The 111,085-nt window shown below is 66.0% G+C and carries 116 protein-coding genes and 4 tRNA genes (2 of these 120 only partly in view); 52 read left to right on the top strand and 68 right to left on the bottom strand.

All coding sequences use genetic code 11. The features are described from left to right. From ABD719_RS12860 to ABD719_RS12840, 5 genes are all read left to right on the top strand, one after another. Positions 1–164, top strand: partial view of a hypothetical protein gene (locus ABD719_RS12860; protein WP_344693779.1) — the 3' portion only. 76 nt of this gene lie to the left of the window's left edge; only the last 164 of its 240 coding nucleotides appear in the window; its start codon lies beyond the left edge, outside the window; the stop codon is at positions 162–164. Between the two features lie 615 nt (positions 165–779). Next, a complete protein-coding gene (locus ABD719_RS12855) occupies positions 780–1,019 on the top strand; it encodes a helix-turn-helix domain-containing protein (protein WP_344693778.1) in 240 nt (79 codons plus the stop codon). Then, the gene (locus tag ABD719_RS12850) at positions 1,016–3,319 is read left to right on the top strand and encodes a DUF5906 domain-containing protein (RefSeq protein WP_344693777.1); all 2,304 of its coding nucleotides are present in this window, start codon (positions 1,016–1,018) and stop codon (positions 3,317–3,319) included. Before ABD719_RS12855 ends, ABD719_RS12850 begins: the two co-directional genes overlap by 4 nt. 463 nt (positions 3,320–3,782) lie before the next feature. Next, the gene (locus ABD719_RS12845; RefSeq protein ID WP_344693776.1) at positions 3,783–4,241 is read left to right on the top strand and encodes a hypothetical protein; all 459 of its coding nucleotides are present in this window, start codon (positions 3,783–3,785) and stop codon (positions 4,239–4,241) included. After that, positions 4,238–5,593 (top strand): phage terminase large subunit, encoded by a 1,356-nt coding sequence (locus ABD719_RS12840; protein WP_344693775.1) that lies wholly within the window; start codon positions 4,238–4,240, stop codon positions 5,591–5,593. Before ABD719_RS12845 ends, ABD719_RS12840 begins: the two co-directional genes overlap by 4 nt. 37 nt (positions 5,594–5,630) lie before the next feature. On the opposite strand, the gene ABD719_RS12835 is transcribed toward ABD719_RS12840, so the two are convergent. Then, positions 5,631–5,864 (bottom strand): hypothetical protein, encoded by a 234-nt coding sequence (locus tag ABD719_RS12835; RefSeq protein WP_344693774.1) that lies wholly within the window; start codon positions 5,862–5,864, stop codon positions 5,631–5,633. 188 nt (positions 5,865–6,052) lie between these two features. On the opposite strand from ABD719_RS12835, the gene ABD719_RS12830 reads away from it, so the two are divergent. The 4 genes from ABD719_RS12830 to ABD719_RS12815 all read left to right on the top strand — a co-directional run bounded on the left by ABD719_RS12830 (position 6,053) and on the right by ABD719_RS12815 (position 7,850). Beyond that, the gene (locus tag ABD719_RS12830) at positions 6,053–6,292 is read left to right on the top strand and encodes a hypothetical protein (RefSeq protein ID WP_344693773.1); all 240 of its coding nucleotides are present in this window, start codon (positions 6,053–6,055) and stop codon (positions 6,290–6,292) included. A gap of 196 nt (positions 6,293–6,488) precedes the next feature. Then, entirely contained in the window at positions 6,489–7,220 is a 732-nt protein-coding gene (locus ABD719_RS12825; protein WP_344693772.1) for a hypothetical protein, read from the top strand. Positions 7,221–7,223: 3 nt separating this feature from the next. Beyond that, a complete protein-coding gene (locus ABD719_RS12820) occupies positions 7,224–7,490 on the top strand; it encodes a hypothetical protein (RefSeq protein WP_344693771.1) in 267 nt (88 codons plus the stop codon). 3 nt (positions 7,491–7,493) lie between these two features. After that, positions 7,494–7,850: a hypothetical protein gene (locus ABD719_RS12815; protein WP_344693770.1), complete on the top strand. Its 357-nt coding sequence runs from the start codon at positions 7,494–7,496 to the stop codon at positions 7,848–7,850. A 115-nt stretch (positions 7,851–7,965) separates the two neighbouring features. Here ABD719_RS12815 and ABD719_RS12810 read toward each other — a convergent pair whose 3' ends face one another. Further along, positions 7,966–8,841, bottom strand: a complete 876-nt coding sequence (locus ABD719_RS12810; RefSeq protein WP_344693769.1) for a hypothetical protein — start codon at positions 8,839–8,841, stop codon at positions 7,966–7,968. Positions 8,842–8,933: 92 nt separating this feature from the next. On the opposite strand from ABD719_RS12810, the gene ABD719_RS12805 reads away from it, so the two are divergent. Beyond that, positions 8,934–9,149 (top strand): helix-turn-helix domain-containing protein, encoded by a 216-nt coding sequence (locus ABD719_RS12805; RefSeq protein ID WP_344693768.1) that lies wholly within the window; start codon positions 8,934–8,936, stop codon positions 9,147–9,149. A 156-nt stretch (positions 9,150–9,305) separates the two neighbouring features. Then, entirely contained in the window at positions 9,306–10,073 is a 768-nt protein-coding gene (locus ABD719_RS12800; RefSeq protein WP_344693767.1) for a hypothetical protein, read from the top strand. Here ABD719_RS12800 and ABD719_RS12795 read toward each other — a convergent pair. From ABD719_RS12795 to ABD719_RS12750, 10 genes are all read right to left on the bottom strand, one after another. Beyond that, positions 10,070–11,167: a DNA cytosine methyltransferase gene (locus ABD719_RS12795; protein ID WP_344693818.1), complete on the bottom strand. Its 1,098-nt coding sequence runs from the start codon at positions 11,165–11,167 to the stop codon at positions 10,070–10,072. The genes ABD719_RS12800 and ABD719_RS12795 overlap by 4 nt on opposite strands. A 125-nt stretch (positions 11,168–11,292) precedes the next feature. Then, positions 11,293–11,907, bottom strand: coding sequence for a hypothetical protein (locus ABD719_RS12790; RefSeq protein WP_344693766.1), 615 nt, complete (start codon positions 11,905–11,907; stop codon positions 11,293–11,295). Continuing rightward, on the bottom strand, positions 11,900–12,313 hold the full coding sequence (locus ABD719_RS12785) for a hypothetical protein (protein ID WP_344693764.1): 414 nt from the start codon (positions 12,311–12,313) through the stop codon (positions 11,900–11,902). Before ABD719_RS12785 ends, ABD719_RS12790 begins: the two co-directional genes overlap by 8 nt. Positions 12,314–12,339: 26 nt before the next feature. Then, entirely contained in the window at positions 12,340–13,356 is a 1,017-nt protein-coding gene (locus ABD719_RS12780) for a hypothetical protein (RefSeq protein WP_344693763.1), read from the bottom strand. Positions 13,357–13,559: 203 nt separating this feature from the next. Next, positions 13,560–13,635, bottom strand: a tRNA-Lys gene (locus ABD719_RS12775). 97 nt (positions 13,636–13,732) lie between these two features. Then, entirely contained in the window at positions 13,733–14,842 is a 1,110-nt protein-coding gene (gene rodA, locus ABD719_RS12770) for a rod shape-determining protein RodA (protein WP_344693762.1), read from the bottom strand. Beyond that, positions 14,839–16,917 (bottom strand): penicillin-binding protein 2, encoded by a 2,079-nt coding sequence (mrdA, locus tag ABD719_RS12765; protein ID WP_344693761.1) that lies wholly within the window; start codon positions 16,915–16,917, stop codon positions 14,839–14,841. The genes rodA and mrdA overlap by 4 nt, the downstream gene beginning before the upstream one ends. Then, on the bottom strand, positions 16,914–17,426 hold the full coding sequence (locus tag ABD719_RS12760; RefSeq protein WP_344693760.1) for a rod shape-determining protein MreD: 513 nt from the start codon (positions 17,424–17,426) through the stop codon (positions 16,914–16,916). The genes mrdA and ABD719_RS12760 overlap by 4 nt, the downstream gene beginning before the upstream one ends. Before the next feature lie 13 nt (positions 17,427–17,439). Next, positions 17,440–18,321, bottom strand: a complete 882-nt coding sequence (locus ABD719_RS12755) for a rod shape-determining protein MreC (protein ID WP_344693759.1) — start codon at positions 18,319–18,321, stop codon at positions 17,440–17,442. Between the two features lie 38 nt (positions 18,322–18,359). Further along, positions 18,360–19,400, bottom strand: coding sequence for a rod shape-determining protein (locus tag ABD719_RS12750; RefSeq protein ID WP_192127022.1), 1,041 nt, complete (start codon positions 19,398–19,400; stop codon positions 18,360–18,362). Positions 19,401–19,546: 146 nt separating this feature from the next. Here ABD719_RS12750 and mutL point away from each other — a divergent pair, with 146 nt between their 5' ends. Then, positions 19,547–21,304, top strand: coding sequence for a DNA mismatch repair endonuclease MutL (mutL, locus tag ABD719_RS12745; RefSeq protein WP_344693816.1), 1,758 nt, complete (start codon positions 19,547–19,549; stop codon positions 21,302–21,304). A 410-nt stretch (positions 21,305–21,714) separates the two neighbouring features. On the opposite strand, the gene ABD719_RS12740 is transcribed toward mutL, so the two are convergent. Continuing rightward, positions 21,715–21,787, bottom strand: a tRNA-Thr gene (locus ABD719_RS12740). Positions 21,788–22,092: 305 nt separating this feature from the next. Between ABD719_RS12740 and ABD719_RS12735 the strand changes: the two genes are divergently transcribed. Together ABD719_RS12735 and ABD719_RS12730 are read left to right on the top strand one after the other, a co-directional pair. Further along, positions 22,093–22,254: a hypothetical protein gene (locus tag ABD719_RS12735; RefSeq protein ID WP_344693758.1), complete on the top strand. Its 162-nt coding sequence runs from the start codon at positions 22,093–22,095 to the stop codon at positions 22,252–22,254. Between the two features lie 229 nt (positions 22,255–22,483). Continuing rightward, positions 22,484–23,716 carry a glycosyltransferase gene (locus tag ABD719_RS12730; protein WP_344693757.1) on the top strand — a complete coding sequence of 411 codons (1,233 nt, stop codon included), beginning with the start codon at positions 22,484–22,486 and terminating at the stop codon, positions 23,714–23,716. On the opposite strand, the gene ABD719_RS12725 is transcribed toward ABD719_RS12730, so the two are convergent. The 5 genes from ABD719_RS12725 to ABD719_RS12705 all read right to left on the bottom strand — a co-directional run bounded on the left by ABD719_RS12725 (position 23,623) and on the right by ABD719_RS12705 (position 29,583). Next, complete coding sequence (locus ABD719_RS12725; protein WP_344693756.1) at positions 23,623–24,639, bottom strand: phosphatase PAP2 family protein; 1,017 nt, start codon at positions 24,637–24,639, stop codon at positions 23,623–23,625. The genes ABD719_RS12730 and ABD719_RS12725 overlap by 94 nt on opposite strands. Before the next feature lie 28 nt (positions 24,640–24,667). Then, complete coding sequence (locus tag ABD719_RS12720) at positions 24,668–25,312, bottom strand: SOS response-associated peptidase family protein (protein WP_344693755.1); 645 nt, start codon at positions 25,310–25,312, stop codon at positions 24,668–24,670. A gap of 51 nt (positions 25,313–25,363) precedes the next feature. Continuing rightward, on the bottom strand, positions 25,364–25,549 hold the full coding sequence (locus ABD719_RS12715; protein WP_192127012.1) for a hypothetical protein: 186 nt from the start codon (positions 25,547–25,549) through the stop codon (positions 25,364–25,366). A 62-nt stretch (positions 25,550–25,611) separates the two neighbouring features. Next, complete coding sequence (locus ABD719_RS12710) at positions 25,612–27,426, bottom strand: M14 family metallopeptidase (protein WP_344693754.1); 1,815 nt, start codon at positions 27,424–27,426, stop codon at positions 25,612–25,614. 12 nt (positions 27,427–27,438) lie between these two features. After that, on the bottom strand, positions 27,439–29,583 hold the full coding sequence (locus ABD719_RS12705; RefSeq protein WP_344693815.1) for a TonB-dependent siderophore receptor: 2,145 nt from the start codon (positions 29,581–29,583) through the stop codon (positions 27,439–27,441). Positions 29,584–29,744: 161 nt separating this feature from the next. On the opposite strand from ABD719_RS12705, the gene ABD719_RS12700 reads away from it, so the two are divergent. Genes ABD719_RS12700 through ABD719_RS12690 form a run of 3 tightly spaced genes read left to right on the top strand, consistent with a single transcriptional unit; the run spans position 29,745 to position 33,174 of the window. Then, entirely contained in the window at positions 29,745–30,482 is a 738-nt protein-coding gene (locus tag ABD719_RS12700; protein WP_344693753.1) for an ABC transporter ATP-binding protein, read from the top strand. After that, positions 30,479–31,918 (top strand): ABC transporter permease, encoded by a 1,440-nt coding sequence (locus ABD719_RS12695; protein WP_344693752.1) that lies wholly within the window; start codon positions 30,479–30,481, stop codon positions 31,916–31,918. The genes ABD719_RS12700 and ABD719_RS12695 overlap by 4 nt, the downstream gene beginning before the upstream one ends. After that, complete coding sequence (locus ABD719_RS12690) at positions 31,915–33,174, top strand: DUF3526 domain-containing protein (RefSeq protein ID WP_344693751.1); 1,260 nt, start codon at positions 31,915–31,917, stop codon at positions 33,172–33,174. The genes ABD719_RS12695 and ABD719_RS12690 overlap by 4 nt, the downstream gene beginning before the upstream one ends. Positions 33,175–33,202: 28 nt before the next feature. Here ABD719_RS12690 and ABD719_RS12685 read toward each other — a convergent pair whose 3' ends face one another. From ABD719_RS12685 to ABD719_RS12675, 3 genes are read right to left on the bottom strand one after another with little or no spacing between them, the layout of a single operon-like run. After that, positions 33,203–34,516 (bottom strand): sigma-54-dependent transcriptional regulator, encoded by a 1,314-nt coding sequence (locus tag ABD719_RS12685; protein WP_344693750.1) that lies wholly within the window; start codon positions 34,514–34,516, stop codon positions 33,203–33,205. Continuing rightward, positions 34,513–36,261: a sensor histidine kinase gene (locus tag ABD719_RS12680; protein WP_344693748.1), complete on the bottom strand. Its 1,749-nt coding sequence runs from the start codon at positions 36,259–36,261 to the stop codon at positions 34,513–34,515. Before ABD719_RS12680 ends, ABD719_RS12685 begins: the two co-directional genes overlap by 4 nt. A gap of 9 nt (positions 36,262–36,270) precedes the next feature. Then, positions 36,271–36,399: a hypothetical protein gene (locus tag ABD719_RS12675; protein WP_344693747.1), complete on the bottom strand. Its 129-nt coding sequence runs from the start codon at positions 36,397–36,399 to the stop codon at positions 36,271–36,273. Positions 36,400–36,496: 97 nt separating this feature from the next. On the opposite strand from ABD719_RS12675, the gene ABD719_RS12670 reads away from it, so the two are divergent. Continuing rightward, positions 36,497–37,831 carry a dicarboxylate/amino acid:cation symporter gene (locus ABD719_RS12670; protein WP_344693746.1) on the top strand — a complete coding sequence of 445 codons (1,335 nt, stop codon included), beginning with the start codon at positions 36,497–36,499 and terminating at the stop codon, positions 37,829–37,831. Positions 37,832–37,993: 162 nt separating this feature from the next. Next, the gene (locus ABD719_RS12665) at positions 37,994–39,532 is read left to right on the top strand and encodes an alginate export family protein (protein ID WP_344693745.1); all 1,539 of its coding nucleotides are present in this window, start codon (positions 37,994–37,996) and stop codon (positions 39,530–39,532) included. A 27-nt stretch (positions 39,533–39,559) separates the two neighbouring features. Here the strand turns inward: ABD719_RS12665 and ABD719_RS12660 are convergent, their stop codons facing one another. Together ABD719_RS12660 and gntA are read right to left on the bottom strand one after the other, a co-directional pair. Then, positions 39,560–40,147: a DUF1989 domain-containing protein gene (locus ABD719_RS12660; RefSeq protein ID WP_344693744.1), complete on the bottom strand. Its 588-nt coding sequence runs from the start codon at positions 40,145–40,147 to the stop codon at positions 39,560–39,562. Further along, positions 40,140–40,826, bottom strand: coding sequence for a guanitoxin biosynthesis heme-dependent pre-guanitoxin N-hydroxylase GntA (gntA, locus tag ABD719_RS12655; RefSeq protein WP_344693743.1), 687 nt, complete (start codon positions 40,824–40,826; stop codon positions 40,140–40,142). Before gntA ends, ABD719_RS12660 begins: the two co-directional genes overlap by 8 nt. 87 nt (positions 40,827–40,913) lie before the next feature. Between gntA and ABD719_RS12650 the strand changes: the two genes are divergently transcribed. Together ABD719_RS12650 and ABD719_RS12645 are read left to right on the top strand one after the other, a co-directional pair. Beyond that, positions 40,914–41,645, top strand: a complete 732-nt coding sequence (locus ABD719_RS12650; RefSeq protein WP_344693742.1) for a Crp/Fnr family transcriptional regulator — start codon at positions 40,914–40,916, stop codon at positions 41,643–41,645. Positions 41,646–41,688: 43 nt separating this feature from the next. Beyond that, positions 41,689–41,880, top strand: a complete 192-nt coding sequence (locus ABD719_RS12645) for a hypothetical protein (protein ID WP_344693741.1) — start codon at positions 41,689–41,691, stop codon at positions 41,878–41,880. Between the two features lie 102 nt (positions 41,881–41,982). On the opposite strand, the gene ABD719_RS12640 is transcribed toward ABD719_RS12645, so the two are convergent. The 6 genes from ABD719_RS12640 to ABD719_RS12615 form a co-directional block, all read right to left on the bottom strand. Beyond that, complete coding sequence (locus ABD719_RS12640; RefSeq protein ID WP_344693740.1) at positions 41,983–42,153, bottom strand: hypothetical protein; 171 nt, start codon at positions 42,151–42,153, stop codon at positions 41,983–41,985. Positions 42,154–42,268: 115 nt separating this feature from the next. Then, positions 42,269–43,573, bottom strand: a complete 1,305-nt coding sequence (locus ABD719_RS12635; protein ID WP_344693814.1) for a sensor histidine kinase — start codon at positions 43,571–43,573, stop codon at positions 42,269–42,271. 53 nt (positions 43,574–43,626) lie between these two features. Beyond that, a complete protein-coding gene (locus ABD719_RS12630; RefSeq protein ID WP_344693812.1) occupies positions 43,627–44,346 on the bottom strand; it encodes a response regulator in 720 nt (239 codons plus the stop codon). A 65-nt stretch (positions 44,347–44,411) separates the two neighbouring features. Beyond that, positions 44,412–44,834, bottom strand: a complete 423-nt coding sequence (locus ABD719_RS12625; RefSeq protein ID WP_344693739.1) for an EF-hand domain-containing protein — start codon at positions 44,832–44,834, stop codon at positions 44,412–44,414. Between the two features lie 152 nt (positions 44,835–44,986). After that, positions 44,987–45,673: a glutathione binding-like protein gene (locus ABD719_RS12620; protein WP_344693738.1), complete on the bottom strand. Its 687-nt coding sequence runs from the start codon at positions 45,671–45,673 to the stop codon at positions 44,987–44,989. A 193-nt stretch (positions 45,674–45,866) separates the two neighbouring features. Then, positions 45,867–47,099 carry a TetR/AcrR family transcriptional regulator gene (locus ABD719_RS12615; protein ID WP_344693737.1) on the bottom strand — a complete coding sequence of 411 codons (1,233 nt, stop codon included), beginning with the start codon at positions 47,097–47,099 and terminating at the stop codon, positions 45,867–45,869. A gap of 145 nt (positions 47,100–47,244) precedes the next feature. Here ABD719_RS12615 and ABD719_RS12610 point away from each other — a divergent pair, with 145 nt between their 5' ends. The 3 genes from ABD719_RS12610 to ABD719_RS12600 are packed head-to-tail and all read left to right on the top strand — an operon-like array spanning position 47,245 to position 50,326. Beyond that, positions 47,245–48,495 carry an acyl-CoA dehydrogenase family protein gene (locus ABD719_RS12610; RefSeq protein ID WP_344693736.1) on the top strand — a complete coding sequence of 417 codons (1,251 nt, stop codon included), beginning with the start codon at positions 47,245–47,247 and terminating at the stop codon, positions 48,493–48,495. Then, complete coding sequence (locus tag ABD719_RS12605; protein WP_344693735.1) at positions 48,492–49,541, top strand: phosphotransferase family protein; 1,050 nt, start codon at positions 48,492–48,494, stop codon at positions 49,539–49,541. Before ABD719_RS12610 ends, ABD719_RS12605 begins: the two co-directional genes overlap by 4 nt. Then, positions 49,538–50,326, top strand: coding sequence for an SDR family NAD(P)-dependent oxidoreductase (locus ABD719_RS12600; RefSeq protein ID WP_344693734.1), 789 nt, complete (start codon positions 49,538–49,540; stop codon positions 50,324–50,326). Before ABD719_RS12605 ends, ABD719_RS12600 begins: the two co-directional genes overlap by 4 nt. 24 nt (positions 50,327–50,350) lie before the next feature. Here the strand turns inward: ABD719_RS12600 and ABD719_RS12595 are convergent, their stop codons facing one another. The 6 genes from ABD719_RS12595 to ABD719_RS12570 all read right to left on the bottom strand — a co-directional run bounded on the left by ABD719_RS12595 (position 50,351) and on the right by ABD719_RS12570 (position 58,713). Then, a complete protein-coding gene (locus ABD719_RS12595) occupies positions 50,351–51,226 on the bottom strand; it encodes an acyl-CoA thioesterase (protein WP_344693732.1) in 876 nt (291 codons plus the stop codon). A 34-nt stretch (positions 51,227–51,260) separates the two neighbouring features. Continuing rightward, positions 51,261–52,388 (bottom strand): acyl-CoA dehydrogenase family protein, encoded by a 1,128-nt coding sequence (locus ABD719_RS12590; RefSeq protein WP_344693731.1) that lies wholly within the window; start codon positions 52,386–52,388, stop codon positions 51,261–51,263. Positions 52,389–52,421: 33 nt separating this feature from the next. After that, positions 52,422–53,624, bottom strand: a complete 1,203-nt coding sequence (locus ABD719_RS12585) for an acyl-CoA dehydrogenase family protein (protein WP_344693730.1) — start codon at positions 53,622–53,624, stop codon at positions 52,422–52,424. Continuing rightward, positions 53,621–55,654, bottom strand: coding sequence for a 3-hydroxyacyl-CoA dehydrogenase NAD-binding domain-containing protein (locus tag ABD719_RS12580; protein ID WP_344693729.1), 2,034 nt, complete (start codon positions 55,652–55,654; stop codon positions 53,621–53,623). Before ABD719_RS12580 ends, ABD719_RS12585 begins: the two co-directional genes overlap by 4 nt. A gap of 152 nt (positions 55,655–55,806) precedes the next feature. Continuing rightward, positions 55,807–56,343 (bottom strand): glycine zipper 2TM domain-containing protein, encoded by a 537-nt coding sequence (locus ABD719_RS12575; protein WP_344693727.1) that lies wholly within the window; start codon positions 56,341–56,343, stop codon positions 55,807–55,809. 105 nt (positions 56,344–56,448) lie between these two features. Beyond that, positions 56,449–58,713 carry an ATP-dependent helicase gene (locus ABD719_RS12570; protein WP_344693726.1) on the bottom strand — a complete coding sequence of 755 codons (2,265 nt, stop codon included), beginning with the start codon at positions 58,711–58,713 and terminating at the stop codon, positions 56,449–56,451. A gap of 226 nt (positions 58,714–58,939) precedes the next feature. Between ABD719_RS12570 and ABD719_RS12565 the strand changes: the two genes are divergently transcribed. The 3 genes from ABD719_RS12565 (at position 58,940) to ABD719_RS12555 (ending at position 61,116) form a co-directional block, all read left to right on the top strand. Next, on the top strand, positions 58,940–59,266 hold the full coding sequence (locus tag ABD719_RS12565; RefSeq protein ID WP_344693725.1) for a UrcA family protein: 327 nt from the start codon (positions 58,940–58,942) through the stop codon (positions 59,264–59,266). Between the two features lie 76 nt (positions 59,267–59,342). Continuing rightward, positions 59,343–59,771: a GFA family protein gene (locus ABD719_RS12560; protein WP_344693724.1), complete on the top strand. Its 429-nt coding sequence runs from the start codon at positions 59,343–59,345 to the stop codon at positions 59,769–59,771. A 58-nt stretch (positions 59,772–59,829) separates the two neighbouring features. Beyond that, positions 59,830–61,116, top strand: coding sequence for an MFS transporter (locus ABD719_RS12555; protein WP_344693723.1), 1,287 nt, complete (start codon positions 59,830–59,832; stop codon positions 61,114–61,116). A gap of 58 nt (positions 61,117–61,174) precedes the next feature. Here the strand turns inward: ABD719_RS12555 and ABD719_RS12550 are convergent, their stop codons facing one another. Both ABD719_RS12550 and ABD719_RS12545 read right to left on the bottom strand, forming a co-directional pair. Beyond that, the gene (locus ABD719_RS12550) at positions 61,175–61,792 is read right to left on the bottom strand and encodes a CC0125/CC1285 family lipoprotein (RefSeq protein ID WP_344693722.1); all 618 of its coding nucleotides are present in this window, start codon (positions 61,790–61,792) and stop codon (positions 61,175–61,177) included. A 110-nt stretch (positions 61,793–61,902) separates the two neighbouring features. Continuing rightward, positions 61,903–62,319: a secondary thiamine-phosphate synthase enzyme YjbQ gene (locus tag ABD719_RS12545; protein WP_344693721.1), complete on the bottom strand. Its 417-nt coding sequence runs from the start codon at positions 62,317–62,319 to the stop codon at positions 61,903–61,905. Between the two features lie 94 nt (positions 62,320–62,413). Between ABD719_RS12545 and ABD719_RS12540 the strand changes: the two genes are divergently transcribed. Continuing rightward, positions 62,414–62,488, top strand: a tRNA-Asn gene (locus ABD719_RS12540). A gap of 89 nt (positions 62,489–62,577) precedes the next feature. Here the strand turns inward: ABD719_RS12540 and ABD719_RS12535 are convergent. Further along, on the bottom strand, positions 62,578–62,817 hold the full coding sequence (locus ABD719_RS12535) for a hypothetical protein (protein ID WP_344693720.1): 240 nt from the start codon (positions 62,815–62,817) through the stop codon (positions 62,578–62,580). A 202-nt stretch (positions 62,818–63,019) separates the two neighbouring features. On the opposite strand from ABD719_RS12535, the gene ABD719_RS12530 reads away from it, so the two are divergent. Further along, entirely contained in the window at positions 63,020–63,181 is a 162-nt protein-coding gene (locus ABD719_RS12530) for a hypothetical protein (RefSeq protein ID WP_344693719.1), read from the top strand. A 31-nt stretch (positions 63,182–63,212) separates the two neighbouring features. Here the strand turns inward: ABD719_RS12530 and ABD719_RS12525 are convergent, their stop codons facing one another. Both ABD719_RS12525 and moaA read right to left on the bottom strand, forming a co-directional pair. Further along, positions 63,213–64,004 carry an NAD kinase gene (locus tag ABD719_RS12525; RefSeq protein WP_344693718.1) on the bottom strand — a complete coding sequence of 264 codons (792 nt, stop codon included), beginning with the start codon at positions 64,002–64,004 and terminating at the stop codon, positions 63,213–63,215. Continuing rightward, complete coding sequence (gene moaA, locus ABD719_RS12520) at positions 64,001–65,026, bottom strand: GTP 3',8-cyclase MoaA (RefSeq protein WP_192126945.1); 1,026 nt, start codon at positions 65,024–65,026, stop codon at positions 64,001–64,003. The genes ABD719_RS12525 and moaA overlap by 4 nt, the downstream gene beginning before the upstream one ends. A 113-nt stretch (positions 65,027–65,139) precedes the next feature. Between moaA and ABD719_RS12515 the strand changes: the two genes are divergently transcribed. Together ABD719_RS12515 and ABD719_RS12510 are read left to right on the top strand one after the other, a co-directional pair. Continuing rightward, on the top strand, positions 65,140–66,624 hold the full coding sequence (locus ABD719_RS12515; RefSeq protein WP_344693717.1) for an EAL domain-containing protein: 1,485 nt from the start codon (positions 65,140–65,142) through the stop codon (positions 66,622–66,624). Further along, positions 66,621–67,001, top strand: coding sequence for a YybH family protein (locus ABD719_RS12510; protein ID WP_344693716.1), 381 nt, complete (start codon positions 66,621–66,623; stop codon positions 66,999–67,001). The genes ABD719_RS12515 and ABD719_RS12510 overlap by 4 nt, the downstream gene beginning before the upstream one ends. Positions 67,002–67,008: 7 nt before the next feature. Here ABD719_RS12510 and ABD719_RS12505 read toward each other — a convergent pair whose 3' ends face one another. The 3 genes from ABD719_RS12505 to ABD719_RS12495 all read right to left on the bottom strand — a co-directional run bounded on the left by ABD719_RS12505 (position 67,009) and on the right by ABD719_RS12495 (position 71,735). After that, a complete protein-coding gene (locus ABD719_RS12505; RefSeq protein WP_344693715.1) occupies positions 67,009–67,734 on the bottom strand; it encodes a hypothetical protein in 726 nt (241 codons plus the stop codon). A 187-nt stretch (positions 67,735–67,921) separates the two neighbouring features. Continuing rightward, positions 67,922–71,383, bottom strand: a complete 3,462-nt coding sequence (gene mfd, locus ABD719_RS12500; protein ID WP_344693714.1) for a transcription-repair coupling factor — start codon at positions 71,381–71,383, stop codon at positions 67,922–67,924. Between the two features lie 85 nt (positions 71,384–71,468). Next, positions 71,469–71,735 carry an FAD assembly factor SdhE gene (locus ABD719_RS12495; protein ID WP_344693713.1) on the bottom strand — a complete coding sequence of 89 codons (267 nt, stop codon included), beginning with the start codon at positions 71,733–71,735 and terminating at the stop codon, positions 71,469–71,471. Between the two features lie 76 nt (positions 71,736–71,811). On the opposite strand from ABD719_RS12495, the gene recG reads away from it, so the two are divergent. Further along, a complete protein-coding gene (gene recG, locus ABD719_RS12490; RefSeq protein ID WP_344693712.1) occupies positions 71,812–73,860 on the top strand; it encodes an ATP-dependent DNA helicase RecG in 2,049 nt (682 codons plus the stop codon). Here recG and ABD719_RS12485 read toward each other — a convergent pair. Further along, positions 73,852–74,184 (bottom strand): PilZ domain-containing protein, encoded by a 333-nt coding sequence (locus ABD719_RS12485; RefSeq protein WP_344693711.1) that lies wholly within the window; start codon positions 74,182–74,184, stop codon positions 73,852–73,854. The genes recG and ABD719_RS12485 overlap by 9 nt on opposite strands. Positions 74,185–74,345: 161 nt before the next feature. Between ABD719_RS12485 and ABD719_RS12480 the strand changes: the two genes are divergently transcribed. Next, the gene (locus ABD719_RS12480) at positions 74,346–74,816 is read left to right on the top strand and encodes a hypothetical protein (RefSeq protein ID WP_344693710.1); all 471 of its coding nucleotides are present in this window, start codon (positions 74,346–74,348) and stop codon (positions 74,814–74,816) included. Here ABD719_RS12480 and tyrS read toward each other — a convergent pair. The 4 genes from tyrS to serS all read right to left on the bottom strand — a co-directional run bounded on the left by tyrS (position 74,746) and on the right by serS (position 79,268). Then, positions 74,746–75,969, bottom strand: coding sequence for a tyrosine--tRNA ligase (gene tyrS / locus ABD719_RS12475; protein ID WP_344693709.1), 1,224 nt, complete (start codon positions 75,967–75,969; stop codon positions 74,746–74,748). The two genes, ABD719_RS12480 and tyrS, sit on opposite strands and share 71 nt — an antisense overlap. Before the next feature lie 179 nt (positions 75,970–76,148). Then, positions 76,149–77,222, bottom strand: coding sequence for a peptidoglycan DD-metalloendopeptidase family protein (locus tag ABD719_RS12470; protein WP_344693708.1), 1,074 nt, complete (start codon positions 77,220–77,222; stop codon positions 76,149–76,151). Position 77,223: 1 nt separating this feature from the next. Next, entirely contained in the window at positions 77,224–77,988 is a 765-nt protein-coding gene (gene surE, locus ABD719_RS12465; RefSeq protein WP_344693707.1) for a 5'/3'-nucleotidase SurE, read from the bottom strand. After that, positions 77,988–79,268 (bottom strand): serine--tRNA ligase, encoded by a 1,281-nt coding sequence (gene serS / locus ABD719_RS12460; RefSeq protein ID WP_344693706.1) that lies wholly within the window; start codon positions 79,266–79,268, stop codon positions 77,988–77,990. The genes surE and serS overlap by 1 nt, the downstream gene beginning before the upstream one ends. Before the next feature lie 93 nt (positions 79,269–79,361). Here serS and ABD719_RS12455 point away from each other — a divergent pair, with 93 nt between their 5' ends. The 3 genes from ABD719_RS12455 to ABD719_RS12445 all read left to right on the top strand — a co-directional run bounded on the left by ABD719_RS12455 (position 79,362) and on the right by ABD719_RS12445 (position 80,923). Continuing rightward, positions 79,362–79,802 (top strand): host attachment family protein, encoded by a 441-nt coding sequence (locus tag ABD719_RS12455; protein ID WP_344693705.1) that lies wholly within the window; start codon positions 79,362–79,364, stop codon positions 79,800–79,802. 207 nt (positions 79,803–80,009) lie between these two features. Further along, complete coding sequence (gene dksA / locus ABD719_RS12450; RefSeq protein ID WP_344693704.1) at positions 80,010–80,468, top strand: RNA polymerase-binding protein DksA; 459 nt, start codon at positions 80,010–80,012, stop codon at positions 80,466–80,468. 101 nt (positions 80,469–80,569) lie between these two features. Beyond that, entirely contained in the window at positions 80,570–80,923 is a 354-nt protein-coding gene (locus ABD719_RS12445; RefSeq protein WP_344693703.1) for a PilZ domain-containing protein, read from the top strand. 52 nt (positions 80,924–80,975) lie between these two features. On the opposite strand, the gene ABD719_RS12440 is transcribed toward ABD719_RS12445, so the two are convergent. Continuing rightward, a complete protein-coding gene (locus tag ABD719_RS12440; protein WP_425567168.1) occupies positions 80,976–81,185 on the bottom strand; it encodes a YdcH family protein in 210 nt (69 codons plus the stop codon). A gap of 146 nt (positions 81,186–81,331) precedes the next feature. On the opposite strand from ABD719_RS12440, the gene ABD719_RS12435 reads away from it, so the two are divergent. After that, complete coding sequence (locus tag ABD719_RS12435; protein ID WP_199860468.1) at positions 81,332–81,502, top strand: DUF465 domain-containing protein; 171 nt, start codon at positions 81,332–81,334, stop codon at positions 81,500–81,502. Positions 81,503–81,595: 93 nt separating this feature from the next. Then, positions 81,596–82,039 (top strand): DUF1465 family protein, encoded by a 444-nt coding sequence (locus ABD719_RS12430; RefSeq protein ID WP_344693702.1) that lies wholly within the window; start codon positions 81,596–81,598, stop codon positions 82,037–82,039. Between the two features lie 18 nt (positions 82,040–82,057). Here the strand turns inward: ABD719_RS12430 and ABD719_RS12425 are convergent, their stop codons facing one another. Genes ABD719_RS12425 through ABD719_RS12415 form a run of 3 tightly spaced genes read right to left on the bottom strand, consistent with a single transcriptional unit; the run spans position 82,058 to position 85,297 of the window. Beyond that, a complete protein-coding gene (locus tag ABD719_RS12425; RefSeq protein WP_344693701.1) occupies positions 82,058–83,017 on the bottom strand; it encodes an NAD(P)H-dependent flavin oxidoreductase in 960 nt (319 codons plus the stop codon). Between the two features lie 51 nt (positions 83,018–83,068). After that, positions 83,069–83,611, bottom strand: coding sequence for a 16S rRNA (guanine(966)-N(2))-methyltransferase RsmD (rsmD, locus tag ABD719_RS12420; protein WP_344693700.1), 543 nt, complete (start codon positions 83,609–83,611; stop codon positions 83,069–83,071). Between the two features lie 3 nt (positions 83,612–83,614). Next, positions 83,615–85,297 (bottom strand): pseudouridine synthase, encoded by a 1,683-nt coding sequence (locus tag ABD719_RS12415; RefSeq protein ID WP_344693699.1) that lies wholly within the window; start codon positions 85,295–85,297, stop codon positions 83,615–83,617. A gap of 102 nt (positions 85,298–85,399) precedes the next feature. On the opposite strand from ABD719_RS12415, the gene ABD719_RS12410 reads away from it, so the two are divergent. Together ABD719_RS12410 and ABD719_RS12405 are read left to right on the top strand one after the other, a co-directional pair. Next, positions 85,400–85,822: a response regulator gene (locus ABD719_RS12410; protein ID WP_344693698.1), complete on the top strand. Its 423-nt coding sequence runs from the start codon at positions 85,400–85,402 to the stop codon at positions 85,820–85,822. Positions 85,823–85,877: 55 nt separating this feature from the next. Next, the gene (locus tag ABD719_RS12405; protein ID WP_344693697.1) at positions 85,878–87,212 is read left to right on the top strand and encodes an AmpG family muropeptide MFS transporter; all 1,335 of its coding nucleotides are present in this window, start codon (positions 85,878–85,880) and stop codon (positions 87,210–87,212) included. Here ABD719_RS12405 and ABD719_RS12400 read toward each other — a convergent pair. The 11 genes from ABD719_RS12400 to ABD719_RS12350 form a co-directional block, all read right to left on the bottom strand. Beyond that, positions 87,209–87,628: a DUF6628 family protein gene (locus ABD719_RS12400; protein WP_344693696.1), complete on the bottom strand. Its 420-nt coding sequence runs from the start codon at positions 87,626–87,628 to the stop codon at positions 87,209–87,211. The two genes, ABD719_RS12405 and ABD719_RS12400, sit on opposite strands and share 4 nt — an antisense overlap. A gap of 61 nt (positions 87,629–87,689) precedes the next feature. Further along, entirely contained in the window at positions 87,690–88,997 is a 1,308-nt protein-coding gene (locus ABD719_RS12395; RefSeq protein ID WP_344693695.1) for a bifunctional folylpolyglutamate synthase/dihydrofolate synthase, read from the bottom strand. A gap of 19 nt (positions 88,998–89,016) precedes the next feature. Next, entirely contained in the window at positions 89,017–89,880 is an 864-nt protein-coding gene (accD, locus tag ABD719_RS12390; RefSeq protein WP_344693694.1) for an acetyl-CoA carboxylase, carboxyltransferase subunit beta, read from the bottom strand. Then, positions 89,877–90,695, bottom strand: coding sequence for a tryptophan synthase subunit alpha (gene trpA, locus ABD719_RS12385; RefSeq protein WP_344693693.1), 819 nt, complete (start codon positions 90,693–90,695; stop codon positions 89,877–89,879). Before trpA ends, accD begins: the two co-directional genes overlap by 4 nt. Beyond that, on the bottom strand, positions 90,692–91,927 hold the full coding sequence (gene trpB, locus ABD719_RS12380) for a tryptophan synthase subunit beta (protein WP_344693692.1): 1,236 nt from the start codon (positions 91,925–91,927) through the stop codon (positions 90,692–90,694). Before trpB ends, trpA begins: the two co-directional genes overlap by 4 nt. Then, positions 91,924–92,550 carry a phosphoribosylanthranilate isomerase gene (locus ABD719_RS12375; protein WP_344693691.1) on the bottom strand — a complete coding sequence of 209 codons (627 nt, stop codon included), beginning with the start codon at positions 92,548–92,550 and terminating at the stop codon, positions 91,924–91,926. Before ABD719_RS12375 ends, trpB begins: the two co-directional genes overlap by 4 nt. Positions 92,551–92,607: 57 nt before the next feature. Beyond that, on the bottom strand, positions 92,608–93,282 hold the full coding sequence (gene pyrF / locus ABD719_RS12370) for an orotidine-5'-phosphate decarboxylase (protein WP_344693690.1): 675 nt from the start codon (positions 93,280–93,282) through the stop codon (positions 92,608–92,610). Continuing rightward, a complete protein-coding gene (locus ABD719_RS12365) occupies positions 93,279–93,629 on the bottom strand; it encodes a hypothetical protein (RefSeq protein WP_344693689.1) in 351 nt (116 codons plus the stop codon). Before ABD719_RS12365 ends, pyrF begins: the two co-directional genes overlap by 4 nt. Before the next feature lie 53 nt (positions 93,630–93,682). After that, the gene (locus ABD719_RS12360) at positions 93,683–95,938 is read right to left on the bottom strand and encodes a patatin-like protein (protein WP_344693688.1); all 2,256 of its coding nucleotides are present in this window, start codon (positions 95,936–95,938) and stop codon (positions 93,683–93,685) included. Between the two features lie 46 nt (positions 95,939–95,984). Continuing rightward, positions 95,985–96,692: an endonuclease/exonuclease/phosphatase family protein gene (locus ABD719_RS12355; protein ID WP_344693687.1), complete on the bottom strand. Its 708-nt coding sequence runs from the start codon at positions 96,690–96,692 to the stop codon at positions 95,985–95,987. Positions 96,693–96,745: 53 nt separating this feature from the next. Then, positions 96,746–98,062, bottom strand: coding sequence for a replication-associated recombination protein A (locus ABD719_RS12350; protein WP_344693686.1), 1,317 nt, complete (start codon positions 98,060–98,062; stop codon positions 96,746–96,748). 191 nt (positions 98,063–98,253) lie between these two features. Here ABD719_RS12350 and ABD719_RS12345 point away from each other — a divergent pair, with 191 nt between their 5' ends. Beyond that, positions 98,254–98,775 carry a PadR family transcriptional regulator gene (locus ABD719_RS12345; RefSeq protein WP_344693684.1) on the top strand — a complete coding sequence of 174 codons (522 nt, stop codon included), beginning with the start codon at positions 98,254–98,256 and terminating at the stop codon, positions 98,773–98,775. Then, positions 98,772–99,062, top strand: a complete 291-nt coding sequence (locus tag ABD719_RS12340; RefSeq protein ID WP_344693683.1) for a DUF2218 domain-containing protein — start codon at positions 98,772–98,774, stop codon at positions 99,060–99,062. The genes ABD719_RS12345 and ABD719_RS12340 overlap by 4 nt, the downstream gene beginning before the upstream one ends. 1 nt (position 99,063) lies before the next feature. Here the strand turns inward: ABD719_RS12340 and ABD719_RS12335 are convergent, their stop codons facing one another. Next, positions 99,064–100,212 (bottom strand): glycosyltransferase family 4 protein, encoded by a 1,149-nt coding sequence (locus ABD719_RS12335; RefSeq protein WP_344693682.1) that lies wholly within the window; start codon positions 100,210–100,212, stop codon positions 99,064–99,066. A 105-nt stretch (positions 100,213–100,317) separates the two neighbouring features. Here ABD719_RS12335 and radA point away from each other — a divergent pair, with 105 nt between their 5' ends. From radA to ABD719_RS12285, 10 genes are all read left to right on the top strand, one after another. Further along, complete coding sequence (gene radA, locus ABD719_RS12330; protein WP_192126893.1) at positions 100,318–101,700, top strand: DNA repair protein RadA; 1,383 nt, start codon at positions 100,318–100,320, stop codon at positions 101,698–101,700. Positions 101,701–101,712: 12 nt separating this feature from the next. Next, on the top strand, positions 101,713–102,291 hold the full coding sequence (locus ABD719_RS12325) for a CvpA family protein (RefSeq protein ID WP_344693680.1): 579 nt from the start codon (positions 101,713–101,715) through the stop codon (positions 102,289–102,291). Continuing rightward, positions 102,288–102,731: an iron-sulfur cluster assembly scaffold protein gene (locus ABD719_RS12320; RefSeq protein WP_344693679.1), complete on the top strand. Its 444-nt coding sequence runs from the start codon at positions 102,288–102,290 to the stop codon at positions 102,729–102,731. Before ABD719_RS12325 ends, ABD719_RS12320 begins: the two co-directional genes overlap by 4 nt. Continuing rightward, positions 102,731–104,485 carry a cation:proton antiporter domain-containing protein gene (locus ABD719_RS12315; protein WP_344693678.1) on the top strand — a complete coding sequence of 585 codons (1,755 nt, stop codon included), beginning with the start codon at positions 102,731–102,733 and terminating at the stop codon, positions 104,483–104,485. The genes ABD719_RS12320 and ABD719_RS12315 overlap by 1 nt, the downstream gene beginning before the upstream one ends. Next, positions 104,485–104,811, top strand: coding sequence for a DUF423 domain-containing protein (locus tag ABD719_RS12310; protein ID WP_344693810.1), 327 nt, complete (start codon positions 104,485–104,487; stop codon positions 104,809–104,811). The genes ABD719_RS12315 and ABD719_RS12310 overlap by 1 nt, the downstream gene beginning before the upstream one ends. 149 nt (positions 104,812–104,960) lie before the next feature. Next, positions 104,961–106,097, top strand: a complete 1,137-nt coding sequence (locus ABD719_RS12305; protein WP_344693677.1) for a D-alanyl-D-alanine carboxypeptidase family protein — start codon at positions 104,961–104,963, stop codon at positions 106,095–106,097. A 13-nt stretch (positions 106,098–106,110) separates the two neighbouring features. After that, a complete protein-coding gene (locus ABD719_RS12300) occupies positions 106,111–107,100 on the top strand; it encodes an AAA family ATPase (RefSeq protein WP_344693676.1) in 990 nt (329 codons plus the stop codon). A 10-nt stretch (positions 107,101–107,110) separates the two neighbouring features. After that, on the top strand, positions 107,111–108,664 hold the full coding sequence (gene metG / locus ABD719_RS12295) for a methionine--tRNA ligase (protein WP_344693675.1): 1,554 nt from the start codon (positions 107,111–107,113) through the stop codon (positions 108,662–108,664). Then, positions 108,664–109,440, top strand: coding sequence for a TatD family hydrolase (locus ABD719_RS12290; protein WP_344693674.1), 777 nt, complete (start codon positions 108,664–108,666; stop codon positions 109,438–109,440). Before metG ends, ABD719_RS12290 begins: the two co-directional genes overlap by 1 nt. Next, a complete protein-coding gene (locus ABD719_RS12285) occupies positions 109,437–110,201 on the top strand; it encodes an MBL fold metallo-hydrolase (RefSeq protein ID WP_344693673.1) in 765 nt (254 codons plus the stop codon). The genes ABD719_RS12290 and ABD719_RS12285 overlap by 4 nt, the downstream gene beginning before the upstream one ends. Before the next feature lie 22 nt (positions 110,202–110,223). Here the strand turns inward: ABD719_RS12285 and ABD719_RS12280 are convergent, their stop codons facing one another. The 4 genes from ABD719_RS12280 to rpsA form a co-directional block, all read right to left on the bottom strand. Then, entirely contained in the window at positions 110,224–110,352 is a 129-nt protein-coding gene (locus ABD719_RS12280) for a hypothetical protein (RefSeq protein ID WP_344693672.1), read from the bottom strand. An 86-nt stretch (positions 110,353–110,438) separates the two neighbouring features. Next, positions 110,439–110,522, bottom strand: a tRNA-Leu gene (locus ABD719_RS12275). Between the two features lie 52 nt (positions 110,523–110,574). Then, positions 110,575–110,853 carry an integration host factor subunit beta gene (locus tag ABD719_RS12270; RefSeq protein WP_344693671.1) on the bottom strand — a complete coding sequence of 93 codons (279 nt, stop codon included), beginning with the start codon at positions 110,851–110,853 and terminating at the stop codon, positions 110,575–110,577. Between the two features lie 144 nt (positions 110,854–110,997). Beyond that, on the bottom strand, positions 110,998–111,085 hold the 3' portion of the coding sequence (gene rpsA / locus ABD719_RS12265; protein WP_192127049.1) for a 30S ribosomal protein S1. The gene runs 1,628 nt beyond the window's last position; 88 of the gene's 1,716 nt are visible here — the last part of the coding sequence; its start codon lies off the right edge, out of view; its stop codon occupies positions 110,998–111,000.

The raw sequence follows: 111,085 nt of genomic DNA, 5'->3' as shown, positions 1-111,085 counted from the left end.
AGTACAGCGGATGGCTCATCATCGAGCAGATGTTGCGTTTTAAGCATGGTTATCCCGAGGCGCGCAGCGTTCTTGACGTCCAATGGATACGTCAAGAGTTGGACGAAATCTGCGAACGGGCGAAAGCTCGCATCCAAAGCGAGCAGGAGAAGCCCGATGCCTAAAGACTTCAACGGAAAGAAGCGCGCGGCCGACGCGATCGGGTGGCCGGTGACGATATGATCGCTAAAATCGCCACTAGGGAGATCAAGGACGAGCGCGACGATGCGTTCGCTTCTAAAATCCGCGGACCATACAAGAAGCGGGCGGCGTAATGGCCAAAGACACAGACTACGAAACGCTGGTTGTGGAGAGCTTCCTACCTAGCCGCACCTCGGGGCTGCACGGCAAGGTGCACGTCCGGCCCGTTGAAGGACAAGGTCACCCAACCACCCTGAAGGTGGAGTGCGCCAAGCCCCTGAGTGAAGAGTACCCAGTCGGAACGCGCTTTCTCATTCGGGCGAAGCTCACCGACCGCGCGGATGGGGGTGAGTATCTTTACTCATCGTGGCGGTGGCCGGTCGAGGTTATCAGTCAGCCAAATTCAAACTGAGACACTACCAGCCGGCGGCCTCACACGAAAAAATTGCGAATGCTGATACTTTGTTCAGTCGACCTGGGTTAATCAGGTCGTGCGCACTGAGGGAGCCCTACGCGGGCGTGCGCAGCGGTCGCCGGCCTGCCCCTGATTAATCGAGACGAGTCCGGCAATCTTCCACCTCTTAGAAGGGAGATTGCAGGTGCAATCCGACTCGATCGTAATGATCGAGGACGCCATACGGCGCGTCCTCGACACCCATAAGCGTAGCCCCTGGTTCGACAACGAGGCGGCCGCCGAGTACCTCGGCTGCACGCCTGGAACCATGAAGACCTGGCGCTCGCGGGGCGAAGGCCCGCGCTACCACGTCATTCAGAGCAAGCTGGTCCGGTACCACGTGGACGCCCTCGACGCGTTCGTGCGCGGGGAGCAGGTCCGATGAGCTATGAGGAAGGGGACGGGCGCGCCGATGGGATCGGCGGCGCGCCCGTCGAGGAAGCGCATGGAAAGGGCAGCTCCGGTACGGCAATCCCTGCCGCGTCCCGTGCCCCTCGCCAGCCGTCGTTCGCCCCCGACGCGCTTGATGCCTACCGAGAGACCGGCTTGGAGCTTATCCCGCTTCATTCGCCGCGAGCACTGGGTTCGAAGGGACAGGAGATCGGCAAGGCTCCATTGCTCTCCGGCTGGCGGGATGCCTTGCCGTTGTCCTTCGATGCCGCCCGGCAGCACCTCGCGGAGGGCAAGAACGTCGGAGTGAGACTGCGGCCCTGCGACCTTGTCGTCGACGTGGACCCCAGGAATTTCTTGGACGGCGATGACCCGTATCAGCGCCTACAGGACGATCTCGGCGTGGACTTCGACGACTACCCTCGCGTCATTACGGGTTCGGGCGGTTACCACGTCTACATGCTGAAGCCGGATGAAGCGCTGCTGGTGGACAGCCTGGAAACGTATCAGGGCGTCGAGTTCAAGACGCACGGCCGCCAGGTGGTCGCGGCCGGGTCCTCTCATCCCACCTCCGGGGAGCCGTACCTGTGGGACTCCGATCCGCTCGCCGTGTCGATTGCAGAGCTTCCGGATCGTCGTGCGCCCGACGCGTTGCTAGCACTCGCCGCCCGCCGCGTTGCGACGGCCGGCGCTGACACGGGCGGCGGCTTCACGCCGGAGGAACTCGAGGTGATGCTCGAGGGCTTGGACGTTACGAAGTTTCGGGATGAGGGCCGCTGGCGGGAGCTGATGATGGCCTGCCACCACGCCACCGGCGGTGATGGCCGGGATAAGTTCATCGCGTGGTCCACGGGCGATCCCGAATATCGGGATGACGCGCATGTGATTGGCAGGCGGTGGGACAGCCTTCACGCGGACGTCGCCGGTCGCCGCGTTACCTGCCGAACGCTGTTCAAGGCGCTACATGAGGTCGGCCGAGGCGAGCTGATCCCGCGGCCCACTGCGGAGGACGACTTCGCAGACGAGCCGGACTTTGAGGCGCCGACCCACGACCAGGGTTCGTCCGCAGCACCGGCGTCGGCCGCGCTGTCCGACCAGTGGGTTTGGGTCGCGGGCATCGAGCGCTTCGTCCGTCGGTCCGACACCACGAAGTTCAGCAAGGACCAGTTCAAGTCGATGTTCTGGCACCGCTGGCCCGAAGGAGACATCTGCGCCGCCGTCTGGAAGGGCAAGCTGCCTATCAGCCGCGTCGAGGCGCTCGCCTATGTTCCCAGCCAGCCCGAATTCGTGGCGACCGGCCCGTGGGCCGGCCGGTACAACCTTTGGCGTCCGTCTGGCGTCGAGCCGAGGGCGGGGGACGTGTCAGTGTTCTTGGAGCACATGGCTTATCTGTTCCCCGACGAGATCGAGCGCGGCCACGTACTAGACTACCTCTCGTTTCTAGTCGCCCCGCAGTTCGTGAAGGTGCATTACGCGCTACTGGTCAGGGGCAGGCAGGGAACCGGCAAGAGCTTCCTTGGCAAGCTGATCAGGACCATGATCGGCGACCGGAACGTGTCGATGCCGACGAGCTCCGAGGTGAGGGAGCAGTTCACCGGATGGCAGGAAGGTGCCCAGCTCGCGATCTTGGAGGAGATGATGGCGCTTGGGGAGGCGGAGGTGGCGAACCGGCTTAAGCCGGTAGTCACCGAAGATTACCTCCGCATCCGGCTCATGCACACGAACGCTTATACTACGCCCAACTTCCTGAACCTGCTTTGCTTCACGAACCATAAGAACTCGCTGCCGATCGAGGACGGCGACCGTAGGTGGCTCGTCGTCTTCTCGGACGTGCAACCGAGGGAGCAGGCGTACTACGACCGCCTGTGGACGTGCTTGGAAGGTGACGGACCCGCAGCGGTCAAGCACTTCCTCCAGCAGCGGCGGATCAACCTCGATCCGAAGGGCCGGGCGCCGGCGACGCGGGGCAAGGCAGAAATGCGGCGGCTGTCGCAGGGGGAAGCGGAGCAGTACCTTCTCGATCAGATGGAGGAAGGTTCCGCCCCGTTCGACTTCGACCTCGTGCGGCTTGACGACGTCTACGACGCCGTGCCGAGCGGACTTCGGGGGAAGGGTTTGCGCGCCCGACTGCCGGACTGGCTGGACAGCCAACTGGGTGCGCGACGGCACGGCCGCTACACCAAGGGAGATCGCCCGGCTTGGAACCTGTGGTCGATCCGCGACCACGATGCTTGGGAGCAGAGGGGCCCGGCCTCCCGGATCGACGCGTTCCTTGCGCACACCAAGCAGGTCTAACGTTCCGCCGGGGAGCCTCGTCGCTCCCCGGCATCTCCAGCAGGAACTGATGCTAACGCGGTAGACATGGGGATCGGTCAGGTAGACCGGCGCGCGGAGTGTGGCTTGTCTACCTTTTGCGCTTTGAAAATGCTGAGTTTTTCGACGGGGTAGACAAGGTAGACAAGCACTTTCCCAAAATCTGAGTTGGATCGACTTTGGAGCCGAGCTGGTGGTCATTGTTGCCGGCCGGCTCGCATCGGCAGCTCGGAAGCGGCCTGTCTACCGGTCTACTCGTCTACCGCGCCATCTCCGTCCAAGGCGCCCAGCTTCGATCTTCACCCGACCGGACCGACACCGCTGGTCAACAAAAGCGCGGTTCCCGCTGCACAAAACGCGCGCGATGGCATCCCGGAGCGAGCCCCTCTGATCGTCGATCGGAGGGTGGAGGCGCGGGAAGCCCAACCGAAACAAGGAGTTGAGCGTGGCAGACGAACCCGAGCACCGCGCCGAGCACAGCGCGCCGCTGCCGGCTGCACCCCGGCGGGGCCCCGGACAGCCCAAGTACGTCGTGCCCAAGGACTCGGTGCCGGAGGTCATCGCGGCCATCCGCCAGGGCAAGTCCGAGGTCTCGATCGCCCGCGCCCTGGGCGTGAACTATCGGACCTGGGGCCGGCTGAAGGTGGAGGACGAGCGGATCGCCTCCGCCTTGGCCGAGGCCCGTAAGTTCGAGGAGGACGAGCTGGTCGGGCTGCTGATGGACAAGGCGCGGGCTGGCGACACGACCTCCATCATCTTCGCCCTGAAGGGCCGGCACGGCTACCGCGACCAGGGCGCGCCGCAGGGCGGGACCGAGCAGCGGGTCAACGTCACCATCAACCTGCCGGGCGCCCAGGCCAGCGTGGACGACTACATGCGCACGGTCGAGGGGGCGTCCCGGTGACCGAGGAGATGGCCCCTACGCCGTACCAGGCCCGCGTGCTCAGCGTGCCGGAGACTGTCGACCTGTTCCTGGGCGGCGGGCGCGGCGGCGGCAAGTCGCACTGCAAGGCGCTGCTGATCCTGCGACACGTCGAGCAGTACCGGGAGAAGGCCCGCGTCCTCTACGTGCGCCGCACCTACAAGGGGCTCGCCGACTTCGAGCTGGTGCTCCGTTCGCTGTTCTCGGCGGCCTACGGCTCGGCGGCGTCCTACAATTCCACCGAGCACGTCTTCAGGCTCCCATACGGCTACGTGGAGCTCGCCCAGGTCGACACGCCCGCCGCCTACGACAAGGTCCAGGGCCGGTCCTTCACCCTCATCATGGTGGACGAGCTCACCCAGTGGGCCGACCCGCTGGCTATCGACATGCTGCGCTCGAATCTGCGCGGCCCCAAGGACGTGCCGCTGCGGACGGTGTACGCCGGCAACCCCGGCGGGGCCGGCCACCACTGGGTCGCCTCCCGCTACGTTCTCCCCGGCCGCGCCTGGGTGCCGTTCGCAACCGAGGCGGGCGGCCTCTGCGCCCACGCGCCCAGCACCTACCTCGACAACCCGCACCTGGACTCGGACGACTACCGCCGCCAGCTCCGTGCCGCTTGCGCCGGCGACGAGGAGCTGTTCCGCGCCTGGACCGAGGGGGACTGGTCGGTCGCCCGCGGCGCGTTCTTCGCCGGTTGCCTGTCCCCTGAGCGGTGCGCGGTCGATCCCTGGGCCGAGGTCCCCGCCGGCTGGGAGGCGTTCATCGCCCACGACTTCGGAACGGCGTCCCCTTCCGCCACCTACGTCATGGCCCGCTCCCCCGGCACGGTGGGGCCGGACGGGCGGTACTACCCGCGGGGCTCGGTCGTGGCCCTGGACGAGCTGGCCACCGCCCGCCCGAACCGACCGAGCGAGGGGCTCGGCTGGACGGTGCCGCGGCTGGCGGAGGCCATCAAGGAGATGTGCACCCGGTGGGGCGTGGCGCCGGACGGGGCCGCGGACGACGCGATCTTCGCCCGCGCCCGCGGCTACGCCGCGGCGACAATCGCCGACGAGTTCTCTCAGCAGGGCGTCTCGTTCAGCCCGTGCGGCAAGGGCACCCGCAAAGCGGGGTGGCAGCGGATGCGGACCATGCTGTCGCAGGCAGGCTCGCCGGACCTCCCCGGCCTCTACATCTCGCGCCTCTGCAACTACGCCTGGGAGACGCTGCCCACCATTCCCCGCGACCCTCGCGACTTAGAGGACTTGGACAGCGACGCTCCCGACCATGGTGCCGACGCGATCCGCTACGGCCTGGTCTGGACGCGGGCCCGGTTCACGTGCCGCAACTTTTAGGCTCAAGCAGTCAGAAAGAGTTAGTTCGGACGGGGCGCTAGTCGGGTATGCCGCCCATCTGCTCGATGGGGCCGCGCGTTAATCCAACGATTGGCTCCCCTGGCTGGTGTTCGTAGCAACCGAAAATGTTAACGCCGGTGTTCTGAATCTTCGACGCTTGCGCCGCGATTGCTGCGGCCGCCGCAGGCATAAAGCCGGTAATGGCGGCAGCGATCTGGTGCATTTCAGGAGCCGTTGCCGCGATGGCAAGACGATAGGCAGGTACTGTCACTTTTCAGCCTTCTTGCTCGGGGAGTGTTCGCACAGCTTAGCTTCAGCTTAGCCCATCTGAAAAGTGCCCTGACTGCCGCTACCAGGCTATATCGGCTACGGGTGTAAACGTTGGTCGATTCCGCGCTTGCGTGTCCCCATTGGGACCTCCGCCCGACGAACGGGCGATTCGTTTTTGCGGAGATCAATATGCGTAAGAAGCCGAAGAAGGCCCACGTCGACGTGTCTCGCGACGACATTGCATACATGCGTCACTCGAGTTTTGGGTTCAGCCCCGCAGAGGCCAAGAGCGCCGCCAAGTGCCGCGCCGCCGCTCGCGAACTGGTCTGGGTGTCCAAGTCGACATTTATCGGCATCGACGCCGTACTATCGGGCGTGCCGGAGGCGACGATCCGCGACTACTGCCGTCAGCGGTTGCGGACCGCCTGACGACAACCGCGGTCGATCCGCTTGGGTCGACCACGGATGATGGTCCGCGCGCCGCCCGATCCGAAGCATCTCTCCTGACGTGCGGCCCGCCGAGTGGGTGGGCCCTCCGCGTTGGCGGGAACGATCCGCGGCATGAGCCGCGCCGGCTTCGGTCCTCAGGCGACGCGCGACGCAGACCCGGTAAAGGAGCACGAAGATGGCAGTAAGGAAGGCCAAGATGGGCACGGCCTGGGCGTCCGAGATGGACGTGATGGCAACGCTCCAAAAGGCGAGGAGCAATCGGGAGGGGCAGCAGCGCCTCATCGGCTCGCTCAAAGACAAGGTCGAGGGGCGTCGGGGCGAGCTGGCCCGGTCCCTCGCCGACCTCCCCCAGCAGCAGCGCATCCCCACGGTGAACAGCGCGGTGGCAGGCTTCCGCAACGAGCTGAAGCGGGACAGCGCCGAGCGACGACTGATCCACGTCCGCGAGGCGGGCAAGCACATGGCGACGGCCCTCGCCGTCAAGCCGCACTACACCTCCCCCGTCCAGATGCTGATGCGCGGCAGCCTGGGGAGCGAACGCCGCAGCCGGCTGATGCAGCAGATCGCCGGCTCCGGCCCTGCCAAGCTCGCGTCCTTCGCAGAGCTCGCCGCCGCCACTAGGGACATGGAGCTCGCCGCGGCCCTCTGCTCGCGCATGAGTGACCTCGACGTGGACCGGCGGCCGTTCGCGCCCTCCGAGCTCGCCGAGGCCCTGGTGGGCGACGAGTTCCGCCGCGTGTCCCAAGCCCTGATGGAGGTCGAGCGGCTGGCCCACGAGGTGGCGCACGACGACACGGCGTTCGAGAGCAACGGGCGCAACCCCCACCGCGACATCAATGCCGCGCTGATGCGCCGCGCCGAGGAGCAGGCCGGCAGCGATCCCTATTCCGACGACGAGGAGGACTGAGCAATGCCCACGTACGTATTCTACGCCGATCGATCCGAGAAGCGCCGCGCCGACCAGCGCAACACCGTGGTCGCGCAGGGCGCGACCGTCGCCGCTGCCCGTGCCGCCGATGAGGCCCTAGTCAGGGCGGGCGCGCTCGCATCCTTTGCCGTCGTCGACGTGAGTGCCGCCGCGCCGGCGTTCGTGGTCGAGGGCTGGGCGCCTGTGGGGTCGCGAGGCCAGTCCACCTGGCCGTCGCAGACGCCCCATGGCGGCTTCGCGGGGGGCTGACGGATGGACCGCTACGACGAGGAGGGGAACTTCATGACGCCCCGCGTGCGCTACCGCGTCATGCGGGAGGCTCTCGCGGGCGAGCAGATCGTCACCGACTTGGAGGCGTTCGTCCTCTGCGGCGGCGACCCCGAGCACTTCGACGAGGAAGCCCGGCGACAGGTCGGGCAGGACCTGGACGTGCTCGGCTACAAGCGCCGGCCCGTCGCGATCGGCGTTTACGGCCGGCCCGAGCCGCGGTGGGTGCGCGACGATCCCTGGATGGAAGACGATCTCTGGCGCGACGCGCCGGACGCAGCGTCCGATCACATAGGTGACCTGCTCGGGCAACTGAGCGGGGGCGGCTCCCCGAAGCCTTGAAACGCGACATCATCCTCCTGGGGCATCAAGCCTTGGGAGTATGGGCGATGAACGTGCCCGCTGGCATCGACGTGCAGGCCTTCCACGACCTCGTGGCTGGCCTGCACATGCCCCATCACGAGATCCGAGTGGGGAAGGTTCGCCTGAGCGCCCAGACTAGCGACACGCAAAGCTCATTTAGCAATGGTGGCGAGGCGACCGCTATGTCATTCCCGACCAGAAAACCGCTGAAATGGTCGCGCCGGTGCTCGAGGAATAGCGCGACCCACAGCTCCAAAGCAGAACCGCGCCACTGGCCCGTCGCCTCAGCGACCGCCCTAGCGCGAGCCAAATAGTCGGCGGGGTCGCCAAGCCCCGCCGCCTCCGCGAGCACATACCCGTCGATCATTTGAGCGAGCCCGGTGGAGTCCTTCCACGGAAGCCGCTCGGAGACGTCGAGTGTGGCCGGGTCGACGCCTCGGGTTGACAGATGGGCGTGGAGCAGGTGGCCGTGGTCAGCGCCGAACATCGCCTCTGCCACTTCCCTAACCGTCTCCATCCTGATGAATCGCCGCATCGGCACACGGCGTAGCGCTGTTCTCTCGCCCTTCACGCCTGATGCGTTCGCGCGACTATGCCGGGCGACTGCACCATCGGGGACGGCGAGGGATTGCCCCGGCTCCCCGCCTAACCAGTAGAACGGGCCGACCGAAAGCGTCGCGGGGTCGGCCATGAACCAGACCACGCACCCGCCCGGCTTCTCGGCCAAGGCCAGATTTACGTCCACGCTTGCGCGTTTGCCGCCCACGCGCGTCGCCTTGAGCTGGATGTGGCGGATGATGCCTCGCGCCTCCACCACCACGTCATACCCGTTCGCATCAAACTCGGAGCGAAGCACCTCGAATGGCGTCTTGAACGCGATCAGGAGCACCCTGGAAAGTTCGGTGAGGAAAACGCGTTCCAAGACTTTCTCCCGAAGCACCGAGTGCTCTGCGGCCCATAGATCGAACATGCCGCCAACACTGCCGTGGTGAACGACGCTGTCAACGAAATAGGGACTATAGTCCCTAGAGCGCGGACGGGTTGGCGTTTCCAGTCTGGTCGATGGACTGGATCAAGATCCTTGCCGGGAACGTGCGTCGGCTGCGTGTCGAGCAGAAGCTCACTCAGGAGCAGCTAGCCTACGACGCCGAGATCGACGTGACCTACCTCCGAGGCATTGAAGGGGGGCGGCGCAACCCGTCCGTACGTGTTATTGGTCGGCTCGCTTCGATACTTGGCTGCCATCCGGGCAAACTGCTCGATGAGAGTTCGACCTAGCCAGCCCGCGCCAGCTTCTGGCGTTTACGGCTCAACACGGCGCTAAGACGGCCCGGCGTTCGCCCGCCCGCCGATGTTCGATCCACCCACGGATCACTCTTGACCCTCTGATTGTGATCCTCAATAGTTCTCCAAACTCATTAGTTTGGAAAACGCATGCCGGGCGAAAATGACAAACGCGAAGACATTGACGGAGCAATTGCCGCTCTTAAAAATCTCTCGCCAATACAAGTCGAAGTGCTAACCAGTATCATTACAAAGTTTGCAGAGGGTCAGAACGGGGGGCACCTCCGTGAAGACTTTCTAGATCCTGAGTCGTTTGAATACTTTTCCACCCGCTTGGCCGCACATCATGCGTCTAGCGGAATAGCGTTGAAGAAGGAGAACTTCGAGCACATACTCGAACAATCTTTCAAACGAACTGGCCATAATGCGGCTCGGTCGGAGAGCGCGGTTCATCGCGGCGCTGACCTTGAGGTGGACGGTGCCTTCTTTTCTCTGAAGACTGAGGCTGCAAAGGGTCTTAAACCTAAATCAATAACCATATCCAAGATGATGGAGGCGCGGTGGATTAGGGATTTGGAAGGTCCGGAAGATGCACCAGAAAAGGTTCGAGAGAAACTACTTTCGCATTTAAATGATTACGAACGAATTTTCATTCTTCGGAGCTATGGCGATGAAAACAAGGTCCGTTATGATCTTCGCGAGATCCCCAAAGATATTCTTGCTGCTGCCGGCGATCTGAACGAGGAAGCCTTCGGGAAGCTCACCAAGGCGGGTGGAACTAGTGCCGAAGTCACAATAGACGGAAAAAAGGCGTTCAAGTTGGTGCTCGATGGGAGCGTCGAAAAGGTTACTATTTCTGGTCTAGATGTAGATCTTTGCCCACTTCACGCATGGTGGGAGCTCGGGCGTCCTGGTTAAACTGCTAAAGCCAATTGTCTTTTGCACTGCGCGAGGGGTGTCGTGTCTTCACCGATATCAGTAAGGATTGCGCGGGCAATCTGCTCAGCGACCATAGGGGGCACGGCGTCGCCGATCTGCCGGTACTTGAACGACAGGCTTCCCAGGAACTGGTAGTCGGCTGGGAAGCCCTGGATCAGCGCCATCTCACGAACGGTCAGCAGCCGATCCTGCACGGGGTGGGAGTATCGACCGTTGCCGGGATGGCTGCATTCCCTAGTGACGGTTGGCGCCGGGCGGTCCCAGGCCAGTCGCCCGTAGACGTCGGGGAAGGAGCCGGGCTTCTCGACGTTCATGCTTGGTATCCTGAGGTGGGCGAGCTTGTCAGGGATATCTGTCCAGCTGCCGCCGTCGTGCGGGATCGCGCGCATTCGATCCAGCGACACGCCAGCCGTCCGGGGCGACACGTGCATGGGGTCGTCGGGGTGTACCATTCCGGCCTCGATGGCGGGGAGGTGCCCGATCGCGTCACGCACGGTGCGGAAGGAGGTGCGCTCCGGCACTTGCCAGTGGAAGTGCCCGCCAAGCTTGGCGACGATCAGCGACCTGATTCTTCCCTGCGGTAGCCCGAGGTGCTTGAGGTCGTGAACCTCCGCGAAGACCTCGTAGCCGAGCTCGGTCAGCCGCCGATGCAGCCCCTGGTAGTGATGCTTGTGCCGGCCGCGCAGGAGCTCCTTCACGTTCTCGATTACGACGTACTTTGGCTTCCACGCCTCGGCGAACACGGCCGCGCGCTCAACAAGATGGTTGCGGGCATCGTCGGTGACGTGGTTACGGGACTGCTTCTGGCTGAAGCCGGTGCACGGGGCGCACGAGATGAGCACGTCGACGTCGGGGGCGGCGAAGCCGAAATGATCGGCAACCGCGTCGGGCTGCGTGATGGAAAGGTCAGCCGACAGCGGTCGGAGCCCGAGGTTCGCCTCATATGTGTCATTGCAGGCTGTCGCACCGATCGGGTGGCTGGGCTTCGCCACTTCCAGATCCACCGCCCCGATGGGCGAGAACCGACCCGTGCGGGCAAAGCCGGTCGACATGCCGCCGCCGCAGGAAAACAAGTCTACGAAATTCAATGCAGTGCCCGATCCACGTTTTAGCCGTCCGCGGTCCTAGCGTGTTCCGAACAATCGGAGAACGGGGAACTTGCGGTACTTCCGGCGTGGTCAGCCTCAGGTCCTGGGTCTCAGACCTTGGGGTTCCAGTGGAGTGACACGATCACGTGTCGGACATGGTACTCGCGGCCCGTCCGTTCGTGCACGTGGCGCGTGTTCATCACGAGGTCGCCGGGGCTTCGAGGCTCGATCGTGACGTCGGGGCGCTCGCTGGCTAAGTGCGCGGCCCACCCATCCATCACCTGATCGACGCGTGGACCCCGGTGATAGATAACCACTCCGCCTCGGTCCTGACCCTTGACGGCAGTTGCGTACCTCGAGTCTAGCTGGTTGAAGCCCTTGAGCAGCCAGTCGTAGCCGCCGTGTATCTTGGCCTCGCCAAGCCAGAGGAAGTCGTACCGGCCGTCGATCACGATGTCGCAGTGGCCACCCGTCGTCGTGTCGTGGGACGCCTGGAACCCGAAGTGCTTCAATGACGTGATGAGGTCGATCGACAGGCCGTCCTCACTGCGGTCCTTCCGCTCCTTAGGCGTCCGCGAGAACTCCTGGAGGATGTGGTCGATCGCGGGGTTTACCCGTGCCAAGATGTCGTCCGAGCTCGCCGCCGCCATCAGCGCAAGCGGAGTCTCCCAAGCCACATTGCCGCGCGCCATGAGCTGAAGGTCCCGCAGCGTCAGGTCACCCATGCGCGCGCGCCTCCAGGAAGCGCGGCGACGATTCGAAGTAGGGGATGAGCCTGCCCTCGAAGTCCTCGATCAGCTCGCCCGTCTCCGGGTGCTCGAGCGAGCCGAGGCGCCGAGCGGTCGCGAGCTCCTGCGCGTCGACGTGGACCTCAAGGCCCTCCTCCTCGCAGAGGAAGGCCTTGGCGTCGAGCACGTGGACGGTTGAGCTGACGAGTATCGCTAGGGAGGCAAGAAACGGCTGGTCGACCTGGCTTCGCCCGACGCCCTCAAGCAGTCTCGGGATCGTGAGCATCCGCAGCTCTTGGTCGCCAAGCTGACCCATGAACTCGATTATCCCAAGCGCCAGCGAGGCGGCCGGGACGTCCGGCCAGCCTTCCGCCACTTCGCGCTTGAGATCGTCTAAGGACATACTGCTCCTGGTGGTCGCGCTCTGCGCTACTTCGAGAAGTGAAGTAGACGCTGTCGCACGTGATCGTAGTCAGTTAACCCAACGGTCTTGCGCACGACGGCGTCGTACAGCTGCGGGTTCGGGTTCTCCGCGACGTAGCTGGTGGTGTGCAGGTTCAACTCCGGGTGGGACTCGACGCCGCCGCCGAGGTCCACAGTGTACGCTATGCTCACTTTGTAGGGGCGAACAGGGGTCTTGAGGCTCTTCTTGCCTCCCATGTGGTACAGCTCGGTCCGCAGGCAATCGACCGACACCCGCATCCGCTCGTGCTTGATCGAGCGTGTCGTCGTGCCGAAGGCGAGCTCGACCACGCGGCCTTCGTCATCGGCGTCGTACATCTTACTGAGGAGCGGGAACAGGTTGAGCGGGGTGCCGAACGGGTCCGTGCCCACCAGCTTGTTGAAAGCGGCCATGGCGGAGTTTTGCGAGGCACGGCCGATATCCGCGTGTGTGCCGCGTGGATAGTCTACGCGAAGGTCGATGACGTCGCCGCTGTCAGGTAGCCAGATTACGTCCACGGCTTGGTGACGGACCAGCTTGAGGCCGATGACCTCGTCGTAGTTCGCGAGGATGTTATCAGCGCCATCCGGGAACGACTTGGGATCGACAGGCTCGCGCACCCGGAGTGCCCGTACCGAGCCGAACACCGCGGCTAAGCCGCCACCGACCTGGTCGACCGATAGCAGCACCGGCTGACCGAGAGGCAGCTTCTTGAGCTCCGCTTCATCGAGCAGGAACGGGTAGGCGTCCTGCATGGCACCCTTGGACGCCTTGGTTCCCGTGAGCTTCCCGTTCATGGCCTTGATGATCGCTTCGTCGACCCGGTAGAAGCGGCACAGCTTCTCCCCTGACAGCTCGTGCTCCTTGAGGGCTTCTAGAAGCGCGTCAGCTTTCTTGCCCGGCAGGGATCTTTCTTCTGTGAGCTTCTCCACTGTTCCGGACCAGCCGCGGCCGCGGGCCACGTCTTGGAGCTCGAACATCGGCTTCGACACGTCGAAGGGCACGCGGGCTTCTAGGCTCGCAGCTAGGTCAGATCGCTTCTTCGTCACAGCCCCTCCATCCTGCCAGCCTATGACGCGCTGAGCCGGGAGTCACGCCAGGATGTGTCGGAACATCCAAGTCGGTGCCTATTCGGTACTCGTCGGAGAGGAGGGCCGATCAGGCGGGCTAAACGGCTGCGTAAGTCGCTGCTATGCAAAGGAAAAGATGGTGGACGCACTTGGGCTCGAACCAAGGACCCGCTGATTAAGAGTCAGCTGCTCTACCAACTGAGCTATGCGTCCATATCCGGGCGGTTTGGGTAGCGCTTGGTGGGCGCCGACCGCATCGGGGAAGCGCGCCTTTAGCGAAGGTTTGGGGTGATGCAAACCCTTTTTTACGTTACCACGCCGTAGAACGTCGGTTTTGCCGGTCGATCGCCATCAGGACGCCTAGGCACAAAAGCACCGTCATCTGCGCAGATCCGCCGTTGCTGAACAGCGGCAGCGGGATACCGACGACGGGGGCCAGCCCCATCACCATCGACAGGTTGATCGCGACGTAGAAGAAGATCGTCATCGACAGCCCCGCCGCGGTCAGCCGAGCGAAGCGCGTCGTCGCCTGCTGGCCGACCTCGATCCCCCAGCGCACCACGATCAGGAACGCAGCGATCAGAGCGATGCCGCCGACCAACCCCCATTCCTCGGCCATGGTGGCAAAGGCGAAATCGGTATGGCCTTCGGGTAGATAGTCGAGATGGCTTTGGGTGCCGTTGAGGAAGCCCTTGCCCCAGACGCCGCCCGATCCGATCGCGATCTTGGACTGGCTGATGTGATAGCCGGTACCGAGTGGATCGCTTTCGGGATCGAGGAAGATGAATACCCGGTTGCGCTGATAATCGTGGAGCAGGAAATTGACCGCGAGCGGTGCCGCCACCGCCACGGCCAGTGCCCCGCCAACGAACAGGCGGAGCGGGATGCCGGCAAGGAACATCACCGTGGCACCGCCCGCGCAGATCATCAACGCGGTGCCGAGATCGGGCTGAAGCATCACGAACGCGGCGGGTATCGCGATCAGCACGATTGGCGGCCACACGGCCGCAAACCGTCGCGTCTCTCCCGGCGGCAGCATCTCGTAAAAGCGGGCGCACGCCAGTACGACCGACAGCTTCATGAACTCGGATGGTTGAAGCCGGATGACGCCCAGGTCGAGCCAGCGTCTACTGCCCCCTCCGACTTCACCGATCGCATCGACGGCGATCAGCGCCAGTGCCAGCGCGACATAGGCCGGAAACGCGAATTGCCTGAACCATTCCACGGGTATGCGCGACACCACGATCGCACCTGCCAAAAAGGCACAGAACCGAACGCCTTGAGGAATCACCCACGGGCGCAGACTGCCACCCGCAGCGGAATACAGCATCACCAAGCCGAACCCCTGGATCGCCGCGACCAGCAGCAGGATTACCCAGGGCAGTTTCGCCAGCGGTTCGGGGACAAGGCTGCGGCTCATGGATTGGGCTCCGTCGTGCCTTCGTCGGCCGGCGTATCGATGCCGTTCGCCATGTCGGCTTGAGTCTGGTTGGCGAGATCGGTCGCAGCCTCGACGGCAGGCGCATCACTGGGCACGACGGCATCGGTCTTGGTCGCCGCCGCTGCCGGGGCGGGGCGGTGCGCGGCCCGATAGGCGGCTTCGTCGGCCGCCATTCGGGTGGCGATGTCGCCGCCCCAGCTCGGCTCGATCGCGGCCAGGCTGGCGATCGCGCGGTCGCGATCGAACAGCCAGGTCATGATGTCGCGTCCGATCATCGGTGTGTCGAGGTTACGGACGGTATGGCCGTTGTGCTCCAGCACGACAGAGATCGCATAGCGCGGATTGTCCGCCGGCGCGAAGCCGACGAACAAGGCGTGGTCACGCATCTTGAACGGCAATTGCCCATTGGTGAGCACACCACTGCGCCGTTCGGCCATGGTGATGCGGCGGACCTGCGCGGTACCTGTCTTGCCCGCCAGGCTGACGCCAGGGACGTTCATCCTCGCTGCACCACCGGTACCACCGCCGTTGACCACGCCCCACATCGCCTCTCGCACCAGTTGCAGATGTTCGGACTGGAAGGGCAGGGCGGGGGCATCGTGATGCACCTGCGACGCCAGCAGACTGGGCTGTAACGCCCGCCCGGAGGCGAGACGCGCGGCCAGCACCGCCAGCTGCAGTGGATTGGCAAGGACGTAACCCTGCCCGATCGAGGCGTTGAGGCCATCGGCGACGGTCCATCGATCCTTGTACTTCGCCAGCTTCCACGCGCTGTCGGGTACGGTGCCGTAACGCTGGCTGCCAAAGGGCAGGTCGAATTTCTGACCCAGCCCCACAGCCCGCGCCACCGGCGCGATCCGGTCATATCCCATGCGGCGGATCATCTCATAGAAATAGATGTCGCAGGACTGTGCGACGGCGCCCTTCATGTCCAGCGGGCCGTGTCCATGGCGTTTATGGCAGTGGAACACACCGGTGCCGACCCGCATTGCACCGGTGCAGTTGATCCGGTCGGTCGGCGCGACCCCTGCTTCCAGCAGCGCCAGCGCATTCATCGGCTTGACGGTGGAACCGGGCGGATACAGCCCCTGCGTCACCTTGTTCATCAAAGGAACATGGTCGTTGTCGGACAGCATCTGCCATTCGAGATGGCTGATCCCGTCCGAGAAGCTGTTGGGATCATAAGCCGGCATCGACACCATGCACAGCATTTCACCGGTGCGGCAATCGATCACCACCGTGGATCCGGAATTGGTGCCCAGTCGGCGGGCGGCATATTCCTGAAGCCCGGCATCGATCGTCAACCGCGTGTTCTTGCCCGGCACGTCGGGCCGGGTGGCAAGTTCGGCGACCAGCTTGCCCCGCGCGGTCACCTCGACCCGCTTGGCACCGGCCTGACCGCGCAGCCGTGCCTCGAGCGATTTTTCCAGCCCGTCCTTCCCCAGCTTGAAACCGGGGGTGACGAGCAGGGGGTCACGCGTCTCCTTGAATTGCTCCGCCGTAGGCGCGCCGACATAGCCGGTCAGGTGCGCGACGGCTGCGCCACCGGGATAATGCCGGGCGAAACCGCGTGTCGGCTGTACGCCCGGCAATTCGGGCAGGTGGACGCTGACCGCGGCGAACCGCTCCCAGTCCAGCTTTTCGGCGACCTGCACCGGCTGGAACCCGGCGGCGCGGCCCAGATCGATCCGCACCCGCTCGACCTCTTCCGGGGGCAGACGCAGGATGCGCGCCAGCGCCTGCAGCACTCGTTCGGCCTCCTCGTCGCGCAGGCGATCGGGGATGATGTCGACGCGGAAATCGGTGCGATTGTTGGCGATCGGCACGCCGTGCCGGTCGATCAGCCAGCCCCGCCGCGGCGGCACCAGCGTGGCGTTGACACGGTTGCTCTCCGCCATCGCGGTGTAGCGATCGTTCTCGGCGATCGCCAGCCATGCCATGCGACCCACCAGCATCGTACCGAACCCCGCCTGCGCCGCACCCAGCAGCCAGGCCCGGCGCGAGAAGCTGTACGCCTGCATCGCCTCGGTCACGATCGTCGGCGAACGCCTCATGCCATGCCCCGCTTTCGATCGATCCAGGCGACCATCCGCGCGGCGGCGGGGAACAGGCAGATCGTGGCGGCGGCCTGCACCAGCAGCGCGGCGTCCACCTGCGCCCTGACCGGCACCGCCAATATCCGCCCCAGCGCGAGACAGAACAGGATCGCCCCGCTCGCGATCAGCCAGTCCTGACGGAAATCGCGAAACACCAGCCGTCGCTCCATCAAATCGATACCGATGAAGCACAGCGACCACAGCAGTACCGCCGAACCGAGCGGCTGACCGCTGACCAGATCGTCGAAGAAGCCGAGCGGCGCCGCAGCCCAGGGCCGGAGGGCGAACCGGGCCAACAGCCGCCACGCCAACAGCATCAGCAGTCCGAACGGCGGTATGATCGGCACGGTCGCGACGATGGGTATGATCGTGACCAGCGATCCCGCCATCACCGTCGCCCAAGGCAGCGCACGGGCGCGGCCGGGGGGCAGGGTGGGGGCGAAGGGGTTGCTGTCCACTTCGGTCATCGGGCCGCCACCATCATCGGCCAGCGGCAGTGGGCAGGCCGGCGGGCGGCGGCACCGGGATGAAGGGCCGCTCGACCAGTGCGAAGTCCAGCGTATCGGGATGTGCGAAGGTCCGGGCCGATACCGTGTCCGCTCCGCTCGCGATCACGCGTGCCACCGGGGCGCCGGGGGCGTACAGCCCACCGGTACCCGAGGTGACGAACACGTCGCCCGCATCGAACCGGACATTGGTAGTGTTGACCGACCGGATATCGACTAGCCCGTCGCCACGTCCGGCGGCGATCGCAGGCAGGCCGTCACGCGTGCGTCGTACCGGCACGATGCTGTCGGTGTCGCTCAGCAGCAGCACGCGCGCGGCGTTCGGTCCCGTCTCGGTCACGCGACCGATCAGGCCGTCCGGACCGCGCACCGGCATCCCGATCTCGATGCCGTGAAGGCGCCCGGCGTCGAGCAGGGCGAAGCGACGGCCGCTTGACGCGGTCGAACTGACCAGTCGTGCCGCCACCACGGGTTGCGCCGTCCGGTCTCGTACCGCCAGCAAGGCCCGCAACCGGCGATTGTCATAGGCGATCGTCCGCGCCTGCATCAGCAACGGTCGGGTGACGGCCAGTTCGCGCTTCATGGCGGCGTTCTCGGCATGCGCGAACACCCAACCGTCGATCGCGCCGGTCACCGTCGCGCCTGCCGATCCCAACGCGGCGAGGCCGGACGATACCGGCGCCGTCACCGCCGCCGCCGTCATGCGCAGGCCGGCGAACAACGGTGGGTTGAATGTGCTGGCGACGAGCAGCACTGCACCCACCACCGCACCGGCGATGGCGAGCACATAGCCCAGAAACATCCCGTATTGCCGCCGCCGCGAAAAGCCTGTGCGCCGGTCGTGGGCAGGCGCCATGCGCCATTCCCCCCTAGTCTGGTTGGGGCCTGGCGGCGTCAGCCGTTCTGCAGCACGCCGCGGAACATCGGATCTTCCAGCGCACGCCCGGTACCGAGCGCGACGCAGGTCAACGGGTTTTCCGCCACGGTGACGGGCAGGCCCGTCTCGTCGCGCAGCACCTCGTCCAGCCCCTGAAGCAAGGCACCGCCGCCGGTCAGCACGATGCCCTGATCAACGATGTCCGCGGCCAGTTCGGGCGCGGTGTTCTCCAGCGCGACCCGCACGCCTTCAACGATCGTTGCGACGGGTTCGGACAGCGCCTCGGCGATCTGGCCCTGGCTGATCTGGATTTCCTTGGGCACCCCGTTCACGAGATCGCGGCCCTTGATGTAGATGATCTGGCCGATCCCGTCCGCGGGTGGTTTCGCGCAGCCCACCTGATGCTTGATCCGCTCCGCGGTCGCCTCGCCGATCAGCAGATTGTGATTGCGACGGACATAGCTGACGATCGCCTCGTCCATCTTGTCGCCGCCGACCCGGACGGAGGTGGTATAGGCAAGGCCCCGCAGGCTCAGCACCGCCACCTCGGTGGTGCCGCCGCCGATGTCGACGACCATGCTGCCGATCGGTTCGGTCACGGGCATGTCGGCGCCGATTGCGGCGGCCATCGGCTCCTCGATCAGCCACACTTGGCTCGCGCCGGCGTTGGAGGCGGCATCACGGATCGCGCGACGTTCCACCTTGGTCGATCCCGACGGCACGCAGATCACGATCTCCGGCCAGCGCGCGAACTTGCGGGGACCATGCACTTTCTGGATGAAATATTTTATCATCTGCTCGGCAACGTCGATGTCGGCGATCACCCCGTCGCGCAGGGGGCGGATCGCCTCGATATTGCCGGGGGTCTTGCCCATCATCAGCTTGGCGTCGTCGCCCACCGCCTTCACGCGCTTCTGTCCGTTGATCGTCTCGACCGCAACTACCGACGGTTCGTTCAACACGATACCGCGACCGCGAACGTACACCACCGTATTGGCGGTACCGAGGTCGATCGCCATGTCGTGTGACATGAATTTGAAGAAACGGGGCAACTTCATTGAGCGCAGGTCCATCACATGCCGCCGGAGTACCGGCGACCGGTCGCAGGGCATCCCACGGAGCGCCGCCTGCACATGAGCTGCCGGATGGATCGTCATGGTTAGCGGGGTCGCGGGATGCCGTCGCTTGGGCTACAGCCTTGCCCGTGTCAATACGCCGCCTCCCCGAGCATCTCGTCAATCGCATCGCCGCCGGTGAGGTGGTGGAAAGGCCCGCCAGCGCGTTGAAGGAACTGGTCGAGAACGCCCTCGATGCGGGGGCAAGCCGCATCGCGGTGACGCTGGCGGAAGGGGGTCTCAGCCGCGTCGAGGTGGCGGATGATGGTTGCGGCATGACCCCGCCCGAACTGGCGATGGCCCTGGAGCGGCATTGCACCTCCAAACTTCCCGACGAGCGGATCGAGGCGGTCGAGACGCTGGGTTTCCGGGGCGAGGCGCTGCCCTCGATCGCCAGTGTCGCGCGGTTGACGATCGAGAGTCGCCCGGCCGGGGCGGATGGCTGGCGCCGTGTCGTCGACAATGGCACCGTGGTGGCCGAGGGGCCGGCGGCGCTGCCGCCCGGCACGCGAATCGTCATGGAGGAGTTGTTTGCGCGGGTGCCGGCGCGGCGGAAATTCCTGCGCTCCGCACGCTCCGAATATGCCGCGTGCCTGGATGCGGTCCGCCGGCTGGCGATGGCACGACCGGATGTCGCCTTCTCGGTCGAACATGACGGCCGCCGGGTCCTGACCGTTGCGGCGGCGGAGAGTCGTCCGCAGCGCGTCGCCGCGCTGACCGACCGGGCGTTGGCCGACAATGCCGTGACGATCGACTGGGTGCGTGACGATCTGGTGCTGGGCGGTGTCGCAGGCTTGCCAACCTTCCATCGCGGCGTTGCCGACCATCAATATCTGTTCGTCAACGGGCGACCGGTGAAGGACCGGTTGCTGATCGGCGCGATCCGTGGCGCCTATGCCGAAATGATGCCGCGCGATCGGCATGCGGTGGTGGCATTGTTCCTCGACCTGCCATCGACAGAGGTCGACGTAAATGTCCATCCGGCCAAGACGGAGGTGCGGTTCCGTGATCCCGCATTGGTCCGCGGCCTTATCGTCTCCGGTCTCCGACGGGCACTGGACGGGGCGGGGCACCGGGTAGTGCAGCGACCGACCGAAGCGGCCCTCGGCATGTGGCAACCCGAACCCGCAATACCCAACACCCCCCACCCGGCGTCTTGGCCATCACCGGTGCAGGGCAGCGTGTTCGAACGCCGCACCGACTTCTTCACTGCCCTGCCGCAGGCGCGCGCCGAGCCGGCCTGGGCGCCGCCGCCCGAAACCGCCACCCATCCGCTTGGCGTCGCGCGCGGGCAGGTGGCCAAGACCTATGTCGTGGCCGAGGCGGAGGATGGGCTGGTGCTGGTCGATCAGCATGCCGCGCATGAGCGCCTCGTGCTGGAACGGATGCGCGCCGCGCTGGCCGGCGGCCGCATCGCCGCACAGGCGCTGTTGCTGCCGGAAGTCGTCGAACTCGACGAGGCCGCGTGCGACCGGCTGGAGGCACGCGCGCCGGAGCTTGCCGAATTCGGGCTGGAGCTGGAGCGGTTCGGTGTCCATGCGATGCTGGTCCGCACCACGCCGGCGCTGCTGGGACAGGCCGATCCCAAGGGCCTCGTCACCGATCTCGCCGACGAACTCGGCGCGTTCGACGAAGCGCTTTCGCTACGTGAACGGCTCGATCACGTCGCGGCGACGATGGCCTGCCACGGCTCGGTCAGGGCGGGCCGTACCCTGTCGGTCGCAGAGATGAACGCGCTCCTGCGCGAAATGGAGGCGACGCCCCATTCGGGCCAGTGCAATCATGGCCGCCCGACATGGGTTAAGCTGCAAATGGCTGATGTGGAGAAGCTGTTCGGGCGGCGCTGACAAATGTAGCGGTGAAGTGCAAATTCTGGGTCGTTGCCTGCGTTTATACATATCGAGGCTTGCTGTCATTACCTGCAATGACCCAGTGGAACAGCGACCGCTGATTTGTGGCGAGCCCAGCGCATCAACCAGTCACTTATATCGATAATTCGAACAATGATCGAGCGTCGCCTCGCACGCTGTCAATAGTATAATCATCGGCTGTTATATACTACTGGTCCATTCGACCGCCGATAGCGCCGTTGGACTTGTAGCCATCGACTATTACTGTCGCCCGAGCGAGCGTTGACATACTCAAGATCAAACCAGATTTTGCGAATACCGATCTGATCGGCGCCGAAAACAAAAAAAGCGGTCGATGTGCTCGAACGACGCTAACCGCCTGGGGCGCGACATCTGCGGGAAACCCCTGCCCGGTATCCGGCTCGAACGGATGACCTCCCGATTACAAATCGGACGCACTACCAACTGTGCTAACCGGGCAGGACGCCCGTTTAGCCGTTTGCACCTGACGATTGCAACACCACGACCGCCGATCAACAGCTTTTCCATTCGCCATCGTCAGGCCGGCCTCGCCGTCTCCGTTTGCTTGGTGTTCAGGGCCGACGGCGTGGGGATCGTCGCGGTGTGACAGCCTCCAGTTTTGGAACAAGTTGAGTCCGGCAACGTCATCGACGTCGAATGGACACCACGCCGGTGGCCGAATGGATGAGGTGATCCGGACCAACGGACAGGCCGGGAACACGCCATTCTCCGCCTCGTTGGCTCAGGTATCAAGGAGAGCGATCATGACCGACCCGATCAAGCCCACTACCGAGACGAATAGTCCCAACCTGTCCACCGAACATCAGAACGATGGTGATGCACGTCGGCCCAGCGACACGCTGGACAAGGGACAGGCCAGTACCGAAGGCGAGGACGCGCCCAAACGGAAATCCTCTTTGATATAAATCGCGACGCGCGTCCGATCGCCGCCCGATCGGTTTCCCGGTTCCGGTAGACGTGGATGCTGGTCATAAGTCGGGTAACCTGCGGGAGATCTATTGTTTTCCGGCGTTGATCGACGCTAACGCTCGCGGCGAAATTCGGCGATAGGGCGCAGCGCCTGCTGCGTATCCATCTCCTGTCCGTCCGGAAACCTGTCATGCCTATGGATCGCGTCAAGAAGCTGTGGGCGGCATGACGGGACTTCGCCATTTCGCCGTCATCGCCCCGCCGACGCCGGGTCATGTCAATCCCTTGCAGGTGCTGGGATCGGCATTGATGGATTTGGGGCACCGCGTCACGATCGTACACCAACCGGATGTCGCGCCGTTGATCACCGATCCCCGGGTCGGTTTCACCGCCATCCCGGATGTCACCGATGTGGAGCGGTCGCTTCGGCGGTTCAACGCCACGCTCGCCGCTCCGACCGGGCCCGTCGGGTTGACCCGGATGATCCGGGCGACGGCGGCGATCAGCGAACGGCTGCTGGACCAGGCGCCGTCCGTCCTCCGCCGTATCGGTGCCGACACGGTCATCGCGGATTCGGCAGAGCCTGCGGGAGCATTGATCGCCCAGACATTGGGGTTGCCTATGATCGTCAGCGTCACCGGTCTGCCGCTGCTGGGTGAAGAGGGTGTTCCACCGCCTTTCCTCGGATGGCGGTACCGCGACGACGCCATCGGCCGTTTTCGCAACCGGGGCGGCTACCGGGTGTCCGAACGGCTGATGCGGCCGGTCGCCGACGTTCTGAACAGGCATCGTGCGGCGTGGGATCTGCCGGGAGCTGTGCCTGCCCCCCGCCTTTACGTCGCGCAATGCCCGCAGGCACTGGACTATCCCCGCCGCAATCTGCCGCCGCAGTTCCGTTACGGGGCACCGTGGCGCAGTCCTGCGGACGAATCCGTCGAATTGCCGGACGATGGCCGGCCGCTGGTCTTCTGTTCGCTGGGCAGCCTGCAGGGCGCCAGGCGATCGCTGTTCGCGTTGATGGCGCAGGCCTGCGCCGCGATCGGCGCGCGAGCGGTGATCGGGCATGGCGGTGGCCTGAGCGCGGCGGAGGCGGCGGGGCTGCCGGGCGATCCGCTCGTCCGTGCGATGTGGCCGCAACAGGCGGTATTGCGTCATGCGGCGGCCGCGATCCTGCACGGGGGCTTCAATACCGTACTCGATGCGTTGGCCGCCGGTATCCCGATCGTCGCCCTGCCGATCGCATTCGAACAACCGGGTACCGCGGCACGGGTAGCGTGGACCGGCGCGGGAGAGGTGTTGTCCCCCCGGACCGCGTCGGTTCGCCGGCTGGCGCTGGCGCTGGAGCGGGTGATCGGCCAGTCGTGCTACCGGGAAGCGGCGTCCCGGCTTGCCGCCGGCATCAATGCCGCCGGTGGTGCCTCTTCGGCCGCTGCGGCGATCGATGCGGCGCTGAACTGAAGGGACGGTCCGGCAGGGTCGCCGGTATCGGACGCTGCGGTACCTTCAAGGACGATCGGCACGATCCTGATTGCCATCACGGCAAGGCCGATACCGGCTACCACATCGACCCCGTAGTGCCCGCCGAACAGCGGCGTCGCCATGATCGTCAGCCCCGCCCAGACCGGCGCGACCAGCCGCCATCCCCGTACGTCGCGCTGGGCCCAGCTCAGGATGACCGGCAGGGTGGCATGATAACTTGGAAAGCTTACGATCCCCATCAGTTGTGAGAGGTCCAGCGTCCGCCAGGTGCCGGCACGCAGGCCCCGCAGCATGTCCTGCTCCATCCACGCGACCGACGACCAGAGATGGCGATAGCGGGCAGGGTCGAACACGTTGCCCATCGCGGGAGTCACGCCGGAGATCAGGATGGTAACGAACCCGCTCAGGATTGCCGCGACGATGGCGCTGCGCAACCTGTCGTTCCGGCCGGTGGTGCTCAACACCACGATGGCCACGATCATCTGCACGGTCAGGCTGTGATAGGCGATACCACCGATCCACAGCGCCGCAACCGATCCGTCGGCCGCGTGGAAGACCGCCGGCCAGTCGAACCCAAGCGCCCGATCCGCCGCGGCAAGCCGGTCGTCCCACAGCGGCCCCGCGCGCGCCGCCAGCGCGTAGGAAAGGACCACGCCGATGATGGTGAATAGCGTCATCTGAAGGAAGGCGGTCGCCCCTGCCTCCAGACGGGGGCGGCCACCGGTCCTGCCGATCGCAACCGCGGCAGCTAGGATCGCCAGTCCACCGGCGGGAAGCATCGCCCGGCCGGGATCGACACGAAACCCCAGTCCATTGATGGCAAGAAGGCAGGCGATCATCATTGCGACGATCAAGCCCCATGACATCCGGTCGGCGACGGGGATCAGGGTACCGTTCGCCATGGACCATCCGACGTACGGTCGATCGCGATCATCCCTCGCGCGTGGGGAACACCGGCCCCCGCACCGTCATCCGCGCCGCCGGGTAGGGGCGCTGCAATGCCCGCGCATCGTCATAATCGCCGGTCAGCCAGCGATCATGGTCTTCGGGCGCGAGGATCGTGATCATCGCTTTGGGATGGATGGGGGCGACGAGATCGTTCGCATCGCACGTCACCATCGCGAAATATCGTTGATCCCCGACCTGCCGCCAGAAACCGGCGACCGCGAAGATCGGCTGGTCGGTGACGGAGAACCACATTTCGCCCTTGATCGGCTTCTTGCCGTCACCGAGGTCGGTGGGCTTGCGCGCCCATTCGCAGAATTCGGTCAGCGGGATCAGGCAGCGGTTGGCAGGGTCGGCCACCAGCGAGCGCCATTGCGGCAGGTGCAGGCTGCGGACATTGGTCTGCGCCACCTTGCGACCGGCCTGTTTCGCCTCGCCCGCCAGCACATCCCATTCCATCACGTCGAGCCCGGTACGATCGCCCTCGCGACGGATGGCATAGGCCCGGCCGAACGGGCGCAGTTCCCGCGGATCGAACCGGTTGTCCATCGGCTTGGGCGTCAGCCAGTCGATCCGGAACCGCTCGAACAGCTCTTCCGGCTCGCCGAGATTGCGGGCGCGATTGCACATCTGGTCAGTCTTTCACTGCAGGCGGACGTGGTCCACCTCGTCCGGCGGTCGTCAGGCGAGATCGCCCAGCTGGTCGACGATCGCGTCCTCCCGGGTCGGCGGCGCGGCCGCGGCGATCAGGGCCAGAAGATTGTCGGCGGTGAAGCCGGTGGCCTCATCGATCACATGGCCGGCATCGACCGTGGCGGCAAAGGCACGGGCGCGGTCGATGGCGGTGGCGAGCGGGTCGATATCCATGTCCTGCATCTAGGCCATGCAGCCGCCCTTAGTCCAGCCGGCCAGCCCATGACCGGCCGCGGTCACGGTTCGCGCCATACCGGATAGACATGATGGAACCGGTCGCGACCGGGCAGGCGTTCGCGCAGCCATGCCAGGCGCTGCGCTCCATCGGCCGCGAACGCCGGCTCCGCCGCGACCTTGGCGGCGAACGCGGTCCGGATCGTCGCATCCCGTTCCAGCAATGCTTCCGCGAGCGGTGCATCGATGAAATCCTCGGCACGGGGTGGTGCCGACAAGATTTCGGGAAAGAACCCCCAGGCGAGCAGCGAGTCCGGCGCCTCCGGTTCCAGCAGCGCCGCCGCCAGCAGACCGAGCGGCTGGTCGGCGGGAACGCGGACCGTGCCGGCAGGCAGGGTTTCGACTACGGGCTCATGATCGAACGACGCCTTGATCGGCAGACGGCCGTCCTGTGCCGGCTGCACCGCCACCTCGCGCAACCGGACCCGATCGAGGTGCGCGCGTTGCGGACTGGCCGTCGTCTCGAAGTCGATGCCGTGCAAGCGCAAGCGGTCGATCACCTCGACCTGTTCGCCCGGCACCCACCATGCCTTGGGTAACGTCACCGTCTCGACCGGCTCCTGTCCGATGACGGGCATCCGGAAAGTCACCGGCTTGCCCGTCCATCGCTGTTCCAGCCGGCCCGTCGCGGGTGAGCGATAGGTATCGAAAGCGATGCCCCGGAACCGCTCGACCCAGCCGATCGGCTGCGCGGCCGGTTGCCAGCGGGTCAGCATCGTCGCCGGTCGGCTGGACCGGTCGCCCGCCTTCGCGGCAGCGATGCGATCGCCATCGCTTGCCGCCAGTGCCAGCGCCGCCTCCAGCAGCACATAGGTGCCCAGCACGCGCTGCCGATAAGGTTTCAGCATGTGGTTTTCGACCAGCACGGTCGGCACACCGATGAAATCGCCGTAACCGGTCGAATAGCGGGGGCCTTCGGGGGCCTGGCGGATACCGCTGACGGGTGTTCGCGTGTCGACCGGGCTGGGGTATATTGTGGGGATATGCCCGGCACGGCTCAGCGCCCGCATCACCTTCGGCCCGAACCGTTCCGTCAACCAGTCGGCGGTCGCGCGATGATAGGCATAACGGCCCCAGCCGGCATAGGTGAAGGTGATGTCGTACTGCATGTCGAAGCCGTCGCTGACATGGCAGTCGATATAGAGAACCGGGTCGAGCCGGCGGAGCAGGGCGATCATCGCTCGCGTTTCGGGCGCGTCGGCCTTCGCGTAATCGCGGTTCAGGTTGATGTTGCGGGCATTGCCGACATATCCCTTTTCCAGCGGGCCTCGCAGGGCAGGGAAGTTCCATCGGCTCATCCGCTCGTGCCCGTCGACATTGTAGATCGGCACGAACACCAGATCGACGCGATCGAGCAGGGCATGCTTGCCGCGCAACGCGATGTCGCGCAGCAGCATCAGGCCGGCATCCTTGCCGTCGATCTCTCCGGCATGGATGCCGGCCTGTACCAGCACGACGGGTTTGGGCGTACCGTCCTTGCCGGCTCCCTTGCTCGCGCGGACCAGCAGCAGATCGCGGCCTTCGCCCGTGCGTCCGAACGTCTCGATCGATATGAGCGGCGAGGCGGCATCCAGCCTTTCTAGCCATGCCCGTGTTTCGGCCTGGCGCGGTGTCGTGACGAAATCGCTGCGTTCCGCCGGCGTGATCCACGGATCGTCCCCCGCCACGATCAGCCGCTCGCTCGCACCGGACCAAGGCAGCGCCGGCGGCAGGATCGCGGCGGGCAGGCCGGAAAGCGCGGCAGGCGTCTGGCCGACGGCCGCTGTGGCGGAGGCGAGCAGAGCAGCGGCGAGGGCGGGTCGATGACGGATATGCACAGGGTTTCCGGGTCAGAAGCTGGCACGCAGCCCGATGGTCGCGGTGCGCGGTGCGCCGGGCTGCACCCAGACGGGGGAGTAGCTGTTGGCGTACCAATGGTCGTTGAACAGGTTAGCGACGGTGCCGAACAATTCGACGCCCTCGGCCACCTCCATCTGCCCGAAGACGCGGGCCAGCACGTGCGACGGCAAGGTGAAGCCGGTACCCGTTTCGCCGTTGCGCTTTCCGACATATTGCACGCCGGCACCCAATGACGCCTTGCGCGTACCGACCGCGAACCGCTTTGCCGCCTGGGCATTCAGGTTGTGACGGGGAATGTTGATGAGCGGATCGCCCGGCCTGATCTGGAAGGAGAAATTAGGGTCCAGCACGCTCGACCGGGCTTCGGCGTCGGTATACGCATAGCTCAGCAGCATATCGACGTCGCCAGGGAGGCGGCCGTTGAGGTCGAATTCGACCCCGCGACTGCGCGCCTTTCCGATCGCCACCGAAAAGCCGGGGTTGAGCGTATCGGTGGCCAGCACGTTCGACTTCCGGAGTTGATAGACCGACAGCGTGCCGGTCAGCCGGCCGTCCGGCGACGCCAGTTTCAGGCCGATTTCCATCGACCGGCTTGTCTCCGGTTCGAACACGTTGCCGGCGGCATCGGCACCGATATTGGCGCGATATCCCTCGCCATACGCCGCATAGACCGACACCGGATCGGCGAGTTCGTACACGATCCCCGCCTGCGGGCTGAACCGGCTGCGCTGGCGCCTGCCCGTCACGCCGGTCAGTCGATTGTCGACACGAAGCAGGAAGTCGTCATAGCGTCCACCGATCCGTACCTGCAGCCGGTCGGTCAGGCTAATCTGATCCTGGACATAGCCGCCCATGGTCCGCTGCACGTCCAGCCGGTTGGTGATCGGCGCGGTAACGGGGACGGGATAACGACCATATACCGGGTCCAGCAGGTCGATCACGTAACCCGCCACATCGGTCGTCGCCGATGTCACCACCGGTCCGCGAAAGCGGGTGAAGAACTGATCCGTGTCGAAATGATCGTAATCCCCGCCGATCAGCACCCGGTGGCGCAACGCCCCCGTCTCGAACTCGCCCGCGATCTCGGCGCGCAGCACGCTGTGTTCGGAGGTATAGCGTCGCGTCCGTCGCTGCCGCGACAAGGATCGGCCATCGAGATACAACTTCTGCCGGGACCGCACCGTCTCTGCATCCGATGATGCCCCGGTCAGGCGGGTGTCGCGATGACTGGCCCCGATCGACACGCTCCAGCGATCGCTGAAATCATGTTGCAGACGCAGTTGATGGCCGGTGGCCCGTGCGACGGTGTCGCCGTCGCTCGGCTCTCCGAGAAAGCGGGTACGCGGCACCGTGTTGAAATCGCCGTTCAGGACGACGATCCCGCGATCGAACGGCACCTCCACCCGCGTCCATTCGAAATCATAGGTCAGCCGCGTGGCATTGCCGAGGCCAAGGCCGATCGACGGCAGCAACCCCCACCGTTTCTGATCCACCGTATCGCGGAACGTATCTCCCGCCTCGGCATAGCCGATCAGACGCGCGGTCAGGTTGTCGGTCAGCGCCAGATTGGCATCCCCCTCCGCCCGCACGGTATCGAAACTGCGATATTGGACGGCGGCGCTGCCGAAGCTCCGTCCCAGTTGTGCCTGCTTGGTGACCAGGTTGATCGATCCACCCGGCTCGCCCCGACCCAGCACCGCCGCTGCCGGCCCTTTCAGTACCTCGACCCGCTCGATCCCCGCCACGTCGCGCTGGCCGCTGAACCCGCGCCCGGCGTTGAACCCGTTGACCAGATAACCGCTGGGCAAATTCTCGTCGCCCGCGAACCCGCGCACGGCGAAACTGTCCCACAGCCCCCCCAGCGTGTTCTGCCGCACGACCGAAGCGTTGAGGTCCAGCGCGTCGGTCAGGCGGACGATGTTGTTTTCCCGCAGCACCGCCTCGTCGATCGTGGTGATCGCCTGCGGTGTCTCGCGCACCGCGATGTTGCCGCGATACGACTGGCGGACACCCGTGATGGTGATCTCGTCGCGATCGGGTTCGTCGGGCACGTCGCCATCGGGCTGTGCCCACGCCGCAGAGCACGACAGCGCGACGGCAAGCGGAAAGGCACCCGCCGCCGAGACGACGCCCATGAAGATACGCAAGTCGATTTCCCCTTCGCACGACGTGGCGACGCCCGGGGCGCGGCCAGAACCCGGCGGCTTATGACGGTAATGATGTAACATCGTCAATGATATCTTGTTACATTGTTTTGAATGTCGCATGAGGTCCGTCCGCGACGCTTGAGGTACGCATGCCGACGACGACCGATCCGATACTTATCGACCACCTGACCCTGGCCTATGATCGCCACACCGTACTGGATGGCCTGTCGCTTGCCGTTCCCGCCGGCAGCATCACCGCCTTGCTGGGTGGCAACGGCGCGGGCAAGTCGACGACCCTGTCCGTTCTGCTCGGCTTCTCCCGCGCGCAATCGGGTACGGTGACGATATGCGGGATCGATCCCGTCGCGCAGCCCGATGCCGTCCGGCGCCGCATCGCCTATCTGCCGGAAAACGTCGCACTCTACGAACATCTCTCGGCAGTCGAGAACGCCGATTACCTGTTGGCCCTGTCAGGCGAACGACAGGGGCGGACCGCCATCGTCGATGCGCTGGCGGCGGCGGGGTTGCAGGAACGTGCCTGGGACCAGCGGCTCGGCGGCTTTTCCAAAGGGATGCGGCAAAAGGTGGCGATCGCGGTCGCGCTGTTGCGGCAGGTGCCGGTGTTGCTGCTCGACGAGCCGACGTCCGGACTGGACCCCCGCGCCACCGCCGATTTCAACGCGCTGCTGGTCGCGGTGCGGGAACGGGGCACCGCCGTCCTGATGGTGACCCATGATTTGCTGTCTGCCGCCGATATCGCCGATCGCATCGCCTTCCTCGAACACGGCCGGGTCGCCCATGCGGTGACGGCATCTGGACCGGATCGGTTCGACGTGCGTGCGCTCCATACCCGGTTCCAGATCGGCGACGGGCGAGCGGCGGCATGAGCGTCGTTCGCCTGATCGCACGCGATGAGTGGCGGCTGATGGCGCGCAATCGTGTCGCCCTCATCGCCATCGTACTGCTCGTGCTGTTGACGCTGGTCGCCACCGCCAGTTCGTTTGCGCATCAGCGCAGCGTCGCCGCCCTGCGCGATCGCCATGCCCATGCCGCGGAAACCGCGTTCGATGCCCAGCCCGACCGGCACCCGCATCGGATGGTGCATTACGGCACCTTCATCTTCCGGCCGCTCGGGCCGCTTGCCGCCTTCGATCCGGGGGTGGATGCCTTCACGGGCAGCAGCATGTTCTTGGAGGGGCACCGACAGAACACCGCGAATTTCGGCGACGTCCGGCAGAGTTCGCTGCTGATCCGCTTCGGCCAGTTGACGCCCGCCTTCATGCTTCAGGTGGTGGCGCCATTGCTGCTGATTTTTCTGGGCTACGGTGCCCTGGCGCGCGAGACGGAGCGCGGTACGCTGCGGCTGCTGATGTTGCAGGGCACCAGCCGGGGGCAGGTGGTTCGCGGCAAGCTGCTGGCGCTGGGCACCGTGGCACTGCTTGCCGCCACGCCTGCCGCGATCGGTCTCGTCGCGGTGGCCGGCCAGCCGGGTGCGCTTGCCTTGCCGATGCTGGCGATTGTGCTGGGCTATGCCGTCTATCTGCTGCTGTGGACGGTGGTGATCCTGCTCGTTTCCACATTGGTCCGTCGCGGCCGCGATGCATTGCTGGCGCTGCTGGCGATCTGGACGGTCGCGGTCGTGCTGCTGCCCCGCGTCGCTCCCGATATCGCCAGTGCCGCGATCCCGCTGACGAACCGGTTCCAGACCGATGTCGCCATCGCCCGCGACCTGCGGCGGATGGGGGATAGCCATGATCCGGACGATCCCCATTTCGCGGCGTTCAAGCGGTCGGTGCTGAACCGGTACGGCGTATCGAAGGTCGAGGATCTGCCGATCAACTACAAGGGCGTGGTCGCGGTCGAGGGTGAGCGGATGACCTCGTCGTTGTTCGATCGCTATGCCGCCGCCAGCTTCGCCGCGCAGGCCAGCCAGAACCGGGTGGTGGCGGCGATCGGGGTGTTCAGCCCGACGATCGCGCTGCGTTCGCTGTCGATGGCGGCGGCGGGTACCGACGTCGCCGGGCATCGCCGTTTCATGGAGCAGGCGGAAGCGTATCGCTACGCGCTCGTCCAGCGACTCAACCACCTCCAGGCAGCCGGCGTCAGTTATGCCGACGACAGCGCGACCGATGCCGATGCGGATCGTCGCAAGCGGATCGGTGCCGATCATTGGCAGGCGATGCCCGATTTCCGCTTCGTCACCCCGGGCGGCGGCACGCTTGCCGCTGCAGCGCTGCCGGGACTGGTCGTCGTGATCGGCTGGCTGGCCTTCGCGTCTTCGCTATTGGCGCTCGCCACCCGTCGGCTGGGGGCAGGGCGATGAACCTGCTGCGCGACGAACTCCGGTTGTTGCTGCGACAGCGTCTGACGGTAATCGCGCTGGCCCTGCTCGCGTTGCTTACGGCCGCCGCACTGGCCGCAGGCATGGCGGAGGTAGCGCGCCAGCGCGCCGCCATCGCGGCCATCCCGGCGGCACAGGCAGAGGATATCGGCGCGGTCGCCGACGATGTCGACCGGACCGGGGATGCCGGCAGCGCCGCCTATTACAGCTTTCATCCGACCTGGGACGAGCCCGCACCACTCGCCTTCGCCGCCTTGGGGATGCGCGACGTCTCGCCCTACATCCTTCGCGTCCGGGCACTGGGTCTGGAAGCACAAATTCACGACGGTGATATCTTCAATCCGGAGGCGGCGTTGCCGGGCCGGTTCGATTTCGCCTTCGTGCTGGTGTTCCTGGCGCCGCTGTTCGTGATCGCCCTGTTTCACGATATGGTCTCTGGCGAGCGGGAGGCGGGTCGGCAGCGGATGCTCGATACGCTGGCGAACGGCGGACGGCGATTGTGGCGGCGTCGTACCGCCCTGCGACTGGGATCGTTATGGATCGCGTTATGCGGTCCGTTCGTCATCGCCTCGGTGATCGAGGGCGTATCGACGGTCGTGATCCTGACGGTTTCCGCCGTCGTCCTCGGCTATCTGCTGTTCTGGGTGGGGCTGGCGGCGCTGATCGGGCGGTGGCGCTGGAGTTCCGTCACCAACGCCGCGACACTGGCGGCGGCGTGGCTGATCTTGGTCCTGATCGTTCCGACCCTGGCGAACGTCGCGATCAACACCGCCATCCCGGTCGATCAGGGATCCGAGATCGCGCTGGCGCAGCGGGAAGCGGTGAACCAAGCCTGGGATATCCCGCGCGAGGATACGATGCGGCGCTTCTATGCTAACTATCCCGAATGGGCCGATTCCGCCCCGCTCGGTACGGCGTTTCATTACAAATGGTATCTCGCCTTTCATCAGAACGGTGATGACAGCGTGGCGCCACGGGTGCGGGCCTATCGACAGGGTCTGGAAGCGCGCGACGCCGCCGGGCGCATGCTCGGCTGGCTGCTGCCGTCGGTCGGCGTCCAGGCATTGCTGATGCGGCTCGCCGATACCGACCTGACCGCGCAGCTCGCCTATCAGGATCGGGTGCGGGCATTCCACCGACGCTTGCGCTGGTTCTACTACGGCTATCTCTTTCGCGATCGCCCCTTCACGCGGACCGATTTCGATCGTGCGCCGTGTTTCGCGCCATCATGTCGCTGATGGGGTCGATCCCGTTCGGGAGCGAACGCTAGGGACGGGGCGGCGCGATCGACCGGCGCAGCGTGGTCAGGTCGATCCCCAGCCGTTGCACCTTGTAATAAAAGGTCTTGCGGGGCAGGCCGAGTTGCTGGATCGCAACCCCGATCTCGCCCCCGGCTGCCGTCACGGCATCGATGATCGCCTGCCGTTCGAAACTGTCGACGCGTTCGGGCAGCGTGGCTGCGGCGATCGGGTGATCCGCCTCCGCCCCTTCGAGCCCGATCACCACCCGGTCGGCGAAATGAGCCAGTTCGCGCACATTGCCCGGCCAGCGATGGGTCGCCAGATGCTGGCGCACGGCATGGGTAAGGGGCGGGATCGGTCGCCGGAGCCGTGCGGCAGCCGTGTCGACCAGATGCGCGAACAGCAGCGGCACGTCGTCCAGTCGTTCACGCAGCGGCGGGATGCGCAGGCGTACGGCCGCCAGCCGGTAGAACAGCGCCGGTAGCACCCGGTCCTCCGCCTGTTCGGCTGCCGTCGCGATCAGCCGCAGATCGACGGGCATTGCATCATGCACGCCGGCGATCCGCAGCGTCCGGTCCTCCGCCAGCGGGACAAGCCGTTCCTGGAGGGCGGGGGAGGCGCGGTCGATATCGTCGAGGAACAGGGTGCCCCCACGCGCCGCGGCAACGGTGCCGCGCGCGGCGAACATCTCCTCGTCCAGCAGCGCATCGGGCAGCGCGGCACAGGCGATCCCGACGAACGGCGCCCGCGCCCGTCGCCCGCCGCGATGGATCAACCGGGCTACCAGTTCCTTGCCGGTACCGGTCTCCCCCTCGATCAGGATATCGATATCGGTCTGTGCCACCACCGCGATCGTGTCGCGCAGCCGTTCGATCGCGATGGAACGCCCGACCAGCGGCGAGGCATCCGCCACCAGCGCCAGCGCGCGCAGCCGGCGATTGTCGAGCACCAACGATCGCTGCGCGACGGCGCGGGCCAGTGCCGCGAGCAGCGCTTCCGGATCGAATGGCTTGGTCAGGAAATCCCACGCCCCCGCCTTCAGCGCGTCGACCGCCATCGGCACGTCGGCATGACCGGTCATCAGCAGTACCGGCAGATCGGGATCGCATTCGCGCAGGCGACGGAACAGTTCGATTCCACCGATCTGCGGCATTCGTACATCGGTGACGACCACGCCCGGAAACGCCGAATCGATCGCCGCCAGTGCGGCTTCCGCGCCAGTGAACGGTACGACGCGGTATCCCGCCAGATCCAGCGTCTGCGCCAGCGCGGTGCGCAGATCGTCGTCGTCGTCGACCAGCGCGACCACCGGCATATCGTCCGCGTCTGTTACAGTCATGTCGGGCGCCTCAGCTTCAACCGGAAACAGGCGCCATGGTCGGATGGGACCAGTTCCAGATTACCGTCCATATCGGTCATGATGTCCAGGGCTATCACCAGCCCCAGACCCAGGCCCGAAGCCCGGCTGGTGACGAAGGGGGTAAATATCCGGTCCGCCACCGTCGATGCGATCCCGGGGCCGTTGTCGGCGATATCGACCAGCAGATACGTACCCGCCTGACGGATCGACACCGTGATCGTCGCATAACGCTGACCCGCCAGCGCCTCCGCCGCATTCTGAAGCAGATTGACCAGCACCTGTTCCAACCGGACCTTGCCCGCCATCACGCGCAAATCCGACGGGATCGGAGGGATGGACAAATTGATCCCGGCCATCCGCCCCTTCAGGATCAGCAGCGCGCCGTCCATCGCCTCTGCCAATGCGATCGGCTGGATGTCGCCGGTTCCCTTGCGGGCGAAACCGCGCAATTCGGCGGTCACGGTACCGATCCGGTCCGCCAGCCGTCCGATCGCCTGGAGATTGGCCCGTACCTGGTTTTCGTCCCCCCGGTCGAGCAGCCGTTCGCTGTTGACGGCATAGGTCCGGATCGCAGCGACCGGCTGCGCGGTTTCGTGCGCCACACTGGCGGTGACCTGACCCAGCGTCGCCAGACGGTTCGCCTGCCGCAAGCCTTCCCGTAGCGTCTCGGCGCGGGCCTCGCTCGCGACACGTTCGTCCATTTCGCGGCGCAGTTCGCCGGTCCGCGCGGCGACGGCGGCTTCCAGTTCGACCGTCCGTGCGGTGGCGGCGGCAACCTGCACCGCGCGTCGGCGCCAGCGTTCGGCGATACCCCAGGCGACGCCGATCAACGCAAGCACCGCGAAGGCGGCTGCGAATTGCGCACTGCGAACCGCACCGCGAACCTGTCGGGCAGCCGGCGCCAGTAAGTGGAGCCGCCACCCATCCGCCGGTGACAAGGCAGCATGCACCATCTGTTCCGACGACGGCGACAGGCGGACACGACGCCGCTCATTGGCCAGACCGAAGGGCAGGGGACGCAGCGATCCCGGCCCGGACTTGAGTTCCGCCTGCAACCGCTTCGTCACTGTGGGAGACAGTGCCCGTGTCGTCCGGAACCGCCAGTCCGGCCTGCTGGTCACCAGGATCACGCCCATGTCATCGGTCACGAAGGTGATACCCTCCGCCTGCCGCCACTGACGCTCGATCAGGTCGAACTCCAGCTTCACGACGATCACCCCGTCATGATCGACCCTGCGGCTGAGATACAAGCCGGGCTTGCCGCTGATCGTGCCAAGCCCGAACTGGCTGGCGGCGCCGTCGCGCTCGGCCAGCCGGTAATAGGGACGAAAGGCATAATCCTGCCCGACGAAACTGCGCGGTGTCCGCCAGTTGCTGGCCGCGATCGCCCGCCCCTGACGGTCGAGGACGTAGATCGCCGCTGCTCCGGTCGTGGCGGCAAGCCCTTCGAGCTTGCGGTTCAGTGCCAGACGCGCTTGTCCAGCCGCGACCAGCGCAGCGGGCAGATCGCGATCTCCCGCCAGTGCCAGCGGCAGCAGGCGGAACCGGGCGACCTCGCTCTGGAACAATGCCTGACGCAGCCGCGCATCGGTGCCCGCCTGCATCTCCAGCGCGTTCAGCGCGCGTCGTTCGGCGATCGACCCGACGATCCAGGCCGCCGTCACGGGAAGCAGTAGCGCGACCAATGTCCAGCGCCACCAGCGACGAAGCGGATCGATCAGCATCGTCCCTGCCTAACGCGCACCATCGGCATGTGCAAATTTCGACACTTTCAGCGTTCGGGTACGCCACGCGCTTGCCGTTGTCATTTCATTCGGAGAGCGAAAACCGTTTATCTTCATGATGTTGAGCATGCGCGGCATGTCGCTTGCTCCTTCGCGGCGATTCGATCCACAATCAGGCATCACGCAACCGTCCGCAGAGATGGCACTGCCCACCACGAGGATGAAAGGCCCGACGATGACTCTCGATATACCGTCAACCGCCACGCCGCCGGCCGCCCGGCCATGGTATCGACATCTCTACGCGCAGGTGCTGGTCGCGATCATCGCCGGCGTGTTGCTGGGCCATTTCTATCCATCAACGGGTGAAGCGCTGAAGCCGGTAGGCGACGCCTTCATCAAGCTGGTGAAGATGGTCATCGCCCCCGTCATCTTCCTGACGATCGTCACCGGCATCGCCGGGATGCGCGATCTGGCGTCGGTCGGCCGCGTCGCGGGCAAGGCCTTCATCTATTTCTTCTTCTTCTCCACGCTGGCGCTGATCGTCGGCATGATCGTCGCCAACGTCGTCCAGCCGGGCGCGGGCCTCAACATCGATCCCGCGACGCTCGATACCACCAAGATCGCCGATTATACCGCCAAGGCGCATGACACGACGATCACCGGCTTCCTGACCGGCATCATCCCCGACACGCTGCTGTCCGCCTTCACGGAAGGCAACATCCTGCAGGTGCTGCTGGTCGCGATCCTGTTCGGCATCAGCCTGGCGATGATCGGTGAACGGGGCGAGGGCGTCCTGAACTTCTTCGAAGACGTGTCGATCGCTTTCTTCAAGCTGGTGTCGATCGTGATGAAGGCGGCACCGATCGGTGCGTTCGGCGCGATGGCGTTCACCATCGGCAAATATGGCGTCGGCACGCTGGCCAATCTGGCGATGCTGGTCGGGACCTTCTATCTCACGGCGCTGCTATTCGTCATCGTCGTGCTCGGTGTCGTCGCGCGGCTTGCCGGGTTCTCGATCTTCAAGCTCATCAGCTATCTGAAGGCCGAATTGCTGCTGGTGCTCGGCACCTCGTCGTCGGAAAGCGCGCTGCCCTCGCTGATCGAGAAGATGGAGCGGGCCGGTTGCCCGAAGTCCATCGTCGGGCTGGTCGTGCCGACCGGCTATTCGTTCAACCTCGACGGTACCAACATCTACATGACGCTGGCGGCGCTGTTCATCGCGCAGGCCTGCAATGTCGACCTGACGATCGGCCAGCAGCTGTTGCTGCTCGGTGTCGCGATGCTCAGCTCAAAGGGCGCGGCGGGCGTGACCGGTGCGGGCTTCATCACGCTGGCTGCCACGCTGTCGATCGTACCGTCGGTGCCCGTCGCGGGCATGGCGCTCATCCTGGGCGTCGATCGCTTCATGAGCGAGTGCCGCAGCCTGACCAACTTCATCGGCAACGCGGTCGCCACCGTTGTCGTCTCACGCTGGGAAGGCGCGCTTGATCGCGACCGGTTCGATGCAGCGATGCGCGGTGAGATGCCGCGGGTCGATCAACTGCCGGCGGGCGCGATCCCGGCCGAATGATCGGCGGATACGTCCAACGTCGCTGACCACCGCATTAGTGGAACGGAAAGGCCGGTCGATTAGAGAGCGCGCTCTATGAAGAGCATTTGGTACGGGCATCGCATCCCGACAGCGCACCGACCGGTCATTTCCTCCGCCTCCGATCCCAAGGATCCCATCGCCATGAAGACCATCAACCGGCCCCTCGGCGCGGTCACCCTGTTGCTGTGCCTTGCTACACCGGCAGCCGCCGCCACCGCCGATCAGCCTGCAACCGCCGCGGATCTACTCTCCACGCCGGCACAGACCCAGAATCCCAAGGAACTGGCCAACCCGACCGCCGCCTCGCCCATCGCGGAATCCTATCCGGCGGAAGCGGCCGGGGACGGCGTGACGACGGGCGGCTATAACCAGTCGCGCTGGGCGGAGGACTGGACCCGCTATCGCGATCCCAAGAAGCGCGACGATTTCCTCGATCGGCTGAAGTTCATCCCGTTCAACGACAAGGGCGACATCTACCTGACCCTGTCGGGGGAACTGCGCCTTCGCGTCAATGAGACGACCAATCCCAATCTGCGTGAAAGCGATGCGCAGCGACAGGACATCAACCGCATCGTCGGGGGTGCCGACCTCCATCTGGGCAGGCATGTTCGCCTGTTCGGCGAGCTGGCGCATGGCGGCCTGGCCGGGCGTAACCTCGGCACGGTCGCCGCGACGCTGCGCAACGATCTGATCGTCCAGCAATCCTTCGTCGATGTGACCGGCGATGTCGCCGGTGCCAATCTCGGCGTCCGCTACGGCCGACAGACCTTTGCCGACGGCCCGAATCTGTTGGTCGTGCCGCGCGACAACAACACCATTTTCTTCGTGTTCAACGGCGTCCGCGCCTGGGCCCGGGGCAAGACGCTGCGCGCGGATATCTTCGATTTCAAGACCACCCGCCTGGGCGTGGGCGGCACCGGCGACGACGTCACCGACGACGGCCGCCGCTTTTCCGGCATCTCCAGCGGCGTGGTGCTGCCCACCACTCTGTTCGGCAAATCGAAGCTGTATCTCGACCCGTTCTTCTGGCGCCTGCGCAACAGCGCGGCGGTGTGGGGCACCACCACCCGGCGCGAGGAACGCAATTTCTACGGATTGCATTTCTGGGGCGATGCCGGCCCGGTCAACCTCGACTGGACGGTCAACTATCAGAGCGGTAATTACGATGGCCGACCGATCGACGCGTGGCTCGTCCTGCTGGCGCAGACCTACAAGCTGGGCAAGGATCGCACGGCACCGCGGATCGGCATCCACGCCGATTATGCCAGCGGCGGCGGTGCCTATGGCACCGGCAAGCTGCGCAACTCGCTCGCGCCCTTCGGCAATAACATCTATTACAGCTATCAGTTGTTCGCGACCCCGACCAACCTGATCACCGTCGCCCCCAACTTCACCTTTACTGCACTGGGCAAGGTGCGTCTGACGGCGGAATACCAGTTGTCATGGCGGGATACGACGACCGATGCGGTTTACCGCGCGAACGGCACCGCCTTCGCTGGCACCCAGAACGTCCGTGGTCGCAAAATCGCGGATACGCTACGCTTCCAGGCGGTCTACCCGATCACGTCGCGGATCAGTTTCACGGGCCGCTACGAGCATCTGATCGCCGGACCGGCCCTGACCCAGGCAGGCTATACCAATTCGGACTTTTTCGCCGGCTGGCTCTCTTTCCGGTTCTGACCGCAGTCGGAACAGAGCGGGGGGCATTCAGTCGATCCGATACTGGATGGGCTTGAACGACCCCCCGTTCGATTGAAGTGCCGAACACGCCGTCAGCGCCATCACCAGATCCATCTCGGCACGGAAGGTGATGAAATCACCCGCCTTGCTCAATGGCGGCTCGACGGTGAAACTGCCCGTCGCACCGTCGACGGGCACATTCATGAAGCAGTTAAACGCCACCGGGATGGCATCCGGCCCCACACCATAGGGTTCGAGCGCCGCCGCGAGGTTGCCGAAACAGCCGCGATGCGGGTCCGTATCGCCATAGATGATCCGGAACGTATCCTTCGAACACGGCGTCAACAGGAAGTCATGCCGCCCCACCCGGTCCTCGATAATGTCGAGCATCACGTTGCTGCGATTGGAATAGAGCTGGTCACCGGTCGTCAGATAGATGCGGTTGGCATAATCGAGCGTCCGCCCCGACGATATCACCTCGCGCAGATCGTCGCGCGCAAAGGCGAGCAGATCGGACACCTGCCGTCCTTCCGGATCGATCACGGTCAGCGTCTGGCCCCGATCAAGGGTAAACGCCGTACCCGATCGCGGCGGGATGGTGACCGGATCACCCATGGAATGCACCCCGCTGGAACGGGCATTTCCACGACGCATCGACTGCGCGGCCACTATACTGGCGCGCCTCGCTCAGTTCACCGTGTCGGGCCAGCATCGGGTTCGCCGAACCAGCCAGCCGCTCGTCCCGCGTCAGGATTGCCGAACGCAGCTTTTCATACCGTTGCTGTTCCCGCAGCACCTGAAACTGGTCATGAAGGTTGAACACCATCGCGGGGGTTTCGAACCGTCGGGCCGGCCGGCTCGCCTGAGGGTGCAGTCCGACGACGAAAAACGCTTCACCCGCGAAACTCAGCGAAAAATGTGGATCGTCGGGATCGGAGGAAACGGTGGGATCGGGCAGATAGCCCAGCCATTCATCCTTGTCGGACAGCGACTGCGCCCGTGCCCATAAGTGACGCTCGAACTCGGTTTCGGTCAATCCCGACGGTCCTTCGAACAGGACGATCATCGTCCGGAACAGCGCACGATCGGCCCGGTAACGGGCGACCGTCGCCGCCAACGCCGGCATGATCCGCATGTCGTCCCAGGCGGAAGCGATGTCGCGGGCGACGAGGATATCCATCTGCCCCTTGCCCAGCGCCGATTTGGCACCGACGCATGGGAAGTCGGGGCGCTCGACCGAAGCGATGAAGGATCGCGCGAGCGGATGATTGTTTTGGAACGAAATCGGGTACATGATGGCAACGCAACCCACGGGAAACATGGCGGTTGCACGAATAGACACGGATCAATCCGTTTGTCGGTCGAAAGGCATGGAGGATCGATGAGGGCTGATACGACCGAACGCGTTACCGACAAATTTCTGCGCGGACGTGGCCGGCAGCGGTTGAGTGAGGACGAGCTAACCCTGCTCGATCAAACTGTGGACCGGGTACGGGACTTGCCGAGCCGTCATACCCTGGTCCGGGCCGGTGACCGGGTCAGAACCAGCACCTTGCTGCTCGACGGCTTCATGTGCCGGTACATGGACGATCATTCCGGCTATCGGCAGTTGGTGGCGATCCACGTGCCGGGGGATTTCGTCGACCTCCATGCCTTTCCGATGGAACGGCTCGACCACGACGTTGCCACGCTGAGCCCCGCGAGGATTGCGTCATGGACGCACGACACCCTGGAGGAGATTGTGGAAACCCGTCCGCATCTCACCCGGATGTTGTGGTTCTCGACGTTGCTCGACGCCTCGGTCCACCGCGAGTGGATATTCCGGATGGGGCGGCTGGATGCCGAGGGGCGGATCGCTCATTTCATGTGTGAGTTGAAGGTACGGCTCGACATGGTCGGCATGGTCGAGAACGACCGCTTCCTGCTGCCGCTAAAACAGGCCGATGTGGCGGAAGCGTGCGGTCTGACCGGGGTACACGTCAACCGTGTCCTGCGCTCCCTGCGTGAGCGCGAGTTGATGATATTCCGCGCAGGTCAGGTAACTATCGTGAACTGGAAGCAATTGAGCGCGTTGGGACAATTCAATCCCGCCTATCTTCGCGGCGGGTTATGACACACACGCAATGGTGGCAGCCATGATTTCGAAGGACGGGGAGATGGCGAAGCTCGAACCGGAAGCCGTCGCCGGCAAGGCAACCGCCGAAAGCGGCGTGGTCCTGCTTGATGGCCCGGGTGGTGTCGCCGTTGCGATGACGCCGGACGCTGCGCGTGAAACCGGACGTAGCTTGATCGAGGCGGCGGATCAGGCCGATCGTCAGCCACATGATGACATACCGGAAACGGCATAAGGCGGCACGACGGTTACGTCCTGCCGCCCGGTAAAATTTCAGTGCTTATTTATCATTGGCGTAGATGAACCGGCAAACTGATGCTGTGTCACCTCATCCCCGTCAGCGCCTGACGGTGGAACTCACAGCCTCCGGCAAAGTGGCATTCGCATAACCATGCTTCGTGGTGCCAACATCCGTCATCAGGAACAGTGCGGCAGACATCCCGCCAATCGCAATACCGGCACCCAGTGCGCGGGAGAGCGGGTTTGTAACGCGGGCAGCACGAACCATGATCGAATCCTCTCGGGGCCAGCCTCTTCGTGCTGACGCTTAAACCTATATACTGAATATGCGGTATGGTAAAGAAAATGCAATAAACAATTAACGGTATCGCTCGTAAAAAGAGTTATCGCGGCAAAATGATGGTGGCGGTCAATCCACCCTCCGCCCGGTTGGCCAGAACGACTTCACCCCCCGCATCCCGCACGATGGCGCGCGCCAGGGCAAGGCCCAGGCCGATCCCGCCGGTATCGCGGTTCCGCGACGTTTCCAGCCGGGTGAAAGGGTCGAATACGTCGTTCAGCCGGTCATCGGGAATGCCGGGACCGTCGTCGGCCACCACGATCGCCACCCGTTCCGTGCCGTCCTCCACCGACACCGCTGCCGATCCGCCATATTTCACCGCATTTTCGATCAGGTTGCGTACCGCCCGCCGCATCAGCGTGGGGCGCAGCCGCATCCGCAATCGCGCCGCTTCCTCGAACGCCACCGGCGCGCCGAGATCATGGAAATCCTCCACGACCGCATCGACCAGCGCGGCGAGATCGACATCGGTCATCGGTTCGCTGGGTCTGCCCAGCCGCGCCAGCGACAGGATGTCGTCGAGCGTCCGGTTCATGTCCGCGATCGTCTCCGCCATCCGCGTCCGGTCCGCCTCGTCCTCTACCGATTCGATCCGCACCCGCAATGCCGCCAGCGGGGTGCGCAGGTCGTGGCCGATCGCACCCAGCATCCGGTCCTTCTCGTCGAGCATCGCGGTAACGCGCAACCGGAGGGCATTGAACGCGGCGATCAGCGCCGCGACGTCGTCCGGCCCGGTCACGGCGACCGGTACCACCGGGGTACCCGAGCCGAAACGCTCCGCCGCAGCGGTCAGATCGCGCAACGGACGCGAGATGCGTCGGGCCGCCCAGAGTACGGGTAACAGCACGATCACGAACAGGATCAGCGTCTGCCCCGCCAGACGCCAGATCAGCCCCATGTCGCGGTGCCCCCACGGCATCCGCTGCACCAGCCAGCCGAGCCCCGGGCGCTCCACCGCGATCGTCAACTCATCGGCGACCCGCATCATATAGCGTTGCCGATCGGCGGGCATTCGTCGCAACAGCGGGTTATCCGCCCGCAACGGCGCCAGCCCGGTGACGATCCGGCCTATTTTCACGCCGGACTCGCTCAGCGCGGTCCGCAGGTTCGATTCCACCTCGGGCTCCCGCTCGCGCCCCACTGGCACCGGGTTGCGTGGCAGCAGGCGTACCCGGCCACGGTCCGCCACCGGCGGGCGCCCCTGCAACCCGCGCTCGATGGCATCGGCGAAGCGGGTCGCTGCCGGGCCGGTGATCTGGGTGAGCGCGAAATAGCGCCGTTCGCGCAGCAGCATCGTGAAGTTGATCGCCTGCGCCACGAACAAGGCCAGTGCGATCAGCAGCGTCATCTGCCCGGCCAGCTTGCGCGGCCACATTCGGGCGGCCGCTGCGCGAACCGTGGTCACAACCGCGTCACTTCCGCCGCCAGCGTATACCCGCCGCCCCAGACCGTCTTGATGATCTCCGGATTGCGGGGGTCCGCCTCGATCTTGCGGCGAAGGCGGCTGACCTGATTGTCGATCGCCCGGTCGAATGCCGCCGCCTCGCGCCCCTGCGTCAGGTCGAGCAATTGATCGCGCGTCAGCACCTGTCGTGGCCGGGCGACCAGCGCGAGCAGCAGGTTGAACTCGCCCGTCGACAGCGGCACCGATACGCCTTCGCGATCGATCAACGCCCGCTCGCCCGACTTCAGCACCCAGCCGGCAAAGGCGTGGGCGCCGCTGTCCGGTGCCCGTTGCCGGGCGCCGCCCGCCTGCGTCCGGCGCAGCACCACCTTTACCCGCGTCGCCAGTTCGCGGGGGGAGAAGGGTTTCACGACATAATCGTCCGCGCCCATCTCCAGCCCGACGATGCGGTCGGTTTCCTCCGCCTTCGCAGTCAGCAGGATCACCGGCACCTCGCTGGTCGCGGCGACGTGGCGACACAGGCTCAAGCCATCCTCGCCCGGCATCATGATGTCGATGATCGCCAGATCGATGGCATAGGCGGCGAGCCGCGCGCGCGCGCTTTCGGCATCGCCCGCCTGGGTCACCCGGAACCCCTGTTTGGTCAGATAGACCGCCAGCGGTTCACGGATCGAACGCTCGTCATCGACGAGCAACAGATGCGGCTGATCTCCCATGGCCACGGGTTCTAGCATCGGGATGTCTCCTGGGAACAGCCGCCCGTTCGGAACGGCGACGGCCTTTACCGATTCCCGTCATCGCGGCGACGGTCGCCGCGCGGGCTGGTGGGCGCGGCGGCGAGTTCGGCGGCATCCAGCCTGCCGTCGCCATTCGCATCGATCCGGTCGAAGCGCCGGCCGGCCATCTCGCGCATCCGGGCCGCCGTCAGGCCGCCATCGTCCATCCCGCCCCGTCGGCCGCCTTGCGGCGATCCACCGTCGGCCATCACTGCCTTGCGCTCGTCGGCGGAGACGGTGCCGTTGCGGTCGGTATCCATGCGGGCGAACAGGGCATCGGCACGGGCCAGCGCCTCCTGTCTGGTCACGACGCCGTCGCCATTGGTATCCGCCGCGCGAAGCTCCATCATCCGTCCGGCGGGCGGCGGGGCAGGGGGGGTGGCGGGGGCAGCCTGCGCCAGGGTAGCGAGCATGAGCGAAAGGATCATCGGTCGGTCTCCGCAAGGATTGGCGGGACCGTCCCGCCGCCCATGGATATCGGCGCCCGCTGTCGCGTCGGTGTGTCAGCGCGACGCTGGAACTGTCGCAATTTGTACGGAGGGGAAGGAGCGGAACCGGCAGACGCCGGCCCCGGTTGCCGTCAGCGCGTACCCTGCCCGAACAGGATCTTGCGGGCCTCGTCGTCGGCGATCTCGTTGTTGCTGATCTCCTTGCCCCTGGCATAGGCGGCGATCGTGGCGGGCCGGGCGGCGATCGCGTCGAACCAGCGCTGGAGGTGCGGATAGTCGGAGAGCGTCTGGCCTTGCACCTCATGCGGAACGATCCATGGATAACAGGCCATGTCGGCGATCGAATAATCCCCGGCAATGAACGGCCGCCCTTCCAGCTGCTTGTTCAGTACCCCGTATAACCGGCTGGTTTCGCGGACATATCGATCGATCGCGTACGGGATCTTCTCCGGGGCGTAACGGTTGAAATGATGGTTCTGGCCAAGCATCGGGCCAAGTCCGCCCATCTGCCACATCAGCCATTCGGTCACCGTTACCCGACCGCGCGGATCGGCAGGCATGAACTGCCCCGTCTTGCCGGCGAGATAGAGCAGGATCGCCCCCGATTCGAAGACGGACTGCGGGGCGCCGCCATCGGCCGGCGCGTGATCGACGATCGCCGGCATCCGGTTGTTCGGGGCGATCGCGAGGAAATCGGGCTCGAACTGCGCACCTTTGGCGATGTTCACCGGAACGAGACGATAGGGCAGGCCAGCCTCTTCCAGAAACAGCGTGATCTTGTGTCCGTTGGGGGTGGGCCAATAGTGAAGGTCGATCACGAGCATGCTCCTGTTGCGATGACCGCCAAGATGGTGGCGGCACCGACCGGGCGCCATCGGAAAGTCACGAACGTCGCATCCTACAGGGGTCCGACGCGACCTTTCGCCCGGCTGCAGCGCAAGATACCAGCCCATTGGCCGGCATCGCCCCGCGTCATAGCGGGATCATCAGGCTGCAGGACAGGGGTAATGGTTACTCGGCCGCCATCCGGTCGTCGAACAGGCCATAGAGCAGGGTGGAGGCGTACATCGCCACCGCGCGATCCCGCGGCATCGTTGCGGCCCATTTTCGCATGTCGAACGCCGCGTTCTGCAACGCCATCAGCGCCTGCGCAGCGACCAGCGCATCGACCGGGCGGCACGATCCCTCCGCCACGCCGTCCATGATCGTGCCGGCATAGCGGCGGGCGATCCTGTTCGACCGATCGACCATCGCATCGCGCACACCCATCGGCAGCCCGCTGAGCGCGGTGGTGCGCAGCAGCGGTGTCGTCTCCGCGAACTGCACGTCGAGCAAGGTGGCGACGGTGCTGGCGAGACGCTGCCAATGCGTGACGTTCCCGGCGTCGGCCAGCGCCTGCGCCTCCGCGATCGTATCGAACGAGCGGCGATAGCAGGCGGTGACCAGTTCGTCCTTGGCATCGAGATGGTGGTAGAAGCTGCCCTTCGTCACGTTCAGCTCCGACGCGATCCGCTGGACCGAGGCCCCGCGATAGCCCAGCTGGTTGATCAGCCGCGTCGCCGCCAGCAGGAACGCCGCCCGCCCCGGCTCCGCTTCGTCATGGCTCAGGTCGAGCATGGTCGGCGCCCAGCGGGCGTCTGGCTGCGCGATGCCATGATCGAACACGTCCATCAGCCGCTGCTCGATCCGGCCATATTGATCGGCGTCGTAGCGCCTGATCCATATCGGCAACCAGAAGGTGTTCTCCAGCAGCACATGCGCCCGCGCGCTCGCCAGGTCCTTCAGCGGTTTCGCGACGGGATCGCCCCACAGCCGCCGCGTGGTGCGGAACACCTGTTGCCAGCCGGCCATCAACCGTGTCCGGATCGGGTCTTCGGTGGCGCGCAGGTCCGACAGCACGGCAAAGGCGGTTTCGTCGCCCCGCTCGATCCGTTCCAGCCGGTCGATGTTCAGTCGCAGATAGCGGGCGACCCGTTCCCTTGGGGTCGGCTCCGCCAACGCCGTCTCCAGCATCTCCATCAGGCGATCGAGCGTGTTCTCGAACGCGGCGGCGGCCAGATCCTCCTTGCGCTTGAAGTAATAGGTGACGCTGGTGGTGTTCAGCCCGACGCGTCGCGCCACGTCGGCAAAGGTCATGCCCTTCGCCGATTGCTCGTTGATCGCCTCCGCCGCCGCCGCCAGGATCGCATCCCGCTTGGCACGGAACCGCCGCGTACCCGTTTCGCCTGTATCCCCTGCCTGCATCCTGCTTATCTATCAGCTTCGCGTCATCGAACCAGTCCCTTTTCGGGTATTGTCAAACCAGCTTGCTACGGCTCGCTTTATCGGCCTTTACCGAAGATCGGGTACGGTCTAGGGATCGTCCGTCACGATCAAGCGGAGCAACGCGGTGGATTTCACCCTGACCGAACGCGAAACCCATTTCCGGGACCGGGTAAGGGCGTTCATCGACGCCGACATCCGCCCCCGTCACGGCGAGTATCTGGCGCAGAGCCATGAAGGCGAGCGGTGGAAGGTGCTGCCGGTGATCGAGGAGGTGAAGGAACGCGCCCGCGCGGCGGGCCTCTGGAACCTGTTCATGCCGCCCCGTTCGGGTCGCCCCCCGGTGGACGACAGCTTCGCGTTCGAGGGGACGCAGCTCACCAACCTCGAATATGCGCTGTGTGCGGAGGAGATGGGGCGGATCGGCTGGGCGTCGGAATGCTTCAATTGTTCGGCGCCCGACACCGGCAATATGGAGGTGTTCCTGCGCTACGGTACGCGCGAGCAGAAGGAGCGCTGGCTGCGGCCGCTGATGAACGCCGAAATCAGGTCGGCCTTCCTGATGACCGAACCGCAGGTCGCCTCGTCCGACGCGACCAACATCCAGACCGCGATGATGCGCGACGGCGACGATTACGTCGTCAACGGGCGTAAATGGTGGTCCTCCGGGGTCGGCGATCCGCGGTGCAAGGTCGCGATCCTGATGGGCAAGACCGATGTCGACGCCCCACGCCACCAGCAGCAGTCGATGATGATCCTCGACATGGACACGCCCGGCGTGACGATCGAGCGGATGCTGTCGGTCTATGGGTACGACCATGCCCCGCATGGCCATGGCGAGGTGGTGCTGGACAATGTGCGCATCCCTGCCGCCAACGTCCTGCTGGGCGAGGGGCGCGGGTTCGAGATCGCGCAGGGGCGGCTGGGGCCGGGGCGCATCCATCACTGCATGCGGACGATCGGGGTCGCCGAGAGCGCGATCGAGGCGATGGCGAAGCGGCTGCTCGGCCGGGTCGCGTTCGGCAAGCGGATCGCCGACCACAGCGTCTGGGAACAGCGGATCGCCAAGGCGCGGATCGATATCGAGATGACGCGCCTGCTGTGCCTGAAGGCCGCCGACATGATGGACAAGGCCGGCAACAAGGCGGCGCAGCTGGAGATCGCGATGATCAAGGTCGCCGCGCCGACGATGGCCCTGCAGATTCTGGACGATGCGATCCAGGCGCATGGCGGCGGCGGTGTCAGCGAGGACTTCTCCCTAGCGCATGACTGGGCCTCGGTGCGGACGCTGCGTTTCGCCGACGGGCCGGACGAGGTGCATAACCGCTCGATCGCGCGCGCCGAGTTCGGCCGGCATACCAACCACGTCCCACAATGACGGTGGACGGTGAAGGGGATGTCGTCGATCGCGACCGGATCGACGTCGATCGGCTGGCGGACTGGATGACCGCGCAGGTCGCCGGGTTCGCCGGGCCGGTAACGGCACGGAAATTTCCCGGCGGGCAGTCCAATCCCACCTATCGGCTCGATACGCCCGCACGCCCCTATGTCCTGCGGCGCAAGCCGTTCGGGCCGATCCTTCCCTCCGCCCATGCGGTCGAGCGCGAATATCGCGTAATCGCCGGATTGCACCCCACCGGCTTCCCCGTGCCGCTACCTCATGCGCTGTGTGAGGATGCGGCCGTCATCGGCTCTCCCTTCTACGTCATGGAGCTGGTGGAAGGGCGGACGATCTGGGACGGTACGATGTCGGACGCCAACCCGGACGAGCGGCGTCGCCATTACGAGGCGCTGATCGATACGCTGGCGGCGCTTCACCGGATCGATCCGGTGGCGGCGGGGCTTGGCGATTACGGGCGGCCGGGCAATTATTTCGAGCGGCAGGTCGCCCGCTGGACCAAGCAATATCGTGCCGCCGAAACCGAACGGATGGAGCCGGTGGAACGGCTGATCGACTGGTTACCGCGCACCCTGCCGCCGCAGACCCGCACGGCGATCGTGCATGGCGATTATCGTATCGACAACATGATCTTCGCCGCGGATGCCCCCCGCGTCGTCGCGGTGCTCGACTGGGAATTGTCGACGCTGGGCGATCCGCTCGCCGATTTCTCCTATCTGCTGATGAACTGGGTCACCGCGCCGGAGGGGCGTTCGGGGGTGCTGGGCATGACCGGCCCCGCCACCGGCATCCCGACGCTGGAGGAGGTGGTCGCCCGGTACTGCACCGCCACCGGGCGCGACGGCGTGCCGCAACTCGAATGGTATTTCGCCTACAACCTCTTCCGGCTGACCGGGATCGTGCAGGGGATCAAGCGCCGCATCATCGACGGCAACGCCTCCAGCGCCAAGGCGCACGAGACGGCGGCACGGGTCGGCGATCTGGCGGCGGCAGCATGGGGTTTCGCGGAAAGGGCAGGGGCATGAGGTTTCAGGGCAGATCGGTCATCGTCACCGGCGCCGGATCGGGCATCGGCCGCGCCGCCGCGATCGCCTTCGCCGCCGAGGGCGCCCGCGTGATCGTCGCCGACATCAGTGCGGGCGTGGAGGACACCGCCGCCACGATCGGAGACGCCGCCCATCCGATCAGGATGGATGCAGGATCGGAAAGCGACGTGATCGCCGCGATCGAACTGGCCTGCGACCGACATGGCGGACTGGATGTGATGTTCGCCAATGCCGGGATTTCCGGTGGGATGGCCAACATCTTCGATACCGACGTTGCGTTGATGACGGAGGTGTTGCGGGTCAACCTGATCGGTCCGTTCCTCGCGATCCGGCACGCGGCCCCGCGCATCGCCGAGCGTGGCGGCGGCGCGATCGTGCTGACCGCCAGCGTCGCGGGGCTGCGCTCCGGTGCCGGATCGCCCGCCTATTCGGCATCGAAGGCGGGGGTCATCAATCTGGCGCAGGTCGCCGCGCAGCAACTGTCCGGGTCGAACGTCCGCGTCAACGCACTGCTGCCCGGGCTGACCGAGACGGGCATGACGCAGCCCGTGTTCGATCACGCCCGCGCCGTCGGCAAGGGTGACCGCATTGGCCGCCTCAATCCCCTGCGCCGCGGCGGACAGGCGGAGGAACTGGCCCGTGTCGCGCTGTTCCTCGCCTCCGACGATGCGAGCTACGTCAATGGTCAGGCGCTGGCGGTCGATGGCGGCCTGTCGTCCAGCCATCCCGTCATTCGGCAGGAATACGGGCAGACGGCGGCCTGACGGGCCATCGGCTGCCATGACGGGTCAGTCCCGCAGCCGGATCAACCCTTCCTGGGCGACGCTGGCGACCAGCCGGCCGTCCTGCGTGAAGATCGAACCGCGATTGAAATCGCGCGCGTGCCCGGCCCAGGGGCTGTGCATCGCATAAAGCAGCCACTCGTCCGCCCGGAACGGCTCGTGCAGCCACAGCGAGTGATCGAGGCTGGCGACCTGCATCTTGGGGTGCAGCCAGCCGACGCCGTGCGGGATCATCCCGGTGCCCAGCAGCCCCAGATCGGATGCATAGGCCAATACGGCGCGGTGCATTGCCGGATCGTCGACGATCGGCGCGCACAGCCTGAACCACAGATGCTGCACCGGGTCGCCACGGCCGGGATCGATCCAGCTGCGCGGGCTGACGGGCCGCACCTCGATCGGCCGGGGGCGGAGCAGCACCGCCCGCGCGGCCGGCGGCAACTGTGCCGCCATCGCCTCCCTCATCACCTGCTCGTCGGCCAGTTCCTCGGGCGGGGGGACGACCGGCATCGCGTCCTGATGCGCCAGCCCTTCTTCGGGGCGCTGGAACGAACAGGCCATGTTGAGGATCGGCTGGCCACGCTGCGTCGCGATCACGCGGCGCGTCGCGAAGCTGCGTCCCTCGAAATCGCGCACCACGCGAAAGACGATCGGATGATGCTCGTCGCCCGGCCGCATGAAATAGGCGTGGAGCGAATGCGCCACCCGGTCGCCCTCCGTCGAACGCTGTGCCGCCTGCAACGCCTGGGCGATCACCTGCCCCCCGAACACGCGCCCTTCGCCCCCCGGCTGGCGGGCGCCCCGGAACAGGTCAACATCGATCTCCTCCACGTCGAGCAGGGTCGTCAGGCTGGCGGCCAGTGCGGCAGGGGTAGGATCAGTCATCACCGGCGCTGCCTAAAGGGCCGTCGCCCCCCGCTCAATAGCCGGCCGTCACCGCCAGCCGATCGGCATGGAAATTGGCGTCGCCCCACCATTCCGCCAGCACGCGCGCGCGCTTCATGAAGAAGCCGATGTCGTAATCGTCGGTCATGCCGATCCCGCCATGCATCTGAATCGCCTCGTTCACCGACAGGGTGGTCGCCATCGTCGCCATCGCCTTGGCCACCGACACCGCCTCATCGGCCTCCGCCGATCCGGCGTCGAGCGAATGCTGGGCATGCAATACCGCCGCCCGCGCGACCTCCATCTCGGCATAGAGGTGCGCGGCGCGGTGTTGCAGCGCCTGATAGCTGCCGATCGGAACGCCGAACTGCTTGCGGTCCTTCAGATACCCCAGCGTCATCGTCGCGGCGCCATCGCCGACGCCGATCAGCTCGGCCGCCGATCCCGTCCGGCCGGCCCGCAATATCCGGTTCAGAAGGTCGCGGCCGCCATCGACCGAACCGATCACCGCATCGGCATCCACCGTCACGCCGTCGAACCGCAGCCGCGCCGCCAGCCCGCCATCGGCCAGCCGCTCCGCCGTCGCCGACAGTCCCTCGGCATCCACCGGCACCGCGAACAGCGTCACCCCGTCGCGATCCTCCGGCCCCCCGGCGGTGCGTGCCGCCACGATCAGCAGGTCGGCCACATGGCCATGCACCACGAAGCACTTCTCGCCCGACAGACGGAAGCCGTTGCCCGACCGCACCGCCGCCATCGCGATCCGGTCGCGATGCTTGGCCGTCTCGTCGATCGCGATCGCCGCGACCGTCTCGCCGGCGACGATACCCGGAAACCAACGGTCTCCCTGCGCACTGCCCGCCAGCGCGGTCGCCGCCGCGACCGCCGTGGTCAGGAACGGGGAGGGGGACAGGTTGCGGCCGATCTCCTCCAGCACGATCCCTGCCTCGACATGGCCGAGCCCCAGCCCGCCATGGTCCGCTCCGATCAGGATGCCGGTAAAGCCCATTTTGGCGAAACGGCGCCAGAGGTCGCGGCTGAACCCAGTCGTATCGTCAGCATCGCGCAACGCCCGCCGATGCGAAACCGGGGCGGTATCCGTTACGAAATCGCGCGCGGCATCGCGCAGCATGACCTGCTCGTCGGTCAGATAGAGCGGCATTGTCTCTCCCCCGTCCATGTGGGACGTTTATCGTTATGCGCCGGGCAATTGCAGGATATGTTTGGCAACGATATTGAGCTGGATTTCCGACGTGCCGCCCTCGATCGAGTTCGCCTTGCTGCGCAACCAGCGCCGCGCCGCAGCCCCGGTATCGGATGCCTCGCTGTCCCATTCCAGCGCGTTCGACCCGCCCGCCGCCATCGCGAGTTCCTGACGTTCCTTGTTCAGCTCGGTGCCGTAATATTTCATCATCGACGGCTGGGCGGGGTGCGCCTGTCCCGCCTTCAGTTCGTCGATGAAGCGTTCGGACATGGCCGCAAAGGCGCGAGCCCGTACCTCGAACCGGGCGATGGCGGCGCGCAGCAGCGGGTCGGCCAGCCGCCCGGAACCATCCACCCCGATCGTAGCAATTGCGCTATCTATTAATGGGTTACGCCCGGTATCTCGCAGGCCCATGCCGGATATCATCTCCCGCTCATGACCCAGCAGATATTTCGCGACTTCCCATCCCCGGTTCTCGTCATGGATGCGGTTCGCCTTGGGAACCTTCACCCCGTCGAAGAACGTTTCGCAGAACGGGGAGTAACCGCTGATCAGCAGGATCGGCCGGGTCGATACGCCTTCGGATGCCATGTCGAACAACACGAAGCTGATTCCGCCCTGCTTGGACTCCTTCGACGTCCGCACGAGGCAGAATATCCAGTCCGCCTTGTCGGCATAGCTGGTCCACACCTTCTGTCCGTCGACGATGTAATGATCGCCGCCATCGCGCGCGCTGGTGGCCAGGCTGGCCAGATCGGACCCGGCATTGGGTTCCGAATAACCCTGGCACCAGCGGATTTCACCGCGCGCGATCTTCGGCAGATGCTCCTGCTTCTGCGCCTCGGTGCCGTATTTTAGCAGTGCCGGCCCCAACATCGAAATGCCGAAGCTGTTGAGCGGCGACCGCGCCCCGATCGCCGCCATCTCCTCGCGCAGGATCTTTGTCTCGGCCGGTGACAGTCCGCCGCCGCCATAGGCGCTCGGCCAGTCCGGTACGGTCCAGCCGCGCTGCCCCATCCGGTCCAGCCAGTCGCGCTGTGCGGGAGACGACGGCACGAACCGCCGCCCGCCCCAGCAGACATCGTCCTCGGTCCGGACCGGGCGGCGCATCTCGGGCGGACAGTTCGCCGCCAGCCAGGCGCGCGTATCCTGTCGGAAACGGTCCGGATCGTTGACGGCCACCGCAGCGGTCACCTGATCTGCCCGCCGGTTGCGGCCGCTTCCTTCAACGATCTGGCAACCGGGAAGCCATATTGCTCCAGCCCGGCGACCACCTTCTTCAGCCCTTCGGTCTGCGCCCAGAACATCGGGCCGCCGCGATAGACCGGCCAGCCATAGCCGTAGATCCACACGACATCGATATCGGAGGCACGCTGGGCCTTGCCCTCTTCGAGGATCAGGGCGCCTTCGTTGACCATCGTGTAGAGCGTGCGCGCGACGATCTCGTCGTCGCCGATCTCGCGCGGGGTGACGCCTTCCTTGGCCCGGAACTGGTCGATGATCTCGGCGACGCGCGCGCTGTTCGATGGCGTCCGCTTCTCGTCATAATCGTAGAAGCCCGCCTTGGTCTTCTGGCCCCAGCGGTTCTCGGCGGCCAGCGCGTCGCGGATATTCTCGATCCGGCTCGGGTCGCGATGCCAGCCGATGTCGACGCCCGCCAGATCGGCCATCTGGAACGGCCCCATCGGCATCCCGAACCCGACATGGACACGGTCGATCTGTTCAGGCGTCGCGCCTTCCAGCAGCAGCTTGGTCGCCTCCACCTGCCGGGGCATCAGCATCCGGTTGCCGATGAAGCCATAGGTGACGCCCGCCACCACCGCGACCTTGCGGATTTTCTTGGCGACATCCATCACCGTCGCCAGCACATCGCCCGCGGTCTTGGCCCCGCGCACCACTTCCAGCAGTTTCATGACGTTGGCAGGCGAAAAGAAGTGCATCCCCACCACGTCCTGCGGCCGCGAGGTGACCGCCGCGATCTCGTCGATATCGAGATAGGAGGTGTTGGACGCCAGGATCGCGCCGGGCTTGGCGATGGCGTCGAGCCGGGTGAAGATATCCTTCTTCACCGACATTTCCTCGTACACCGCCTCGATGATCAGGTCGCATTCGGCCAGATCGTCGAAGGCCAGCGTCGGGGTCAGCGCGGCCATCGCGGCATCGACCTGTTCGGGCTTCATCCGCCCCTTGGCGGCGGTCGCCTCGTAATTCTTGCGGATGGTGCCGGTGCCGCGTTCCAGCGCGTCGGCCTGCATCTCGACGATCGTCACCGGGATGCCCGCCGTCAGGAAGTTCATCGCGATGCCGCCGCCCATCGTGCCGGCGCCGATCACGCCCACGCGCCTGATCGGGCGCAGCGCGGTGTCGGCGGGCACGTCGTCGATCTTCGATGCCTGCCGCTCGGCGAAGAAAATGTGGCGCTGCGCGGCGGACTGGACACCCATCATCAGCCGCATGAATTCCTGCCGCTCGAACGCGATGCCGTCCGCAAAGGTCGCGCCGGACGCGGCCTTCTCGATGCACGCGATGTTGGCGGCGGGCGCCTCGAACCCGCGAAAACGGCGGGCGTTTTCCTTCCTGAAGGCTTCCACGGCATCGGGATCGGCGGTCACGGCCTTTTCCGACGCGCGAGGGATTGGCCGGATATCCTTGATCTCATTGGCAAAGGCCAAAGCATCGGCAACCAGACTGTCCTCGCCGGCGATGCGATCGATCAGCCCCGCCTCATGCGCCTTCTTCGCCGGAATGGGATCGCCCTTGGCGGTCAGTTCCAGCGCGACGCGGACGCCCGCAACGCGGGGCAGGCGCTGCGTGCCGCCGGCACCCGGCAGCAGGCCCAGCTTCACCTCGGGCGTGCCGATCTTCGCGGAGGGGACCGCGATCCGGTAATGGCATCCCAGCGTGACCTCGCAGCCGCCGCCCAGCGCGGTGCCATGGATCGCGGCCACGACGGGCTTGGTCGATGCCTCGATCATGTCGACCAGCTCGGGCAGAAGCGGCGATACCGGCGGCTTGGTGAACTCGGTGATGTCGGCGCCGGCGAAGAAGGTGCGTCCGTCGCAGCGGATCACCATCGCCGCGACGGAGGCGTCGGCGACGCCATCCTTGATCGCCGCCTCGATCCCCTGCCGTACCGCCGCGCCCAGCGCGTTGACGGGTGGATTGTCGGAAATGATGACGAGGATATCGTCGTGGCGCTCGGTGCGGATCGGCGAGGCGGTCATGATCGTCTCCTGAACGGGCGGGCGGGATCAGTGTCCCATACCCCTGCTTCTAATATTGCCCCATCCTATCGCCGTACACTCGTCCTAAATCAACAGGATTTGGTCTACCGCATGGGCTATGCGGCAGACCCGATATTCAAGTCGCGGTTTCCCTAGCGGCAGCGGACCTGCTGGTTCTGATCCACCGCCCGTCCCGCCAGTGCGCCCGCCGCCGCGCCCAGCAGCGTCCCGACGGTGCGGCTGCGGCCGCCGTCGATCACGTTGCCCAGCACCCCGCCCGCCGCGCCACCGACGATCAGGCCGGTCGTCCCATCCGATCGCTTGCAGTAATAACGGCCGTCATAGCCGGCATAGACGCGGTCTTCGGATGCCAGCACCCGTTCGCGATACTGGGTGCCGCCGCGATAATCGCGGGCGGGGTCATAGGCCGCCTCGTCGTCATACCCGTCGCGGTAGCGATCCGGTGCCTGACGATAGGGGCCGGTATCCTCGTCGCGGTCGTCGTAACGGGCGGGGCCGGTGCGGGCGGCCTGATACCGGTCCACCTCCTGCCGGTAGAGCTGATATTCGCGATCGAACCGGTCCTGCGCCGTCCGGAACCGCTGCTCCTGAGCGCCGGTCTGGGCGAGGGCAGGGGCCACCACCATCGTCGCGGCAAGCAGACCGAGCGGGATCAAGCGGGAAAGCATGGCAACATCCTCCGGCCCGCGAATCGGGCAATGTGCGGAGGATACGGCCTGCCATGAGGATGGTTCCTGAACGGCCCCTTCAGCCCTTTGTCAGCAACCGCCGGTTCACCCCAGCGTGACGAAGCTGTCCATCACCCGCTTGCGCCCGGCATTCTCGAAGTCAATCTCCAGCTTGTTGCCCTCGATCTCGGCGATCGCGCCGTAACCGAACTTCTGGTGGAACACCCGCTGGCCGAGCGACAGGTCGTCGCGCCCCTTGTTGCCGATGCTGACCGCGCTCGCCTGGCTTTCGACGATCCGCTTGGGCGCGGTGGTGAAGCTCGACGGGCCGGTTTGCCCTGCCGCCCGCTGCCAGCCGGGACCGCGTCCGGTGCCGCGTGCCACATCCGCGAACGGATCGGCATGTTCGGACCAGTTCGCCCGCCACAGGCTTTCGCCGCCGGACATCGTCGTCTCGCTGTCGACATGGTCGCCCGGCAGTTCGCCGACGAAGCGGCTGGGGATGGAAGATGTCCACTGGCCATAGATGCGCCGGTTGGCGGCGTGCAAGATCACCGCCCGCCGCCGTGCCCGCGTGATCGCGACATAGGCGAGGCGGCGTTCCTCCTCCAGGCTTTTGGTCCCGCCCTCGTCGATCGCGCGCTGCGACGGGAACAGCCCTTCCTCCCAGCCGGCAAGGAACACCGTGTCGAACTCCAGCCCCTTGGCGGCGTGGATGGTCATGATCGTGACCTGCGGCTCCTGCACCGCCCCATCCTTGTCCATCACCAGGCTGACATGTTCGAGGAACGCGCCGAGCGAGTCGTATTCCTCCATCGCGCGGGTCAGTTCGGTAAGGTTCTCCAGCCGCCCCGCCGCCTCGACCGACTTTTCCGCCTGCAGCATCGCGGTATAGCCGCTCTCGTCCAGCAACTGTCGCGCCAGTTCGGCATGGGATAGCTGGCTCGCCCGGTCGCGCCAGCGGGCGATATCACCGACCAGATTGCCCAGCGAACGCCGCGCCTGCGGGGTCAGTTCGTCGGTGTCGAGGATGCGCGCCGCCGCCGTGGTCAGCGGCGCGCCCGTGGCGCGGGCGAGCTGGTGGATCTTCGCCAGCGCCTTGTCGCCAAGGCCCCGCTTGGGCACGTTGACGATCCGCTCGAACGCCAGATCGTCCGACGGCTGGTTGACGATGCGCAGATAGGCGAGCGCATCGCGGATTTCGGCGCGTTCGTAGAAGCGGAAGCCGCCGACGATCCGGTACGGCATGCCGATCACGATGAACCGGTCCTCGAACTCGCGCGTCTGGTGCGAGGCGCGGACGAGGATCGCGACATCGTCCAGCCCGGTGCCGCGCCGCTTCGCCGCCTCGATCTCCTCGCCGACGCGGCGTGCCTCCTCGGGCCCGTCCCACACGCCCAGCACGCGCACCTTCTCGCCCACGTCGAGTTCGGTCCACAGCGTCTTGCCCAGCCGGCCGCTGTTGTTGGCGATCACGCCGCCCGCCGCGCCCAGGATATGCGGGGTGGAACGGTAATTCTGTTCCAGCCGGATCACCGTGGCGCCGGGGAAATCCTTCTCGAAGCGCAGGATGTTTTCCACCTGCGCGCCGCGCCACGAATAGATCGACTGGTCGTCGTCGCCCACGCAGGCGATGTTCTTGCGCTCCTGCGCCAGCAGCCGCAGCCAGAGATACTGGACGCTGTTGGTATCCTGATACTCGTCGACCATGATGTAGCGGAACCGCTGCTGGTACAGTTCCAGCACGTCGCGCTGCGTCTTCAGGATCACCAGCATGTGGAGCAGCAGGTCGCCGAAATCGCAGGCGTTCACCGCCTTCAACCGCGCCTGATACTGCGCATAAAGCTCGCCACCGCGCCCGTTGGCATAACGCTCGCTCTCGCCCGCATCGACGTCGCCGGGCGTCAGCCCCTTGTTCTTCCACTCGTCGATCAGCCCGGCCAGGCTGCGGGCAGGAAACCGCTTCTCGTCGATATCGGCGGCAAGGATCAGTTGCTTGAGCAGGCGCAACTGGTCGTCGGTGTCGAGGATGGTGAAATTGGATTGCAGCCCGACCAGTTCGGCATGGCGGCGCAGCATCTTCGCGCCGATCGCATGGAAGGTGCCCAGCCACGGCATCCCCTCCACCGCATCCCCTACCAGCCGGCCGACCCGCTCGCGCATCTCGCGCGCGGCGCGGTTGGTGAAGGTGACGGCCAGTATCTCCGATGGCCACGCCTTGCGCGTGTACAGCAGGTGGGCCAGCCGTGCGGTCAGGGCGGCCGTCTTGCCGGTGCCGGCGCCGGCCAGCATCAGGACCGGGCCGTCGGTCGTCAGCACGGCCTGGCGCTGGGGTTCGTTCAGGCCGCGCAGATAGGGCGGCTCTTGCATCGGGGTGGTGGCATCGTTCACCGACGAACAGGTAGGGAACGGCGATGCCGGGGGCAAGCATCCTCCGCCGTCATCGCCCTGACACGCGATCGTCGCGCGGGCGTAACGACAGCGGCGCAGAGGGCGTGCAGCCAACGGGGGGTCGCGGTCGGTATCGACCGGGGCGGGTCTCCGTGGGCGATGATGCGCACCCGGATACCGGGGCGCCCCCCGCAGGAGCCCAGTCATGAAGATCATCCAGAACGTCGCGACCGCGGCGGTCCTCGCCATATGTGCATTGTCGCCCGTCGCAGCTGCCGCACAGACCCGTGTGCCGGTCACCGCGCGGATCGAAACCGCCGACCTGAACCTGTCCGATCCCGCCGGGCGGGCCAGCCTGCACCGTCGGCTGACCGCCGCCGCCCGTCATGCCTGCGGTCAGGACAAGGCCCGCTGGCACGAACTGGCCGATGCACAGCGTTGCTACCGCGAAATGATGGCGGACGGCACCCGCAAGATCGCCGCGATCGTCGGCGGTCGCACGGTGCAGCTCGCCAGCATCGATCGTCGCTGATCGCCGCAGGGTCGATCGGGGCGGGGCAGGACCCGCCCCGATTGACTCCACCCCCGCCGGCAGAGACGTTACCGCGATGACCGATCCGATTCCCGATACTGACGCCATCCGTACCGGCGGCTGCCATTGTGGTGCCGTGCGCTATGTCGCGACCGGGCAGGCGGCGCATCATGCCCTGTGTCATTGCAGCGATTGCCGCCGCTGGTCGGGCGCGCCGATGGTCGGCTGGATCGCGTTTCGCGAGGAACAGCTGACGGTGACGGGGGATACGCGATCCTATGCCTCGTCCGCCCTTGCGACGCGTGACTTCTGCGGGCGGTGCGGAACCGGATTGTTCTATCGCAACCCCACCTATCTGCCCGGCATCGTCGATATCCAGTCGGGTACGCTCGACGATCAGGCCGGCGATCCGCCCGGCGCGCACATCATGGTAAAGGACCGGGTCGGCTGGCTCGACGATATCGACGCACTGCCCCGATTCGCGACCTATCCGGGCGTCGATTGATCTGGTGACGGCAGGCCCGTCGGGTTGACCGTGCAGGGCGGGGGCGTGAAACGGGCGCATGACCCATCATCCGCCGTCCCATGCCCGCGTACTAACCGCCAGTTTCGTCGGTACGACGATCGAATTCTACGATTTCTACGTCTATGCCACCGCCGCCGCACTGGTGTTCGGGGAATTGTTCTTTCCCGTCGGTTCACCCGGTACGCAGCAACTGGCGGCATTCGCGACGCTGGCGGTGGCGTTCTTCGCGCGACCGGTGGGCAGCATCGTGTTCGGCCATTTCGGCGACCGGATCGGCCGCAAATCGACGCTGGTCGCCTCCCTCCTGACGATGGGGGTGTCGACCACGCTCGTCGCCTTCCTGCCGACCTATGCCAGCGCCGGCTGGATCGCGCCGGTGGCGTTGTGCGTGCTGCGGTTCGGGCAGGGCTTCGGCCTGGGCGGGGAATGGGGCGGGGCGGCGCTGCTGGCGGTCGAACACGCTCCCCCGGGCTGGCGCGCACGCTATGGCAGCGCGCCGCAACTGGGGGCGCCGGCCGGCTTCATCCTCGCCAACGGCTTGTTCCTGCTGCTGGGCGTATGGCTGTCGCCGGCAGAATTCCGCGACTGGGGCTGGCGGGTGCCGTTCGCGATCAGCGCGCTGCTGGTCGCGCTTGGCCTGTGGATCCGCCTGAAGCTGACCGAAACCCCGGAATTTGCCGCCTCGCTGACCGAATCACCGCCGCCATCGGTTCCGCTGTTCGAGCTGTTCCGGCATCATGGCGGCGTGACGCTGGCCGGCATCGTCGGCGCGATCGCGTGCTTCGCCGCCTATTATGTCGGCACCGCCTTTCTCCTCGGCTACGGAACCAAGACGCTGGGCTTCACCATGCAGCAGTTCCTGCTGATGCAGTTGGGCGCGATCCTGTTCATGGCCGTCGGCATCTATGGTGCCGCGTGGCTCGCCGATCGGCGCTGGGACGAGCGTCGGGTGCTGGCGGGGGGATGTGTCGCCACGATCCTCGTGGGCTTCACGATCGCCCCGCTGATGAACGGGTCGGCGGCGGGGGCGTTCGCCTTCCTGTCGCTGACCCTGTTCGCGATGGGTTTCGTCTATGGACCGCTCGGCGCCTGGCTGCCCGGGCTGTTTCCGCCACGGGTGCGCTACACCGGTGCCTCGATCGCGTTCAACGTCGCGGGGGTGATCGGCGGCGGGCTGACGCCGCTGGTGGCGCAGGGGCTGGCGATGGAACACGGGCTTGCCGCAGTCGGCCTGTACCTCAGCGGCGCGGCGGCGCTCAGTCTCGTCGCGCTGCTGACCCTGCGCCCGCGGCCGGCACGAACCGCGCTCGACCAGACGTTATAGGCACGCAAAAGCCGGAGCCACCCCGGGGTGGCTCCGGCCATGTCGTTCCGGCGAACGATCAGCGCCGGTTGGGCTGTTCCGGCAACTGCACGGACGGGCCGACCGATTCGACAACCTTGCGGGCATCGAAGGCACGGATGTTCTCGCGCGGGATCGGTCCCTTGCGCATCACGATCTCCGCTGCGGCCTCGTACCGGTCGATGGTGCGGACGTCGAAACCACCACCCCAGGGACCGAAACCACCGCCCCACGGATCCCAGCTGCGCCAGCCGAAACCGGCTCCGCGATACCGCCACGACGGCCCCCAATAGCCGCCGAAGCCGCCATAACCGAAACCGCCGCCAAATCCGCCACCGAACCCCGGCGTGGAATAGGTGCGCGATTGCAGGTTGGTGTCGCGATCCGCCATCACGAAATAATCATAGCCTTGCTGCAACGTCAGCTCGGCGGCCCGGAAGAACAGATACCGTTCCACGGTATCGCGCGATGTCACGCTGTTGCCGGCAAAGCTGATGAGGAAGCGATTCGGCTCGATCTGCCGGTCGCTGTAGCCCGACCGGTAGAAGCCCTGCCCGGTGGCCGGACGGTAACGGGTTTCCGTCGCGCAGCCCGCGACGAAAAGAGTGCTGGCGGTCAACGCCGCCACGATGGCCTTGCGGCCGAAGGAAAGAAACATTTCAGCGTCTCCGTTCGCGGCAGATGCGGCGAAACGCCCCGCAATAACCGTCAATGGTGGAACGAGCGATGAACGACTTGGCTCCCGTTCAGCAAAATGACTGATTGGGATCATTCACCGATCAGATGCAATGCCAGCGTCCGGCGATGCGGCGCACGGCGATGTTCGAACAGATAGATGCCCTGCCACGTCCCCAACGCCATCTCGCCACGGATGACGGGAATCGACAACTGTACCGTCGTCAGGGCGCTGCGCAGATGCGCGGGCATGTCGTCCGGTCCCTCGTCGTCATGCTCATAGCGGTCGCTCTCCGGTGCGATACGCGCGAAATAGCGTTCCAGGTCACGTCGCGCGGCCGGGGCGGCATTCTCCTGGATCAGCAACGAGGCGGAGGTATGCCGGCAGAACACCGTCAGCAGCCCCTCGTCGATCCCTGTCTCGCCGATCCAGCGGACGATCCGGTCGGTGATCTCGTGCAATCCCGCGCCGGGAGTGGCGATCGTCAGCATGGTGGTCGTCTGTCGCATTTACCCCCAATGCATCGCCGCGATGATCGCTCCATGATCGGATAGGGGGTTGCATCCTCTTTTCCGCCGGTTATAGAGCCGCCACCGGCAACGATCCCTGATAGCTCAGCGGTAGAGCTCTCGACTGTTAATCGAGCGGCCGTAGGTTCGAATCCTACTCAGGGAGCCACCTTCCGATATGACGCGGATGATGATGGCCGACCGGTACCCGTCACCTGCTTTCCACGATCATCCCGGTCTACGGTAACACCGCGCCGTTCAGCGCGATGGATCGATCTGGCCGGCGCGCGTCAGCAGCAGCGGCATGTCCTCCGTCACGAACGTATCGGTCGAAACCGGCCATGTTGCCCGCAGCAGCAGCCGGGCGGTGGCCAGCCGCTCATCGGCGTCCTGCGCGACATTCCGGGTATCCCGCTCGCACAGCCGGAACTCCTCGAAAGGAGAATTTGGCAGGTCATGGGCATCGATGCGGGGATGAACCGGGACTGGATTGGGCATCTCGACCTACTCGAACCGCCGCGAGTCAACCATGCGGCATTTGCCCTGTAGGGGCGATCGATGACGGATTTAAGCGGATAATGATGATGTTACCGGTGGGATGCCGCGGATTTGCGGCATGTCGCCAGCCCATATCAATGACGGTCGTCGCCCCCATCGGCGGGAGCCGTGCGTTGGCCACGTATGAACAGGAGAATGATCGATGGCCGATGACAATGGCAACAAGCCGGCGCGGGGGCTGGTGATCGGCATGGTGTGCGCCTTCGTTGGCGCGATCCTGCTGGCGATCCTGTTCGTGACGAACGTCGCCGGCACCGACAAGCCGGTGGAATCCGTGCAGGCGCAACGGGAAACCCAGCGCTGAACCCACGCCGGTTCCCCCGGCGACGGCGCGGTCAGGCGATGAACTGTTCCATCGTGATCCGCTCGTCCAGCGCGTGTTCGGGGTCGAACAGCAGGGTCAGGTCGCGGGCGCGATCCATCGAGATATCCACCTGCGCCACGTCGCGCATCTCGCGCTGGTCCGCGACCGCGGAGACGGGGCGCTTGGCGGGGTCCAGCACCGTCAGCGAGATGCGGGTCTTGTCGGGCAGGATCGCCCCGCGCCAGCGCCGCGGCCGGAACGGGCTAATCGGGGTCAACGCCAGCATACCCGAACCGAGCGGCAGGATCGGCCCCTGCGCGGACAGATTATAGGCGGTCGATCCCGCCGGCGTCGCGCACAGGATGCCGTCGCATGCCAGTTCGGGCAGGACGATCCGGTCGTTGACCCGCACCTCCAGCTTGGCGGTCTGCCGCGTCTCGCGCAGCAGCGACACCTCGTTGATCGCGGGGAGGGTGCAGATACGACCGTCCACCGCCGTCGCGGTCATCTGGAGCGGGGTGACCTGAAACCGGCGCGCGCGGGCCAGCCGTTCCTGCAGGCCGTGCCGCCGCCATTCGTTCATCAGGAAGCCGACCGTCCCCAGATTCATGCCGAACACCGGCACCGGCGCCGCGCCGGGGGCCATACGCCGCTCCAGCATCCGGTGCAGCGTGTGCAGCATGAACCCGTCACCGCCCAGGGCGATCACCACGTCCGCCTCGTCCAACGGTACCCAATCGGCGGCATCGGCCAGTTCGGCGGCCGCGGCCTGCGCCGGGCCGGTGGGTGAGGCGGCCAGCGCCCACCGCTGATAACCGGTCATCCGCCCGTGACGCTCATATGCCGGGTCACCGCCGGGGCCGATCCCGCCTCGATCCGGAAATCGTGGCGCAACGGTTTCTCGCGCAGGCCACGGTCGATGGCGGCGTCCAGCGCGCCGATGCCGCCATCGCGCAGCGCCGCCTTCAGATCGACCTGATCGTCATGACCTAGGCACATGTACAATTTGCCCTCGGTCGTCAGCCGCACCCGGTTGCACCCGTCGCAGAAATTCGCGGTCAGCGGCGAGATCAGCCCCAGCCGCGTGTCCGTTCCCGCCACCCGCCAGTATCGCGCCGGTCCGCCGGTGCGATGCGAATCGCGCTCCAGCGGGAAACGCGCCGACAGATCGTCGAACACCCGCGTCAGCGGCAGGAAGCGATCGACCCGGTCCTCGTCGATCGCGCCCAGCGGCATCGTCTCGATCAGCGACAGGTCCAGCCCCTCGTCGGCACACCATTGCAGCATGGGGCCGATCTCGTCCTCGTTCAGCCCTTTCAGCGCGACCATGTTGATCTTGATGCGTAGGCCGGCATCGCGCGCGGCCCGGATACCGCCGATCACCTGCGCGACATCGCCGTGCCGGGTGATATGTCGGAACCGGTCGGCATCGAGGCTGTCGAGGCTGACGTTGATCCGCCGCATCCCGGCGGCGAGCAGCGCGGGCGCATGATCGGCCAGCCGCGTGCCGTTGGTGGTCATCGTCAGCTCGTCCAGCCCGTGGCCGACCAGATCGCCCAGCCGCCTGACCAGTTCGCCGACATCGCGGCGCACCAGCGGTTCCCCGCCCGACAACCGAATCTTCGTCACGCCGCGCGCCACGAATCGCTCGGCGATGATCGCGATCTCTTCCAGGCTCAGCAGCGCCGATTTCGGCAGGAACGTCATCTGTTCCGCCATGCAGTACCGGCAGCGCAGGTCGCAGCGATCGGTCACCGAGATGCGGAGGTACCGGATCGCCCGCCCATGCGCGTCGACCAGCCTGTCGAAAGCGGGCGTATCGGAAGGGGATAGGACCGTCGCCATCGTACCGTCCCAGCTAGGGTCTGCATCGTCGATCGGCAAGAGCGTGACCGACAGGACGTGACTGATGCGTAACGGATTGAGGGTGCGCCCACCCGCCGCTAGGGTCCACAAACATGGACAGCCCCGACCAGCACCGCGCCATCGGCATCGTCGACGCCCGTGGCCGCGAACAGGCGGCGCTGCGCGAGATCCGCGTCGCCGCCACCGCGGGCGAGGCGGTGCTGGTCCTGACCGATACTGCCGAGGGGGCCGCGCCGTTCGTCGCGGCGGGCGCTGCCGGCTTCCTCGCCGGCCTCCATTCGAAACCGGCGATCGCCACGATGCTGCCCATGCTGCGCGCTGCCGGCCCCATCGACCGGCGCGAAACATCGGCGATCGACGGCGAGGAAGGGCGGCGACTGCGCGCCTGGCTCGACGGCCGGATCGCCGCCGGCGGCAGCTGCGCGCTCGTCGCCGTCACGTTATCGCGACTCGACCTCGTCAACGCCGCGCATGGACGCGAACGGGTGGATGCGGTGATCGCGCTGGCGCAGGCGCGAATCGCGGAGTCGGCCGGCCCGGACACCGTCGTGGCGCGGATCGCGGGCGATCACTTCCTGATCGGGCTGGACGGTCCACCCATCACGCGGCTCGGCGCGATCGGTGCGGCGCTTGCCCGGCCCTTCGCCGTCGAGGGCGGGCCGATCCTGATCGGGCATCGGATCGGCGTCGCCGGCCAGGCACCGGGCGAGGATGCCGATGCCCTGTTGCGTCGCGCCGACACCGCCTTGGCGCAGGCGCGGGTCAGCGCTGGCGCCACGGTGCGGATGGCCGCGCCGGAGGAAGCCGGGTCGCTGGATGCGCTTGCAGCCGATCTGCATCACGCGGTGACGGGCGACGGCATCGCGATCCTGTTCCAGCCGCAGGTGGAGATCGCCAGTGGCGATATCGTCGGAGTGGAGGCGCTGGCGCGGTGGCAGCATCCCCGGCTTGGCGCGCTGGGGGCCGACACGCTGTTCGCCGCCGCCGACCGGGCCGATCTCGGCATCGCCCTGTCCGATCATATCCAGGAACTGACCTTGCGATGTGCCGCACGTTGGCCGCGATCGCTGTCGACGCTCCGGCTGTCGCTGAACCTCACCGCCGCCGATCTCGCCCGGACCGGTTTCGCCCGCCTGTTCCTCGACCGGGTCGATGCCAGCGGCTTTCCGCGCGGCCGGCTGACCGTCGAGGTGACGGAAACCGGCATGATCCTCGAACTCGATCGTGCCGCCACCGTCCTCGCCGAGCTGCGGGGGGCGGGGTGCCGCGTCGCGATCGACGATTTCGGCACCGGCTATTCCAGCCTCGCCTATCTGAAGGCGTTGCCGCTCGATTATCTGAAGATCGACAAGGCGCTGGCCCGCGACATCGTGGGCAATCCGCGCGACCGGGTGGTGGTGCGCGGCGTGATCGATATCGCCCGTGGATTGGGGCTGGCGGTGATCGCCGAAGGGGTGGAAACGCCTGAACAGCTCGCCCGGCTGACGGCGGAGGGTTGCGGCTGGTATCAGGGGTTCCTGCGGGCCGGCGCGCTGGACGAGGCGGCACTGATCGCGATGGTGGAGAACGAACGATGATCGCGGCGATGGTGCAACTGGCGGAGGCGACGACCATCGCCGCCGCGATGGCCGCCAGCGCGGCGGGGTGGAACGCCGGCGACCTCGATCGTTTCATGGCGGTCTATGCCGACGATGCGGTCTACGTCACCGCCAGGGGCGTCGTGCGCGGCAAGACGGCGATCGCCGCGCGTTATGCGTCCAGCTTCACCGCTGGCGGCAACACCCGCGGCAAGCTGTCGTTCGAGATGCTGGTGGAACGCCCGATCGATGCCACCCACCGCGTCCTCATCGCGCGCTGGACGCTGACGGGCAAGGAAACGCAATCGGGCTATACCACCCTGGTTTTCGCGCGACGGGACGGCCATTGGCGCATCGTCACCGACCATAGCAGTTGAGCGCAGGTCAGCTGCCGGGCGGTATTCCAAGAGGCCGCGCTCCGGGAAACGGTGGAAAGACCAGCGGCGCCGCCGTCTCGCCTGCCGCGCCGGCCGTCACCGTGCGATAGACGGTCAGGCCGAATGGGCTGAACGCGACCACGCCGATCGTGAGTTGCAGCGCCGCGATCGTACCTGCACCCCACCACCATGCGCGGTGGATTGCACCGTACCGCCTGACGTCCGCGACCATGCCCGCGATCGGAAACAGCATCACGCAGACGAACACGCCCCACGCCGCGAACGGGATCAGCAGCGGCATCGGCAGCAGCCGCCCGAATGCCGGCCCGGTCAGGATCGCCATCCCGCACAGCATCAACCGGCGATGCCAGTCGGTCCGCCGCCGCAGCCGGATCGCCGCCACCGTCAACGCACCGAAACCCAGCACGGTCAACCAGTTCATGAACAGGAAATAGCCGGGCTGGAAGAAGAACGGCGTTCTTCCCTGGCGAACCATCATCGCGGTCATGTACAGGCCCAGTATCATCACCGCCACGGCCCAGCCCGCCCCGATCCAGCCCAGTTGCCGATGCAGCGCCACCGATCCACGCCCGACCAGATGGTTCTGGACGACATACAGCATCGTCCATCCCATGAAGACCAGCGCATGGACATGCAGCATCGGTGGTGACCGAAAGCTTGACCGCCCCATCAGCCACTGCATGCCGAAACCGGCAACGATGATCCCGGCCATGATATAGGCCGTGGTGACGAAGAATCGGTGATCGGTTGTTCGCGTTCCGCTGTAGATAGTTGCCATGCCGCCCCCCGGTCTTGACCGGGCGATGGTATCGCACCGCTACCGGGGAGTCGATCGCGGTATCACGATCAAAAGACGGATATCGACATCGCCAGATCCACGGCGGACCGGCGACCGACCGTCATGCCATCGCCTTCGCCAGCCCCTTCGACAATTGCAGCGCGCCGTGCAGCCGCGATTTCGCATCGGGCCAGGCGCGTTGCAGCACCAGCTTCGAATCCGGCCGCAGCTTGGCGACGCCGCCCAGCCGGTCGACATAGGCGATCAGGCCGCCGACATTGGGCGGCTTGTCGTCGTGGAACGACACCAGCACGCCCTTCGCACCGACATCCATCTTGGCGATGCACGCCTTCTTGGCGTTCAGCTTGATCTCGATGACGCGGATCAGGTTTTCGGTCGCATCGGGCAGCGCACCGAACCGGTCGATCATCTCGGCGGCGAACGCCTCCACCTCGCGCGCGTCCGCCACATCGTTCAGGCGGCGATACAGACCCATCCGCAGGTCCAGATCGGGAACGTAATCCTCCGGGATCAGGATCGGCGCGTCGACGGTGATCTGGGGGCTGAAATCGCGCGGCCGGCTGGCGAAACCGCCCGCCTTGGCGTCCATGATCGCCTCTTCCAGCATCGACTGGTAGAGTTCGTAGCCGACCTCCTTGATATGCCCCGACTGTTCGTCGCCCAGCAGGTTGCCGGCGCCGCGAATGTCCAGATCGTGGCTGGCCAGTTGGAACCCGGCGCCCAGCGTGTCGAGGTCGCTCAGCACCTTCAGCCGCTTGTCAGCCGCCTCGGTCATCTGCCGTTCGGGCGGCGTCACCATATAGGCATAGGCCCGCGTCTTCGACCGACCGACCCGCCCGCGCAACTGGTACAGCTGCGCCAGCCCGAACCGGTCGGCGCGGTTGACGATCATCGTGTTGGCGGACGGGATATCCAGCCCGCTTTCGATGATGGTGGTCGACACCAGCACTTCGAACCGTTTCTCGTAGAAGGCGCTCATGCGCTCCTCCACCTCGGAGGCGCTCATCTGGCCATGCGCGATCACGTAGCGGATTTCCGGCACCTCGTTGCGCAGGAACTCCTCGATATCGGGCAGGTCGGCGACGCGGGGCGTGACCATGAAGCTCTGGCCGCCGCGATAATGTTCGCGCAGCAACGCCTCGCGCAGCACCACCGGGTCCCACGGCATCACATAGGTGCGCACCGCCAGCCGGTCGACCGGCGGCGTCTGGATGACCGACAGTTCGCGCAGGCCGGACATCGCCATCTGCAACGTGCGCGGGATCGGCGTCGCGGTCAGCGTCAACATATGGACGTCGGCCTTCAGCGCCTTCAGCCGTTCCTTGTGCGTCACGCCGAACCGCTGTTCCTCGTCGACGATGACCAGCCCTAGCCGCTTGAACTCGACGTTCTTGGCCAGCAGCGCGTGGGTGCCGATCACCACGTCCAGATCGCCCGATGCGGTGCCCTCCTTGGTGGCTTTCGTCTCCGCCGTACCGACCAGCCGGCTGATCCGCCCGATCTTGATCGGGAAGCCTTCGAACCGCGCGGAGAAATTATTGTAATGCTGGCGGGCGAGCAGAGTCGTCGGACACACGATCGCCACCTGCATCCCGCCCATCGCCGCCACGAACGCGGCACGCAGCGCAACCTCGGTCTTGCCGAAGCCGACATCGCCGACGATCAGCCGGTCCATCGGCTTGCCCGCCGCCAGATCGCCCAGCACGTCGTCGATCGCCCGGTCCTGATCGTCGGTGGGATCGTAGGGGAAGCGATCGACGAACGCCGGATAGCCGCTGGCATCCGGTTCCGCGACCTCGCCCGGCCTGAGCGCGCGCTCCGCCGCCACCGCGATCAGCTCGCCGGCGATCTCGCGGATGCGCTCCTTCATTTTCGACTTGCGCCGCTGCCACGCCTCGCCGCCGAGACGATCGAGCGCCGCGCCGTCCTCACCCGATCCGTAGCGGGTCAGGACCTCCAGATTCTCGACCGGCACGTAGAGCTTGTCGCCGCCGGCATAGGACAGGGCGACGCAATCATGCGGACTCTTGCCCACCGGGATCGAGGTCAGCCCCTCGTACCGGCCGATGCCGTGGTCGCTGTGGACCACCAGATCGCCGGGGGACAGCGTCGCCAGTTCGGCGAGGAAGGCGTCGGCGGATTTCTTGCGCTTGTTCCGCCGGATCAGCCGGTCGCCCAGCATGTCCTGTTCGGTCAGCACCGCTACACCCGGCGCGGTGAACCCATGGTCCAGCGGCAGCACGACCAGCCCGACACCGAAGCTCTTGGTGGTGTCGGCGATGCCCAGCGCCTCCTGCCACGTCTCCGCGTGCTTGGCGCCCTTCAGCCCATGGTCTTTCAACAGGCTGCCGAGCCGGTCGCGCGCACCCGCCGAATAGCTGGCGAGGATCGGCTTGCGCCCGTCGCGACGCAGTTTCTCGATATGCGCGACGACCGCTTCGTAGACGTTGCTCTGCGCCGCCCGCTCCGCGCCGAAATCGCGCGGGCCATCGACCCCGAAATCCAGCACCCGGCTCGATTCGGGTTCGTGGAACGGCGTGGTCAGATGCGCGGTCGCCCCCGCGATCCCGTCCGTCCAGGCATCGAGGTCGAGGTACAGCGCCTTGGCCGGCAGCGGCCGGTAACTCCCCGGCTGTGCGGCCTCGGCGCGCTTCCGGTTCTCGTAATAGTCGGCGATCGCCTCGAACCGGCCTTCGGCAGCGGCGGCGGCGGAGGCATCGCGGATGACGACCGCCTCACCGATATGGTCGAACAGCGTCGCCAGCTTCTCCTCGAACAGCGGCAGCCAGTGTTCCATGCCTGCCTGCCGCCGCCCGTCCGACACCGCCTGATACAGCGGATCGCCCGTCGCGGTCGCGCCGAACGCCTCGCGATACCGGGTGCGGAACCGCTTGATCGATTCGGCATCCAGCAGCGCCTCCGACGCGGGCAGCAGCGTGAAGCCGTCGATCCGCCCCGTCGTCCGCTGGTCGGCGGCATCGAAGGTCCGCACGCTCTCGATCTCGTCGCCGAAGAAATCGAGCCGCAGCGCATGTTCCTCGCCGGACGGATACAGGTCGACCAGCCCGCCGCGCACCGCATATTCGCCGTGATCGTGGACCGTCTCGGTCCGGACATAGCCGTTGGCCTGCAACAACGTCGCCAGATCGTCGCGGCCGATCCGCTCGCCCGGCGCCAGCGTCGCGACCAGTTGCCGGATGCGGAACGGCGTCAGCACCCGCTGCGTCGCCGCATTGGCAGTGGTCAGCACCAGTTGCGGCCCCTTGGCCTTCCCCTGCAACCGGTACAGCGCCGCCACCCGCTCCGCCATGACGCGCAAGGTCGGCGAGGCGCGGTCATAGGGCAGGCAGTCCCAGGCCGGGAACGTCACCACCTCCAGCTCCGGCGCGAAGAACGGCGCGGTCGAGGCGATCGCCCGCATCGCCGCATCGTCGGGCGCGACGAACACCACCCGCCCGGCGGCACGCGCCAGATCGGCGAGCAGCGACGGCTGGAACCCGGTCGGCACCCCCGCCAGCGTCAGCGGCGCCTTGGCCGTCAGGATCGATTTCAGGTCGGGCATCGGGTTCTTTCTTCGTCCTGACGGGGTTTCACCGCACAACTTGCTTGCCTCCCCGGCCTCCGCCGGGGAGGTGCCGGGGAGAAGATCACTCAGGCAACGGCACGAAATCCAGCGACCGCATCGTCTGCATCATCGCCGTGTCCCATTCGGGCGGGCAGGGGATCGATCCGATCGCCCAGCCCATGATATCGACGTCCTGTTCCTCCAGCAGCGCCTCGAACCAGTCGAGTTCAGTGGCGGACCAGCCGGCGTGGTGCGCATCGAAGAATCCGCCGATCATCAGGTCGGCCTCGCGCGTGCCGCGGTGCCAGGCGCGGAAATAGGTGCGCTTCAGGCGTATGTCGTGATCCATCGCGCCAAACTCCAACGGGATATGGCCGGCGGACGCTGGCGGCGGCCGTCGGCTGGTGTATGGCGGTCATGTAGTCATGCGTCCCGATATCCTCAATCCGCTGTTCGCCGAGATCACCGCGCTCAAGGGCGTCGGCCCCGCGCTCGCCCGCCCGCTCGACCGGCTGGGGCTGCGCCGAGTGATCGACATCGCCTTCCATCTGCCGACCGGCTGGGTCGACCGGGTGCCGCGCACCGAACTGATGGCATCCGATGCCGGCCGCATCATCGCGATCCCCCTGACGCCGCAGAGCATCCGCGACGGCAACGGCCGCACGCCGACGCGCGTGCAGGCGGCGGACGCGCACGGCAACATCGTCAGCCTCGTCTATTTCGGCGGCCATCCCGGCTGGGCGAAGAAGCTGCTGCCGATCGGCGAGACGAAGCTCGTGTCGGGGCGGCTCGACCAATATGGGCAGGATCTCCAGATCGTCCATCCCGACCTGGCCGATCCCGGCGACCCCTTGCGCGACCGCGAGCCGATCTATCCGCTGTCGGAAGGAGTCACCTCCCGCCGGCTCGCCGGGTTCATCGAACAGGCGATCGCCCGTACCCCCGATCTGCCCGAATGGATCGAGCCGACGCTGAAGGCGAAGCGAGACTGGCCCGACTGGCGCGCCGCGCTGGAACGCATCCATGCCGACCCCGCCGATGCGAAGGCACGCGAACGCCTCGCCTATGACGAGGTGTTCGCCAGCCAACTGGCGATGACTTTGGTCCGCGCCGATACCCGCAAGCGCAAGGGGCGCGCGCTCACCGGCGACGGCCGCCTGCGCGACCTGCTGCGCCTGCCCTATACCCCTACCGGCGCGCAGACCCGTACCGTCGCGGAGATCGAGGGCGATCTGGCGCAGGAGGCACCGATGCTTCGACTGCTGCAGGGCGATGTCGGATCGGGCAAGACGCTGGTCGCCGCGATGGCGCTGCTCGTCGCGATCGAGGCGGGGGCGCAGGGCGCATTGCTCGCCCCCACCGAAATCCTCGCGCGCCAGCATTATGATTCGCTACGCCGAACCCTGTCCGGCCTGCCGATCGAGATCGGCGTGCTGACCGGCCGCGACAAGGGCCGCGCGCGGGAGGCGACGCTGATGGCGCTGGCCGACGGATCGATCGACCTGCTGGTCGGCACGCACGCGATCTTTCAGGAGGCGGTCCGCTACCGCGACCTCGCGCTGGTCGTGGTCGACGAACAGCATCGCTTCGGCGTCGCGCAGCGGATGCTGTTGCAGGAAAAGGGCCGCAGCCCGCACCTGCTCGCGATGACCGCGACGCCGATCCCGCGCACGCTGACGCTGGCGCAGTACGGCGACATGGACGTCAGCCGCCTCGACGAGATGCCGCCCGGCCGCGAACCGATCGAAACCCGCGTCCTGTCGGAGGACCGGCTGGACGAGGTGGTGAACGCGCTCGGCCGACACCTGTCCGAGGGGGGACAGGCTTACTGGGTCTGCCCGCTGGTCGAGGAGAGCGAGAAATCCGATCTCGCCGCCGCGGAGGCGCGGGCGGAGGCGCTCACGGCCCGCTTCGGCGAGCGCGTCGGTCTGATCCATGGTCGCATGAAGCCGGCGGAGAAGGACGCGGTGATGGAGGCGTTCGCGGGCGCGCGCACCGGCGTGCTGGTCGCGACGACGGTGATCGAAGTGGGGGTCGACGTGCCCAATGCCACGCTGATCGTGATCGAACATGCCGACCGGTTCGGCCTTGCCCAGCTTCACCAGTTGCGCGGTCGGGTGGGGCGCGGCGGCGGGCGGTCGATCTGCCTGTTGCTGCGCGGCAATGCGCTCAGTGAAACGTCCCGCGCGCGCCTTGCCCTGATGCGCGAATCGAACGACGGATTCCGGCTCGCGGAAGAGGATCTGCGGCTGCGCGGCGGGGGTGAGATGCTCGGCACCCGCCAGTCGGGGGAGGCGGGCTTCCGTCTCGCCACACCGGAGATGCTGCCGGACCTGCTGCAATGCGCGCATGACGATGCCCGGCTGTTGATCGACCGGGACGGCGGCCTGTCGGGCCCGCGCGGGCAGGCGGCGCGGGTGGCGCTGTATCTGTTCGAACGCGACGCGGGCGTCGCGCTGCTGCGATCAGGCTGACGGCGCGGTCATGCCCCGCATCATGATCTGGAGCATCAGGACGTAATCGGCGGGATCGATCGGCCGCAATAGCCGACAGCCGATCCGCCCGCCCAGCGACCAACGGACCTCGGCCTCCAGCGCGCCGATCAACGGCATATGGATCGCCAGCAGATCGCCCGCCTCATGGGGCGCTTCGCTGCGCGCCATGAAACCGCGGGGCGAGATGTTGACGACCACCACCGGCATTTCCGCCCCATTGGCCTGTGCGGCACGGGTCCGGTGCAGCACGGGCTGGCGCGGCTCGCGCCGATCATCGTCCGGTAACCGTTGCGCCAAACCCATGCCGTCCTCTCGTCACGCGCCGACGTCTCGTGACGGTGCGATCCAGATCGGTCCTATCGGATCGGGCATTGAGAAAGGGTTAGGACGGCACACGCCCCGATCGGTCCGGTAGCGTGACCATGATAAACGGATCGGCAATATTGCCCGGTTACGGGATAAGGATGACCGCGACCTTTTCCATCACGGCCGATGCGCCCCGTGACCTGATCTGCCTGACGATGGCCGGATTTTTCACGGTCGACGATATTGCGCGCTTCGCCGCCGAGCGTGACCGCGCCCATCTGAAACTGCGCTGCCTGCCCAACCAGCACCTCACTTTGGTCGACATCCGCGGCATGGTCATCCAGTCGCAGGAAAGCGTCGACCGGTTCCAGACGATGCTCGCCAATCCGGCCACCCGGTCGCGGCGAATCGCCTTCGTCGTCGCGCGGTCGCTATCGCGGATGCAGATCAAGCGGGCAGCCGCCAATCGCGACGCCGCCTATTTCATGACGATCGAGGAAGCGACGGCGTGGCTGCTGGACGATGGCCTGCTTCCGGCCGATCATTCCGTCTCGCCGGTTATTCCCGCACCAGCAGCCCGTGATGCTTCTTGCCCGCCGATACTTTCACCGGCTCCGCATCGACCGTAATCGTCGCGGCCTCGTCGCTCACCTTCTCGCCGGCCACCCGCGCGCCGCCGCCCGCGATCAGCCGGCGCGCCTCACCGCGCGACTTGGCGAACCCCAACCCGAGCAGCGCATCGACCAGCGCCACTTCGCCCGTCACCGCGAACCGGGGCAGGGCATCGCCGCCCTGACCTTCCTCAAAGGTGCGACGCGCGGTGTCCGCCGCCTCGTCGGCCGCGGCGCGCCCGCGGCACATCGCGGTCGCCTCGGTGGCCAGGATCTTCTTCGCCTCGTTGATCTGCGCACCGGGCAAGGCTTCCAGCCGGCGGATCTCGTCCAGCGGCAGGTCGGTGAACAGCCGCAGGAACCGGCCGACATCGCGATCGTCGGTGTTGCGCCAGAACTGCCAGTAATCGAAATGCGGCAACTGGTCCTCGTGCAGCCAGATCGCACCCGCCATCGTCTTGCCCATCTTGCCGCCGTCGGCGGTCGTGATCAGCGGGGTGGTGATCCCGAACACCTCGGTCCCGTCCATCCGCCGCGCCAGTTCGATGCCGTTGACGATATTGCCCCACTGGTCGCTGCCGCCCATCTGCAACCGGCAATTCGCGCGGCGAGAAAGCTCCATGAAATCATAAGCTTGCAGGATCATGTAGTTGAATTCGAGGAAGCTGAGCGACTGTTCGCGGTCCAGCCGCAGCTTCACCGAATCGAACGACAGCATCCGGTTGACCGAGAAATGCTGCCCGACCTCGCGCAGGAACGGGATATATTCCAGCGCGTCGAGCCATTCGGCATTGTCCAGCATCACCGCATCGGTCGGCCCGTCCCCGAACGTCAGAAAGCGTTCGAAGATTCGCCGGATCGACGCGACGTTGGCGGCGATGCCGTCCTCGCCCAGCAGCTTGCGCGCTTCGTCCTTGAAACTGGGATCGCCGATCTTGCCGGTGCCGCCGCCCATCAGCACGATCGGCTTGTGTCCGCTCTGCTGCAATCGCCGGAGCAGCATGATCTGGACAAGGCTGCCGACATGCAGCGACGGCGCGGTCGGATCGAAACCGATATAGCCGGGCACCACGCCCTTCACGGCCAGCGCGTCGAGCGCGACCGCATCGGTCATCTGATGGATATAGCCGCGCTGCGACAGGATGGTGAGAAGCTCGGACCGGTAGGACATGCCCGCCGGTTAGCAAGCCCCACGGCTCCCGTCACTGTCCTACAGGCGCGTGTCGTGCCATGTAGACACATGACGGCGGGTGCCGTGCGTGGCGGGACGGAACGACCGCGCGGCGGACCCCCTGTAGGATGGGACTTTCGTGACTTTCCGGTGTGACTTTCCGCCGCCCCGGCCGCCCGTCAGCGTTGCGGCAACTGCGTCTGCGGATCGACCGGGGTCCGGCCCTTGCGCAGTTCGAAATGCAGTTCCGGCCGGTCGGCGAAGCCGGTATCGCCCGACAGCGCCACCGCCTGTCCGCGCTTCACACTCTGCCCCCGGCTGACCAGCAGGCGCGAGGCATGGCCATAGACGCTGGTCCAGCCGCCGCCATGCTTGACGATCACCAGGCCGCCCAGGGCTGCAATCCCGTCGCCGGCATAGGCGACGACGCCGTCCGCCACCGACCCCACCGAGGTACCGATCGGCACTGCGATCTTGATCCCGTCGTTGCGCTCGCCGCTGGCGCCCGGCCCGAACCGCTTCACCACGCGCCCCTGCACCGGCCACACGAAACCGCCGCCAGCCAGCCTTACCGGCGGCGCTACCGCCGCGCTCGACGGCAGTGGCCGGGTCGGGCGGGAGACCGGGCGGGTCGGGGCCTGATTCGCCGCCAGCGCCGGCTCGCCCCCGGTCAGGATGCTGTCCACGTCGAGCCGGAATGCCGCCGCCCGTTCCGCCGCACGACTGGGGCCGGCCGGCTCGTCGCCGGGGATCAGCACACGCTGTCCGGCATTCAACAGATAGGGTTCGGCCAGCGCGTTGGCGGTCACGATGCGCGGCCATGGCACGCCGTACGCGCGGGCGATGGCAATCCCGCTCTGGCCGGGGCGGACGAGGTGATAACGCCCGGCTGGCACCGTCAGCCGCTGCCCTACCCGGATCACATAAGGGGGGGCGATGCCGTTGGCCCGCGCGATCGCGTCGACGCTCGCACCGGTCCGGTCCGCCACCGCGCGCAATCCCTCGCCACGGCGAACGACGACGGTGGACTCGGCCACGTCCTGCGCGTCCGCCGCGACCGGGCGCGTCTCCCACGATGGCCGGGCGGGGCGGGGGGCAGGCACGTCGACCACACCGCGCGCGGGGCGATCATCGTCGATGGGGGCGGGCGGCTCCTGACCGGCAGGCCCCATGGGGCGGGGCGGCGGATCGACAGCGGGAATGCAGCCGGCCAGCGCCAGCGCCATCCCCACCCCGATCGCCGCTGCCCGCATCTTATCCGTAGGCCCGGGCCAGCATCGCCAGCGACGCCCCATGCGTCAGGTCGAGGTGAAGCGGCGTGACCGCGACATAGCCGTCCGATACCGCCGCCAGATCGGTGTCCGGTGCGGCCACCTGCTCCATCTGCCCCAGCGCGAACCAGTGATAGTCATAGCCGCGCGGATCGGTGTTGGTCACGATCCGCAGTCGACCGTAATCGCGCAGGCCCTGTGCCACCACCTTCACCCCCTTCACCCGATCCGCCGGCACGGCGGGGAAGTTGACGTTGACTAACGACCGTGGTGCCAGCGGCGCCTCGATCAAGGGGCGCAGCACCCGCTCGCCCCATGCCTCTGCGACCGAGAAAGGCACGGCATCGCCCATCCCCTCACGACTGTAGACCTGGCTGAGCGCGATCGAGCGGATGCCCGCTAATGCCCCTTCCATCGCGGCGGAGACGGTACCCGAATAGGTCACGTCCTCCGCCAGATTGGCGCCGCGGTTGACACCCGACAGGATCAGGTCGGGCGGCGTATCCTTCATGATCTTGGCGACCGCCATCATCACGGCGTCGGTCGGCGTGCCGGATACGGCAAAGCGCTTTTCCCCGAACCGGCGCAGGCGCAGCGGCCGGGTCAGCGTCAGCGAATGGCCCGCCCCCGACTGTTCCTCGGCTGGCGCGACGACCCAGACATCGTCGGAAAAGGCCGCCGCGATCCGCTCCGCCACCGTCAGGCCCGGCGCATGATAGCCATCGTCGTTGGTGACCAGGATACGCATCAGCGCGGCCGCTCCAGCATCGTCAGCCCGCCCAGATAGGGCTGGAGCACCGTCGGCACCGCGACCGACCCGTCCTCCTGCTGGTAATTCTCGATCACCGCCACCAGCGTGCGGCCGACCGCGAGGCCCGAGCCGTTCAGCGTATGCACGAACTGCGGCTTGCCGCCTTCCGCGCGGAACCGGGCATTCATCCGCCGCGCCTGGAAATCGGTGCAGGTCGAGCAGCTGGAAATCTCGCGATACCGGCCCTGACCCGGCAACCAAACTTCGAGATCATAGGTGCGCGCGGCGGAGAAGCCCATATCGCCGGTACACAGCAGCATCCGCCGATAGGGCAGGCCCAGCGCCTCCAGCGCGCCTTCGGCGGCACTGGTCATCCGCTCATGCTCGTCGTCGGAGGCGTCGGGGGTGACGATGGACACCATCTCGACCTTGTCGAACTGATGCTGGCGGATCAGCCCGCGCGTATCCCGCCCCGCCGCGCCGGCTTCCGACCGGAAACAGGGGGTCAGTGCGGCGAAACGCAGCGGCAATTCGCCCTCGGCCAGCACCCGCTCGCGCACGATGTTGGTCAGCGATACCTCGGCGGTCGGGATCAGCCAGCGGTCGTCGGTGGTGCGGAACAGATCCTCGGCGAATTTGGGCAACTGCCCGGTGCCGAACAACGCTTCCTCGCGAACCAGCACCGGCGGCGCGACTTCTTCATAGCCATAGTCCGCCACCAGCCGGTCGAGCATGAACTGGCCCAGCGCACGGTTCAGCCGGGCGACCGGGCCGCGCAGCATCGTGAACCGGGCGCCCGCGATCGCAATCCCCGTCTCGAAATCCATACCCAGCGCCGGGCCGATCGCGTCGTGCTCGCGAATGTCGGGAAAGCCGAAACTGGGTTTCTTGCCGCGTTCATGGACCAATCTGTTGTCGTCCTCGTCGGCCCCCTCGGGCACGTCATGGGCAGGCAGGTTCGGGATCGCGGCGAGTGCCGCATCCAGTTCCACCCCCATCGTCCGCTCATCCTGTTCCAGTTCCGGCAGCCTGGCTTTCAGGGCCGCCACCTCGGCCATCAACGCCGTGGCCCGTGCATCGTCCTTGGTAGCCTTGGCCTGGCCAATCTGCTTCGACAGGTCGTTGCGGCGGGTCTGTGCGTCCTGCGCGGCGGCGATCGTCGTGCGTCGACGTTCGTCCAGCGCGATCAGGTCGATGGATCGGGGGGGGAGCCCGCGCCGGGCGAGCCCGGCGTCGAAGGCTGCGGGATTCTCGCGGATCAGGCGGATGTCGTGCATGGCGACGGGCTATGACGACAGGGGCGGGGCGGCGCAACCCGTGCCGCGGGCGGCGCGTTATCCCGGGCGCAACCACCATGAAGGAGACACCCCTTGCAGCTTCCCCATGACGCCGTCGTCCTCGTCGCTGATGGTCGCAAGATGCTGTTCCTCCGCAACGAGGGGGATGCGCAAAATCCCAATCTGGTCGTCGAACATGCCGAGGAACAGACGAACCCTGCCGATCGCGAGCAGACGACGGACGACGCCGGACGTGCATCGTCCCCGCAAGGTGCCTCGCAGAGTTCGATGGGGCGGGCCGACGCACATCAGATCGAGGAGGATCGCTTCGCCGCCAGCGCGGCAGACCTGCTGAAGCGCCGTGCGCTTGGTAACGAATTCGAGCGCCTGATCGTGATCGCGCCACCGAAGACGCTCGGTGAACTGCGCAAGCATTATCACAAGGAAGTCAGCAACCGTATCACCGGCGAATTGGCGAAAGACCTGACCGGACATCCCGTACCTGATATCGAAAAGGCGATCGCCGACGCCTGATGGCATGGTTCCGTACCGTAACGGCGGCCGAAATTATCATGTGAAAAGCCCGACGTGATATTGGCGCAACATTCCATCCGAAACGGTACGGAACAGCAGGGCTGTCGCTTGTGACGCGGGTTTTGTGCATCTATAGGCCCAGCATCATAAGGGGGCGGCTCAGGCGATACGGAACCAACCGTGCCACCGGGCCCAAGGGAGAACGATATGGCGACGGTTCTTGATCGCGCAGACGTCCTTTCCACTGGCCGACGAGCGGCCAATGACGATGGCTATCGGCCGTCGCCCGATGAGCCGTTCATGAACCCGCGGCAGCAGACCTATTTTCGCAACAAGCTGATCGACTGGAAGGAAGCCATCCTGCTGGAAGCGCAGGGCACGCTGTCCCAGCTTCAGCTCGACTCGCTGCGCGAATCGGACCTGACCGATCGGGCGTCGAGCGAAACCGACTGGTCGATCGAGTTGCGCACCCGCGATCGCCAGCGCAAGCTCATCAGCAAGATCGACGCCGCGGTTCGCCGCATCGAAGAGGGCGAATACGGATATTGCGAAGTCAGCGGCGAGCCGATCAGCCTCGCCCGGCTGGAAGCGCGGCCCATCGCAACGATGACGGTCGAGGCGCAGGAACGCCACGAACGCCACGAAAAGATCTCGCGCGACGAATAGGGCCCGCCGCCCATATCCCTTAGGCTATGTTTCCGGTATGTTAAGGCTTTGACGCGATGTCGGGGCGCAGGGCATCGACCGCGGCAATGGCAGGAAACAGGATGGGCACGAATGGCTCGACGCGCGATGCGGGCAGGCGGACGGATCATATCCGCGTGGTGAACCCGGCCGATCAGCGTGCACATCACCGTAGCCCGGCGATGATGACCGCGTGGCTGCGCCTCGATGATGACGAAGAGGGCCCGCAGGAGGTTCGCATCCGTAATCTGTCCGATCGTGGGCTGATGGCGGAACCGGGCTATCCGGTGATGGCCGGTACCCGTGCGGTACTGACGCTGCCGGGGGTCGGTGAGGTCACGGGTCACGTCGCCTGGTATGCGGAGGGACGGATCGGTGTCGCACTGGACACGACGATCGATCCCGAACAGGTTCAGCGCGCGGTGGCCGGAGAATAGAATTCCTACCCGGAATACCGTCGCCCGTTACCGGGCGACGGCATGATGGATGCTACAGGCTGATGATCTCTTCCTTCAGCCGTAATTTCTGCTTCTTCAGTTCGGCGATCGTCGCGGTATCGGGGAGGGGACGGTTGGTTTCCTCGGCGATGCGCCGATCCAACGTGGCATGTTTCGCTTCCAGGGCGTGCTGGTGCGGTGTGGACTGCATGGGCAGATCTCCTTTCATGCTTTGGGACAGGAAGTAGAACACGCCGATCACCGATTGTCGCCCGGTTTTTCGTCGAACGCGATGCCCCGTGCCGTTTTCTCCGCGGGCCGTTTGCCCTCGCCCGTAGCCGCCCTTCTACGCTACAGGGGGCGGGATAGCGGAGGGCATCGGTGGACGAGGTACAGATCAGGGGACGGATGGATGCATTGCGGCAGGAGCATCGCGATCTGGACGCGGCGATCGCGGCACTGGCCGACCATGGCGTGCCCAACCAGTTGCAGCTCGCCCGCCTGAAGAAACGCAAGCTGCGGTTGCGCGACGAGATCGCGATGCTCGAAGACTATCTGCTGCCCGACATCATCGCCTGATCGTTAACGCGGCCGGGCGGATGCTCCGCTACGGGACAGGCGGGACGGCCGGGCCGGCTGGGCAGGGCGGCGACGCCATGCGACGAGATCGTCATGATTGAAACCGACGCTGCCCGTATCCGCCGCCCGCTGCTCTCCGCGCTCTATACCGATGCGATGCTGCTCGCCGACGATACGCGAGCCTGGATCGAGCATCCGGACGAACAGGGCGGCGACCGTCTCGATCCACTGGCAGGCATATTGCTGTCATGTGAGCAGTTGCGGATGACCACGCGACTCATGATCGTATTGGCATGGCTGCTGGCATGGCGTGCGGTCGACGCGGGAGAAATGGACGGAAAGGCGCAGCCACGACTGGAGGCGATGCCGCTGCCCGACATGGCGGCGCTCGCCAGTTTCCCCGATCAGGCGCGGGCGTTGATCGATGATGGTATGGCCCTCTATCGCCGGGCGGTATTCCTGGATGAAGCGATGGCGCAGCCCCCGGCCGTCAGCCCGGCACTGGCGATGCAGCGACGGCTGGCGGCCGCACTTTAAACGAACGGTCGCCTGCGATCAGCCGGTAAGACGCGTGCGCGCCGTATCATATTCGCGCGCGAACCGTTCGACCCGGCTTGCGACCGACTCCACCGCATCGATAGCGCCGATGCCCTGACCCGCGCCCCAGATGTCGCGCCATGCCTTGGGCTTGCTGCCGTTGCCGCCGCCGAAATCCATCGTCTTCAAATCGCCCTGCGGCAGATCGTCGGGGTCGAGCCCCGCGGCGACGATCGATGCGCGCAGATAATTGCCGTGCACGCCGGTGAACAGGTCGGAATAAACGATGTCGGCCGCCCGCGAATCGACCACCGCCTGTTTGTAGGCGGCGTCGGCATTCGCCTCGTCCGTCGCGATGAAGGGGGAGCCGATATAGGCGAAATCCGCCCCCATCGCCCGGGCCGCGAGGATCGCACCGCCTGTCGCGATCGCGCCGGACAGGGCGAGCGGTCCGTCGAACCATGCCCGTATCTCGGATATCAGCGCGAAGGGGGATTGGCGCCCGGCATGGCCACCGGCACCGGCGGCCACCGCGATCAGGCCGTCCGCCCCCTTTTCCACCGCCTTGCGGGCAAAACGGTCGTCGATCACGTCGTGCAGCGTGATTCCGCCCCAGCCATGGACGGCGGTGTTCAGGTCCTCGCGGGCCCCCAGTGACGTGATGACGATCGGTACCTGCCATTTTGCGCAAACCGCCATATCCGCCTCCAGCCGGTCGTTGGAGCGATGAACGATCTGATTGACCGCGAAAGGGGCGGCGGGACGATCGGGATGCGCGTGGTTATGTGCGGCCAGTTCCTCGGTGATGCGGTGCAGCCATTCGTCGAGCATCGCCGCCGGCCGGGCGTTGAGCGCCGGAAACGAGCCGACGATTCCCGCCTTGCACTGGGCGATCACCAGTTCCGGGCCGGAAATGATAAACAGCGGCGACCCGATGACGGGCAGGCGCAGACGATCGAAGATGGCGGGAATCGACATGGGACGAAGTTTGGCGGGGCAGGGCGACGCTGTCCAGCGCCGCCCTGCCGATCACGCAGCCGTCCGTCGCAGCAACGTCAGCCGCGCCTTGCCGTGGACGCGCGTGGCGTCGATCTCGAAGCCCGCGATCGTGACTTCCTCGGGCTTGGCCGTCTCGATGCTCACCCACGTCGCCGGGCCGATCCAGCCGAGCCGGGCCAGCTTGTCGATCGCGACCTCTCCCGCGCCGCTGCCATAGGGCGGATCGAGCATCATCACGTCGAGCGGCGCAGGCGCCGGCCCCAGCGCCATCACCGATGTCGCGCGCACATCCGCCCGCGTGCCGAGCCTGGCGAGGTTGGCCTTCAACGCATCGAGCGCCGCGCGCTCCTGCTCGACGAACAGGCATGTCGCCGCGCCGCGCGACAAGGCCTCGATCCCCAGCGCTCCCGATCCCGCGAACAGATCCGCCACCGACAGGCCGTCGAAACTGCCCAGCCGGCTGGTCAGCATCGAGAACAGCGCCTCGCGCGTGCGATCCGCGGTGGGGCGCGTCGCATCGCCCTTGGGGGCGACGAGCGGACGGCCCCGCCATTGTCCTGCGATCACCCGCATCGCTTAGCGCTTTCCCTTGGGGGCACGGGGCGGATGCCCGCGGCCGCCGGCCGGCCCCTTGGCCGATCCACCCTTGCCGGGCGGTTTGCCGCCGGGACGGGCGGCACCCGGCGTGCGGTTGGGGCCGGCACCGGCGCGGGCGGGCCCACGCGGCGATGCGCCGCTCCGGTCGTCGCGACCATAGGCCGGGGCGGCGCCGCGGGTCCGGTCACCCGTCGGGCGCGCCGGTGCGCCGTCATCGTCCCGGCGATCACGAAAGTTGCGCGATCGGTCGGCGCGCGGCGACGCACGATCACTCTGGGGCCGGGCATCGCCACCGGAGAATGCCCCCCGAAAGCCGTTACCGGCCGGGCGGCCGCCACTGGCCTGACGCGGACGATCGCTGCGACCACCGTCCTGACGAGGCGCATCGCCGGCTGGCCGGTCGGCACGAGGCGATGCCCGATCGATCTGGGGCCGAGGATTAGTACCCGAGGATGCACCGCGAAAGTCGCTACCGGTCGGACGTCCGCCGCCTGCCTGACGTTGTCGGTCGCTGCGGCCACCGCCCTGACGGGGTGCATCGGCGATCGGCCGGTCGGGGCGGGGCGATGCGTCCCGATAAGGCCGGTCGCTGCGGACATTGCCGGAGACATGGCCGGGGCGCGGTCCGGTAGCGCCCGTCTGATCCGGGCGTGGTCCATCGCCGCGCGGCCGGTCGCTGCGAAAACGGTCGGTCGGAGCAGGGGCAGCGTTCGCCGCCGGTCGGCTGGGCCGCGTCCGGCTCCCCCAGCCACCGCCAGCCGCAGCGGGCCGTGCCGACGCGGTCGGTGCGGGTCGGGGCCGTCTTGCCTCTTCCACCGGACGTGCCGCCGGGGGTGGCGGCGCGGCGGGGATGGGGGCGGGGGCCGTAGCCTTGCCGCGGGCTTCCACTTCGACATTGGCCATCGGCTCGCGTGCGCGGCGGGGGCTGTCGAGCGTGCGGCGGAAGGCGCCGATATCCGCCCCGCGTACCTCGCCGACCTCGCCCGGCATCAGATCACCCAGCACGAACGGGCCATAGCGGGTCCGGATCAACCGGCTGACCTGCAGTCCGAGATGTTCCAGTACACGGCGTACCTCGCGGTTCTTGCCTTCGGTCAGCGTCATTTCGATCCAGACGTTCGCACCGGTGCGGCGTTCCAGATTGGCGTCGATCGGGCCGTAGCGCATCCCCTCGATCTCGATCCCCTCGATCAGGTCTTCCAGCTGGGCCTGCGTCACATCGCCGTAAGCGCGGGCCCGGTAGGTACGCTCCACGCCGGTGGCGGGCAGTTCGAGCTGACGCTTGAAGCCGCCATCGGTGGTCAGCAGCAACAGGCCTTCGGTATTGAGATCGAGTCGGCCGACCGGCACCACCCGCGGCAGGTCGCGCGGCAGGTGATCGTAGATGATCGGGCGGCCCGCCGGGTCATGCTCGGTCACCAGCAGGCCGGGGGGCTTGTGATACAGGAACAGCTGCGCGGGTGGCGGTGCGGCGACGGCGTGGCCGTCGACGGTGACGCCGTCCAGCGTGATCAGCACCGTGGCGGGCGTATCGAGGGTGACGCCGTTCAGCGCGATGCGCCCCTCGGCGATCATCCGTTCGATATCGCGGCGCGAGGCGATACCTGCGCGGGCGAGGAGTTTGGCGATGCGATCGCCCTTCGGGGGCTCTTGGTCGGTCATGACGCGGCGAATACAGCGTCTGACGGGATCGGGCGAAAAATCTTTGCGACCCTTGGCCCCGGTGCGCGTTATGTTCGGGTTGCGTAACAAAGGGCGGGCGCCATGCTGTTCGGGAAGAAAAAGCGGCAGATCGTCCGGTTGCTGCTGGTCGAGGACGAGCCGCTGGTCGCGTTCGACAATGAGCACGTCCTGACGGAGGCCGATTACACCGTGGTGGCCACCGTCGACCGGGTCAGCGACGCGATCGACATATTGGCGGAAGGCGGGGTCGATCTGGTACTGGTCGACGTCAATCTGGCCGATGGATCGGGGGTGGACGTGGCGCGAGCCGCGCATGCACGCGCGGTCCCGGTGATGTTCGTCACCGGCGCCTGCCCGCCCGAAGCGATCGAACTGGCTGCGGGATGCCTGTCCAAACCATATAACCCGCGCACGCTGCTCGCTGCGATCGGCGCGATCGAGTCGGGATTGCAGGGCAATCCCCCCAAACGTCTGCCACCTGGCTTTCGCCTGTTCGCCGTGTGATCGCTTCCCTCGCCGTCCCGGGACTGTATGGTCCGGCGGCGAGCGAGGAGCGGGAATGAACGACACGGTACGGCAGGCGAAGTGGTGGGACGGGGTTCGCCCCTATGTCGAGAAGCAGCCGCTGGCCGCGCTGGCGCTGGGCATATCGTCGGGCTTCCCCTACGCCATGATCGGCGCAACACTGACGACCCGGCTGGCGCAGGACGGGATCGACAAGAAAACGGTCACCGCGTTCAGTCTCGCCTTTCTCGTCTACAATCTGAAGTTCCTGTGGGCGTGGGTGGTCGATGGCGTGAAGCTGCCGCTGATCGGCCGGCTGGGTCAGCGCGTGTCGTGGCTGATCGTCGCCGGCGTGCTGGTGATCGCCGCCGTGGTCAATCTGGCGCTGGTCGACCCTGCCGCCAGCATCGCGGCGGCGGCCACCGCCGCCATTCTGGTCGGCGCGGCCGGCGCAACGTTCGATATCGTCATCGACGCCTATCGGATCGAGATACTGGAGCCGCGCCAGCTGGGCATCGGATCGGGGATGAGCCAATATGGCTGGCGGATCGGTTCCGCCGGCGCGGGCGCGTTGGCGCTAGTGATCGCCGCGCGGGCGGGGTGGAGCGCGGGATACCTCGCTTGCGCGACCTTCGCGCTGCCGGCGATGCTGGCGGGACTGGCACTGGGCGAACCGCCACGGCGGCGCAAGCCGGTGGCGCGGCGTGGATTTGCCGATGGTCTGCAAGCGATCTGGGGTCCGTTCGTCCAGTTCTTCACGCGGGAGGGGGCGTTGCTCGTCCTGCTGTTCATCCTGATCCACAAGATCGGTGATACGCTCGCCAATCTGACGCTGCGGTTGCTGTTCGACGATCTTGGTTTCACCGGAGACGAAATCGCTTTCTATGACGTCGGGATCGGCTTCTTCGCCTATCTGATCGGTATTTTCATCGGCGGGGTCCTGTACGTGCGGATGGGGATGAAGCGATCGGTGCTGCTGGCACTGATCCTGATGGCGGTATCGAATCTGTCCTTCGCGGCGCTGGCGGCGGCGGGGCACAGCAATTGGGGCATGGCAGGCGCGATCGGCTTCGAGAACGCGGCTAGCGGGTTCGGCGGTGTCGTCGTGATCGCCTATTTCTCGGCGCTGTGCGACCTGCGCTTCACCGCCGCACAATTCGCGCTGATCTCTGCGGCGGCAAGCATCGTCGGGCGGATCGTGACGGGTACGACCGCCGGCGCGCTGATCGAACGCTTTGGCTATGTCGATTTCTATCTGCTCACCACCGCACTGGCCTTGCCGGGCGTCGCGCTGTTCTGGTGGATGAGCCGGTCGGGAATGATCGATCGTTCGATCGGCAGTGCGGGCGTTGCCGAGGAAGGCGACGCCCGCACCGGAGACGCTACCTAGCCAGCGACCGGCCGGCCCTCGTCAGCGAAGGCGGTCGCCACCGCCCCTGCCGCCATCAGGACGTTCTCGACCCGGCGCACGCCGAGCAGGTCGGCGGTCAGCAGGCGGGCGGTGTCGGGCGCGGATTCGACCCGTGCGACAATTGCAACCAAGGCCGCCTCGGCCGGCGTCATCCGCGCGCAACAGCATGGCGCAATGGCGATCGTACCGGCGGCGGACGAGGCAAGTTCCGCCATCAGTGCGCGCATCAGCACCAGCGGTCGGCGAAACCCCTGTCCGAATGCAGTAAACATCACATGCGCCGCACGGGCATCGGCCAGCCCATTGGCACCCATCCGCCGCATCGCGAACAGCACGATGCGCGCATTGGCGCAGGCCGGCAGGCTGTGGGGCAGGATCGTCATCGTTTCGGTCATCACGCGGCTCCGCTCGGGAATGACCCAAACTCGCGCGGTAGTTATTGCAAGTCAATAGCAACTAGATCGGTGGTTCATCATTGGCGGCCAGCGCGGTGCCGGCAAGGTAAAGCGAACCCGCGATCATCACCACACCCGGCATTCCGACCCGCGCAATCGCGGCCTCGATCGAAGCGGCCGATTGCGAATCGATCCCGAAAAAGGCGGCACGCCCGGCCAGATCGGCGGGGGCATGGTGCTCGTGGCCCGGAACCGGCACGGCGATCAGCCGGGTCGTTGAAGGGGCAAGCAACCGCAGTACGCCATCGGCATCCTTGTTGGCGAGCATCCCCAGGATCACGGTCACCGGCCGACCCCGCGCGATACGCCGCAATGCCTTGGCGACCGGGGCGGCAGCGGAGGGGTTATGCGCGCCGTCCAGCCACAATTCGCTTCCCGTCGGCAACCGATCGGTAAGCGGGCCCGCATCCAGCCGCTGCATCCGCGCTGGCCAGTGGGCCCAGTCGGCGGCGGCACGCATCGCGGTCTCTGGCACAGTGACTGCGCCCTGATGGCGCAACATCGCGATCGCCAGCGCCAGATTGCGCGACTGGTGCGCGCCCACAAGGCGTGGGCGATGCGTCACCACCGAGAAACCGGGGTCGCGATATCGCATCGTCGTCCGTGCGATCTTGCTGTACCAGTCGCGGCCACGGGCGATCACCGGCGCGCCCGCCGCATCGGCGACTTGCGCAATCCGGCCACGCAGGGGGGCGGCATAATCCATGGTGACGAGCGGGATGCCGCGCTTGGCGATACCCGCTTTCTCACCCGCGATCGTGGCCGCGCCGCGCCCCAGAAACGCCTCGTGGTCGATACCCAGTGCGGCGATACCGGTGACGGCGGGATCGGCGATGACGTTGGTCGCATCCAGCCGACCACCCAGACCGACCTCCACGATCGTCGCGGCGGCGGGCGTGCGGGCGAAGGCGAGGAACGCCGCGGCGGTCGTCACCTCGAAGAAGCTGGGATGGATATCTTCCGCGACCTTCAGCACCTCGGCGAGCAGACCGGCCAGCGCCTCGTCCTCGACCAGCGAGCCGGTCAGCCGGATACGCTCGTTGAACCGCACCAGATGAGGGCTGGAATAAACATGGACGGATAGCCCCGCCGCCTCGATCGCGGCGCGCAGAAAGGCGCAGGTCGACCCCTTGCCGTTGGTGCCGGCCACATGGAAGACGGGCGGTAGCGAGCGGTGCGGATCACCCAGCCGCGCCAGCAACGCCGTGATCCGCTCCAGCCCCAAGACGTCGGCACCGGGCGACAACCGTGCCAAACGGTCAAGCTGCGCCTGGACGGCGGGATGGGAAGAGATCGCGTGATCGGCCATGGCAGGGACGCGGGGCGGATCAGGCCGCTGCCGCGTCCCGATTGCCGCACAGATATCCGATCACCTGTGCCAGCCGTTCACGCAGATCGCGGCGATGCACGACCATATCGAGCATCCCGTGCGCCAGCAGATATTCCGCCCGCTGAAATCCTTCGGGAAGCTTTTCGCGGATCGTACTTTCGATCACGCGCTGGCCTGCGAACCCGATCAGCGCGTTGGGCTCGGCGATCTGCACATCGCCCAGCATCGCATAGCTGGCAGTGACACCACCAGTGGTCGGATCGGTCAGCACGACGATATAAGGCAGGCCGGCATCGTGCAGCATCTGGATCGCGACGGTGCTGCGCGGCATCTGCATCAGGCTGAGGATACCTTCCTGCATCCGCGCACCGCCGGCGGCGGTGAAGATCAGATAGGGGCAGCGATCCGCGATCGCATTCTCGACGCCACGGACGAACGCCTCGCCTACGGCCAGTCCCATCGACCCGCCCATGAAGGCGAAGTCTTGCACGCCCATCACCACCCGGTGCCCTAGGATCGTGCCGCGCGCGTTCAACAGCGCATCGGCCTCGTTGGTGGCAGTGCGCGCCGCCTTGATCCGGTCGACATATTTCTTCGAATCACGGAATTTCAGCGGGTCTTCGGGCACCTTGGGGCTGGGCAGCTCGGCATAGCTGCCCTGATCGAGAATCTGCCCGAACCGGATCTTCGGCCCGATCCGTTCGTGATGCTCACACCGCGGGCAGACGTGAAGGTTCTCCTCCAGTTCCTTGGTGAAAACCATCTGGCCGCAGCCCTTGCACTTGTGCCAGAGATTTTCCTCGGGCTGCTCCTTCTTGGATTTGAAGGCGAGGGCATTGCGGACATTGTTCAGCCAGCTCATCGGCCGGATTCCTCGTTGACGGGATGACGCGCGGAGGCGACCGCCTCTGCCAGCGTCCGGATATAGGCGGTGACCGGGCCGGGCGCATCGGCACCGTGCTCTGCCACCACCTCGACGATTGCGGAGCCGACGACGACCGCATCGGCGACACGGGCGACGGCGGCGGCCTGATCGGGCGTGCGGATGCCGAAGCCGACCGCGACGGGCAGGTCGGTCGCCGCCTTCAGCCGGGCGACCGCCTGCTCGATCGATCCGGCCACCGCCTGTTGAAGGCCGGTGATTCCCGCGACCGAGACGTAGTAGAGAAAGCCGCCCGCGCCATTCAGCACCTGCGGCAGGCGCGCGGCATCGGTAGTGGGAGTGGCGAGCCGGATGGGTGCGATGCCGTGCGCGCGTAGATCGGGGCCGAGCGCGTCGTCTTCCTCGGGCGGGATGTCAACGCAGATCACGCCATCGACGCCCGCCTCGGCGATCGCCTGCGCGAACCAGGCCGATCCACGCCGCAGCATCGGATTGGCATAGCCCATCAGCACCAGGGGAACGTCGGGATGACGCTGCCGAAAACCCCTCGCGATCGCCAGAATGTCGGCGGTACGGGTACCGGCGGCAAGGCTGCGGATATTGGCGTTCTGGATGGCGGGGCCGTCCGCCATCGGATCGGTGAAGGGCATACCCAGCTCGATCACATCCGCCCCGCCCGCAACGATCGCATCGAGGATCGCGGGCGTCGCCGCCGGGGTGGGATCGCCCGCCGTGACGAAGGCGATCAGCGCAGGCCGGTCATGCCCGAACGCGGCACTCAGCCTAGCGGTCATATCGCCACCCCCAGTGCGGAGGCGACGGTGAAGATATCCTTGTCGCCGCGACCGCACAGATTGGCGAGGATGATGGCGTCGGCCGGCATCGTCCGCGCGCGGTGGGCGACGGCGGCAATGGCATGGGCCGGCTCCAGAGCGGGAATGATGCCCTCGGTACGGCACAGCAGCTGGAACGCATCCAGCGCCTCGACATCGGTGGCGTTGGCATATTCGACCCGGCCGATATCGCGCAGCCACGCATGTTCGGGGCCGATACCGGGATAATCCAGCCCGGCGGAGATCGAATGACCCTCGGCGATCTGGCCGTCCTCGTCCTGCAGCAGATAGGTCTTGTTGCCGTGAAGCACCCCGGGGAAACCACCGGCCAGGCTGGCGGCATGTTCGCTGCCTTCCAACCCGTGGCCTGCCGCCTCGACGCCGAGCATCGCCACCTCCTTGTCGTCGAGAAAGGGATGGAACAGTCCGATCGCATTCGATCCGCCGCCGATCGCGGCGACCAGCAGATCGGGCAGGCGGCCGGTGCGACTGAGCATCTGCGCGCGCGCTTCACGCCCGATGATGCTCTGGAAATCACGGACCATCTCGGGATAGGGATGTGGGCCAGCGGCGGTGCCGATGATGTAGAAGGTGTCGTGGACGTTCGCGACCCAGTCGCGCAGGCCCTCGTTCATCGCATCCGACAGCGTCTTCGCGCCTGAGGTGACGGGCCGGACTTCCGCACCGAGCAGTTTCATGCGGAACACGTTGGGCTGCTGCCGCTCGACGTCCTTGGCACCCATATAGATCACGCAGGGCAGGCCAAAGCGTGCGCAGACCGCGGCGGTGGCGACGCCGTGCTGGCCTGCGCCCGTCTCTGCGATGATCCGGGTCTTGCCCATGCGGATCGCGAGCAGAATCTGGCCGATGCAGTTGTTGATCTTGTGCGCGCCGGTATGGTTCAGTTCGTCGCGCTTGAACCAGACCTGTGCGCCCATCCCCTGGTCCGCACCGGTACGCAGCGCCTCGCTCAGTCGTTCGGCGTGATAGAGCGGGCTGGGACGGCCGACATAATGCTCCATCAGGTCGTCGAACTGCGCCTGAAACGCAGGATCGGCCTTGGCGGCGCGATATTCGCGTTCGAGTTCGAGGATCAGCGGCATCAGGGTCTCGGCGACGTAGCGGCCGCCGAACTGGCCGAAATGCCCACGATCGTCGGGCTGGGCGCGAAAGCTGTTGGGGACGGTGTTCATGACCCGGCGGCCTTAAGGAATGCGGCGATCTTGTCCACATCCTTGACGCCAGGGGCGCTTTCCACGCCCGACGACACGTCGACCAGGGGAGCGCCGGTACGGGCGATGGCGTCGGCGACATTGGCGGAATCGAGCCCGCCGGACAGCGCCCATGGCAGCGGGTGCCGGAAGCCATCGAGCAGCGACCAGTCGAACCGCAATCCCATGCCCCCGGGCAGGGTCGCGCCGGGCGGGGTCTTCGCATCGTAGAGCAGGCGATCGGCCGCGCCGACATGGCCGGCGGCCTCCGCCAGATCGGCCTGCGTTCGAACCGCGATCGCCACCCAGGTTTCGCGTCCGAAGCGGGTGCGGATGTCGGCCGCACGCGCGGCGGTCACCTTGTGCACCTGCACGACATCGACCAGCGCAACGGTACGCTGTAGTAGTTCCTCGTCCGGATCAACATAGACTCCGACGCGGGCGATCGACCCGGGCACGCGCGCCGACAACCCGGCGGCGGTGTCGCGTTCGAGGTGCCGGGGGGAGGGAGGGAAAAACACGAAGCCGACATGGCTCGCGCCATGGCGCAACGCCGCGTCGAGCGTGGCGGGGGTGGTCAGTCCGCAAATCTTGGCAAGGGTCATGACGGGCGGCCTACTCCCCCGGCGTGGCCGGGGCAAAGGCCATGTCGCCTGGCGGTGCTACAGCGTGGCGACGATCGCCCGTGCAGCGGCATCGGGGTCGTCCGCCTGTGTGATCGGGCGGCCAATTACCAGGATCGAGGCACCGGCGTCCGTCGCCGCGCGTGGGGTCACGACGCGTTTCTGGTCGCCGACGCTGCCGCCCGCCATCCGCACGCCGGGCACGACGAAGAACCCCTTCGGCCAGCGGGCATGCACGGCACCCACTTCCTCGCCGGAACAGACGATGCCGTCGATACCGGCTTCCCGCGCAAGGTCGGCCAGCCGCAGTACCTGATCATGGGCATTGCCCACCACCCCGGTCGCGGCAAGGTCGGTTGTATCTAGGCTGGTCAGCATCGTCACCGCCACCACCTTGGTTCCCGGTGCGGCGGCGGCCTTCGCACCTTCCAGCATGGCACGGCCACCGGCGGCATGGACGGTCAGAATTGCGGGCTGAAGGGGAGCGAGCGCCTGTACCGCCTTGGCCACGGTGTTGGGAATGTCATGCAGCTTCAGGTCGAGGAAGATCGGCAGGCCGAACCGCGCCATCTCGCGCACCCCCGGTTGCCCGTGGGCCACAAAGAATTCCAGACCCAGCTTCAGCCCGCCGACATGGCGGCGGACCTGATCCGCCATCGCCTTCGCGTGATCGAGATCGGGGGTATCGATGGCGACGTAGATGGGATTGCTCATGATGCGATCGGCGCCGGGCCAGAGGACAGGGAATGATCGTCCGCCATCACCGCATGGCCGGGCATCACCAGACCGGCGGGAGGCGTCACCAATGCAGCTGCGCGGGTTTCGGCCAATACCCGCTCGCAGGCGGTCAGCCGCTGACGCAATCGCCAACGACGCGCACCCTGCCAGCCGAGCGTCGGCAACAGTCCGAGCAGGAAGGTGATGGCAAGCAGGAACGGCAGGTTCACGTCCGCGATCAGCCCGCCGGGCAATCGGATCGGCACCGACGTCCAATTGCCGAGCGTGAAGACCGCCGCCAGAAAGGCGAGCAGGCACCAGAACAGGATTTTCAGGAACTGCATGCGGTTCTCCCTCGGGGGGCGCAAGCTAGCGATTGCAGCGGGTTTTGGCCAGCCTACCCCAGCTCGACGCGGAGCGACGCGATCAGCGGCTGGATCGCGGTGAGGCGCGCCTGCTCCTCTTCCAGAATAGCGAGGAAAGCGCGACGCTTGATCGCCGACACCCGGCCCGGTCCCAGTCTGGCCGGCGAAGGCATGGTCGAGACGACGATGTCGATCAACCGTTCGGCGCCGTGCAGCCGCCCCCACAGATAATCGTTCTCGCGATATGCGCGGCTGAAGAATGCCCCGAAATTGCTGAACTGGATGCCCTTCAGCGTCGCCTCCGCGCCGCCGGGGCGAATCGCGACGGCGTCGTCGGGGGCGATGCGATCGACCCTGATCGCATCGAACTCATCCAGACCTTCTCCCTGCAACAGCGGCAGGGTCGCGGCATCGAAGAACGGAAAGCCTAGATAGGCGAGGATCAACGGCCGCCGCGCGTCGCGATCGAGCCCTGCCAGTGCCGTCGCCAGGCGGGCGTCCGCCTCCACGTCCAGCCGCGGCAGATCGAGCGAGGCTGCCAGCCCTTCGAGAAAGTTGGTCGCGTCAGGGCGCATCGCCTTCGCTGCAGCCGTCAGTTGTGCGTGAGGTTCGCTAAGTTGCGCATCGAGATAGGCCGCGAGGGAGTCGTAGATCGCATCCCGCATCGAGCCGAGCGAGCCGGGATCGCGGCTTTCCTCCAGTTCGCCGAGCCGCCTCGCCAACAGCCGCAGCCGGCGGATGCGATAGCCGGTATCGAACCGGCGCAGAAAGGCGATCGCCGCGTCACCGCCGGCATCGCCGGGCGTGACGGCACGGATAGCCTCTGCGCGCCGCTGGCCTGGATCGAGGCGCTCCCCCGCGATGCCGTTGGCGATCCGGCCGAGCAGGTCGACCACGCCCGCCAGCTTGAGATGGCCATAAGCGACAAAGCCATATCCCGCCTGCGCCGCCGCGGCGGCCTGAGCACGGCGGCGCCACGTCGCAAGCCGCTTCTGGGTCGGGCGGTGGAGGAACAGCGTACGGCCGAACAGCATGTCGACCTGCGTCTCCACCGCGGGTCGGATCGCCTCGACGATGGCAGCCAGCCTTTCCACCCGGCGCGACCGGTCGGCCAAGGCATCGAGATTGTCGCGGATCGGCTGTTGCCGGGGTAGCTCGCTCAGCGCACCGAGGATCGTCTGGAAGAAACCCGGTGTCCCCTGTTGCGCGGACAGGCGGAACTTCATGCCCGGAGACGGATCGATGTAGACGAACCGCCGGTCGATCTGGCGCCGGGCGGGGCGTTCGCGCAAGGCATCGATCGCCGGACGGAATGGTGCGTTGGCCAGGACCGATCCATCGATCAGGATCGCACGCTCGGCCTGACCGGCGGCGGCATGGCGGGGCAAGGCACGAGCGAGGAATGCCTGGCGCAGCGGCCAGTCGATCGCGCGGTCGGCCAGCACCCGGTCCAGTTCACCGACCGAAAAGGGTGGAAAGGCACCGGGGAAACTGGATGTCGCCCGTGCGGCAAAGACCAGATCGGGCATCGCTGCCAGCGTGTCCGCCGCCGCGCCACCATCGGAGAAGCCGATGACGATGCGGTGTTCGGTTTCCACCACCTCCGACGGTGAGTTGAGCGCCAGTCGTTCGGGATGACCGGCGAAGTCGGTAACGGTCACGAACAGGTCGAGAGGTTGCCCGGCCGGCAGCAGCCGTGGCCCGCGTTCGCTGGCGGCCATCGCCGTCAGCGCATCGAGCAGCAGTCCGGTGAAGGTCGCGCCGCCGAAAGGCGGCTCGAACCAGCGTGAGCGCACGAAATGCGACAGCTTGGCGCGCACTTCGTCCCGCGTTGCCGCCTCGTCCAGATCGTCCACCGCCTCCGCGCTGCGCCCCGCCGCCATCCATGCGATCGGCAGTGCCCAGACCTTGGCGAAGCGCGACGCTGGCGCCGCGGCGGGATCGATCAGTGCCTCCACGTCTGCGGAGGCAAGCCACAAGTCGGTCAGCGGATCGAGCGACTGGCCGGTTGCGATCGCCTGCGCCAGGAACACGCCGTTGATCCCGCCCGCCGAAGCCCCCGCGATGATATCGGCCAGTACGCGCAACCGCAGGTCACCACGTTCCTCGATCTCGCCCAGCAGCGCGTGATAGACCATGGCGGTGCCACCCACCGGATCAGCGCCTGCATGATAGGCGTGGCTGGCACGCGCCAGATGCCAGATTTCCTTGGTGATGCCGTGCATGTAGACGGCCAGACTGATCCCGCCATAGCAGACCAGCGCCAGTCGAAGTTCTTTCTCGCGCATCAGCCCCGCATCATCCCGCCCCACCGTTAACGGTGTTATTGCCCGTTCACCGAGCCGGTTCCAATATAGCCCAGATCGGCAAGTGATCCGATGCCTTGCGTGCTGCCGGGCTGGCATGAACGCCGCAGTCGACGATGGTGAGGTCGGTGGACGCCATGATGCGGTCGAGCCGCCCGATCGGACGCCGGGCATGAAAGGACGGCCCGGTGGCGGCGAAACGGAAGTCCCGCCCAAAATCCCGCAAGCACCCCGCCGCCGCGGTCCATTCGTTGAGGTCGCCCATCAACACGGTGGGAGAGGGGGTATTGCGATGCGCGAGATGCGCGAGATGCGCGAGGATAGCGGCGGCCTGCCTGCGTCGCCACAGCCCCGACAGGTCGAGATGCATCCCCACCACGCGGATCGTCGATCCCGACAGCCTGATGTCGGCCGTCACCGCACCGCGTGGTTCGAGCGCGGGGAGGTGGATGGCATCGCATTCCATCACCTCGGCAGATTTGCGAACCAGTATCGCATTGCCGTGCCAGCCCATCGATCCGGTCCGACGACCGACCGCGACCGGTTTCCAGTCGCTCTGCTCTTCGAGCAGGTGGAGCGGGATCACCCGTTCACGCGTGCCGAAGCGCCGATCTGCCTCTTGCAAGGCAATGATGTCCGCATCGATCTCGCGCAGGACGTCGACGATCCGTTCGGGGCTGCACCGGCGATCGGCGCCGACCCCCTTGTGCATGTTATAGCTGGCGACCTTTATCATTACGCCATCGCAACGCCGCGCAGAGACGCCGGTTGCAGGCGAAGCTGCGGAAATCAGTCCTGGAGAGATTCAGGTGGCCGTTTACGCCGCGCCCAGAAGTCGAGTCGCTTCCTGATATCTCGCTCGAAACCGCGCTCATTGGGTCGATAGAAAACGGGGGCCTCGGGCTGTGCGATCTCGTCGGGGAAAAAACCCTGCCCCGAAAACGCATCCGGGTGATCGTGATCATATTGATACCCGTCATGGTAGCCGAGTTCCTTCATCAGCTTCGTCGGAGCGTTCAGGATGCGTTTCGGCGGCGGCACCGATCCGGTGGCACGGGCAAGCGTTCGTGCCTGATCGAACGCTAAATACGAAGCGTTGGATTTCGGGGCGGTCGCGACATAATTGATCGCTTGCGCCATGAACAGGCGCCCCTCCGGCAGGCCGATCCGCTCGAATGCCTGCCACGCGGTGATAACCTGGATCAGCGCCTGCGGATCCGCCATACCCACATCCTCCGACGCCGCGCAGGCCAGCCTGCGGAAGATCACATCCGGCGCCTCGCCACCTTCCAGCATCCGGGCGGCCCAATACAGCGACGCATCGGGATCGCTGCCTCTCAAACTCTTGTGGAGGCAACTGAGAAGATTGAAATGTTCCTCCTGACCCCGATCGTAGAGCGGCGCGCGTTTCTGGAGAAATTCGACCAAATCCTTGGGGGTGAGGTCGCCATCCCGATCGAGCGCGAGTATTTCCTCGCACAGACCAAGTAGATAACGGGCATCGCCATCCGCCATGCCGATCAGCGTGGCGCGCGCTTCGGACGTGAGGGGCAGGGGGCGGGCGCATCGCGCCTCTGCCCGTTCGATCACGCGGGCGAGTTCCGGACCGCTCAACCGGTCAAGCGTGTAGACCTTGGCGCGGGACAGCAATGCCGCCACCAGGCTGAAACTGGGATTTTCCGTCGTGGCGCCGACCAGCACGATCGTGCCGTCTTCCACCGCCGGCAGCAGCGCGTCCTGAACAGGCCGGGAAAAACGGTGAAGCTCGTCGATGAACAGGACGGTGGCCTTGCCGGCCGACTCCCGGGAACGGACCGCCTGCGCCAACACCTTCCTCAGATCGGCGATCCCGGTCGAAACCGCCGACAATTGTATGAATTCATACCCCGCCTCATCAGCCACCAGCCGGGCTATCGTGGTCTTGCCCACGCCGGGGGGACCCCACAGTACGAAGGAACTCAACCGCCCGGTCGCAATCATCCTGCCGATCGATCCGCCGGGCATCAGCAGATGCTCCTGCCCGATCACCTCCGCCAGCGTCTGCGGTCGCAGCTCCTCGGCAAGGGGCCGGGGGGGGGCGTGATGGGTGAATAACGTATCCTGCATGATGTCACCGTTCTGACGCGCCGCGACCATCGTCCGCTGCCAACAGGCCGGCGATGCCCGTCGATGTAGGACCTGTCTGCCCATCCGTCACCTGTTCGACTCTTACTCGACGATAAAGATATATCTTAGATGGTCTTGATGTTGTCGATTCGCGATATATCTTTAATGCTTCTATAATAGATGAGATTGATATGTTCGCAGATATGCATGGCCACGACCGTGGCATTCGCGGCGGTGGTGGTGGACGGGGACGACGGATGTTCGATGGTGGCGAGTTGCGGCTCGTGCTGTTGAAACTGATCGCCGACGAACCCCGCCACGGCTACGACCTGATCCGCCGGATCGAGGAACTGACCGGCGGTGCCTATGCGCCGAGCCCCGGCGTGATATATCCAACGATCGCGCTGCTCGACGAGATGGGCCTGATTGCCGCTCGGGAAAGTGATGGGGCGAGGAAGCGTTTCGCCGTCACCAATGACGGCATGGCTCACCTGACCGACCATGCTGGTCAGGTCGCAGCACTGGCAACCCGGCTCGCCGCGCTTGCCGAACATCACGAACGTACCGACAGCGAGGCGGCGCGCCGCGCGATGCGCAATCTGGGCGAGGTGGTGCGCGGCAAGCTGCGGCGTGAGGAATTGTCCGAGGAACGCCGCTATGACATCGTCGCCCTGATCGACGAGGTCGCACAGAAGATCGAGCGCCTGAGATGAGTATTTCCATCGCCCATGTGCCGACCGGGTCGGCCAGCCGGTATCTTCAGCAACTTGCCAAGCACTGGAGCCACAAGATGGCGGTCGTCGTCATGCCGGAGGAGGCAACGATCGACTTTCCGAACGGCGCGCGGCTCACAATGGCCGCCGCTGCCCAGATGCTGGATGTCGTGTTGACGGTCCCTGCGGACGGCGACGTGGCACGAATGCGGGACGTAGTGGCAAGCCATCTCGATCGTTTCGCGTTTCGCGAAGCGCCGCTACAGTTCGACTGGCGTGACGGGTAAGCTACCCCCGTGCAGCGATCGTTGACAAATAAGTATCCAGCACAGCGCTGTTGATCCGATCCCAGCGATAGCCGGCCGCCTTTGCGTGACCGGCATCACCTAGAGCATGTCGCAGACCCGGTTTCGTAACGATCCGGGCGATGGCGTCGGCATAGGCGGTCGCATCGCGCGGGGGGACGAGGAAACCCGTTCGTCCTTCCTCAACGAGGTCAATGGCGCCGGTGGCGCGGGCGGCGACGACGGGAACCCCGGCAGCCATCGCCTCCAGCGTCACGTTGCCGAATGTTTCAGTGACCGACGGGTTGAACAGCACGTCCATCGAGGCGACCGCCCGGCCCAGTGCCTCGCCGCGCTGGAAACCGGCGAAGCGGGCTCCCGGCACCTGCGTGGCAAACCACGCGCGCGCCGGGCCGTCGCCGATCACCAGCACTTCGTGGGGTACGCCCCGCGCCGTCAACGCGTGTGCGACCTCCGCAAAGACGTCGAGCCCCTTTTCCTTCACCAATCGGCCAAGAAAACCGATTGCGACCGCATCGTCGGCAATGCCCAGTTCACGGCGCCAGGCAAGGTCGCGACGGTCGGGGTTGAAACGGTCGTGATCGACGCCGCGCGACCAGATCGATATCGGGGCCCTCACACCCCAGCGGCGCAGAATCGCTGCCATCGATTGTCCCGGCACCAGCACTGCGTCGCTCCGGTCGTAGAAGCGGGTCAGCAGTCGCTCGATCGGCCGTTCCAGCACCGACAATCCGTAGTAACGCGGATAGGTCTCGAACCGGGTATGAAGTGACGCGATCGCGGGGACGCCGTGCCGCCGCGCCCAGCTCAACGCGCGGTGGCCCAGCAGTTCGGGGGCGGAGACATGGACGATGTTGGGTGCGAACGCGGCCAAGTCGCGGCGGATCGATTCCGGCATGCCCCATGCCATACGGTACTCGCCACGTCCCCCCGGCAATGCGATCGCGGGAACGTCGACAAGGTCACCCGTGGCGGGGAAGGCAGGCCGGGCGACCGTGGGCGAATAAACCCTCACCGTCACCCCCTGCGCCATGAGATAGCCGACAAGCAGGTTCAGCGCCTGATTGGCCCCGTCGCGCACATAATTGTAATTGCCGCTGAAAAGCGCGACGCGAAGGTCGGATGGCTGCATGGAGGCTTGCCGATAGCGCTGCGGCGAACCGAATACCACCGCGGATCGGGCGAAACCCGATGCGCGGTCGTTGTTGTTCCCCTCCCGTTCCGTTATATCTGATGAATGGCAAAACCGCAGAAGCGATATGTGTGTCAGGCGTGTGGCTCGGTGTCGTCACGGTGGCAGGGGCAGTGCGCCGACTGTTCCGAGTGGAACACGCTGGTTGAGGAAGCCGGTGCGGCCGTGACGCCGTTCGCCGCGAAGCATCACCTCCAGGGAGGCGGGCGGACAATTCTCCTGTCGTCGCTCGATGCCGACGTCACGCTGCCGGACCGGATGGCGACCGGCATCGCCGAGTTCGATCGTGCGCTGGGCGGTGGCTTCGTCGAGGGGTCGGCGACGCTGATCGGCGGCGATCCGGGCATCGGTAAGTCGACGCTGCTGTTGCAGGCGGCGGCACGGATGGCGATGGCGGGCAGGGGGGTGGCCTATGTCTCGGGTGAGGAAGCGGCCGATCAGGTCCGGTTACGCGCGCGCCGGCTTGGGCTGGGCAATGCGCCCGTGCAACTGGCATCGGCTACCTCGACGCGGGATATCCTGACGACGCTGTCCAGCGCCACACCGCCCGATCTGCTGGTGATCGACTCGATCCAGACGATGCATTCGGACCTGATCGAGGGCGCGCCCGGCACCGTCAGCCAGGTTCGTGCCTCGGCACAGGAACTGATCCGCTTCGCCAAGGAACGGGGCACCGCGCTGGTATTGGTCGGCCATGTCACCAAGGACGGCACGATCGCCGGCCCCCGCGTGCTGGAACATATGGTCGACACCGTGCTGGCGTTCGAGGGCGAGCGATCGCATCAGTATCGCATCCTGCGCGCGATCAAGAACCGCTTCGGCGGAACCGACGAGATCGGCGTATTCTCGATGCAGGCGGAAGGGCTGGCGGAGGTTGCCAACCCCTCCGCGCTGTTCCTCACCCACCGCGAGGAAGGGGTGACCGGGGCGACCGTGTTTCCCGCGCTGGAGGGGACGCGGCCGGTGCTAGTCGAGATCCAGGCACTCGTCGTCCGCCTCGCCAGCGGCGCCACCCCGCGCCGTGCGGTGGTGGGCTGGGATTCGGGTCGGCTGGCGATGATCCTGGCGGTGCTGGAGGCACGGTGCGGTCTCAGTTTCTCGACCGCCGAAGTCTATCTCAACATTGCCGGCGGCTACCGGGTGCAGGACCCCGCTGCCGATCTGGCGGTGGCGGCGGCGCTCGTATCCGCGTTGTCCGAACGGCCGGTACCTCCCGAGTCGGTCGCGTTCGGCGAAGTGGCATTGTCCGGCGAACTGCGTCCCGTGGCGCATGGGCCGTTACGGCTAAAGGAAGCCGGCAAGCTCGGATTCGAGCGGGCGCTGGTGCCGATAGGGGTGGCGAAGGACGCCAAGGGGGAGGGTCCTTTGCGCCTGACCGGCTTCCGCACGCTCGGGCAGTTCGTTGACCATATGCTGGGGCGGGGCTAGGCGGGTCCGTAGATGGGCCTGACCTCACTCGACATCATCGTATTGCTGGCGGTCGTGGGAGCGGCGGCCCTGGGTCTGTTGCGTGGCTTCGTGACGGAGGTGCTGTCGTTGTTCGCCTGGGTCGCGGTAGTCGCGGCATTGAAGCTGTTCCACATCGCGGTCGCACAGACGTTGACGGGCTATGTCGGCACCGCCTCGGGTGCGGCCGTGCTGGCCTTCGCGTTGATCGCTGGTATCACTTGGTTTGGCGGGCGGCTGGTTGCTCGCGCGATCGGTGCGCGGACGAGGACATCGATACTGGGCCCGGTCGACCGGGCACTCGGCTTCGGGTTCGGCGCGCTCAAGGGGCTGATCCTTTCCAGCCTCGCCTTTCTTCTCGTCGCCTTGGTGACCGACACGGTCGGGGGCGGTCCGTCACGGCGGCCGGCATGGATGACCACCAGTCGCACCTACCCGCTGCTGAATGCGACCAGCGCGGGTATCGCCGATTTCGTAGATCGCCGCCGTCGTGGTCTGCCGGTATTCGGCGCCCGGTCGACCATGGTCGGCGAAACCCCGGACGGCAGCACCCACACAGGCAACGATCGATGAGCGCCGCTCTCTACAATACCGATATTCTCCGCCTGGCCGCCTCGATCCCACATCATCGCCGCCTCGATGCGCCGATGGGGACGAGCGAGCGGCGATCGCCGATCTGCGGCAGTCGCATCACCGTCGACGTCACCCTCGACGCGGACGGCCGGGTCGGCGAAATCGGGTTGCTGGTCCGCGCCTGCGCCCTTGGCCAGGCATCCGCATCGCTGCTGGCGGCGGAGGTGATCGGCCGGACGCCTGCGGAACTTGCCGTCGCCCGCGACGCAATGACGGCATGGCTGGCGGCGGGCGAGGGTGACGCACCCGACTGGCCGGGTCTCGCCATCTTCACGCCGGCACTATCCTACACCGCCCGCCATCCTTCGATCCGCCTCGCGTTCGAGGCTGCGGCCGAAGCGGCGGCGCTGGCGGCAGAGCATATGCTGGTACACACCTGATGCATGAGGAGGCGGGCTTCTCGCTGCTGCGCGACGGCGCTGTGCTGCTGGGATCGGGACTGTTGTTCGTCCTGCTGTTCCGACGGCTCGGTCTCGGGGCGACGCTGGGTTATCTCGTGGCCGGCGCGGTGGTGGGGCCGCATGTGCTGGGGCTGGTCGGCGATGCCGAATCGAAGATGGGGATCGCCGAACTCGGCATCACCCTGCTGCTGTTCATCGTCGGGCTGGAACTGAACCCGTCGCGATTGTGGCGGATGAAGCAGGAAATCTTCGGGCTTGGTCTGTTGCAGGTCGTGCTGTGCGGACTGGCGATCACCGCGATCATCTGGATCGCCGGATTTTCACCGGCCGCCGCGCTGGCGCTGGGGCTGCCGCTGGCATTGTCGTCGACCGCGCAGGTGTTGCCGATGCTGCAGTCGGCCGGGCGGATGCGGACGCCGTTCGGCGAGCGGACCTTCGCCATCCTGCTGTTCCAGGATCTGTCGATTGTTCCGCTCATCACGATTATCGCCGCGATGAGCCGCAATCCGGCCGATGCATCGGCTCCGCCGGGCTGGCTGCTCGGCCTCTATACCGCCGCTGCCGTGGTCGGACTGGTACTGGCCGGACGATTTCTGCTGCGACCCTTCTTCCGCCTGATCGGCAACCTGGGCGAGCGCGAGATGTTCGTGTTCGCCGCATTGTTCACCGTCATCGCCAGCGCCGCCGTCATGGAAATGCTGGGCCTGTCGACCGCGCTAGGCGCCTTCATTGCCGGGGTGATGCTGGCCGACAGCCCCTATCGCCACGAACTGGAGGCGGATGTCGAGCCGTTCCGGTCGATCCTCCTCGGTCTGTTCTTCCTGGCGGTGGGCATGATGCTCGACCTGCAGGCGATCGCAGATCGACCGCTGTTCGTGATGGCGATGGCGTTCGCCCTGATCGCGACCAAGGCGCTGGTGGTCTTCGGCATCGGCCTCGCCTTCCGGATGCCGTGGCGCGGCGCCCTCGCGCTTGGCCTGTTGCTTAGTCAGGGCGGCGAGTTCGGGTTCGTGCTCTTCGCGCAGGCGCAGGCCGGACTGCTGATCGATCCGGAGGCGGCCAGCCTGTTCGGTGCGATCGTCACTCTGTCGATGGCGACGACTCCGTTCCTGATGAGCGTCACCCGCCGTTTCCGCACCGCCCCGATCGTGAAGGTGGACGAGCATCGAGACGGACCGCAGACCGATGGCGCCAATGCGATCATCGTCGGCTATGGGCGTTTCGGACAGACGGTCGCGCAGATGCTGATCGCGGAGGGGGTGCCCGTCACGCTGATCGATCGCGATATCGAGATGATCGACATCGCCGGCGAATTCGGAGCCAAAGTCTATTATGGCGACGGTACCCGACTCGACCTGTTGCGGCAGGCTGGCGCGGCGGAGGCGGAGCTGATCCTGTTCTGCCTCGATGGCGACCAGATCGAGCCAGACATGCTCGAAGGCGTCCATGCCGCTTTTCCGGAAGCGACGATCTTCGTTCGTGCCTTCGATCGACGCGCGCTCATCAAGTTGCGCGGGGCTCCGGTGGAATATGTCGTGCGTGAGGTGTTGGAATCGGCGGTGTCGATGGCACGGCGGGCGCTTGGGGCACTTGGTGTCGAAACGGGGCAGATCGACCGGACCGAACAACTTTATCGCGCCCGCGACAAGGAGCGACTCCATGCCCAGGTCGAGGCTGGTGACCTGAAGGCAGCAAGCGACCAGATCATCACTCAGCCATCGCGGCCGTCATGATGCTGGCGATGCTTGCTGCATTGTCGGGTGTGCTGGCGGTGGCTGCAGGAGCATTTGGTACCCATGGTGCGTCCGGTTCGGCGGCGGAATGGCTGCGTACCGGCGGGCAATATCAACTGATTCATGCCGTCGCCGCCCTTATTGCCCTGCGTTGGGAAGCACGCGGTCCTGCGACGTTGTTCGTGGCAGGGGGCGCAATCTTCGCGATCACGCTCTATGCGATGGCGTTCGGCGCGCCACGCTGGCTGGGGGCCATCACTCCGATCGGCGGGGCGTTGCTGATCGGCGGCTGGCTGTGGCTGGCGTGGAACCTGCGCGCGGGCTGATCGCGCGTCATCCGTCATCCCCGCGTGACGTCGCCATGATGCGTCGCTATGCCGGTCGCCATTCCTGTGCCACCGACCGATAACGGACCTGCCGCCCCATGAAGACGCCGTTCGCTACCCCCATCAAAGCCTTCGTTATGGCCCCCGTCATGGCGGCCCTGCTCGCCTGTCCGTCGACTGCGGCCGCACCGCAATTCCAGACGGCTGCACCGGTCGCCTATCTGGAAGACCTGTCGACAGGCGCCGTACTGTTCGCGCGCGATCCCGATCGGCGGATGCCTCCCGCGTCGATGGCGAAGATGATGACGGTCTATGTCGCGTTCGACCTGATCCGGCGTGGCGAGCTGAAGCTGACCGACATGGCGACGGTGCGGCCGGAAACGTGGAAGCGCTGGCATGGTCCGGCCGCCGGATCGACAATGTTCCTGTCGGTGAACGAACAGGTCAGCGTCGCCAATCTGCTTTACGGTATCGTCACCCTGTCGGGTAATGATGCGTGCGTCGTACTGGCCGAACATATCGCCGGTTCCGAGCAGGCGTTCGTCGAACGGATGAATCGCGTCGCGCAGCAGATCGGTTTGAAGAACAGCCAGTTCGGCACGTCGAACGGCTGGCCCGACAACGGCGTCACCTATGTCACCGCCCGCGATCTCGCGCGGCTGGCGCAGCAGACGATCACCAACTATCCGCAACTGTACAAGCAGTTCTATTCGCGCCGGGATTTCACTTGGGGCAAGACGATGGGCGGCAGTGCAATCACCCAGGCCAATCGCGACCCCCTGCTGGGTCGGGTTGCCGGTGCCGACGGGCTGAAAACCGGGCATACCGAGGAGGCCGGTTATGGCTTCACCGGATCGGCCGATCAGAACGGCCGCCGTCTGGTGATGGTGATGGCGGGGCTGACCAGCGCCAATCAGCGGATCGAGGAATCGGTCCGTTTCATGGACTGGGGTTTCCGTGCGTGGCAGGCCAAGCCGATCGCCGCCAAGGGCAAGCAAGTCGAAATCGCCGAAGTGCAGGTGGGCGATGCCGGTAGCGTAGCACTGATCGCCGGACAGGATCTGAAGGTCACGCTGCCCGCCGGTCTGGCCCCCGAGCTATCCGCCAAGGTGGTCTATCAAGGCCCGATCAAGGCCCCGATCAAGGCGGGCCAACACATCGCCGACCTCGTCATCACCTCACCCGATGTGCCCGAACAGCGACTGCCGCTCGTCGCCGCGACCGATGTGGGCGAGGCGGGGTTCTTCCGTCGGGCCTGGAACGGGCTGATCTCGTTTTTCGCCTGACGGGGGGGGGGGGGTGACGATCCCGATTGGCAATGCTGCTGCCCATGCGGCCTTTCTGGCCTCCTTGGACGGTGGATCGTTGCACCACGCCTGGCTGATGGTGGGGCCGGAGGGAGTCGGCAAGGCGCTGTTCGCAAAGGCCGCCGCCCGCCGGATGCTGGCGGCGGCGGTCGACCCAACGTTGCCGTCCGGGCTGGATGTACCGGCCGGGCATCGCATCGCCTCGCTACTCGATGCAGGCTCGCATCCTGATTTCCGGATGCTGGCTCGGCTGCCCAAGGATCCAGAGAAACCGGAAGGCGAGCTGGCCCGATCGATCACCATCGCACAGGTTCGCACGCTCCAGCCGCTATTCGCCACCATGCCCGCACTGAGCAAGCGACGCGTCGTGGTGATCGATGCGATCGACGATCTCGAACGCAATGCCGCCAACGCCTTGCTCAAAAATCTGGAGGAGCCGCCGGCCGGCACGATCTTTCTGCTCATCAGTCATGCGCCCGGCAAGCTGCTGCCGACGATCCGGTCGCGTTGCCGGTTGCTTCGGTTCGAAGCGATGCGTGAGCCGGAAGTGGCGCAGGCGTTGCGTGCAGCATTCCCTGATGCCGACGAGGGGGAGATCGCGACGTTGGTCGCCGCAGCGGACGGGGCGCCCGGGCGAGCCCTGCGCTTTGCCGGGCTCGATCTGGGCGCGGTGGATCAGGCAATCGCCGCGATCGCGGGCGATGGCGATCGCGACAATGGCTGTCGCACGGCGCTGGCCCGACAACTCATGGGAAAGGCGGCACAACCGCGATACGAGGCGTTTCTGGACCGGGTCCCGGGGTTCATCGCACGGCAGGCGCGCATTCGTACCGGCCATGCCCTGCGTACCGCTCTCGATGCCCATGCCGCTGCCCGGGATTTGGCTGGCGCAGCACGCGGTCTGTCGCTCGATCCGCAGGCGACGGTCATCGAGATGGCGGGGATCGTCGCAAGGCTTCACGAGGGCACCGCGATGCATTAGGTGCGCGCGAATGGGCGAACCCTTCTACATCACCACCGCAATCAGCTATCCCAATGGTCGGCCGCATATCGGCCATGCCTATGAAGCGATCGCAGCCGACGCCATCGCGCGTTTCCAGCGACAGGCCGGACGCGACGTGCGCTTCCAGACCGGCACCGACGAACATGGACTGAAGATGGTCCAGACCGCGCGCAAACTGGGCCGCGAAGTACGCGACTATGCCGCAGAAATGTCGCGCTATTTCAAGGCGATGTGCGACACACTGAACATCGGTTACGATCAGTTCGTCCAGACCACTGCGCCCGAACATCATCATGCCAGTCAGGCATTGTGGGAGCGCATGGCGGCCAGTGGCGATCTGTATCTCAGCCGCTACGAAGGCTGGTACTCAGTCCGCGACGAGGCTTTCTACGACGAGGCGGAACTGGTCGACGGAGCCGACGGCAAACTGTCGCCGCAAGGTACCCCGGTGGAATGGACCGCCGAAGAGACGTGGTTTTTCCGTCTATCGAAATACCAGCAACCTCTGCTCGATTTCTACGCCGCCAACCCCGATTTCATTCGTCCCGACAGCCGCCGCAACGAGGTTATCCGCTTCGTCGAAGGCGGCCTGAACGACCTGTCGGTATCGCGGACCAGCTTCGACTGGGGCGTGCCGGTGCCCGGCAGCGACGGGCACGTGATGTATGTGTGGGTCGATGCGCTGACCAATTACCTGTCGGGCTTGGGTTTCCCGCGGGAAACTTCTGACATGCGGTACTGGCCGGCCAATCTGCATCTAATCGGCAAGGACATCGTGCGCTTCCATGCCGTCTACTGGCCGGCTTTCCTGATGTCGGCAGATATAGCCTTGCCAAAGCAGGTATTTGGTCATGGCTTCCTGCTCCACCGGGGCGAGAAGATGTCGAAATCGTTGGGCAACGTGGTCGATCCGGGCGAACTGGCAAGTGCGTTCGGAGTCGATGCGCTGCGGTACTTCTTGCTGCGCGAAGTGAGTTTCGGACAAGACGGCAGCTATTCGGCCGAAGCCATCGTGACGCGGATCAATGCCGAACTGGCGAACGCTTTCGGCAATCTGGCGCAGCGGACGCTGTCGTTCATCGCAAAAAATCTTGATGGCACGCTGCCGGCAGCGGGGCGGACCGACCCGGCCGACGCGATACTGGTCGAAGAAGTGGTGGTAGCTTGCGCCGCGATGAAGGCCGCGTTCGGCGATCTGGCGTTGAGTCATGGCATCGAGGCGTGGCTGCGCGGCGTCCATGCCTGCAACCAGTATATCGATACGCAGGCGCCATGGACTTTGCGAAAGACCGATCCCGAACGGATGCATGCCGTACTGGGCGCGCTCGTCCGTGCGATCCGGATGCTGGCTATCGCCATCCTGCCGGTAGTGCCGGAAGGGGCAGGGCGTATCCTTGATCTACTGGGAGCAGATACGCGGGACCATGCCGCGATTGATGACGATGGCTGGTACGACCGGCAGGCCGCATCGGGCTTTCGTCTCGGTACACCGACACCTGCCTTTCCGCGTCTGGAAATGCCCATCGCGGTGGAGGCAGGCTGATGCTTGCGGACAGCCATTGTCACTTGAATTACAAGGGCTTGGTGGAGGATCAGCCGGCCATACTGGCGCGCGCACGCGCGCGCGGCGTCACCGCGATGCTCAACATCGCGACGCGGGAAAGCGAATGGGATGCGGTGATCGCGACCGCGGAACGCGAACCCGATGTCTGGGCAACGGTCGGCATCCATCCGCACGAAACAGATCAGCATCCGCATATCGATCGTGCCGCACTGGTGGAACGCGCGGCTCATCCCAAGGTAGTCGGGATCGGTGAGTCCGGGCTGGACTATCATTACGATCACTCCGACCGCAATCGACAGCGTGCGAGTTTCCGTGCTCATATTGCCGCGTGCCGCGACACCGGTCTGCCATTGATCGTTCATACCCGTGACGCGGAGGACGATACTGCGGCGATTCTGACGGAAGAGATGGGGAAGGGGGCCTATCCCGGTGTCATCCATTGCTTCACTGCCAGCAGAGCTTTCGCGGATAAAGCATTGGCACTGGGCCTGTACATCTCGATCTCCGGCATCGTGACATTCCGGAATGCGACCGATCTTCAGGCGATTGCCCGCGATCTGCCGGCCGATCGGCTGCTGGTGGAGACTGATGCGCCCTTCCTGGCGCCGGTGCCACACAGGGGAAAGACCGGCGAGCCCGGTTTCGTCGCCGATACGCTGGCCTTTCTTGCCCGATTGCGGGGTGAGGATACGGCTGCGCTGGCGGCAACGACGGCTGCCAACTTCCACACATTATTCAGCAAGACCGCCGCGTGAAGGTACGGATCCTCGGGTCCGGCACCTCATCCGGTGTGCCGCGGATCGGCAATGATTGGGGCGCCTGCGATCCTGCCGAACCACGCAACCGGCGTAGCCGAGCGTCGATCCTCGTCGAGGAAGGGTCAACGCGTCTGTTGATCGACACCGGTCCCGATATGCGGGAGCAGTTGCTTGCCGCCGATGTGTCGAGGGTCGATGCGGTAATCTGGACACATGATCATGCCGATCATTGCCATGGCATCGATGATCTGCGGCAATTGTTCCATGCCATGCGGGCACCGGTTCGCGGACTGGCGCGAGCAGCGACGATGCGAACATTGGAATCACGCTTCGCATACGCCTTTCAGGGAAGACCGGGATATCCGCCGACGATCACGGCTGAGACACTACCGGACAGCTTATCGATCGGTGAGATCGAGCTGGGCGTCACGGACCAGCCGCATGGTAATATCTTTAGCGCAGGCCTCCGGTTCACCGCGTCGGGCAAGACCATCGGTTACGCGACCGATTTTCATGACATGACGCCAGTGATGCGGGATTTGTATTCCGGGCTCGACCTCTGGGTAGTGGATGCACTGCGTTATGCGCCACATCCGGCTCATGCCACCGTCACGGCCGTGTTGGGCTGGGTTGAAGAAATCCGGCCGCGCCGAACGATCCTGATCCATATGGACCAGAGTATGGATTACGTGACGCTATGCCGGTCGCTGCCCAAGGGAGTCGAGCCTGGGTATGACGGGATGGTAGTGGAGCTGTGAGCGACGGGCCGGCACCGCTGTTCTACGCGCTGCTACTGATCTTGCCGATCACCGCGCTGGTGGCACGACGGGTACCGATCACTACGCTTTTCAGGATGGGCTTGGCCTGGATTGCCGTATTTGGGCTGGGGATGATCATCATCAGCGCCATCACGTAGCTTTGTTTAACATAATATATATTATCGAATAAATGGCAAAAGGAGTCAGGAAGATGATCTTCCCTCCTTCGTTACATGATGGTGCGGACGGCGGGACTCGAACCCGCACTCCATAAGGAAACCGATTTTAAGTCGGTAGCGTCTACCATTCCGCCACGTCCGCCGCGCATCAACCCGAAAGCGTGACCGCAGCCCAGCGTCAAGCCCGAACGACGTCAGACGTTGAGCCGGGCTCGCATTTCCTTGCCAGGCTTGAAATAAGGGACCCGCTTGGCCGAAACATCAACTGTTTCACCGGTACGGGGATTCCGTCCGACACGAGCTTCGCGCGGTCGGGTCGAGAAAGCCCCGAACCCACGAATCTCCACCCTGCCCCCTTCGGCCAAGCGCATGGTGATCGTATCGAAGAAGGTGGAAACGATTGTTTCCACTTCCCGCGGACTGAGCGTCCGGTGTTCTTCCAACAGCGACTGCACGAGTTCTGAACGAATCAAGATGGACCCCCCGGTCTGAATGTGACCGGGTTGATACAGATTAACGTGTGTTTCGAACAGATCATTCGGTATGAATCATACCGGTACGGACATAAAAAAAGGAGCCGGGAATGATCCCGGCCCCTTTCATAACAACGCTGATGCTTACTTCTTCTCGTTCTGGGCCTTCAGAGCGGCGCCCAGGATGTCGCCGAGCGATGCACCCGAGTCGGACGAACCGTACTGTGCCACA

It is taken from the genome of Sphingomonas cynarae (genome assembly GCF_039537815.1).
Classification (GTDB): Bacteria; Pseudomonadota; Alphaproteobacteria; order Sphingomonadales; family Sphingomonadaceae; genus Sphingomonas; species Sphingomonas cynarae.
Note: the sequence above shows the minus strand (reverse complement) of the source record. Positions and strands in the feature narration are given on the sequence as shown.

What these genes read in the sequence shown, in the direction of transcription:
- accD (WP_344693694.1), bottom strand. Translation starts at nt 89,880, where the DNA reads ATGAGCTGGCTGAACAATGTCCGCAATGCCCTCGCCTTCAAATCCAAG.
- ABD719_RS12310 (WP_344693810.1), top strand. Translation starts at nt 104,485, where the DNA reads ATGCTGGCGATGCTTGCTGCATTGTCGGGTGTGCTGGCGGTGGCTGCA.
- ABD719_RS12485 (WP_344693711.1), bottom strand. Translation starts at nt 74,184, where the DNA reads ATGGGTTTGGCGCAACGGTTACCGGACGATGATCGGCGCGAGCCGCGC.
- ABD719_RS12735 (WP_344693758.1), top strand. Translation starts at nt 22,093, where the DNA reads ATGACCGACCCGATCAAGCCCACTACCGAGACGAATAGTCCCAACCTG.
- ABD719_RS12305 (WP_344693677.1), top strand. Translation starts at nt 104,961, where the DNA reads ATGGCGGCCCTGCTCGCCTGTCCGTCGACTGCGGCCGCACCGCAATTC.
- ABD719_RS12660 (WP_344693744.1), bottom strand. Translation starts at nt 40,147, where the DNA reads ATGGGTGATCCGGTCACCATCCCGCCGCGATCGGGTACGGCGTTTACC.
- ABD719_RS12495 (WP_344693713.1), bottom strand. Translation starts at nt 71,735, where the DNA reads ATGGATCACGACATACGCCTGAAGCGCACCTATTTCCGCGCCTGGCAC.
- ABD719_RS12810 (WP_344693769.1), bottom strand. Translation starts at nt 8,841, where the DNA reads ATGTTCGATCTATGGGCCGCAGAGCACTCGGTGCTTCGGGAGAAAGTC.
- ABD719_RS12535 (WP_344693720.1), bottom strand. Translation starts at nt 62,817, where the DNA reads ATGCCCAATCCAGTCCCGGTTCATCCCCGCATCGATGCCCATGACCTG.
- ABD719_RS12565 (WP_344693725.1), top strand. Translation starts at nt 58,940, where the DNA reads ATGAAGATCATCCAGAACGTCGCGACCGCGGCGGTCCTCGCCATATGT.
- surE (WP_344693707.1), bottom strand. Translation starts at nt 77,988, where the DNA reads ATGCGTATCCTGGTCACCAACGACGATGGCTATCATGCGCCGGGCCTG.
- ABD719_RS12335 (WP_344693682.1), bottom strand. Translation starts at nt 100,212, where the DNA reads ATGCAGCCATCCGACCTTCGCGTCGCGCTTTTCAGCGGCAATTACAAT.
- ABD719_RS12400 (WP_344693696.1), bottom strand. Translation starts at nt 87,628, where the DNA reads ATGACCGAAACGATGACGATCCTGCCCCACAGCCTGCCGGCCTGCGCC.
- ABD719_RS12700 (WP_344693753.1), top strand. Translation starts at nt 29,745, where the DNA reads ATGCCGACGACGACCGATCCGATACTTATCGACCACCTGACCCTGGCC.
- ABD719_RS12785 (WP_344693764.1), bottom strand. Translation starts at nt 12,313, where the DNA reads ATGTCCTTAGACGATCTCAAGCGCGAAGTGGCGGAAGGCTGGCCGGAC.
- rsmD (WP_344693700.1), bottom strand. Translation starts at nt 83,611, where the DNA reads ATGCGGGTGATCGCAGGACAATGGCGGGGCCGTCCGCTCGTCGCCCCC.
- ABD719_RS12715 (WP_192127012.1), bottom strand. Translation starts at nt 25,549, where the DNA reads ATGGATATCGACCCGCTCGCCACCGCCATCGACCGCGCCCGTGCCTTT.
- ABD719_RS12430 (WP_344693702.1), top strand. Translation starts at nt 81,596, where the DNA reads ATGATTGAAACCGACGCTGCCCGTATCCGCCGCCCGCTGCTCTCCGCG.
- ABD719_RS12685 (WP_344693750.1), bottom strand. Translation starts at nt 34,516, where the DNA reads ATGACTGTAACAGACGCGGACGATATGCCGGTGGTCGCGCTGGTCGAC.
- rodA (WP_344693762.1), bottom strand. Translation starts at nt 14,842, where the DNA reads ATGAGCCGCAGCCTTGTCCCCGAACCGCTGGCGAAACTGCCCTGGGTA.
- ABD719_RS12690 (WP_344693751.1), top strand. Translation starts at nt 31,915, where the DNA reads ATGAACCTGCTGCGCGACGAACTCCGGTTGTTGCTGCGACAGCGTCTG.
- moaA (WP_192126945.1), bottom strand. Translation starts at nt 65,026, where the DNA reads ATGGCGACGGTCCTATCCCCTTCCGATACGCCCGCTTTCGACAGGCTG.
- ABD719_RS12820 (WP_344693771.1), top strand. Translation starts at nt 7,224, where the DNA reads ATGCCCACGTACGTATTCTACGCCGATCGATCCGAGAAGCGCCGCGCC.
- ABD719_RS12705 (WP_344693815.1), bottom strand. Translation starts at nt 29,583, where the DNA reads ATGGGCGTCGTCTCGGCGGCGGGTGCCTTTCCGCTTGCCGTCGCGCTG.
- ABD719_RS12680 (WP_344693748.1), bottom strand. Translation starts at nt 36,261, where the DNA reads ATGCTGATCGATCCGCTTCGTCGCTGGTGGCGCTGGACATTGGTCGCG.
- ABD719_RS12425 (WP_344693701.1), bottom strand. Translation starts at nt 83,017, where the DNA reads ATGTCGATTCCCGCCATCTTCGATCGTCTGCGCCTGCCCGTCATCGGG.
- ABD719_RS12580 (WP_344693729.1), bottom strand. Translation starts at nt 55,654, where the DNA reads ATGACCGCCTCGCCGATCCGCACCGAGCGCCACGACGATATCCTCGTC.
- ABD719_RS12730 (WP_344693757.1), top strand. Translation starts at nt 22,484, where the DNA reads ATGACGGGACTTCGCCATTTCGCCGTCATCGCCCCGCCGACGCCGGGT.
- ABD719_RS12670 (WP_344693746.1), top strand. Translation starts at nt 36,497, where the DNA reads ATGACTCTCGATATACCGTCAACCGCCACGCCGCCGGCCGCCCGGCCA.
- metG (WP_344693675.1), top strand. Translation starts at nt 107,111, where the DNA reads ATGGGCGAACCCTTCTACATCACCACCGCAATCAGCTATCCCAATGGT.
- ABD719_RS12805 (WP_344693768.1), top strand. Translation starts at nt 8,934, where the DNA reads ATGGACTGGATCAAGATCCTTGCCGGGAACGTGCGTCGGCTGCGTGTC.
- ABD719_RS12750 (WP_192127022.1), bottom strand. Translation starts at nt 19,400, where the DNA reads ATGAAGTTGCCCCGTTTCTTCAAATTCATGTCACACGACATGGCGATC.
- ABD719_RS12415 (WP_344693699.1), bottom strand. Translation starts at nt 85,297, where the DNA reads ATGACCGACCAAGAGCCCCCGAAGGGCGATCGCATCGCCAAACTCCTC.
- ABD719_RS12595 (WP_344693732.1), bottom strand. Translation starts at nt 51,226, where the DNA reads ATGACTGATCCTACCCCTGCCGCACTGGCCGCCAGCCTGACGACCCTG.
- ABD719_RS12545 (WP_344693721.1), bottom strand. Translation starts at nt 62,319, where the DNA reads ATGCGACAGACGACCACCATGCTGACGATCGCCACTCCCGGCGCGGGA.
- ABD719_RS12825 (WP_344693772.1), top strand. Translation starts at nt 6,489, where the DNA reads ATGGCAGTAAGGAAGGCCAAGATGGGCACGGCCTGGGCGTCCGAGATG.
- trpA (WP_344693693.1), bottom strand. Translation starts at nt 90,695, where the DNA reads ATGACCGCTAGGCTGAGTGCCGCGTTCGGGCATGACCGGCCTGCGCTG.
- ABD719_RS12470 (WP_344693708.1), bottom strand. Translation starts at nt 77,222, where the DNA reads ATGCGGGCAGCGGCGATCGGGGTGGGGATGGCGCTGGCGCTGGCCGGC.
- ABD719_RS12830 (WP_344693773.1), top strand. Translation starts at nt 6,053, where the DNA reads ATGCGTAAGAAGCCGAAGAAGGCCCACGTCGACGTGTCTCGCGACGAC.
- ABD719_RS12675 (WP_344693747.1), bottom strand. Translation starts at nt 36,399, where the DNA reads ATGCCGCGCATGCTCAACATCATGAAGATAAACGGTTTTCGCTCTCCG.
- ABD719_RS12815 (WP_344693770.1), top strand. Translation starts at nt 7,494, where the DNA reads ATGGACCGCTACGACGAGGAGGGGAACTTCATGACGCCCCGCGTGCGC.
- mrdA (WP_344693761.1), bottom strand. Translation starts at nt 16,917, where the DNA reads ATGAGGCGTTCGCCGACGATCGTGACCGAGGCGATGCAGGCGTACAGC.
- ABD719_RS12695 (WP_344693752.1), top strand. Translation starts at nt 30,479, where the DNA reads ATGAGCGTCGTTCGCCTGATCGCACGCGATGAGTGGCGGCTGATGGCG.
- ABD719_RS12630 (WP_344693812.1), bottom strand. Translation starts at nt 44,346, where the DNA reads ATGGGAGATCAGCCGCATCTGTTGCTCGTCGATGACGAGCGTTCGATC.
- ABD719_RS12280 (WP_344693672.1), bottom strand. Translation starts at nt 110,352, where the DNA reads ATGGCGCTGATGATGATCATCCCCAGCCCAAATACGGCAATCCAGGCC.
- ABD719_RS12635 (WP_344693814.1), bottom strand. Translation starts at nt 43,573, where the DNA reads ATGACGCTGCTGATCGCACTGGCCTTGTTCGTGGCGCAGGCGATCAAC.
- ABD719_RS12625 (WP_344693739.1), bottom strand. Translation starts at nt 44,834, where the DNA reads ATGATCCTTTCGCTCATGCTCGCTACCCTGGCGCAGGCTGCCCCCGCC.
- gntA (WP_344693743.1), bottom strand. Translation starts at nt 40,826, where the DNA reads ATGTACCCGATTTCGTTCCAAAACAATCATCCGCTCGCGCGATCCTTC.
- ABD719_RS12590 (WP_344693731.1), bottom strand. Translation starts at nt 52,388, where the DNA reads ATGCCGCTCTATCTGACCGACGAGCAGGTCATGCTGCGCGATGCCGCG.
- ABD719_RS12665 (WP_344693745.1), top strand. Translation starts at nt 37,994, where the DNA reads ATGAAGACCATCAACCGGCCCCTCGGCGCGGTCACCCTGTTGCTGTGC.
- ABD719_RS12340 (WP_344693683.1), top strand. Translation starts at nt 98,772, where the DNA reads ATGAGTATTTCCATCGCCCATGTGCCGACCGGGTCGGCCAGCCGGTAT.
- ABD719_RS12570 (WP_344693726.1), bottom strand. Translation starts at nt 58,713, where the DNA reads ATGCAAGAGCCGCCCTATCTGCGCGGCCTGAACGAACCCCAGCGCCAG.
- ABD719_RS12365 (WP_344693689.1), bottom strand. Translation starts at nt 93,629, where the DNA reads ATGCAGTTCCTGAAAATCCTGTTCTGGTGCCTGCTCGCCTTTCTGGCG.
- ABD719_RS12575 (WP_344693727.1), bottom strand. Translation starts at nt 56,343, where the DNA reads ATGCTTTCCCGCTTGATCCCGCTCGGTCTGCTTGCCGCGACGATGGTG.
- trpB (WP_344693692.1), bottom strand. Translation starts at nt 91,927, where the DNA reads ATGAACACCGTCCCCAACAGCTTTCGCGCCCAGCCCGACGATCGTGGG.
- ABD719_RS12445 (WP_344693703.1), top strand. Translation starts at nt 80,570, where the DNA reads ATGGGCACGAATGGCTCGACGCGCGATGCGGGCAGGCGGACGGATCAT.
- radA (WP_192126893.1), top strand. Translation starts at nt 100,318, where the DNA reads ATGGCAAAACCGCAGAAGCGATATGTGTGTCAGGCGTGTGGCTCGGTG.
- ABD719_RS12505 (WP_344693715.1), bottom strand. Translation starts at nt 67,734, where the DNA reads ATGGCCGGGATCATCGTTGCCGGTTTCGGCATGCAGTGGCTGATGGGG.
- ABD719_RS12530 (WP_344693719.1), top strand. Translation starts at nt 63,020, where the DNA reads ATGGCCGATGACAATGGCAACAAGCCGGCGCGGGGGCTGGTGATCGGC.
- ABD719_RS12525 (WP_344693718.1), bottom strand. Translation starts at nt 64,004, where the DNA reads ATGACCGGTTATCAGCGGTGGGCGCTGGCCGCCTCACCCACCGGCCCG.
- pyrF (WP_344693690.1), bottom strand. Translation starts at nt 93,282, where the DNA reads ATGAGCAATCCCATCTACGTCGCCATCGATACCCCCGATCTCGATCAC.
- ABD719_RS12615 (WP_344693737.1), bottom strand. Translation starts at nt 47,099, where the DNA reads ATGCAGGCAGGGGATACAGGCGAAACGGGTACGCGGCGGTTCCGTGCC.
- ABD719_RS12290 (WP_344693674.1), top strand. Translation starts at nt 108,664, where the DNA reads ATGCTTGCGGACAGCCATTGTCACTTGAATTACAAGGGCTTGGTGGAG.
- tyrS (WP_344693709.1), bottom strand. Translation starts at nt 75,969, where the DNA reads ATGTCCTACCGGTCCGAGCTTCTCACCATCCTGTCGCAGCGCGGCTAT.
- ABD719_RS12515 (WP_344693717.1), top strand. Translation starts at nt 65,140, where the DNA reads ATGGACAGCCCCGACCAGCACCGCGCCATCGGCATCGTCGACGCCCGT.
- serS (WP_344693706.1), bottom strand. Translation starts at nt 79,268, where the DNA reads ATGCACGACATCCGCCTGATCCGCGAGAATCCCGCAGCCTTCGACGCC.
- mfd (WP_344693714.1), bottom strand. Translation starts at nt 71,383, where the DNA reads ATGCCCGACCTGAAATCGATCCTGACGGCCAAGGCGCCGCTGACGCTG.
- ABD719_RS12510 (WP_344693716.1), top strand. Translation starts at nt 66,621, where the DNA reads ATGATCGCGGCGATGGTGCAACTGGCGGAGGCGACGACCATCGCCGCC.
- ABD719_RS12650 (WP_344693742.1), top strand. Translation starts at nt 40,914, where the DNA reads ATGAGGGCTGATACGACCGAACGCGTTACCGACAAATTTCTGCGCGGA.
- ABD719_RS12345 (WP_344693684.1), top strand. Translation starts at nt 98,254, where the DNA reads ATGTTCGCAGATATGCATGGCCACGACCGTGGCATTCGCGGCGGTGGT.
- ABD719_RS12850 (WP_344693777.1), top strand. Translation starts at nt 1,016, where the DNA reads ATGAGCTATGAGGAAGGGGACGGGCGCGCCGATGGGATCGGCGGCGCG.
- ABD719_RS12315 (WP_344693678.1), top strand. Translation starts at nt 102,731, where the DNA reads ATGCATGAGGAGGCGGGCTTCTCGCTGCTGCGCGACGGCGCTGTGCTG.
- ABD719_RS12605 (WP_344693735.1), top strand. Translation starts at nt 48,492, where the DNA reads ATGACGGTGGACGGTGAAGGGGATGTCGTCGATCGCGACCGGATCGAC.
- ABD719_RS12405 (WP_344693697.1), top strand. Translation starts at nt 85,878, where the DNA reads ATGAACGACACGGTACGGCAGGCGAAGTGGTGGGACGGGGTTCGCCCC.
- recG (WP_344693712.1), top strand. Translation starts at nt 71,812, where the DNA reads ATGCGTCCCGATATCCTCAATCCGCTGTTCGCCGAGATCACCGCGCTC.
- ABD719_RS12435 (WP_199860468.1), top strand. Translation starts at nt 81,332, where the DNA reads ATGGATGCATTGCGGCAGGAGCATCGCGATCTGGACGCGGCGATCGCG.
- ABD719_RS12800 (WP_344693767.1), top strand. Translation starts at nt 9,306, where the DNA reads ATGCCGGGCGAAAATGACAAACGCGAAGACATTGACGGAGCAATTGCC.
- ABD719_RS12395 (WP_344693695.1), bottom strand. Translation starts at nt 88,997, where the DNA reads ATGGCCGATCACGCGATCTCTTCCCATCCCGCCGTCCAGGCGCAGCTT.
- ABD719_RS12600 (WP_344693734.1), top strand. Translation starts at nt 49,538, where the DNA reads ATGAGGTTTCAGGGCAGATCGGTCATCGTCACCGGCGCCGGATCGGGC.
- ABD719_RS12555 (WP_344693723.1), top strand. Translation starts at nt 59,830, where the DNA reads ATGACCCATCATCCGCCGTCCCATGCCCGCGTACTAACCGCCAGTTTC.
- ABD719_RS12360 (WP_344693688.1), bottom strand. Translation starts at nt 95,938, where the DNA reads ATGCGCGAGAAAGAACTTCGACTGGCGCTGGTCTGCTATGGCGGGATC.
- ABD719_RS12410 (WP_344693698.1), top strand. Translation starts at nt 85,400, where the DNA reads ATGCTGTTCGGGAAGAAAAAGCGGCAGATCGTCCGGTTGCTGCTGGTC.
- ABD719_RS12640 (WP_344693740.1), bottom strand. Translation starts at nt 42,153, where the DNA reads ATGGTTCGTGCTGCCCGCGTTACAAACCCGCTCTCCCGCGCACTGGGT.
- ABD719_RS12325 (WP_344693680.1), top strand. Translation starts at nt 101,713, where the DNA reads ATGGGCCTGACCTCACTCGACATCATCGTATTGCTGGCGGTCGTGGGA.
- ABD719_RS12645 (WP_344693741.1), top strand. Translation starts at nt 41,689, where the DNA reads ATGGCGAAGCTCGAACCGGAAGCCGTCGCCGGCAAGGCAACCGCCGAA.
- ABD719_RS12720 (WP_344693755.1), bottom strand. Translation starts at nt 25,312, where the DNA reads ATGTGCAATCGCGCCCGCAATCTCGGCGAGCCGGAAGAGCTGTTCGAG.
- ABD719_RS12725 (WP_344693756.1), bottom strand. Translation starts at nt 24,639, where the DNA reads ATGGCGAACGGTACCCTGATCCCCGTCGCCGACCGGATGTCATGGGGC.
- ABD719_RS12550 (WP_344693722.1), bottom strand. Translation starts at nt 61,792, where the DNA reads ATGTTTCTTTCCTTCGGCCGCAAGGCCATCGTGGCGGCGTTGACCGCC.
- ABD719_RS12355 (WP_344693687.1), bottom strand. Translation starts at nt 96,692, where the DNA reads ATGATAAAGGTCGCCAGCTATAACATGCACAAGGGGGTCGGCGCCGAT.
- dksA (WP_344693704.1), top strand. Translation starts at nt 80,010, where the DNA reads ATGGCGACGGTTCTTGATCGCGCAGACGTCCTTTCCACTGGCCGACGA.
- ABD719_RS12560 (WP_344693724.1), top strand. Translation starts at nt 59,343, where the DNA reads ATGACCGATCCGATTCCCGATACTGACGCCATCCGTACCGGCGGCTGC.
- ABD719_RS12350 (WP_344693686.1), bottom strand. Translation starts at nt 98,062, where the DNA reads ATGCAGGATACGTTATTCACCCATCACGCCCCCCCCCGGCCCCTTGCC.
- ABD719_RS12375 (WP_344693691.1), bottom strand. Translation starts at nt 92,550, where the DNA reads ATGACCCTTGCCAAGATTTGCGGACTGACCACCCCCGCCACGCTCGAC.
- ABD719_RS12790 (WP_344693766.1), bottom strand. Translation starts at nt 11,907, where the DNA reads ATGGGTGACCTGACGCTGCGGGACCTTCAGCTCATGGCGCGCGGCAAT.
- ABD719_RS12480 (WP_344693710.1), top strand. Translation starts at nt 74,346, where the DNA reads ATGACCGCGACCTTTTCCATCACGGCCGATGCGCCCCGTGACCTGATC.
- ABD719_RS12320 (WP_344693679.1), top strand. Translation starts at nt 102,288, where the DNA reads ATGAGCGCCGCTCTCTACAATACCGATATTCTCCGCCTGGCCGCCTCG.
- ABD719_RS12760 (WP_344693760.1), bottom strand. Translation starts at nt 17,426, where the DNA reads ATGACCGAAGTGGACAGCAACCCCTTCGCCCCCACCCTGCCCCCCGGC.
- ABD719_RS12755 (WP_344693759.1), bottom strand. Translation starts at nt 18,321, where the DNA reads ATGGCGCCTGCCCACGACCGGCGCACAGGCTTTTCGCGGCGGCGGCAA.